The sequence below is a fragment of the Nocardioides sp. Root240 genome (assembly GCF_001428825.1).
Lineage (GTDB): Bacteria > Actinomycetota > Actinomycetes > Propionibacteriales > Nocardioidaceae > Nocardioides.
In genome coordinates this window covers 665,646-776,572 of the sequence record NZ_LMIT01000002.1, presented here as the reverse complement: position 1 = coordinate 776,572, position 110,927 = coordinate 665,646, and the positions used below count along the sequence as shown (strand labels likewise).

111 protein-coding genes, 1 tRNA gene and 1 riboswitch (1 of these 113 only partly in view) are annotated in these 110,927 nt (G+C 71.4%); of the genes, 61 read left to right on the top strand and 51 right to left on the bottom strand.

Annotated features, from left to right (window positions below; all coding sequences use genetic code 11):
* The 4 genes from cobA to ASE20_RS06760 all read left to right on the top strand — a co-directional run.
* Nucleotides 1-579 carry the 3' end of a uroporphyrinogen-III C-methyltransferase gene (gene cobA, locus ASE20_RS06775; protein ID WP_056893731.1) on the top strand. It extends 669 nt beyond the left edge of the window, so only the last 579 of its 1,248 coding nucleotides appear in the window; its start codon lies beyond the left edge, outside the window; it ends in the stop codon at nt 577-579.
* Nucleotides 580-590: 11 nt separating this feature from the next.
* Entirely contained in the window at nt 591-1,394 is an 804-nt protein-coding gene (locus tag ASE20_RS06770; RefSeq protein ID WP_056893730.1) for a TrmH family RNA methyltransferase, read from the top strand.
* A 252-nt stretch (nt 1,395-1,646) separates the two neighbouring features.
* A complete protein-coding gene (locus tag ASE20_RS06765) occupies nt 1,647-2,753 on the top strand; it encodes a dihydrodipicolinate reductase (protein ID WP_056893729.1) in 1,107 nt (368 codons plus the stop codon).
* Nucleotide 2,754: 1 nt separating this feature from the next.
* Nucleotides 2,755-3,240 (top strand): carboxymuconolactone decarboxylase family protein, encoded by a 486-nt coding sequence (locus tag ASE20_RS06760; protein ID WP_056893728.1) that lies wholly within the window; start codon nt 2,755-2,757, stop codon nt 3,238-3,240.
* 5 nt (nt 3,241-3,245) lie between these two features.
* Here ASE20_RS06760 and ASE20_RS06755 read toward each other — a convergent pair whose 3' ends face one another.
* Entirely contained in the window at nt 3,246-4,160 is a 915-nt protein-coding gene (locus ASE20_RS06755) for an alpha/beta hydrolase (protein WP_056893727.1), read from the bottom strand.
* A 72-nt stretch (nt 4,161-4,232) separates the two neighbouring features.
* Here ASE20_RS06755 and ASE20_RS06750 point away from each other — a divergent pair, with 72 nt between their 5' ends.
* Complete coding sequence (locus tag ASE20_RS06750) at nt 4,233-4,715, top strand: hypothetical protein (RefSeq protein ID WP_157538617.1); 483 nt, start codon at nt 4,233-4,235, stop codon at nt 4,713-4,715.
* 16 nt (nt 4,716-4,731) lie between these two features.
* On the opposite strand, the gene def is transcribed toward ASE20_RS06750, so the two are convergent.
* Nucleotides 4,732-5,352: a peptide deformylase gene (def, locus tag ASE20_RS06745; RefSeq protein WP_082612197.1), complete on the bottom strand. Its 621-nt coding sequence runs from the start codon at nt 5,350-5,352 to the stop codon at nt 4,732-4,734.
* A 103-nt stretch (nt 5,353-5,455) separates the two neighbouring features.
* Between def and ASE20_RS06740 the strand changes: the two genes are divergently transcribed.
* The 6 genes from ASE20_RS06740 (at nt 5,456) to ASE20_RS06715 (ending at nt 10,195) form a co-directional block, all read left to right on the top strand.
* On the top strand, nt 5,456-6,826 hold the full coding sequence (locus ASE20_RS06740) for an acyl-CoA dehydrogenase family protein (RefSeq protein WP_082612196.1): 1,371 nt from the start codon (nt 5,456-5,458) through the stop codon (nt 6,824-6,826).
* Entirely contained in the window at nt 6,826-8,046 is a 1,221-nt protein-coding gene (locus ASE20_RS06735) for an acyl-CoA dehydrogenase family protein (RefSeq protein WP_056893725.1), read from the top strand. Before ASE20_RS06740 ends, ASE20_RS06735 begins: the two co-directional genes overlap by 1 nt.
* A 106-nt stretch (nt 8,047-8,152) precedes the next feature.
* Nucleotides 8,153-8,662 (top strand): RNA polymerase sigma factor, encoded by a 510-nt coding sequence (locus ASE20_RS06730; protein WP_056893724.1) that lies wholly within the window; start codon nt 8,153-8,155, stop codon nt 8,660-8,662.
* Nucleotides 8,655-9,197, top strand: a complete 543-nt coding sequence (locus tag ASE20_RS06725) for a hypothetical protein (RefSeq protein ID WP_056893723.1) — start codon at nt 8,655-8,657, stop codon at nt 9,195-9,197. Before ASE20_RS06730 ends, ASE20_RS06725 begins: the two co-directional genes overlap by 8 nt.
* A gap of 30 nt (nt 9,198-9,227) precedes the next feature.
* Nucleotides 9,228-9,659: a hypothetical protein gene (locus ASE20_RS06720; RefSeq protein ID WP_056893722.1), complete on the top strand. Its 432-nt coding sequence runs from the start codon at nt 9,228-9,230 to the stop codon at nt 9,657-9,659.
* A complete protein-coding gene (locus ASE20_RS06715) occupies nt 9,647-10,195 on the top strand; it encodes a carboxymuconolactone decarboxylase family protein (protein ID WP_056893721.1) in 549 nt (182 codons plus the stop codon). Before ASE20_RS06720 ends, ASE20_RS06715 begins: the two co-directional genes overlap by 13 nt.
* Here the strand turns inward: ASE20_RS06715 and ASE20_RS06710 are convergent.
* The gene (locus ASE20_RS06710; protein ID WP_056893720.1) at nt 10,167-11,213 is read right to left on the bottom strand and encodes a galactokinase; all 1,047 of its coding nucleotides are present in this window, start codon (nt 11,211-11,213) and stop codon (nt 10,167-10,169) included. The two genes, ASE20_RS06715 and ASE20_RS06710, sit on opposite strands and share 29 nt — an antisense overlap.
* A gap of 34 nt (nt 11,214-11,247) precedes the next feature.
* On the opposite strand from ASE20_RS06710, the gene ASE20_RS06705 reads away from it, so the two are divergent.
* On the top strand, nt 11,248-11,796 hold the full coding sequence (locus ASE20_RS06705) for a nucleosidase (protein WP_056893893.1): 549 nt from the start codon (nt 11,248-11,250) through the stop codon (nt 11,794-11,796).
* Nucleotides 11,797-11,811: 15 nt separating this feature from the next.
* Here ASE20_RS06705 and ASE20_RS06700 read toward each other — a convergent pair whose 3' ends face one another.
* Nucleotides 11,812-12,405 (bottom strand): substrate-binding domain-containing protein, encoded by a 594-nt coding sequence (locus ASE20_RS06700; RefSeq protein WP_056893719.1) that lies wholly within the window; start codon nt 12,403-12,405, stop codon nt 11,812-11,814.
* A 79-nt stretch (nt 12,406-12,484) separates the two neighbouring features.
* Nucleotides 12,485-12,760: a hypothetical protein gene (locus ASE20_RS06695; RefSeq protein ID WP_056893718.1), complete on the bottom strand. Its 276-nt coding sequence runs from the start codon at nt 12,758-12,760 to the stop codon at nt 12,485-12,487.
* Between the two features lie 172 nt (nt 12,761-12,932).
* On the opposite strand from ASE20_RS06695, the gene ASE20_RS06690 reads away from it, so the two are divergent.
* A tRNA-Leu gene (locus ASE20_RS06690) sits at nt 12,933-13,021 on the top strand.
* 227 nt (nt 13,022-13,248) lie between these two features.
* Here ASE20_RS06690 and chrA read toward each other — a convergent pair.
* The 3 genes from chrA to ASE20_RS06675 all read right to left on the bottom strand — a co-directional run bounded on the left by chrA (nt 13,249) and on the right by ASE20_RS06675 (nt 17,950).
* Nucleotides 13,249-14,610 carry a chromate efflux transporter gene (chrA, locus tag ASE20_RS06685; protein ID WP_056893717.1) on the bottom strand — a complete coding sequence of 454 codons (1,362 nt, stop codon included), beginning with the start codon at nt 14,608-14,610 and terminating at the stop codon, nt 13,249-13,251.
* A complete protein-coding gene (locus ASE20_RS06680; RefSeq protein WP_082612195.1) occupies nt 14,607-15,815 on the bottom strand; it encodes a Fic family protein in 1,209 nt (402 codons plus the stop codon). Before ASE20_RS06680 ends, chrA begins: the two co-directional genes overlap by 4 nt.
* 161 nt (nt 15,816-15,976) lie before the next feature.
* Nucleotides 15,977-17,950, bottom strand: a complete 1,974-nt coding sequence (locus tag ASE20_RS06675) for a peptidoglycan DD-metalloendopeptidase family protein (RefSeq protein WP_082612194.1) — start codon at nt 17,948-17,950, stop codon at nt 15,977-15,979.
* Between the two features lie 92 nt (nt 17,951-18,042).
* Between ASE20_RS06675 and ASE20_RS06670 the strand changes: the two genes are divergently transcribed.
* Nucleotides 18,043-18,582: a DUF1990 domain-containing protein gene (locus ASE20_RS06670; protein WP_225869186.1), complete on the top strand. Its 540-nt coding sequence runs from the start codon at nt 18,043-18,045 to the stop codon at nt 18,580-18,582.
* A 4-nt stretch (nt 18,583-18,586) separates the two neighbouring features.
* Nucleotides 18,587-19,066 (top strand): aminoacyl-tRNA deacylase, encoded by a 480-nt coding sequence (locus tag ASE20_RS06665; protein ID WP_056893714.1) that lies wholly within the window; start codon nt 18,587-18,589, stop codon nt 19,064-19,066.
* Here ASE20_RS06665 and ASE20_RS06660 read toward each other — a convergent pair.
* Nucleotides 19,047-20,003 carry an AraC family transcriptional regulator gene (locus tag ASE20_RS06660; protein ID WP_082612193.1) on the bottom strand — a complete coding sequence of 319 codons (957 nt, stop codon included), beginning with the start codon at nt 20,001-20,003 and terminating at the stop codon, nt 19,047-19,049. The two genes, ASE20_RS06665 and ASE20_RS06660, sit on opposite strands and share 20 nt — an antisense overlap.
* 69 nt (nt 20,004-20,072) lie before the next feature.
* Between ASE20_RS06660 and ASE20_RS06655 the strand changes: the two genes are divergently transcribed.
* From ASE20_RS06655 to ASE20_RS06645, 3 genes are read left to right on the top strand one after another with little or no spacing between them, the layout of a single operon-like run.
* Entirely contained in the window at nt 20,073-21,524 is a 1,452-nt protein-coding gene (locus ASE20_RS06655; RefSeq protein ID WP_056893713.1) for a flavin-containing monooxygenase, read from the top strand.
* On the top strand, nt 21,521-23,218 hold the full coding sequence (locus tag ASE20_RS06650; protein WP_056893712.1) for a GMC oxidoreductase: 1,698 nt from the start codon (nt 21,521-21,523) through the stop codon (nt 23,216-23,218). The genes ASE20_RS06655 and ASE20_RS06650 overlap by 4 nt, the downstream gene beginning before the upstream one ends.
* A 9-nt stretch (nt 23,219-23,227) precedes the next feature.
* Complete coding sequence (locus ASE20_RS06645) at nt 23,228-23,848, top strand: LysE family translocator (RefSeq protein ID WP_056893711.1); 621 nt, start codon at nt 23,228-23,230, stop codon at nt 23,846-23,848.
* A 12-nt stretch (nt 23,849-23,860) separates the two neighbouring features.
* On the opposite strand, the gene ASE20_RS06640 is transcribed toward ASE20_RS06645, so the two are convergent.
* On the bottom strand, nt 23,861-24,556 hold the full coding sequence (locus tag ASE20_RS06640; RefSeq protein WP_157538616.1) for a hypothetical protein: 696 nt from the start codon (nt 24,554-24,556) through the stop codon (nt 23,861-23,863).
* A gap of 70 nt (nt 24,557-24,626) precedes the next feature.
* Here ASE20_RS06640 and ASE20_RS06635 point away from each other — a divergent pair, with 70 nt between their 5' ends.
* The gene (locus tag ASE20_RS06635; RefSeq protein WP_056893709.1) at nt 24,627-25,958 is read left to right on the top strand and encodes a M20/M25/M40 family metallo-hydrolase; all 1,332 of its coding nucleotides are present in this window, start codon (nt 24,627-24,629) and stop codon (nt 25,956-25,958) included.
* 92 nt (nt 25,959-26,050) lie between these two features.
* Here the strand turns inward: ASE20_RS06635 and ASE20_RS06630 are convergent, their stop codons facing one another.
* Together ASE20_RS06630 and ASE20_RS06625 are read right to left on the bottom strand one after the other, a co-directional pair.
* Nucleotides 26,051-26,284: a DUF5703 family protein gene (locus tag ASE20_RS06630; RefSeq protein WP_056893708.1), complete on the bottom strand. Its 234-nt coding sequence runs from the start codon at nt 26,282-26,284 to the stop codon at nt 26,051-26,053.
* Nucleotides 26,281-27,231, bottom strand: a complete 951-nt coding sequence (locus ASE20_RS06625) for an aldo/keto reductase (RefSeq protein WP_056893707.1) — start codon at nt 27,229-27,231, stop codon at nt 26,281-26,283. Before ASE20_RS06625 ends, ASE20_RS06630 begins: the two co-directional genes overlap by 4 nt.
* Before the next feature lie 86 nt (nt 27,232-27,317).
* Here ASE20_RS06625 and ASE20_RS06620 point away from each other — a divergent pair, with 86 nt between their 5' ends.
* Nucleotides 27,318-28,160 (top strand): undecaprenyl-diphosphate phosphatase, encoded by an 843-nt coding sequence (locus ASE20_RS06620; protein WP_056893706.1) that lies wholly within the window; start codon nt 27,318-27,320, stop codon nt 28,158-28,160.
* A 100-nt stretch (nt 28,161-28,260) separates the two neighbouring features.
* Here the strand turns inward: ASE20_RS06620 and corA are convergent, their stop codons facing one another.
* The gene (corA, locus tag ASE20_RS06615; protein WP_056893705.1) at nt 28,261-29,241 is read right to left on the bottom strand and encodes a magnesium/cobalt transporter CorA; all 981 of its coding nucleotides are present in this window, start codon (nt 29,239-29,241) and stop codon (nt 28,261-28,263) included.
* Nucleotides 29,242-29,290: 49 nt separating this feature from the next.
* Here corA and ASE20_RS06610 point away from each other — a divergent pair, with 49 nt between their 5' ends.
* The 4 genes from ASE20_RS06610 to mshC are packed head-to-tail and all read left to right on the top strand — an operon-like array spanning nt 29,291 to nt 32,560.
* Nucleotides 29,291-29,992, top strand: a complete 702-nt coding sequence (locus ASE20_RS06610) for an MSMEG_4193 family putative phosphomutase (protein ID WP_056893704.1) — start codon at nt 29,291-29,293, stop codon at nt 29,990-29,992.
* Between the two features lie 23 nt (nt 29,993-30,015).
* Entirely contained in the window at nt 30,016-30,570 is a 555-nt protein-coding gene (locus ASE20_RS06605) for a DUF3090 domain-containing protein (protein WP_056893703.1), read from the top strand.
* Nucleotides 30,567-31,301, top strand: a complete 735-nt coding sequence (locus ASE20_RS06600) for an SCO1664 family protein (protein ID WP_056893702.1) — start codon at nt 30,567-30,569, stop codon at nt 31,299-31,301. The genes ASE20_RS06605 and ASE20_RS06600 overlap by 4 nt, the downstream gene beginning before the upstream one ends.
* A gap of 23 nt (nt 31,302-31,324) precedes the next feature.
* Nucleotides 31,325-32,560, top strand: a complete 1,236-nt coding sequence (gene mshC, locus ASE20_RS06595; RefSeq protein ID WP_056893701.1) for a cysteine--1-D-myo-inosityl 2-amino-2-deoxy-alpha-D-glucopyranoside ligase — start codon at nt 31,325-31,327, stop codon at nt 32,558-32,560.
* A gap of 129 nt (nt 32,561-32,689) precedes the next feature.
* Here mshC and ASE20_RS06590 read toward each other — a convergent pair whose 3' ends face one another.
* Nucleotides 32,690-33,535, bottom strand: a complete 846-nt coding sequence (locus ASE20_RS06590; RefSeq protein ID WP_412778602.1) for a PAC2 family protein — start codon at nt 33,533-33,535, stop codon at nt 32,690-32,692.
* 42 nt (nt 33,536-33,577) lie between these two features.
* Nucleotides 33,578-33,648, top strand: a riboswitch (S-adenosyl-L-homocysteine riboswitch).
* Between the two features lie 15 nt (nt 33,649-33,663).
* On the opposite strand from ASE20_RS06590, the gene metH reads away from it, so the two are divergent.
* Nucleotides 33,664-37,386 carry a methionine synthase gene (gene metH, locus ASE20_RS06585; protein ID WP_056893699.1) on the top strand — a complete coding sequence of 1,241 codons (3,723 nt, stop codon included), beginning with the start codon at nt 33,664-33,666 and terminating at the stop codon, nt 37,384-37,386.
* Nucleotides 37,387-37,441: 55 nt separating this feature from the next.
* Here the strand turns inward: metH and ASE20_RS06580 are convergent, their stop codons facing one another.
* Complete coding sequence (locus tag ASE20_RS06580; protein ID WP_056893698.1) at nt 37,442-38,068, bottom strand: TetR/AcrR family transcriptional regulator; 627 nt, start codon at nt 38,066-38,068, stop codon at nt 37,442-37,444.
* A 47-nt stretch (nt 38,069-38,115) separates the two neighbouring features.
* Between ASE20_RS06580 and ASE20_RS06575 the strand changes: the two genes are divergently transcribed.
* On the top strand, nt 38,116-38,604 hold the full coding sequence (locus tag ASE20_RS06575) for a cupin domain-containing protein (protein WP_056893697.1): 489 nt from the start codon (nt 38,116-38,118) through the stop codon (nt 38,602-38,604).
* On the opposite strand, the gene ASE20_RS06570 is transcribed toward ASE20_RS06575, so the two are convergent.
* Complete coding sequence (locus ASE20_RS06570) at nt 38,504-38,944, bottom strand: hypothetical protein (RefSeq protein ID WP_056893696.1); 441 nt, start codon at nt 38,942-38,944, stop codon at nt 38,504-38,506. The two genes, ASE20_RS06575 and ASE20_RS06570, sit on opposite strands and share 101 nt — an antisense overlap.
* A gap of 184 nt (nt 38,945-39,128) precedes the next feature.
* Here ASE20_RS06570 and ASE20_RS06565 point away from each other — a divergent pair, with 184 nt between their 5' ends.
* Nucleotides 39,129-39,797, top strand: a complete 669-nt coding sequence (locus ASE20_RS06565; RefSeq protein ID WP_056893695.1) for a hemerythrin domain-containing protein — start codon at nt 39,129-39,131, stop codon at nt 39,795-39,797.
* Here the strand turns inward: ASE20_RS06565 and ASE20_RS25820 are convergent.
* Nucleotides 39,775-42,060: an ATP-binding protein gene (locus ASE20_RS25820; protein ID WP_056893694.1), complete on the bottom strand. Its 2,286-nt coding sequence runs from the start codon at nt 42,058-42,060 to the stop codon at nt 39,775-39,777. The genes ASE20_RS06565 and ASE20_RS25820 overlap by 23 nt on opposite strands.
* Before the next feature lie 47 nt (nt 42,061-42,107).
* On the opposite strand from ASE20_RS25820, the gene ASE20_RS06555 reads away from it, so the two are divergent.
* Nucleotides 42,108-42,749, top strand: coding sequence for an HAD family hydrolase (locus ASE20_RS06555; RefSeq protein WP_225869185.1), 642 nt, complete (start codon nt 42,108-42,110; stop codon nt 42,747-42,749).
* On the opposite strand, the gene ASE20_RS06550 is transcribed toward ASE20_RS06555, so the two are convergent.
* Complete coding sequence (locus tag ASE20_RS06550) at nt 42,721-44,517, bottom strand: hypothetical protein (protein WP_056893692.1); 1,797 nt, start codon at nt 44,515-44,517, stop codon at nt 42,721-42,723. The two genes, ASE20_RS06555 and ASE20_RS06550, sit on opposite strands and share 29 nt — an antisense overlap.
* A gap of 12 nt (nt 44,518-44,529) precedes the next feature.
* A complete protein-coding gene (locus tag ASE20_RS06545) occupies nt 44,530-45,402 on the bottom strand; it encodes a RecB family exonuclease (RefSeq protein WP_056893691.1) in 873 nt (290 codons plus the stop codon).
* Between the two features lie 168 nt (nt 45,403-45,570).
* On the opposite strand from ASE20_RS06545, the gene ASE20_RS06540 reads away from it, so the two are divergent.
* The 3 genes from ASE20_RS06540 to arc all read left to right on the top strand — a co-directional run bounded on the left by ASE20_RS06540 (nt 45,571) and on the right by arc (nt 49,566).
* Complete coding sequence (locus ASE20_RS06540; RefSeq protein WP_225869184.1) at nt 45,571-46,665, top strand: site-2 protease family protein; 1,095 nt, start codon at nt 45,571-45,573, stop codon at nt 46,663-46,665.
* 9 nt (nt 46,666-46,674) lie between these two features.
* On the top strand, nt 46,675-47,616 hold the full coding sequence (locus ASE20_RS06535) for a tRNA (adenine-N1)-methyltransferase (protein ID WP_082612191.1): 942 nt from the start codon (nt 46,675-46,677) through the stop codon (nt 47,614-47,616).
* Nucleotides 47,617-47,805: 189 nt separating this feature from the next.
* Nucleotides 47,806-49,566 carry a proteasome ATPase gene (arc, locus tag ASE20_RS06530; RefSeq protein WP_056893689.1) on the top strand — a complete coding sequence of 587 codons (1,761 nt, stop codon included), beginning with the start codon at nt 47,806-47,808 and terminating at the stop codon, nt 49,564-49,566.
* A gap of 210 nt (nt 49,567-49,776) precedes the next feature.
* Here arc and ASE20_RS06525 read toward each other — a convergent pair whose 3' ends face one another.
* The gene (locus ASE20_RS06525) at nt 49,777-50,592 is read right to left on the bottom strand and encodes a DUF1206 domain-containing protein (RefSeq protein ID WP_056893688.1); all 816 of its coding nucleotides are present in this window, start codon (nt 50,590-50,592) and stop codon (nt 49,777-49,779) included.
* A gap of 72 nt (nt 50,593-50,664) precedes the next feature.
* Here ASE20_RS06525 and dop point away from each other — a divergent pair, with 72 nt between their 5' ends.
* The 5 genes from dop (at nt 50,665) to ASE20_RS06500 (ending at nt 55,233) form a co-directional block, all read left to right on the top strand.
* Nucleotides 50,665-52,173 (top strand): depupylase/deamidase Dop, encoded by a 1,509-nt coding sequence (dop, locus tag ASE20_RS06520; protein WP_056893687.1) that lies wholly within the window; start codon nt 50,665-50,667, stop codon nt 52,171-52,173.
* Nucleotides 52,174-52,243: 70 nt separating this feature from the next.
* A complete protein-coding gene (locus ASE20_RS06515) occupies nt 52,244-52,441 on the top strand; it encodes a ubiquitin-like protein Pup (RefSeq protein ID WP_056893686.1) in 198 nt (65 codons plus the stop codon).
* A gap of 6 nt (nt 52,442-52,447) precedes the next feature.
* A complete protein-coding gene (gene prcB / locus ASE20_RS06510; protein ID WP_056893685.1) occupies nt 52,448-53,302 on the top strand; it encodes a proteasome subunit beta in 855 nt (284 codons plus the stop codon).
* Entirely contained in the window at nt 53,299-54,096 is a 798-nt protein-coding gene (prcA, locus tag ASE20_RS06505) for a proteasome subunit alpha (RefSeq protein WP_056893684.1), read from the top strand. Before prcB ends, prcA begins: the two co-directional genes overlap by 4 nt.
* A gap of 210 nt (nt 54,097-54,306) precedes the next feature.
* Nucleotides 54,307-55,233, top strand: coding sequence for a hypothetical protein (locus tag ASE20_RS06500; RefSeq protein WP_157560748.1), 927 nt, complete (start codon nt 54,307-54,309; stop codon nt 55,231-55,233).
* A 38-nt stretch (nt 55,234-55,271) separates the two neighbouring features.
* On the opposite strand, the gene ASE20_RS06495 is transcribed toward ASE20_RS06500, so the two are convergent.
* A complete protein-coding gene (locus ASE20_RS06495; RefSeq protein ID WP_056893682.1) occupies nt 55,272-56,618 on the bottom strand; it encodes an FAD-dependent oxidoreductase in 1,347 nt (448 codons plus the stop codon).
* Between the two features lie 44 nt (nt 56,619-56,662).
* Between ASE20_RS06495 and pafA the strand changes: the two genes are divergently transcribed.
* The 8 genes from pafA to ASE20_RS06455 all read left to right on the top strand — a co-directional run bounded on the left by pafA (nt 56,663) and on the right by ASE20_RS06455 (nt 66,108).
* Nucleotides 56,663-58,024, top strand: coding sequence for a Pup--protein ligase (pafA, locus tag ASE20_RS06490; RefSeq protein ID WP_056893681.1), 1,362 nt, complete (start codon nt 56,663-56,665; stop codon nt 58,022-58,024).
* A 50-nt stretch (nt 58,025-58,074) separates the two neighbouring features.
* On the top strand, nt 58,075-59,184 hold the full coding sequence (locus ASE20_RS06485) for an FKBP-type peptidyl-prolyl cis-trans isomerase (protein WP_225869195.1): 1,110 nt from the start codon (nt 58,075-58,077) through the stop codon (nt 59,182-59,184).
* A gap of 23 nt (nt 59,185-59,207) precedes the next feature.
* Nucleotides 59,208-60,170: a helix-turn-helix transcriptional regulator gene (locus ASE20_RS06480; protein WP_056893679.1), complete on the top strand. Its 963-nt coding sequence runs from the start codon at nt 59,208-59,210 to the stop codon at nt 60,168-60,170.
* A 94-nt stretch (nt 60,171-60,264) separates the two neighbouring features.
* A complete protein-coding gene (locus ASE20_RS06475) occupies nt 60,265-61,284 on the top strand; it encodes a helix-turn-helix transcriptional regulator (protein WP_056893678.1) in 1,020 nt (339 codons plus the stop codon).
* Between the two features lie 57 nt (nt 61,285-61,341).
* Nucleotides 61,342-61,608 (top strand): Sec-independent protein translocase subunit TatA, encoded by a 267-nt coding sequence (locus ASE20_RS06470; protein WP_056893677.1) that lies wholly within the window; start codon nt 61,342-61,344, stop codon nt 61,606-61,608.
* A gap of 71 nt (nt 61,609-61,679) precedes the next feature.
* Nucleotides 61,680-62,447, top strand: coding sequence for a twin-arginine translocase subunit TatC (tatC, locus tag ASE20_RS06465; protein WP_225869182.1), 768 nt, complete (start codon nt 61,680-61,682; stop codon nt 62,445-62,447).
* Nucleotides 62,448-62,461: 14 nt separating this feature from the next.
* Nucleotides 62,462-63,331 carry a diacylglycerol kinase gene (locus tag ASE20_RS06460; RefSeq protein ID WP_082612190.1) on the top strand — a complete coding sequence of 290 codons (870 nt, stop codon included), beginning with the start codon at nt 62,462-62,464 and terminating at the stop codon, nt 63,329-63,331.
* The gene (locus ASE20_RS06455) at nt 63,328-66,108 is read left to right on the top strand and encodes a DEAD/DEAH box helicase (protein WP_056893675.1); all 2,781 of its coding nucleotides are present in this window, start codon (nt 63,328-63,330) and stop codon (nt 66,106-66,108) included. Before ASE20_RS06460 ends, ASE20_RS06455 begins: the two co-directional genes overlap by 4 nt.
* Before the next feature lie 35 nt (nt 66,109-66,143).
* Here ASE20_RS06455 and ASE20_RS06450 read toward each other — a convergent pair whose 3' ends face one another.
* Nucleotides 66,144-66,506, bottom strand: coding sequence for a MarR family winged helix-turn-helix transcriptional regulator (locus ASE20_RS06450; RefSeq protein ID WP_056893674.1), 363 nt, complete (start codon nt 66,504-66,506; stop codon nt 66,144-66,146).
* A gap of 164 nt (nt 66,507-66,670) precedes the next feature.
* On the opposite strand from ASE20_RS06450, the gene ASE20_RS06445 reads away from it, so the two are divergent.
* Nucleotides 66,671-67,750, top strand: a complete 1,080-nt coding sequence (locus ASE20_RS06445) for a substrate-binding domain-containing protein (protein ID WP_056893673.1) — start codon at nt 66,671-66,673, stop codon at nt 67,748-67,750.
* A 3-nt stretch (nt 67,751-67,753) separates the two neighbouring features.
* Here ASE20_RS06445 and ASE20_RS06440 read toward each other — a convergent pair whose 3' ends face one another.
* From ASE20_RS06440 to ASE20_RS06385, 12 genes are all read right to left on the bottom strand, one after another.
* Nucleotides 67,754-68,506, bottom strand: a complete 753-nt coding sequence (locus tag ASE20_RS06440; RefSeq protein ID WP_056893672.1) for an urease accessory protein UreD — start codon at nt 68,504-68,506, stop codon at nt 67,754-67,756.
* Nucleotides 68,490-69,200, bottom strand: coding sequence for an urease accessory protein UreG (gene ureG / locus ASE20_RS06435; RefSeq protein ID WP_056893671.1), 711 nt, complete (start codon nt 69,198-69,200; stop codon nt 68,490-68,492). The genes ASE20_RS06440 and ureG overlap by 17 nt, the downstream gene beginning before the upstream one ends.
* Nucleotides 69,193-69,852 (bottom strand): urease accessory protein UreF, encoded by a 660-nt coding sequence (locus ASE20_RS06430; protein WP_056893670.1) that lies wholly within the window; start codon nt 69,850-69,852, stop codon nt 69,193-69,195. Before ASE20_RS06430 ends, ureG begins: the two co-directional genes overlap by 8 nt.
* A 7-nt stretch (nt 69,853-69,859) precedes the next feature.
* Nucleotides 69,860-71,566, bottom strand: a complete 1,707-nt coding sequence (locus tag ASE20_RS06425; RefSeq protein WP_056893669.1) for an urease subunit alpha — start codon at nt 71,564-71,566, stop codon at nt 69,860-69,862.
* Nucleotides 71,559-71,891 (bottom strand): urease subunit beta, encoded by a 333-nt coding sequence (gene ureB, locus ASE20_RS06420; protein WP_082612232.1) that lies wholly within the window; start codon nt 71,889-71,891, stop codon nt 71,559-71,561. Before ureB ends, ASE20_RS06425 begins: the two co-directional genes overlap by 8 nt.
* 22 nt (nt 71,892-71,913) lie before the next feature.
* Nucleotides 71,914-72,216, bottom strand: coding sequence for an urease subunit gamma (locus ASE20_RS06415; protein ID WP_056893667.1), 303 nt, complete (start codon nt 72,214-72,216; stop codon nt 71,914-71,916).
* 10 nt (nt 72,217-72,226) lie between these two features.
* Nucleotides 72,227-72,907: an ATP-binding cassette domain-containing protein gene (locus tag ASE20_RS06410; protein ID WP_056893666.1), complete on the bottom strand. Its 681-nt coding sequence runs from the start codon at nt 72,905-72,907 to the stop codon at nt 72,227-72,229.
* Nucleotides 72,900-73,721 carry an urea ABC transporter ATP-binding protein UrtD gene (gene urtD, locus ASE20_RS06405; protein ID WP_056893665.1) on the bottom strand — a complete coding sequence of 274 codons (822 nt, stop codon included), beginning with the start codon at nt 73,719-73,721 and terminating at the stop codon, nt 72,900-72,902. Before urtD ends, ASE20_RS06410 begins: the two co-directional genes overlap by 8 nt.
* Nucleotides 73,718-74,800, bottom strand: coding sequence for an urea ABC transporter permease subunit UrtC (gene urtC / locus ASE20_RS06400; RefSeq protein WP_056893664.1), 1,083 nt, complete (start codon nt 74,798-74,800; stop codon nt 73,718-73,720). Before urtC ends, urtD begins: the two co-directional genes overlap by 4 nt.
* Nucleotides 74,797-75,681 (bottom strand): urea ABC transporter permease subunit UrtB, encoded by an 885-nt coding sequence (urtB, locus tag ASE20_RS06395; protein ID WP_056893888.1) that lies wholly within the window; start codon nt 75,679-75,681, stop codon nt 74,797-74,799. The genes urtC and urtB overlap by 4 nt, the downstream gene beginning before the upstream one ends.
* Nucleotides 75,682-75,767: 86 nt before the next feature.
* Nucleotides 75,768-77,012, bottom strand: coding sequence for an urea ABC transporter substrate-binding protein (gene urtA, locus ASE20_RS06390; protein WP_225869181.1), 1,245 nt, complete (start codon nt 77,010-77,012; stop codon nt 75,768-75,770).
* A gap of 160 nt (nt 77,013-77,172) precedes the next feature.
* Nucleotides 77,173-78,144, bottom strand: coding sequence for a 5'-3' exonuclease (locus ASE20_RS06385; RefSeq protein WP_056893663.1), 972 nt, complete (start codon nt 78,142-78,144; stop codon nt 77,173-77,175).
* A 27-nt stretch (nt 78,145-78,171) separates the two neighbouring features.
* On the opposite strand from ASE20_RS06385, the gene ASE20_RS06380 reads away from it, so the two are divergent.
* From ASE20_RS06380 to ASE20_RS06365, 4 genes are all read left to right on the top strand, one after another.
* Complete coding sequence (locus tag ASE20_RS06380) at nt 78,172-78,639, top strand: Lrp/AsnC family transcriptional regulator (RefSeq protein ID WP_225869180.1); 468 nt, start codon at nt 78,172-78,174, stop codon at nt 78,637-78,639.
* 431 nt (nt 78,640-79,070) lie between these two features.
* On the top strand, nt 79,071-80,594 hold the full coding sequence (gene lnt / locus ASE20_RS06375; protein WP_056893662.1) for an apolipoprotein N-acyltransferase: 1,524 nt from the start codon (nt 79,071-79,073) through the stop codon (nt 80,592-80,594).
* Nucleotides 80,584-81,366, top strand: a complete 783-nt coding sequence (locus ASE20_RS06370) for a polyprenol monophosphomannose synthase (protein ID WP_056893661.1) — start codon at nt 80,584-80,586, stop codon at nt 81,364-81,366. The genes lnt and ASE20_RS06370 overlap by 11 nt, the downstream gene beginning before the upstream one ends.
* 18 nt (nt 81,367-81,384) lie before the next feature.
* Complete coding sequence (locus tag ASE20_RS06365) at nt 81,385-81,849, top strand: FxsA family protein (RefSeq protein WP_056893660.1); 465 nt, start codon at nt 81,385-81,387, stop codon at nt 81,847-81,849.
* A gap of 9 nt (nt 81,850-81,858) precedes the next feature.
* Here ASE20_RS06365 and ASE20_RS06360 read toward each other — a convergent pair whose 3' ends face one another.
* The 4 genes from ASE20_RS06360 to ASE20_RS06345 form a co-directional block, all read right to left on the bottom strand.
* On the bottom strand, nt 81,859-82,248 hold the full coding sequence (locus ASE20_RS06360; protein ID WP_056893659.1) for an RNA polymerase-binding protein RbpA: 390 nt from the start codon (nt 82,246-82,248) through the stop codon (nt 81,859-81,861).
* Nucleotides 82,249-82,383: 135 nt separating this feature from the next.
* Entirely contained in the window at nt 82,384-83,739 is a 1,356-nt protein-coding gene (locus tag ASE20_RS06355) for an MFS transporter (RefSeq protein ID WP_056893658.1), read from the bottom strand.
* Nucleotides 83,736-84,524 (bottom strand): glycerophosphodiester phosphodiesterase, encoded by a 789-nt coding sequence (locus ASE20_RS06350; protein WP_056893657.1) that lies wholly within the window; start codon nt 84,522-84,524, stop codon nt 83,736-83,738. The genes ASE20_RS06355 and ASE20_RS06350 overlap by 4 nt, the downstream gene beginning before the upstream one ends.
* Nucleotides 84,524-86,065, bottom strand: a complete 1,542-nt coding sequence (locus ASE20_RS06345; protein ID WP_056893656.1) for a helix-turn-helix domain-containing protein — start codon at nt 86,063-86,065, stop codon at nt 84,524-84,526. Before ASE20_RS06345 ends, ASE20_RS06350 begins: the two co-directional genes overlap by 1 nt.
* A 90-nt stretch (nt 86,066-86,155) precedes the next feature.
* On the opposite strand from ASE20_RS06345, the gene ASE20_RS06340 reads away from it, so the two are divergent.
* Nucleotides 86,156-87,172, top strand: coding sequence for a zinc-dependent alcohol dehydrogenase family protein (locus tag ASE20_RS06340; protein ID WP_056893655.1), 1,017 nt, complete (start codon nt 86,156-86,158; stop codon nt 87,170-87,172).
* A gap of 53 nt (nt 87,173-87,225) precedes the next feature.
* Nucleotides 87,226-88,029 carry a maleylpyruvate isomerase N-terminal domain-containing protein gene (locus ASE20_RS06335; protein ID WP_056893654.1) on the top strand — a complete coding sequence of 268 codons (804 nt, stop codon included), beginning with the start codon at nt 87,226-87,228 and terminating at the stop codon, nt 88,027-88,029.
* A gap of 269 nt (nt 88,030-88,298) precedes the next feature.
* On the opposite strand, the gene ASE20_RS25815 is transcribed toward ASE20_RS06335, so the two are convergent.
* The 4 genes from ASE20_RS25815 to ASE20_RS06320 form a co-directional block, all read right to left on the bottom strand.
* Nucleotides 88,299-88,421 (bottom strand): hypothetical protein, encoded by a 123-nt coding sequence (locus ASE20_RS25815; protein WP_263969885.1) that lies wholly within the window; start codon nt 88,419-88,421, stop codon nt 88,299-88,301.
* Nucleotides 88,422-88,491: 70 nt separating this feature from the next.
* The gene (locus tag ASE20_RS06330; RefSeq protein WP_056893653.1) at nt 88,492-89,862 is read right to left on the bottom strand and encodes an L-serine ammonia-lyase; all 1,371 of its coding nucleotides are present in this window, start codon (nt 89,860-89,862) and stop codon (nt 88,492-88,494) included.
* Nucleotides 89,863-89,914: 52 nt separating this feature from the next.
* A complete protein-coding gene (locus ASE20_RS06325) occupies nt 89,915-91,723 on the bottom strand; it encodes a peroxidase family protein (protein WP_056893652.1) in 1,809 nt (602 codons plus the stop codon).
* A 42-nt stretch (nt 91,724-91,765) separates the two neighbouring features.
* The gene (locus ASE20_RS06320; protein ID WP_056893651.1) at nt 91,766-92,416 is read right to left on the bottom strand and encodes a hypothetical protein; all 651 of its coding nucleotides are present in this window, start codon (nt 92,414-92,416) and stop codon (nt 91,766-91,768) included.
* 186 nt (nt 92,417-92,602) lie between these two features.
* On the opposite strand from ASE20_RS06320, the gene ASE20_RS06315 reads away from it, so the two are divergent.
* The 6 genes from ASE20_RS06315 (at nt 92,603) to ASE20_RS06290 (ending at nt 99,697) form a co-directional block, all read left to right on the top strand.
* Complete coding sequence (locus ASE20_RS06315) at nt 92,603-93,853, top strand: PucR family transcriptional regulator (RefSeq protein ID WP_056893650.1); 1,251 nt, start codon at nt 92,603-92,605, stop codon at nt 93,851-93,853.
* Nucleotides 93,840-95,159, top strand: coding sequence for a cytochrome P450 (locus ASE20_RS06310; protein ID WP_056893649.1), 1,320 nt, complete (start codon nt 93,840-93,842; stop codon nt 95,157-95,159). The genes ASE20_RS06315 and ASE20_RS06310 overlap by 14 nt, the downstream gene beginning before the upstream one ends.
* 393 nt (nt 95,160-95,552) lie before the next feature.
* Nucleotides 95,553-96,404 (top strand): SDR family oxidoreductase, encoded by an 852-nt coding sequence (locus ASE20_RS06305; protein WP_056893648.1) that lies wholly within the window; start codon nt 95,553-95,555, stop codon nt 96,402-96,404.
* Entirely contained in the window at nt 96,401-96,907 is a 507-nt protein-coding gene (locus tag ASE20_RS06300; RefSeq protein WP_056893647.1) for a helix-turn-helix transcriptional regulator, read from the top strand. Before ASE20_RS06305 ends, ASE20_RS06300 begins: the two co-directional genes overlap by 4 nt.
* A 5-nt stretch (nt 96,908-96,912) precedes the next feature.
* Nucleotides 96,913-97,320, top strand: coding sequence for a VOC family protein (locus ASE20_RS06295; RefSeq protein ID WP_200952722.1), 408 nt, complete (start codon nt 96,913-96,915; stop codon nt 97,318-97,320).
* 28 nt (nt 97,321-97,348) lie between these two features.
* Entirely contained in the window at nt 97,349-99,697 is a 2,349-nt protein-coding gene (locus ASE20_RS06290) for an ATP-binding cassette domain-containing protein (RefSeq protein WP_056893645.1), read from the top strand.
* 3 nt (nt 99,698-99,700) lie between these two features.
* On the opposite strand, the gene ASE20_RS06285 is transcribed toward ASE20_RS06290, so the two are convergent.
* From ASE20_RS06285 to ASE20_RS06275, 3 genes are all read right to left on the bottom strand, one after another.
* Complete coding sequence (locus ASE20_RS06285) at nt 99,701-100,276, bottom strand: TetR/AcrR family transcriptional regulator (RefSeq protein WP_056893644.1); 576 nt, start codon at nt 100,274-100,276, stop codon at nt 99,701-99,703.
* A gap of 2 nt (nt 100,277-100,278) precedes the next feature.
* A complete protein-coding gene (locus tag ASE20_RS06280) occupies nt 100,279-101,529 on the bottom strand; it encodes an NADH:flavin oxidoreductase/NADH oxidase family protein (RefSeq protein ID WP_056893885.1) in 1,251 nt (416 codons plus the stop codon).
* A 72-nt stretch (nt 101,530-101,601) separates the two neighbouring features.
* Nucleotides 101,602-101,985 (bottom strand): VOC family protein, encoded by a 384-nt coding sequence (locus tag ASE20_RS06275; RefSeq protein ID WP_056893643.1) that lies wholly within the window; start codon nt 101,983-101,985, stop codon nt 101,602-101,604.
* A 135-nt stretch (nt 101,986-102,120) separates the two neighbouring features.
* Between ASE20_RS06275 and ASE20_RS06270 the strand changes: the two genes are divergently transcribed.
* Nucleotides 102,121-102,582 carry a VOC family protein gene (locus ASE20_RS06270; RefSeq protein ID WP_056893642.1) on the top strand — a complete coding sequence of 154 codons (462 nt, stop codon included), beginning with the start codon at nt 102,121-102,123 and terminating at the stop codon, nt 102,580-102,582.
* A gap of 3 nt (nt 102,583-102,585) precedes the next feature.
* On the opposite strand, the gene ASE20_RS06265 is transcribed toward ASE20_RS06270, so the two are convergent.
* Nucleotides 102,586-104,250: an AMP-dependent synthetase/ligase gene (locus ASE20_RS06265; protein WP_056893641.1), complete on the bottom strand. Its 1,665-nt coding sequence runs from the start codon at nt 104,248-104,250 to the stop codon at nt 102,586-102,588.
* A gap of 153 nt (nt 104,251-104,403) precedes the next feature.
* On the opposite strand from ASE20_RS06265, the gene ASE20_RS06260 reads away from it, so the two are divergent.
* Nucleotides 104,404-105,828, top strand: a complete 1,425-nt coding sequence (locus ASE20_RS06260; protein WP_056893640.1) for a glycoside hydrolase domain-containing protein — start codon at nt 104,404-104,406, stop codon at nt 105,826-105,828.
* A gap of 3 nt (nt 105,829-105,831) precedes the next feature.
* On the opposite strand, the gene helR is transcribed toward ASE20_RS06260, so the two are convergent.
* A complete protein-coding gene (gene helR, locus ASE20_RS06255; RefSeq protein ID WP_056893639.1) occupies nt 105,832-107,988 on the bottom strand; it encodes an RNA polymerase recycling motor ATPase HelR in 2,157 nt (718 codons plus the stop codon).
* Nucleotides 107,989-108,078: 90 nt separating this feature from the next.
* On the opposite strand from helR, the gene ASE20_RS06250 reads away from it, so the two are divergent.
* Nucleotides 108,079-108,351, top strand: a complete 273-nt coding sequence (locus ASE20_RS06250; protein WP_056893638.1) for a hypothetical protein — start codon at nt 108,079-108,081, stop codon at nt 108,349-108,351.
* A gap of 40 nt (nt 108,352-108,391) precedes the next feature.
* Nucleotides 108,392-108,664 carry a hypothetical protein gene (locus tag ASE20_RS06245; RefSeq protein WP_056893637.1) on the top strand — a complete coding sequence of 91 codons (273 nt, stop codon included), beginning with the start codon at nt 108,392-108,394 and terminating at the stop codon, nt 108,662-108,664.
* Between the two features lie 101 nt (nt 108,665-108,765).
* Here ASE20_RS06245 and ASE20_RS06240 read toward each other — a convergent pair whose 3' ends face one another.
* The 4 genes from ASE20_RS06240 to ASE20_RS06225 form a co-directional block, all read right to left on the bottom strand.
* On the bottom strand, nt 108,766-109,104 hold the full coding sequence (locus ASE20_RS06240) for a YciI family protein (protein WP_056893636.1): 339 nt from the start codon (nt 109,102-109,104) through the stop codon (nt 108,766-108,768).
* An 85-nt stretch (nt 109,105-109,189) separates the two neighbouring features.
* Nucleotides 109,190-109,753, bottom strand: a complete 564-nt coding sequence (locus tag ASE20_RS06235; protein ID WP_056893635.1) for a dihydrofolate reductase family protein — start codon at nt 109,751-109,753, stop codon at nt 109,190-109,192.
* A gap of 4 nt (nt 109,754-109,757) precedes the next feature.
* Nucleotides 109,758-110,378: a histidine phosphatase family protein gene (locus ASE20_RS06230; RefSeq protein ID WP_056893634.1), complete on the bottom strand. Its 621-nt coding sequence runs from the start codon at nt 110,376-110,378 to the stop codon at nt 109,758-109,760.
* Nucleotides 110,379-110,423: 45 nt separating this feature from the next.
* The gene (locus ASE20_RS06225; protein ID WP_056893633.1) at nt 110,424-110,744 is read right to left on the bottom strand and encodes a hypothetical protein; all 321 of its coding nucleotides are present in this window, start codon (nt 110,742-110,744) and stop codon (nt 110,424-110,426) included.
* Nucleotides 110,745-110,927: the final 183 nt, after the last annotated feature.

Here is a 110,927-nt window from a genome sequence, read left to right as displayed (position 1 = left end):
GCGAAGCTGCCGCGCGGGCGCTCCGCGATGCAGGAGGAGATCAACCGGATCATCGTCGAGCGGGCCCTCGAGGGGAAGCGCGTCGTCCGGTTCAAGGGCGGCGACAACTTCGTCTTCGGCCGCGGCTACGAGGAGATCATCGCCTGCCGCGAGGCAGGCGTCGCGGTCACCGTGATTCCCGGCCTCACCTCGCCCGTGTCGGTGCCGGGCATCGCCGGCATCCCGGTCACCCACCGCGGCGTGACCCACGAGTTCACCGTCGTCTCCGGCCACCTGCCGCCCGGCCACCCCGAGGCGCTGGTCAACTACGACGCACTGGCGAAGATGCAGGGCACCGTCGTGGTCATGATGGGCGTCGAGAACGCCCCGCACATCGCGGCGGCGCTCGTCGCCGGCGGACGGGCGGCCTCGACGCCGGTCGCGGTGATCTGCGACGGCACCATGCCGACCCAGCGCACGGTCCTGGCCACCCTCGGCACCCTGGCCGAGCGGCTCGTCGCCGAGGACGTGAAGCCGCCCGCGATCATCGTCATCGGCGACGTCGTCGCGGTCGCCCACCCGGACGCCTTCCAGGGCTGAGGAACGCCCCGATGGCCGAGCTCGTCGAGATCACCTCCGCCGACGACCCCCGGCTCGCCGACTACCGCGACCTGCGCGACGTCGAGCTCCGCAAGGCCCTCGAGGCCGAGCACGGGCTCTTCCTCGCGGAGGGGGAGAAGGTGGTCCGCCGCGCCCTCGAGGCCGGGTACGACGCCCGCTCGTTCCTCATGGCGCCCCGCTGGCTCGACGGCCTCGCCGACGTCCTCGACCGCTCACCCGCGCCCTGCTACGTCATCTCCGAGGCCCTCGCCGAGGAGGTCACCGGCTTCCACGTCCACCGCGGCGCCCTCGCCTCGCTGCACCGCCGCCCCCTCCCGTCGGTCGACGAGGTGCTGGCGGGTGCCCGCTCGGTGCTGGTGCTCGAGGACCTCGTCGACCACACGAACGTCGGCGCGATCCTCAGGTCGGGAGCCGCGCTCGGCTTCGACGCCGTCCTGCTGGCACCCCGCTGCGCCGACCCGCTCTACCGTCGCTCGATCAAGGTCGCGATGGGTGCCGTGTTCAGCCTGCCCTGGACACGTCTCCCTGACTGGTACGACGCCCTCCCGGACCTGAGCGCCCGTGGATACACGACCGTGGCCCTGACGCTGGCGCCCGACGCCGTACCGATCGAGGAGGCAGTGGCCGGACTCGACAAGGTCGCGCTCGTGCTCGGCTCCGAGGGCCACGGATTGACCTCCCGCTGGGAGCAGACCGCCGACCGCCGCGCCATCATCCCGATGGCCGCGGGCATCGACTCGCTCAACGTGGCCGCCGCGACCGCTGTCGCCTGCTACGTCACCGCCCGCCGCTGACTCCACGGGGCGCCCGGGGCCCATCGGTGTCGCCGGTCGGTCCACAATCTCCGGCTACGGGAGCCCCCTCGATTGGGCACGAACTGCAGCTCGCGGGCCCGGATTTCTGCGGTTTGGGACCAAACCGCAGACGTTTTCGAGTCGGCTGCGCCCGGCTCCCCGACGCCGCAGACCCAGAAATTCCAAGACTTCTCAAAAAAGGACGCGCTGTCGCACTACCGCAACGCGTCGCGGGCGCATAGCCTCCCCTCCATGGCGGATGAGAACACGTTCTACCCGATCCCCGTCCTCGTGTGGGGCACCGGCAACATGGGGCGGGCGTCGATCCGGGCCGTGGTGGCGAACCCCGGCCTGGAGCTGGCGGCCGTCGTCGTCAGCGACGAGGCCAAGGCGGGACGCGACGCGGGCGACCTGGCCGACCTCGGTCGGACGACGGGCGTGCTCGCGACCCGCGACGCGGACGCTGCCCTGGCCACCCTGAAGGGCGGGGGAGCGGTGGCCTACACCGCCTCCGGCGAGCTCCGACCGGAGGAGGCCGCCGTCGACATCGCCCGCGCCCTCGCCGGTGGCGCGGTGGTGGTGTCGCCGTCGGTCTACGCGCTCTACGACCCGCGCAACGCTCCGGCGGAGCTGCGCGAGCCGCTCGAGAAGGCCTGCGCCGAGGGCGGCTCGGCGCTGTTCATGAGCGGCATCGACCCGGGCTGGGGCAATGACCTGCTGCCCGCGCTGGTGAGCGGCCTCGCGTCCGAGGTCGACCAGGTCCGCTGCCAGGAGATCTTCGACTACTCGACGTACGACGCCGAGGACTCGGTCCGCTACATCGTCGGCATGGGACAGCCGATGGACTACGAGCCGATGATGGTCGCGCCCGGCATCCCGTCGATGGTCTGGGGCGGACAGGTCCAGCTGATCGCCCGCGCCCTCGGCGTCGAGGTCGACGAGCTGCGCGAGACCGTCGACCGCCAGGCGCTCGACGCCACCGTCACGACCGCCCTCGGCGACTTCGAGGCCGGCACCCAGGGCGCGCTGCGCTTCGAGGTGCAGGGCATCGTCGACGGTGAGCCGAGGATCGTGATCGAGCACGTCACCCGGATCACCAACGCGTGCGCGCTGGACTGGCCGCTGCCGCCGGACGGTGGTGACGGCGCGCACCGCGTGATCATCGAGGGCCGCCCGCGCATCGAGATCAACGTCGAGGCCACCGACGAGGGCGGCAACCGCGCGGCCGGCGGGAACGCCACCGCCGCCAACCGACTCGTCAACGCCATCCCGTGGCTGCGCACCGCCGCCCCGGGCCTGTACGACGGGCTCGACGTACCCCTGCTGCCGAGCACCTACCTGAGCAAGCAGGTGGGCTGAGGTGTTCATCGAGATCCCCGAGGGCAAGGACCCGATCCTCTACGTGTGGGGCGAGCTGGTGCCCGGCATCGGCCCGGCGGCGTCCGCGATGGCGATGAGCGTCTACGAGCACAGCACCCTCGGCCTGCGCGAGTTCGAGGCCGCCCGGCTGCGCATCGCGCAGATCAACGGCTGCCTCTTCTGCCAGGACTGGCGCACCGAACGCGACGGCAAGAAGGTCGAGGACACCTTCGACCAGGCGGTCCTCGAGTGGCGTACGACGCGCGACTTCGACGAGCGCACCCGGCTCGCGGCGGAGTACGCCGAGCGCTACGCGCTGGACCACCACGGCATCGACGACGGCTTCTGGCAGCGGATGCGCACCCACTACACCGACCGCGAGATCGCCGAGCTGTCGATGTGCCTGGGCTCGTGGCTCGCGTTCGGGCGGCTCAACCGGGTGCTGGGCCTGGATGCGGCGTGCGTCCTGCCCAGCCACATCGGCTGATCGGCTCAGCCGTTCAGCAGCTTGCCGAAGCGGGCGATCGTCTCGTCGATCGCCTGCTGGCAGGCGGGCGCCCACGGGCCCATGTCGAAGAAACCGTGGATCATCCCCGGGTACGTCGTGTGCTCGACCGCCACGCCGGCGGCCGCCAGTCCGTCGGCGTACGCGATGCCCTCGTCGCGCAGCGGGTCGAACTCCGCGGTGCACACGACGGCCGGTGGCTGACCGGCGAGGTTGCCGCGCATCGGGGACAGGCGGGGGTCGAACAGGTCGGTGCCCTCGGGTGCGTAGTGCCCGATGAACCACAGCATGGTGTCCTGCTCGAGGAAGTAGCCCTTGGCGTTGTCGACGCGGGAGGCGTAGTCGCCGAGCACGTCGGTGGCCGGGTAGATCAGCAGCTGCGCTGCCAGGCCGGGGACGTTCTGCGCAGCGACCGCTGACAGGTTGCCGCCGGCGGAGTCGCCCGCCACGGCGAGGACGTCGTTGCCGCCGAGCTCGCCCAGACGACCCTGGACGTCGCGCACCGCAGCGATCGCGTCGAGCGCGGCCGCCGGGAAGGGTGCCTCGGGTGCGAGCCGGTAGTCGACCGAGACGACCACCGCGTTCGCGCCCGCGCTGATCGAGCGGGCCATCGCGTCATGCGTGTCGAGGTCGCCGATGACGAAGCCGCCGCCGTGGAACATCACCACGGTGGGGAGCGGGCCCTCGGCGAGCGGCCGGTAGACCCGGGCCGGGCGCGGGCCGTCCCCGCCGGCGACGGTGGTGTCGGTGACCGACGCGACCTCGGGCAGCGGCACGGGCGGGCGGAAGTCGATGGTCAGCTTCCGGAACCCGTCGCGGGCCTCCGCGGGCTGCAGCTCGTGCATCGGCGTCGCCCCCTCGAGGATCTGGAGCAGCGGGACGAGGTCGGCGTCGACGGGCATGGCCGCACTCTACCGGCAGCGCGTCGGTCGAAAAGGCGTTCAGCGGACCTCACGGATCGCTAGGGTCGCGCCATGCGCGCCCACCTCCGACCGATCGCCGGCCTCTTGATAGCCCTCGCTCTGGTGCTGGGCACGACGAGTGCCTCCAGTGGACAGGGCGCCACTGTCCAGGACGACCCCAGGGACATCGTCTCGGCGACGGTCGCCCACCGCACACAGGCGATCGCGGTCAAGGTCGTGACGCAGTACAGCTACACCACGCTGACCGTGGTGGTGGAGGCGCGCCGCGCAGGCGTCGTACGGCGCTACCGCGCCTTCGTCTTCGACGAGACCTCCGGGTGGAAGGTGATCGGCCCCGCTGGCGGGATCCGTTGCACCGCCGCCCAGCGGGATGCCTACGGCGCGAGCACGGTCACCATCCGCGGCAGCTTCGCGCGCCGTTGCTTCGGCTCGCCCGGTGCGATCCGCTTCCGCGTGGTCTCCGAGGGCGACCCGGGGCTGGACCAGGGTGTGCTCGACCGCACGGCGTGGTCCCGCTGGCTGCGACCGAGCTGATCTGGACGAGCCACCGTCAGGTCGGCCACTCCGCCGGGTACTCGTCCGCCGCGGCATCGTGCTGCTTGCGGAGCTTCTTCATGGACCGCGCCGAGAGCCGGTCACCGAAGACGATGCCGCCCGTGTGGTCGGCCTCGTGCTGCAGGCACTTGGCCAGCAGGCCGTCGCCCTCGAAGCGCACCGGCTGACCGTCGAGCCCGACGCCCTCCACGGCGGCGAAGTCGGGGCGGGCGCAGTCGACGAACGCGCCGGGGTAGGACAGGCAGCCCTCCGGGCTTTCGTCGAGGATCCGGTCCTTGCCCTCGGGCAGCTCCAGGACCGGGTTGCAGACGACGCCGAGGGTGCGTGCGCCGGTCGCGTCGGGGCAGTCGAAGACGAACATCGCGACGTCCTCGCCGATCTGGCAGGCCGCGAGGCCGACGCCGTCGGCGGCGTACATCGTGGCGACCATGTCGGCGGCCAGCGAGCGCAGCGCGTCGTCAAAGACCGTCACCTGCTGCTGCGGGCGGTGCATGACGGGCGTGCCCCAGCGCGTCATCGGCCGGACGTGACCGCCGCGCGGCAGTGGCCCGTAGGGCTCACGCACCACCTCGGCCGGCTCGTCGTCCCCGTTGTCCGTCGTCTTGCCCCACGCCATGGCGACATCCTAGGGAAGCGTCCGGGGCCGGTGCTGCGTGGATCACACGACTGATGTCACCCCGGGTGTAGCGCAATGTGTAACTCACAGTTACATTTAGCGCATGTCCTTGATCAGCAACCTCAAGCCGGGCGGCAAGCACGGGGTTCCGAGCACCGAGAGCCGCGATCCCATCGGCTACCTCGTGGCCGGCCTCAACCGGCTCGCCCAGACCGACCTCCTCGACAAGGTCCGCCTCCGGAAGCCGGCCGAGCAGGCCGTCTTCTCCGTGACCCGGACCGGGTTCAAGACCATGACCAACGCCAGCCGGACCTTCGCGAAGGCCGGCAAGAAGGGTCAGCCGGGCACCCGTCCGGCCCACGCCGCCGCCAGCGGCGTCTTCGACCTCACCCCGGGTGAGGACGAGCAGATGCTGGTCGACGTCGTCACGGAGTTCGCCGACGAGGTCGTCCGTCCCGCCGCGTTCGAGGCCGACAAGGCCTGCACGGCGCCCGACGACCTGCTCAAGGCCAGCCTCGAGATCGGCCTGCCGATCCTGGGCCTGCCGGAGGCCCTCGGCGGCGTGTCCGAGGAGCGCTCGGCGATGGCCGGCACCCTCGTGGCCGAGGCCCTCGCCAAGGGCGACATGGGCCTCGCCGTCGCGACGCTCGCGCCCGGCTCGGTCGCCACCGCGATCGGCCTGTGGGGCACCGACGCCCAGCAGCAGACCTACCTCCCGGCCTTCAGCGCCGAGGACGGCACGGTTCCCGCTGCCGCGCTCGCCCTGAACGAGCCCACCGTTCTGTTCGACGTGCTCAGCCCGTCGACCACCGCCAAGAAGTCCGGCGACGGCTACGTCCTCAACGGCACCAAGAGCCTGGTCGCCCGCGGTGACAGCGCCGAGCTGTTCGTCGTCGGCGCCGATCTCGACGGCAAGCCGGTCCTGTTCCTCGTCGAGTCCTCCACCGAGGGTCTCTCCGTCGAGGGCGACCCGGCCATGGGCGTGCGCGCCGCGTCCATGACCAAGCTCGTCCTCGAGGACGTCAAGGTGTCCGCGGACGCCGTGCTCGGCGAGACCGACGGCTCGACGTACACCGAGTGCGTGCGCCTCTCGCGCCTCGCCTGGTGCGCGCTGGCCATCGGCACCGGCCAGGCCGTGCTCGACTACGTGACGCCCTACGTCAAGGAGCGCGAGGCCTTCGGCGAGCCGATCGCCAACCGCCAGTCGGTGGCCTTCATGGTCGCCAACATCGCGATCGAGCTGCAGGGCATGCGCCTGCTGACCTACCGCGCCGCCTCGCGAGCCGCGGCCGGCAAGGACTTCACCCGCGAGGTCGCCCTGGCCCGCAAGGCCTGCACCGACAAGGGCATGCAGATCGGCCTCGACGGCGTGCAGCTGCTCGGTGGCCACGGCTTCGTCAAGGAGCACCCGGTCGAGCGGTGGTACCGCGACCTGCGTGCCATCGGCATCATGGAAGGAACGGTGCTCGTCTGATGGCGATCAACCTCGAAGTCCCGAAGAAGCACCGCGCCCTGGTCGACCAGGCGCACCAGGTCGCGATGAACATGCTGCGACCGATCTCCCGCAAGTACGACATCGCCGAGCACGAGTACCCCAAGGAGCTCGACATGCTCGCGGCGATGATCGACGGGCTCTCCGAGTCCGGCGCGAGCGAGGGGGCCGGCGCGACCGGCGTCCGTCGCGACGCCGACGACGGGGACAAGAAGGGTGCGGTCAAGAACGGTGCCAACCTCGCCTCGGTGACCTCGGTCGCCGAGATGTGCTGGGGCGACACCGGCCTGCTGCTGTCGATGCCCCGCCAGGGCCTCGGCAACTCGGCGATCGCCTCGGTCGCCAACGACGAGCAGCTCGAGCGCTTCAAGGGCCGCTGGGCGTCGATGGCGATCACCGAGCCGTCCTTCGGCTCGGACTCGGCCGCCATCTCGACCACTGCGGTCCTCGACGGCGACGAGTACGTCATCAACGGCGAGAAGATCTTCGTCACCTCCGGTGAGCGCTCTGACTGCATCGTCGTGTGGGCGACGCTCGACAAGTCCCTCGGCCGCGCGGCGATCAAGTCGTTCGTGGTCGAGAAGGGCACCGAGGGCGTCAAGGTCGAGCGGCTCGAGGAGAAGCTCGGCATCCGGGCCTCCGACACCGCCGTCATCACCTTCACCAACGCCCGCGTGCCGAAGGAGAACCTCCTCGGCTCGCCGGAGATCAACGTCGAGCAGGGCTTCGCCGGCGCGATGGCGACCTTCGACAACACCCGTCCGCTGGTGGCCGCCATGGCCGTCGGCTGCGCCCGGGCGTCGCTCGACCTGACCCGCGACCTCCTCAAGGAGGCTGGCATCGAGGTCGACTACGACAAGCCGGCGATCCTGCAGAGCGCCGCCGCGGCGAAGTTCCTGCAGCTCGAGTCGGACTGGGAGGCGGGCCGCCTGCTCACCCTCCAGGCCGCCTGGATGGCCGACAACCGCAAGCCCAACTCGCTCGAGGCCTCGATGGCCAAGGCGAAGGCGGGCCGCGTGGGCTCCGACGTCACGCTCTCGTGCGTCGAGCTGTGCGCCTCGGTGGGCTACAGCGAGGAGGAGCTGCTCGAGAAGTGGGCGCGCGACTCCAAGATCCTCGACATCTTCGAGGGCACCCAGCAGATTCAGCAGCTCATCGTGGCGCGCCGGATCCTGGGCCTCTCGAGCGCCGAGCTCAAGTGACCTGACGTCACCGCGACGGGTCCGCCTCCTCCGGGAAGCGGACCCGTTCGCATTTCTCCTGCGTGGCGGCGTGACACCCGTGCGCCGTCGTGCGAAGAAGAGCGGGATGCAACCAGGAACCGGCGGGTTCGCCGAGGTGTACGCCGAGCACGTGACGCCCGTGTGGCGCTACGTGCGGCTTCGCGTGCCCGCGGATGCCGATGCGGAGGACGTCACGAGTCAGGTCTTCGAACGCGCCATCCGCTCGTGGAGCGGGTACGACGGCACGCGCGGCTCGGTCGGCGGCTGGCTGATGGGCATCGCGCGGCACACCGTCGCCGACTGGTGGCGCCGCCACGGGCGCGAGCTGCCGACGGACCTCGCCGCGAGCGGACTGGGCGAAGGCGTGGCCGACGACGACCCGGAGGGCGAGGCGCTCCGGCGCCTCGGTGCCGACGAGGTACGTCGCCGGCTCGGGCACCTCACCGCTCGGGAGCGGGAGGCCTTGGCACTGCGGTTCGGCAGCGAGCTCACCTCGCCGCAGATCGCAGAGCTGTTGGGGATCACGCCGAGCGCCGCCCGGATGCTGGTGCACCGAGCGGTCGGCCGGCTCAGGGAGGTGATGGGCGATGAGTGACGACGAGCTCCTCGACGCCGAGATCGCCGCGGTGCTCGGGGGCACCGGGCGGCCCGACGGCGACCCGACGCTCACCTGGCTCGCGGCCTCCGCGCGGACCACGCCGCCGCCGGACCTCGTGGCGCGCATCGGTGCCGGCGTCCGTCGTAGGGCCCAGCGCGACCGGCCCGGCCGGCTGCTGTCCGTGGTGGCTCTGGCGCTGGCTGCGGTGTTCGTGTCGCAGGCGATCGGCAACGTGGTCGCGGGCGACTGGATCGCCGAGAACATCGGTGAGCCGAACGGTCCGCACGCCTACTTCGAGGGCGCCCTCGCGCTGATGGCGGCCGCCGCGTGCGCTGCTGCCGCCGCCGTACGACGGTCGTGGGCGCCGGTCTCGGTGCTCTCCGCCTCACCCTTGGCGGTCAGCCTGGGCCTGCACGGGGTGGGGGAGTTCGGGGTGTTCGCGGCCGGTGCGGTCCTGCACACGACCGAGGGCGTGCTCGGCATCCTGCTGGCGTGGGCATGGTGGCGTGACCGCCGCAGAAGTCGGACGTGACGCCTCGGGGGGCTGCTGCGAAGAAGGAGCGTGAAGGCTCCCACCCCGCTTCGTGCGTTCGGCGCCGCCGTCGCGCTGCCGCAGGCGGTGATCGGCGTCTGGGCGCTGGTCACGCCGCGTGGCTGGTTCGACGACTTCCCGGGCATCGGTCCGGCGCTGGCGGCGGCCGAGCCGCCGTTCAACCAGCACCTGGTCACCGACGCGGCGGCCGGCTTCCTCGCGACCGGGGTGCTGCTGCTCGGCGCCAGCCTGCTCGGTGACGCCGCCGCGATCCGGGTCGCGGCGATCGGCCACCTGCTCTTCAACGTCCCGCACCTCGCCTTCCACGCCGCGAACCCCTCACCACTGCTGCCGGCCCTGAACGACGTCCTCAACGTCGTGCTGATCGGCGCGGAGGTGGCGGCCGGCGTCACCCTGCTCGTCCTCACCACTCACCGAAAGGCCATGGCATGGGCATCCTGAAGCGGATCTGGGTCTACGTCCGGGTGATGCGCAAGGCGCGTCGCCACCGCGGAGACCTCCTCGGCTGGCTGGTACGACGCCCGCAGCTGCTGCTCGCGCAGGGCGGCTACGAGACCTCGCTGCTGCTGATGGGCCGGATGCCCGCCGAGCTGAAGACGCTCGCCGTCGCGAAGACCGCGATGATCGTGAACTGCGAGTACTGCCTCGACATCGGCGCCGAGATCGCGCGCACCGAGGGGATCGCGGAGGAGAAGCTGGTCGCCCTGCTCGAGCCGGACGGCAACCCCGTGCTGACCGACGACGAGCAGCTGGTCGTCGCCTTCGCCGCTGCCGTGTCGGCGTCGCCGGCCGTCGTACCGGATGAGCTCCGGGCCCGGCTGGACGCTCGCTTCTCCCGCGCCCAGCTGGCCGAGCTCGCGGCCGAGGTCGCGTGGGAGAACCAGCGCGCCCGGCTGAACCAGGCGCTGGGGGTGCGGCCCGCCGGATTCTCCGACGGGGCCTTCTGCCTCATCCCCGAGGCTGCTCCGCAGGGCTGAGCAGCTGGGCGCCGGCCACCGGCCGGACCTCGTGGTGGCGCGGGGCGGGCCAGCCGCGGCCGGCGTAGGCGGCATCGATCGCCGCCCTCGCCGTCGCCGTCGCGTCCACGCGGACGAGGGAGATGGCGCAGCCACCGAAGCCGCCTCCGGTCAACCGAGCGCCGAGCGCCCCGGCGCCCAGGGCGGCGTCGACGGTGACGTCGAGCTCGGCGCACGAGACCTCGTAGTCGTCGCGCAGCGAGACGTGGGACGCCGTCAGGAGACGACCGACCTCGGGCCAGTCGTCGGCCCCCACGGCGGCGACCGTGGCGCGGACCCGCTCGTTCTCCGAGTCGATGTGCCGCCACCGGTGCGGGTCGCCGGCCTCCGCCTCGGCGCGTCGCTGGGCGTACCCGCCGTCCCCGTCGGCCAGCGAGTGCCGGACGCCGGTGTCGGTGACCAGGATCGTCAGCCCAGCCCTCGCGAGGTCGAGCGGGACGTTCTCGGCCCGCGGCGCGCCCGGGTCGGCGAAGTCGATGAGCACCCCGTGGCCCTCGGTGGCGAGCAGGCTGGCGAGCTGGTCGACGCCGCCGGTGGGTGCGCCGACGTACTCCGTCTCCGCGCGGCGGCAGGCCTCGGCCAGCGCGAGCCGGCCCGCACGGTCGAGCGGCTCGCCGAGCAGGCCGGCGAGGGCGACCGCGACGGCACACTCGAGCGCCGCCGAGCTCGACAAGCCACCGCCGAGCGGGATGGTGGAGGAGAGCGAAATGTCGAGGCCGGGGAGGGACCAGCCCTGCTCCCGCAGCGACCAGACCACGCCGGCGACGTACGCCGACCAGCCGCTCGTCCGCTCGTCCAGGCGCCCGCTCCAGGGCTCGCCGTGGTCGCTGGTGACGGTCAGGCGATCGTCGTCACGGGCGGTGACCGTGGCCGTGGTGGCGAGCGGGATCGCGAACGGCAGGCAGAGGCCGCGGTTGTAGTCGGTGTGCTCGCCGATCAGGTTGACCCGACCGGGAGCGACAGCGCGCGCGGTGCTCATCGGGCCATCCTGACCTACCTCTAGGGTGACGCCCGTGCCCCGTCACCTCGTCGTGTCCGCCACCGCCGCCGAAGCCGCCCACCTGCCGGCCGGGCTGGAGGTGCTGGTCACCGGGATCGGCAAGACCGCCGCGGCGACCGCCCTCGCCCGCCGACTCGCGGCGGAGTCCTCGCTCGCCGACCTCGTGGTGGTGAACCTCGGCACCGCCGGCGCCCTGCACGACCACGTCGACGGGCTGTTCGAGATCGGCACCGTGCTCAACCACGACATCAACGCCGACGCGATCCGCGCCCTCGGCTACGACCCGCGCGAGCGCCTGGCCATCGGTGCCTCCGAGGTCGTGCTGGCGACCGGGGACGTGTTCGTCACCGACCCCGTCGTCCGCGAACGGCTGTCCGCGCAGGCGCAGCTGGTCGACATGGAGGGCTACGCCGTCGCCTATGTCGCCGCCGAGTTCGGCGTACCGGTCCGGATGATGAAGCACGTCTCCGACAACGCCGACGAGACCGCGCTGGAGTGGGTGGCACTGGTGGACCGCAGCGCGCGGGTGCTGGGGGAGTGGGCCGCGGCCCATCTCTCCTGAGGTCGGCTCGGTCAGTCAGCGGCTGCTGCTGGCGCGCCGACCACGCACGACGCCCACGAAGTCCTGGTGGACCTCGCTGTCCGCGTCGCGTGGCCAGAGCAGGGCGACCGTCGTCGGCTCGAGGTCGACGACCCGGGTCACGACGTCCTTGCGGTGGTGCAGGCGAGCGATCGACATCGGCACGATGACCACCCCGCTGCCCGACGACGCCACCTCGATGGCGTCCTTCTCGGTCATCGGCGGGAACGGCAGCTGCTCGACCTCCGGCGTCCAGCCCGAGTGGTGCGGCAGCACCAGCTGCTCGTCGGCGAGGTCGGCCGGGTCCACGGTGTCCTGATCGTCGACCGCTGCGACGAGGTGCTCGAGCGACGCCACCACGACCGGGAGCTCGTCGTAGAGCCGGACGCAGTGTAGGGGAGTGGGGCGCTCGAGGTCGACGGGGAGCCGTGCGAGGACCATGTCCGCCGTACCCTCGTCGAGGACGGCGCGCTGCTCGCCCTGCTCGATCGGCAGCAGCTGGAGCGGGATGCGCGGGTTCTTCTCGCGCCAGACCTTCGCCCACTTGTCGGGGGTGACTCCCGCCACGAACGCCACGCGCAGCTGATCCATGGACCCAGCCTCCCAGACCGGCCCCGGGTACGACGAAGCCCGGGCGCCGTGGCACCCGGGCTCGTCGTACCGGTGTCGGTCAGGCCTGGGCCATGAGGCCGAACTGCACCGCGCCGGTGTCGTCGAAACCCGCGTCGAGAACCATCGCGTCGAGCTTCTCGGCGGCCGAGTCGTCGAGGTAGACGGTCGCACCGTCCTGCTCGACGACCTGGTCGCCCGCGAGGGGCTGGTCGGTGGCGGTCACGGCGAAGCCGGCCTCCGCCTCGGAGATGCGCAGTCCCGCGGACTCCGCAGCGTCCGGTGTGTCGGTCATCTGCTTGACGATCGTGGCGGCGTTCTCAGTCAGGGTGAGCATGATGTGCCTTCTCGTTCGGTGGTCAGTGACCTCTCCGACCGTTGCACGCGCCCCGGGCCCGTTCAAGGCGCCCGGCGTGTCGCGCCGCCCCCCGGACGCCAACCTGCGTTCGCCGGAAGGGGGTCCCGATGCGACATCGGGAGGCACCCTTTGCTACGGTTTCCCAGCACTCGTCCGGGTGGCGGAATTGGCAGACGCGCTAGCTTGAGGTGCTAGTGCCCGTATTAGGGCGTGGGGGTTCAAGTCCCCCCTCGGACACCAACAGATGGGGCCCCTCCAGCGGAGGGGCCACACTGCATTTCGGGGCCGACCCGGCCGCCGTGTCGGCGTTGTCGTGCCGGGCCCGCGGCCTACCCTCGTCGGGTGGCCGACCTCACCGAACCCTGTCCCAACTGCGACACGATGATGCGGTGGGAGACCTCGCACGAGCGGTGCGACGGGTGCGGCTACATCCGTCCGTGCTGCGAGGGCGCTCCCTGCAACTGAGGTCAGCCGACGAGCGTCGAGGCCAGGCCGAGGAGCGCGCACACGCCGAGGGTCCGCATCGTCGACCACGTGCGCCCCAGGATCAGCGCGAGGGCGACGGCGGTGATCGCGAAGGCGACCGGGTCCGCGGAGGAGAGGACCGGTACGTCGAGCTCGGCCGGGCCGGCGGACACGGTGCGGGAGCGGTCGAAGAGGTTGTGCAGCGCGAAGAAGACCGCGAGGTTGGCGATCACGCCGACCACGGCGGCGGTGATCCCGGTGAGGGCCGCGGTCAGCTGCCGGTTGTTGCGCAGGCGCTCGACGTACGGGGCGCCGAGGAAGATGAACAGGAAGCACGGCACGAAGGTCACCCACGTGACCAGCAGCGACGCGAGGACCGCGGCGACCCACGGGTCCAGTGAGCCGGGGTCGCGGTAGGCGCCGACGAAGGCGACGAACTGCACCACCATGATCAGTGGACCGGGCGTCGTCTCCGCGAGGGCGAGCCCGCGCACCATCTCGCCGGCCTTGAGCCAGCCGAAGACGTTCACGGCCTGGTGCGCGACGTACGACAGCACGGCGTAGGCGCCCCCGAAGGTCACCACGGCGGCGCCGGAGAAGAAGAGGCCCTGGTCGACGAAGACGCTGTCGCGGCCGAAGGTGGCGGCAGCCACTGCGACGGGCGTGAACCACAGGACCAGGCCCAGGACGAGCAGCTTCAGCCCGCGCACCGTCGAGGGCGGGTCGTGGTGCAGCGCGTCGTCGCTGATCAGAGGGGGCGGGCCGTCGGCGGCCGGACCGTGTGCGTTGGCCTCCGTGAACGCGGGGACGCGGCGGCCCACCAGCCACCCGATCACGCCGGCGGCCGCGACGACGGCCGGGAAGGGCACCTTGAACACGGTGAGGGCGACGAACGACGCGACGGCCATGACCACCAGGGCCGGGTGGTGCAGGGCCCGCTTGCCGACGCGGTGCACGGCCTGGACGACGATGGCGATCACCGCGGGCGCCAGCCCGGCGAAGAGTCCCGTGACGAACGTGGTGGAGCCGGCTCCGACGTACAGCGCGGAGAGGGCCAGGAGTGCGAGGACGCCTGGCAGCACGAAGAGGATCCCGGCGACGAGTCCGCCGGCGGTGCCGTTGAGCAGCCACCCGACGTAGATCGCGAGCTGCTGCGCCTCGGGGCCGGGGAGCAGCATGCAGTAGTTCAGGGCGTGCAGGAACCGCTGCTGACCGATCCACCGCTTCTCGTCGACCAGCTTGTGCTGCATGACCGCGATCTGGCCGGCGGGGCCGCCGAAGGTCTGCAGCGAGATGGCGAACCAGGCCCGGGTGGCCTCCCTGAGTGGGATGACGTCGTCGCGGCGTGAACGGGTCGACGTCATGGACGCAGGCTATCGACGGCAGCCGCGCCGATCCGCACCCCCAGGTCCTCGAGCTCGTCGGCCACGTCGGCTGCGATCCAGACCTGGTTGCGTGATCGCGTGGTCAGCGGACGGATGATGCCGGTCTCGTGGAGTCGCCCGATGGCGGCGTAGGTGCTGGACGCAGCTCCGCCCAGATGGGTCTGGGCGTCGTCGGCGGAGAGGACGGGGACGTCGAGGAGGTTCTCGAGCAGACGGGCGGTGGCGCTGCCTCGTCGTGGATAACCGGCGCGCTCCTCCCAGAGTGGCGGCAACGCGACGAGGCGCTCGGCTGTCGTCGCCGACTCGAGGGCGGCGATGGTCGTGCCGCGGGTGAAGGAGGCCAGCAGGGGTGCGACGTCGCCGGCACGGTAGGCGCCGAGGGCGTCGAAGTAGTCCTGCCGGCGCACGACGATCGCCGACGCGAGGGGTACGACGATCCGGGAGGTCGCGCGTCGACGGCGCAGCACCGTGTTGATCAGGGCGCGTCCGATGCGGCCGTTGCCGTCGGTGAAGGGGTGGATCGACTCGAACTGCGCGTGGCTCACGGCTGCCTGGGTGAGGACGGGGACGTCGTCGCGGTTGGCGAAGGTGAGCAGGTCCCGGAGCCCGGGCTCGACCAGTCGGGCGGGCGGCGGGACGTACCAGGCACCACGGGGCGAGTGATCGGAGCCGCCGATCCAGTTCTGCATGTCGCGCAGCCGGCCGGCGTACGGGGCCTCGGAGGGATCGTCGGCCATCAGCACACCGTGCGCGCGCAGGATCCGGTCCAGCAGGATCGGAGAACCGTCGGTGACCGAACTGATCAGGTCGTCGAGCGCCCGGGTGGAGGCGACCATCGAGGTGGCCGACGCATTGGAGCGGTTGCCGTGCAGTGCGCGGGCGTAGTCGTCCATGGAGGCCTCGACCTGCTCGATCTTCGAAGAGGCGACGGACTCGGCGCGGAGGAGGAGTGTCGACAGTGAGGCGAGCTCCCGGCCGTGGGTCGCGTCGAGGACGGCCAAGTGGCGCAGTGCGTTCTCGGCGTCGGCCGCGAGGGCGGGTGGCACCTGGAGATCGAGGTCGGCGATCGGCGGCGGGAGGGAGACCCGGACCTCGCGCAGGGTGCGGTCGTCGATCGTGCCGCCGCGCACGTTCTGGCGCCACGGCTCGACCGCGGTGGCATGGGGCGTGATCGGCACGGGCACGAAGACCTCCCTTCCCGGACGATGGTACCCGTTGCTCCGAGTTGGTAGGCACAAGTCGGAATACGGTGTCGCGCATTCCGAGTTGGCGCCCGCTGGGCATGGGACCGGCCGACCCCGGGCGCGTAGCCCGGAGCCGGCCGGCGTTCAGTGCGGCGGAAGGCTCAGTTCCACAGCGCCGCGTACTTCAGCACACCCCCCGAGCGGTACGCCGACACGGCGACCAGGAGTCGCCCGGCGGCGGTCTGGGTGTTGAACTCCGTCTGGTACTGCGCGGAGGTCAGGTTGTGGCGGGCGACCGTGGCCGGAGCACCGGAGGTGAAGATCGCCGAGAACCGGACCGAGGTGCCGACCAGGTAGGTGTCGAGGTAGACCGGACGGCGCCCGGCGGCGACCTGCTGGTTGTAGACGGTCTGGTAGTCCGCCTCCGCGATGTTGGTCAGCGAGACGAAGCCGCCCACCGCGACCTTCTCGTACATCGCGGTGTACTGGCGAGCCCCGTCGACGTACACGACCGAGATCTGGCGCGGGCGGTAGCCGGCGGCGGTCAGGCTGTTGAACTTCGCCTGGTGGGTCGCCGCGCTGACGCCGTGGTACGCCGTCCAGGCCGGGCCGCTGGTCTTGGTGAAGACCGACGAGTAGCGGACCGCGCCGTCCTGCAGGTAGCTGTCGACGTGGGTCAGGCGGTAGCCGGCGTCGACGTAGCTGGTGAACGAGGCCTGGTACTGCGCGGCCGTCTGGCCGTTGCGCGCGGCCCACGGCAGCCCGCCCTTCGGGCGCCAGATGCTGGCGACGCGGGAGGCGCTGCCGTCCTGGGCCTGCTGGCGCCACACGAGGCGGTAGCCGGCGAGAGCGGTGTCGTTGAACTCCTCCTGCCAGCAGGTGTTGTTCACGCCGTGGCGTGCCCACTGGGTGCCGCCGACGACCACGCGCTGCCAACCGCAGGTGTTGGGGTTGATCAGCTCGCCCTGGCGCAGCGCGGCCTCGCTGCTGTTGGTCAGTGCGGTGAAGCCCGGCGTCGAGGTCGGGGTCGCCTGCATCCGTGCGGTGGCGTGGTGGAAGCGGAGCGGGAGGCCCTGGGCGGTGCCGGCGCTGTCGCTGAAGCCGACCCGGTCGGCGAGGTGCAGGTGCAGGTGTGGACCGGACGAGTTGCCGGAGTTGCCGCTGTAGCCGAGGAACTGGCCCTGCTGGACGAAGATGTTCAGGCCGGTGGCCGCGTTCGCGGGGCACAGGGTGCTGGAGAGGGAGCCCGCCTTGAAGTGGGCGTACAGCGCGACCTCGCCGGTGGCGTGCTCGATGTAGAGGTGGTTGCCCTCGACCTCGGGCTCGGGGGAGAGCACCCCGGGCACGTTGTCCGGCTGGTCCTTGCGGCACTTGCGGATGAAGCCGTCGGCCATCGCGTAGATCGGCGTGCCGAAGGTCCAGTAGTCGGTGTTGGCGTAGGGCTTGGTCGCACCCGGCTTCACGGTGCTGTACGCCGAGCCGTTCCACTTCACGATCTGCAGGTCGTAGGCGAAGCGCTGGTTCTGCACGCCGCGGTGGTGCGACGTGGCGTCGTGGCCGGTGCCGAGCTTCCAGTGGCCGCCGCTGACGGCCGACGCCGGGAAGCGGTAGCCGCCGGACGGCGTCTTGTTGACGTACTCGACCAGCGTCCGTGACACCGTCTTGGAGTCGAAGCCGCTGAAGCCAAGCTTGACCGAGACCGACGCCGGGAGCGGGAAGGCGTTGATCCGGTTGTCGGGCACGACCAGGAAGAGCGTCGAGCCGGACAGGCCGGACTTGGCCATCGTCTTGTTGACGGTCGAGGTCTGGCTACCGATCGAGCTGCCCGGGTAGCTGACCGTGACCGTGGTCAGGGTGAGGTTGCTGGTGGTCGAGGTGTTCGCCACCCGCATGTCCATGTTGAGCCGCCAGCCGGCGGCGTCGCCGGCGTAGCGCGGGGCCACCCGTTCGACGTACAGCTGGCTGGTGCTGTCCGGGTTGACCGGCTGGACCTGGGTGACCGACACCGGGGCGGCGACCGCGTGGGCCGGGGTGGAGGTCAGCGCCGCCTGGAGGGGAGCTGTCAGGAGGGACAGCCCCACCAGGGCCGCCCAGCGGCGCCCCCGGTTGACCGTGCGCCTGCATTCAGTGGACATCGTGATCCTCGCTTCCGGGCACGCGGGCGCGTGCCTCCCGGAGAGGAGCAGCCGGCACCCCGCCCTGATACGACGAGATGGAGAATCCCTCCATGCGACCTCTGGACCCGGGCTCCGTCGTCCGGTTGCGGGCGGCGCCGCTGACCTACGTCCGCCCCGACCCCCGACCCGGTACGACGGCCGAGGTGCCGCCCGGCTTCACCGCCTTCACCCGCTCGGTCGACCTGCGTCGTACCGACCTCGACGGCGCGGCCGCCGACCTGCTCGCCTGGCGCGTCCACGAGCGCGCCGGCCTGCGGGTCCGCGCCTCCGGTCCGGCCGGGGACGGTGCGGTCGTCGAGATACGGCTCGGCCTCGGTCCGGCGTCGGTCCGGATCCCGTGCCGCGTGGTCGCGGTCGTCGACGAGCCGGGCCGGCGCGGGTTCTCCTACGGCACGCTGCCCGGCCACCCGGAATGCGGCGAGGAGGAGTTCCTGCTGGAGCGGCGGGCCGACGGCGGGCTGCGGTTCACGGTGTCGGCGTACTCGCGGCCAGGCAGCCTGCTGGCCCGGGCCGGCGGACCGCTGACCGGGGCGGTGCAGCGGCTGATGACCGCGAGGTACCTGGCCGCTCCCGACCGGCTCCTAGGCTGACGGGATGAGCGACCCCACCGACCAGTCCGCCCGTGCCCTGGCAGCGGCGGAGGCGCTCGGACTGACGTTCACCGTGACGCGTCACGGGCCGGTGCGCTCGCTCGAGGAGGCGGCCGAGGTCCGGGGGATCGAGCCGCGCCAGATCGTCAAGACGATGGTGGTGCGCGTCGCCGAGGGCGACCACCGCTTCGTGCTGGTGCCGGGGGACCGGGAGATCGCGTGGGCGAAGCTGCGCGCCCTGCTCGGGGTGAACCGGCTGTCGATGCCGCCGGCCGACGCCGCGCGGGAGGTGACCGGCTACGTCCGCGGCACGATCACGCCGCTGGGCTCGCTGACGGCGTTGCCGGTGATCGCGGACGAACGGGTGACCGGCGAGATCTCGATCGGCGGCGGTGCGCACGGCGTCGCGCTCACCGTCGACGGCGCCGCCCTCGTCGTCGCGCTGGGAGCGACGGTCGCCGACGTCACCGACCTCGCCGGCTAGAGCGGGGCGTCCGCCCGGTCCAGCGCCGGTATGCCGCCCCGAAGCTCGTCGCCTCGGCGTACCCGAGCTCGCGTGCGACGTCGTCGACGCTCAGGCCCGGACGACGCAGGAGGTCCTCGGCGGCGCCGCGCCGTACCTCGTCCAGCACGGTCCGGTACGACGTGCCGGCGTCCGTCAGGTGCCGGCGCAGCGAGCGCTCGCTGAGCCCGAGGACGCCGGCGACCTCGGCCATCGGGGCTCCGGACGACAGGCGTTGGGCGACCAGGATCCGCACCTCCTCGGCGACGCCGGTGCGACTGCGGCGGCTGGCGACCAGCTCACGGCACAGCGCCTCGGCCATGGCGAAGGCGTGCGGGTTGGCCTGCGGGAGCGGCACGTCGAACCACGACGCGGCGAGCCGCAGCTCCGCCCGGCCGTCGTCGGTCGACAGCACCGGCGTGGGCGCGCCGCCGGCGATCTCGCGCAGCACGGTCGCGATCGCGGTGAGGTCCCGCTCGACGAGGAACGCCCGCACGTCGGCGGGTAGGTCCCGCGGGTCGACGGAGATCACGACATCGTCCCCGTCGAGGCTCGCCGTCGGCACGCAGAAGGTGAAGCTCAGGTCGAGGAAGCGGAAGGTCAGGTTGGCGGCCTCGCCGAGGGTGGCGCTGCTGATCAGGGCGAAGCCGAGGGGGCCGAACGTCGAGGCGTGGTAGCGCGCGCCGACCAGGGCCCCGGTCATCGAGGGGGCGGCGGCGAGCAGGTTCCGCACCACCCGCAGCTCCTGCTGCGCCGTCACCTCGCGGCGGTGGTCGGCGAGGTCACGCGCGCTGAGGCCGCTGCCGCGCAGCAGGTCCGCCACGCCGACCTCCACCGAGGCCCCCGCCGCCACGAGCAGTGCCGTGCCGGCGACCTGGCGCGGGAAGTCCGACGTGCGGGTGACCGGTGGTTCGAACATGGCCGGAATTATGGATCCTCTGGCCGGTGAGCGCTCGATCCGGCGCGCGGTGGTTCCTAGAGTCCTGGCATGCAGCCTTCGGTCATCGTCATCGGCGCCGGGTTCGGCGGCCTCGCGGTCGCCCACCACCTGCGGGCGGCCGGCGTCACGGACATCACGATCCTGGAGCGTGCCGACGACATCGGCGGGGTGTGGCGCGACAACGTCTACCCGGGCGCGGCGTGCGACGTACCGTCGGTGCTCTACTCGTGGTCCTTCGCCCGCAAGGCCGACTGGACGCACCGCTACGCGCGCCAGCCCGAGATCCTCGACTACATCCGCGAGCACGCCGACGCGAGCGGACTGCGCGACCTGGTCCGTACCCACGCCGAGGTGGCCGAGGCGGCCTGGGACGACGACACCCGCGCGTGGACCGTCCGGCTGACCACCGGCGAGGAGCTGACCGCCGACGTCGTCGTCTCCTCCGTCGGGCAGCTGTCGCGCCCGGCGATCCCGAGGATCCCGGGCCTCGACGGCTTCGCCGGGCCGGTCTTCCACTCCGCGACCTGGGACCACGACGTCGACCTCGCGGGCAAGCGGGTCGGTGTGGTCGGTACGGGCGCCAGCGCCATCCAGTTCGTGCCCGCGATCGCCGACCGGGTCGGTGCCCTGACCGTCTTCCAGCGCTCGGCGCCGTACGTCGTCCCGAAGCCGGACGGGGCCTACTCCCCACGCCAGCAGCACCGGTTCGCGAAGCACCCGCGGCTGCACCACCTCACCCGGCGCGGTGTCTTCCACCTCTCCGAGCAGCTCAACCGGACCCTCGACTCCGACGGCCGGCTCGCGGTCGTCCTGCACAAGGCCTGGCAGCTGCAGCTGCGCCGGCAGGTCAAGGACCCCGCGCTACGGGCGAAGCTCGTGCCGGACTACCCGCTGGGCTGCAAGCGCCTGCTCTTCGCCAACGACTGGTACTCCACGCTCGCCCGACCCCACGTCGACGTCGTCGCCGACGTCATCGCCGCGGTCGAGCCCGCGGGGGTGCGCACCGACGACGGCGTGCTGCACGAGCTCGACGTACTGATCCTCGGGACCGGCTTCGCGGCCACCGAGTTCCTCGCGCCGATGGACGTCCGCGGCCGCGGCGGCCGCCGGCTCCGCGACGCGTGGGCCGGGGGCGCCCGCGCCCACCTGGGCATCGCGGTGCCCGACTTCCCGAGCTTCTTCATCCTCTACGGCCCGAACACCAACCTGGGCGGCAGCTCGATCATCGGGATGCTCGAGGCCCAGGCCGGGTACGTCGTCGCCGCCGTCCTCGAAGGTGCCCGCAGGGGCGCCCCGTTGGCGGTGCGCGCCGACCGCGCCGCGGCGTACGACGAGGAGATGCAGCACCGCCTCGGCGACAGCGTCTGGTCGTCCTGCACGAGCTGGTACCGCGAACCCGGTGGCCGGATCACCACCAACTGGCCGGGGACGGTCGCGGAGTACCAGCGCCGTACCGCCGACTTCGACCCGTCCGACTTCGAGCTGGAGGCTGTCCGATGACCCACTACGACGTCCTCGTGATCGGCTCCGGGTTCGGTGGCAGCGTCACCGCGCTCCGGCTGAGCGAGAAGGGCTACGAGGTCGGCGTGCTCGAGGCCGGGCGCCGATTCGCCGACGACGAGCTGCCCACGTCGTCGTGGAAGGTCCGCGACTACGTCTTCAACCCCGCCCTCGGTTGCTACGGCCTGCTCCGGATGACGCTGCTGAAGGACGTGCTCGTGCTCACCGGCGCGGGGGTCGGCGGTGGGTCGCTGGTCTACGCCAACACGCTCTACGAGCCGCCGAAGGCCTTCTTCGAGGATGCCCACTGGGCCGGGATCACCGACTGGGCCGACGAGTTGGCGCCCTACTACGACCAGGCGCGGCGGATGCTCGGCGTCACGCCGTACCCCTGGATGTCGCCGTCGGACCACGTGATGAAGTCGGTCGCCGACGGGCTGGGGGTGGGGGAGACCTTCGGACCGACGGACGTCGGTGTCCTCTTCGGGGAGCGACCGGGGGAGCGCGTCGCCGACCCGTTCTTCGGCGGCGTCGGCCCGGCCCGGACCACCTGTACCGACTGCGGCGCCTGCATGACGGGCTGCCGCGTCGGCGCCAAGAACACCACCGTCAAGAACTACCTCCACCTCGCCGAGCGGGCCGGTGCCGTCGTCCACCCGATGACGACGGTCACCGACGTGCGCCCCCGCCCCGGAGGCGGGTACGACGTCACGACCCGCCGCACGCAGGGCAAGGCCCGCCGCGGTCGGCGCACCTTCACGGCCGACCAAGTGGTGTTCAGCGCCGCGTCCCTCGGCACGCAGCGACTGCTGCACCGGTTGCGCGACGGCGGCAGCCTGCCGCGGATCTCGCCACGGCTGGGCGAGCTGACCCGGACCAACTCGGAGGCGATCCTGGGCGTCCGCGCGCGGGGCGACGAGGTCGACTACTCCCGCGGTGTCGCGATCACCTCGTCCATCCACGTCGACGACCACACCCACGTCGAACCGGTCCGCTACGGCCGGGGCAGCAACCTGCTCGGCCTGCTGATGGCGAGCCTCACGGACGCCCCGGACGACGGGCGCTCGCGCCTGGTCGCCGGGCTGCACGAGATGTGGCGGCACCGCCGCGACCTGCCGCACCTGCACGACCCGCGGCACTGGTCCGAGCAGACGATCGTGCTGCTGGTCATGCAGAGCCTCGACAACTCGCTGACGACGTACCTCCGGCGGCGACCATGGGGCCGCACGCTCACGACCCGTCAGGGCACCGGTGAGGCCAACCCGGTCTGGATCCCGCAGGGCCACGAGGTGGCGCGCCGGGTCGGCGAGGAGATCGACGGCATCCCCGGTGGCACCTGGGCCGACCTGGTCAACATCCCGGCCACCGGTCATCTGATCGGCGGCTGCCCGATCGGGGAGACGGCCGCGGACGGCGTGATCGACCCCTACCACCGCCTCCACGGGTACGACGGGCTGCACGTGATCGACGGCTCGGCGGTCGCCGCCAACCTCGGCGTGAACCCGTCGCTGACGATCACCGCGATGTCCGAGCGCGCGGTCGCGATGTGGCCGAACAAGGGGGAGCCGGACCAGCGGCCGGTCACGGGGAGCGGCTACCGGAGGATCGGGCCGACCGCACCGCGGAGCCCGATGGTGCCGCCGACCGCCCCCGCGGCGTACCGGCTGCCGGTGGTGGCCCCGAGTGACCACTAGCATCCCGGGGTGAGCACCTACGTCTCCTTCGTGGCCTTCGCGGCGCTGCTCGCGATGGCCCCCGGCCCCGACACCTTCCTGACCCTGCGGGCGACGGTGGTCGGCGGCCGGACCCGCGGCCTGGTGACGGCCGCCGGCATCACGGTCGCCTGCGCCGCCCAGGGCGTGCTCGCCGCGACCGGTCTCGGGGCGGTGCTGGCTGCCGCGGAGCCGGTGTTCCTGGCCGTGCGGTGGGCCGGTGTCGCCTACCTGACCTGGCTCGGGTTCACCGCCCTGCGCGACGCGCTGCGACGCGACGGCAGCGTGTGGGCGGTCGGTGACGGTCCCGGCACGGTCCGGCACCGCACCGCGTTCCGGCAGGGCTTCGTCTGCAACATCACCAACCCGAAGGTGCTCGCCTTCAACCTCGCGGTGCTGCCGCAGTTCGTCGGCGAGGGCCAGGGCCTGCCGACGCTGATGGCCTACGCGCTGACCCTGGTCGTGATCGGCTCGTTCGTGCTGGTCGCCGTGGTGTGGGTGGCGAGCAAGGCCGCGCACGCGCTGTCCCGGCCGTCCTTCCGCCGCGGGGTGGACGGCGTCACCGGCGTCGTGATGCTCGGCTTCGCGACGGCGTTGGCGACCGAGGCCTGAGGACGGGCCCCGTCAGGACGGCGGGCGGGTCTCGATGACGGTGCCGTCGAGGGCGAACTCGACGGAGCCGCTCTGCCCGAACTCGTTGCTGACGCTCGCCCGGATCCACTCCGGGGTGGTGTCGTCGGGGTCCGGCTTGGCGATGTAGAGGGAGCAGTCTCCGGGCTCCTCGACCAGCGCGACGGCCTGGTCGCACATGCCGTCGAGCAGGCTGGAGTCGACACGGCTGAGGTCGAAGAGCTCCTCGTCGCCGGTGCCCTTGGTCGACTCGCGGAGGTCGCCGTCCCAGTAGTAGCTGATCTCGCGCTCGTCCGACGGGACGTCCGGCTTGTAGGGCACGTCGATCACGGCGTACTCGGGGTAGACGACGACATTCCTGGCCAGGGTCGACCCGGTCTCCTCCTCGAGCGCGCGGACCATGGCGTCGTAGCCCTTGTCGGTCTGCGGCTGGTTCCCGGGATCGTCGCCGCCGCCGGACAGCACGACGATGAGCGTGGTCGCGACACCCACCACGGCGATGCCGCCGATCGCGAGGCCGACCGGGAACCGGGGCCCGGTACGACGGACCGTCCGCTCGTCGAGCGACCGGACGGGCTTCGGCTGCTGCGGCGGCCGGTAGGCCTGGACCTTCGGCTTCTTGGGCACGTTCGCGCCGGACTCACCATCCGGTGTCGAGTCGGGGGAGTACCGCTTCCAGGTCGGAGCCACGCACCGGAGACTAGTGGGACGCAGGAAGCCACGCACGGGAACCGTGCGGCTCCGTGCCACGATGGGGCACATGGCCGCCACCGCGCACCACGACGTCACCGGGGACGTGGCGGCAGAGGTCGTCGACCTCTGCCGCGACCTCATCCGCATCGACACCTCCAACTACGGCAGCGACGAGGGCCCCGGCGAGCGCAAGGCCGCCGAGCACGTCGCCGGCCTGCTGGACGAGGTCGGCATTGCGGCCGAGGTGGTCGAGACCGCTCCCGGGCGAGCCAACGTGCTCGCCCGCTGGGGCGGTACGGGCGCGTCCGGGCGGCAGGACGCCCTCCTGCTGCACGGCCACCTCGACGTCGTACCGGCGGCGGCGGAGGACTGGCAGGTCGATCCGTTCAGCGGCGAGGTCCAGGACGGCTACGTCTGGGGTCGCGGCGCGGTCGACATGAAGGACTTCGACGCGATGCTGCTCTCGGTCGTGCGAGCGCGGCAGCGGGCCGGTCGCGTGCCGGAGCGCCCGGTCGTCCTCTGCTTCACCGCCGACGAGGAGGCCGGCGGCCACCAGGGCGCGGAGCAGCTGGTGAAGCACCACGCGGACTGGTTCGACGGGTGCACCGAGGCGGTCGGCGAGGTGGGTGGCTTCAGCACCACCGTTCGCGGCCGTCGTCTCTACCTCATCGAGGCCGCCGAGAAGGGCATGGCCTGGATGCGGCTGACCGCCCGCGGCCGCGCCGGTCACGGTTCGATGATCAACGACGACAACGCCGTCACCCGGCTCGCGTCGGCCGTCGCGCGCATCGGCGCCCACGAGTGGCCGGTCCGGCTCACCCCGACCATGCAGACCCTGCTCGCCGCGGTCGCCGAGCTCGTCGGCACCGAGGCCACCCCCGAGAACGCGCCGGCGCTGATCGACGAGTTCGGCGGCGCGGCCCGGATGCTCGGCGCGGTGCTGCGCAACTCGACCAACCCGACGATGCTCGGCGCCGGCTACAAGGTCAACGTGATCCCGACCGAGGCGACCGCCCACGTCGACGGACGCTTCCTGCCGGGCTTCGAGGACGAGTTCTTCGCGACCCTCGCCGAGCTGACCGGCGAGGGCATCGAGATCGACTACGTCTCCAACCAGCCGCCCTGGGAGATGCCCTACGACGGCGCCCTGGTCGACGCGATGAGCCGCAGCCTGCTGGCCGAGGACCCCGACGCCCTCGTGGCGCCGTACCTGATGAGCGGGGGGACCGACGCCAAGCACTTCACCAAGCTGGGCATGCGCTCCTACGGCTTCGCCCCGCTCCGGCTGCCCGAGGACCTCGACTTCACCGCGCTCTTCCACGGCGTCGACGAGCGCGTCCCGGTCGAGTCGCTCGAGTTCGGCGCGCGGGTGATGGACCGCTTCCTCGACCAGGTCTGACGCGTCGGAACTGTTGCGGTTTGGTCCCAAACCGCAGAAATCCGGCCCCGAAATCTGCGGTTTGGGACCAAACCGCAGCCCTGACGACCCGGTCAGGCAGTTCGCACGGCGCGGATGATCTTGCGCCGCAGCACCACGCGGCGCCGCCCGTCCGGGCCGATCTGCAGGCGGTCCAGCTCCCAGCCGCCGTGCTCGGCACGCTCGACGAGCAGCTTGGCCACGACGTTGCGCGACAGCGCGCGGTCGAAGGTCACCCGCTCGAACTCCCACTCCACCCCGCGCCCCAGGCCGCGCATCACGCCCGGGCGCAGCATCGAGACGTTCATGCCGCACCTCCTGATACGTCGTCGAGAGCCCCACGGATCTCCGCGGGCAACGTCTTCGCCTCGCTCCCGAGAGCGCCCTTCAGCTGGGCGGCGGTGCGGGCGCCGACCACGGGCGCGGTGACGCCCGGGGAGTCGCGCACCCAGACCAGGGCGACCTCGAGCGGGGTCCAGCCGAGCCCGTCGGCCGCGCGGGCCACGGCCTCGACGATCCCGCGGCTGTGGTCATCGAGGTAGGCCTCGACGAAGCCCGCGAACACCGGCGACGCGGCCCGCGAGTCCGACGGCGTGCCAGTGCGGTACTTGCCCGTCAGCACGCCCCGCCCAAGCGGCGACCACGGCAGCACGCCGAGGCCGAGCGACTCGGCCGCCGGGAGCACCTCGCGCTCGATGCGCCGGTTGACCAGGGAGTACTCCACCTGGGTCGACACCAGGCGCGCCCGTCCGGCGACCTCCTGGAGCGTGGCGGCGCGGGCGGTCTGCCAGCCGTTGTAGTTCGAGATGCCGACGTACGACGCCCGGCCGCTGCTGACCGCGAAGTCGAGCGCGCCGAGCGTCTCCTCGAGCGGGACGTCGTCGGACCAGATGTGGACCTGCCAGAGGTCGACGTGATCGGTGCCGAGCCGGCGCAGCGACGTGTCGAGGCCGCGGAGCAGGGCGCCGCGCGAGGTGTCGGTGACCCGCTCGCCGCCGCGCCGGGAGATCCCCGCCTTGGTCGCCAGCACGACCTCGTCGCGCCGCACGACGTCGCCCAGGAGCGAGCCGATGAGCTCCTCCGAGCGGCCGTCGGTGTACCCGGCGGCGGTGTCGATCGTCGTACCGCCGGCCTCGATGAAGGCCGTGAGCTGGTCACGCGCTTCGTGCTCGTCGGTGTCCTTGCCCCACGTCATGGTGCCCAGGGCCAGCCGCGACACCTGGAGACCGCTGGCGCCGACGTACCGCTGCTGCATGGGGCACAACGTATCCGGCAGGTGGAGCGCTCCGGGGACGGGCACGCCGTAAGCGCCCAACCAAGGTGTCCCTAGACTGCGCGCTTGTGGCGGACTTCCTGCAGGCAGTGTTCCTCGGCATCCTCCAGGGGCTGACGGAGTTCCTTCCGATCTCCAGCAGCGCTCACCTGCGGATCTTCCCCGAGCTGTTCGGCTGGGGAGACCCCGGCGCCGCCTTCACCGCCGTGATCCAGATCGGCACCGAGCTCGCCGTGCTCCTCTACTTCCGCAAGGACATCTGGCGCATCGCCCGCGCCTGGGTGCTCTCGCTCTTCAAGCCGGAGTACCGCGGCGCGCTCGACGCGCGGATGGGCTGGTACATCATCGTCGGCTCCCTGCCGATCGTGATCCTCGGCGTGCTGTTCAAGGACGTCATCGAGCGCGACTTCCGCAACCTCTGGCTGATCGGTACGACGCTCGTCGTGATGGGCATCGTCCTCGGCGTCGCCGACCGGGTCGGCCGCACCGACCGCGCCATCAAGCAGATGACCCTGCGCGACGCCGCCCTCATGGGCGGCGCCCAGGCCCTCGCCCTCGTCCCGGGCGTCTCCCGCTCCGGCGCGACCCTCTCGATGGGCCGCTTCCTCGGCTACGACCGCGAGGCCGCCACCCGCTTCGCCTTCCTCCTCGCCATCCCCGCCGTCGTCGGCGCCGGCGTGTTCGAGCTGAAGGAGATCGCTAACGTCGGCGAGGCCCACGCGGGCGAGGCCGCCTACGGGTGGGGCCCGACGATCACCGCGACGATCGTCTCGTTCCTCGTCGGGTACGCCGCGATCGCTTGGCTGTTGAAGTACGTCTCGACCAGGTCGTACACGCCGTTCGTGGTCTACCGGGTGCTGCTGGGGCTCGGTGTGTTCGTGCTGCTCGGTGTGGGCGCGCTGAACGCCTGAGACGGGCGCGCCGATTGGGCACGAACCGCAGCTCCGGAGCCCGAAATGTTGCGGTTTGGGACCAAACCGCAACACCCCCGGTGTGCGGGAGGAGCTCCCGTCAGAACCAGCCCGACCGCTTGAACAACACCCACAGCCCACCCACGGTGACGATCATCAGCAGCAACGCGAACGGGTAGCCCAGCGTCCAGTCCAGCTCGGGCATGTGGGTGAAGTTCATGCCGTAGACCCCCGCGATCAACGTCGGTACGACGACCAGCGCCGCCCCCGCGGAGATCTTGCGCATGTCGTCGTTCTGCTGGACACCGATGCGGGCCAGGTGGGCGTCGAAGGCGGTCGAGAGCAGGCCGTCGAGGGTGTCGATCTCGTCGGCGGCCTGGGAGAGGTGGTCGCTGACGTCGCGGAAGAAGGGGCCGGCCTCGGCCTCGATGAGGTCGGAGGCTCCGGTGGCGAAGCGGCGCATCGGCTCGCGGAGCGGGAGCACGGCGCGTCGTACCTCGGACAGCTCGCGCTTGAGGATGTAGATGCGGTTGCCGTCGTTTGTGCGCTGCTCGGAGAACACGGAGGCCTCGACCTCGTCGACGTCGACCTGCAGCTCGGCGACCACGGAGGTGTAGCCGTCGACGACGGCGTCGCAGACGGCGTACACGACGGCGGAGGGGCCGTGGTCGAGGACCGCTTGCTTCTGCTCGAGGGCGTGGCGGGCGTCGCTGAGAGCCGAACCGCGGCCGTGGCGGACGGTGATGACGAAGTCCGGGCCGATGAAGACGTTGATCTCGCCGGTCTCGACGGCGTCGTCCTCGTCGACGTACCAGAGCGTCTTGAGGACGAGGAAGAGGCTGTTGTCGTACTTCTCCAGCTTCGGGCGCTGGTGGGCGACGACGGCGTCCTCGACGGCGAGGGGGTGCAGCTCGAAGGCCTCGGCGATCTCGGAGAGCTCGATGTGGCTGGGCTCGTAGAGGCCGACCCACACGAAGTCGTGGTCGCGGCTGGCGGCTTGGCGCAACGCGGAGTAGTCGTGCGGGTAGCAGTCGACCGGGAGGCGGACCCCGTGGCGGTAGACGGCGCTGTCGACGATCACGTCACCACGGTAATCAGCGGGTGACCGCCGCTGCTCTAGGCTCGCCGCCATGGCAACGCTGCTGCTGGTGCGTCACGGGCGGACCACTGCGAACGCCTCCGGGCTGCTCGCGGGACGTACGCCGGGGGTGCTCCTCGATGAGCTCGGCACCGAGCAGGCGGCGCGGGCGGGGGCGCGGATCGCCGCGGTGCCCGTCGTCCGCCTCGTCACCAGTCCACAGGAGCGCTGCAAGCAGACCGCGAAGGCGGTCGCCGACGGCCAGCGCGGTGCCGGCCACCCGGTCACCCGCGCGACGACCGAGAAGGCGCTCGCGGAGTGCGACTACGGCGACTGGCAGGGCCAGGCGATCAAGACGCTCCTCAAGGAGCCGCTCTGGCGCACCGTCCAGCAGCAGCCCTCGGCCGTGACCTTCCCGGGTGGGGAGTCGATGGTGGCCATGCAGCACCGCGCCGTGGCCGCCGTACGACGCCTCGACGCTGCGATCACCGCTGAGCACGGGTCGGACGCGGTCTGGGTCGCGGTGAGCCACGGCGACATCATCAAGTCGGTGCTCGCCGACGCGCTGGGCCTCCACCTCGACCTGTTCCAGCGGATCAACGTCGACCCGGCGTCGATCTCGGTGGTCCGCTACGCCGCCGACCGGCCCTACGTGCTCGCGACCAACACCCACGACGGCGACCTGTCATGGCTGCGGAAGGCGCCGCCGAAGGACGAGGGTGCCGTCGTCGGAGGCGGCTCCGGTCCGGCCTGACCGGTCTGACTAGGCTTGGTGACATGCCGATCGTCCACGGATTCGACCCGCCCGAGCGCTTCGTCGCCGGAACCGTCGGCGAGCCGGGCAGCCGGACCTTCTTCCTCCAGGCCACTGCCGGTGCCCGCATCGTGTCGGTGGCGCTGGAGAAGCAGCAGGTGGCCGCGCTCGCGGAGCGCGTCGACGAGCTGCTCGACGAGGTGATCGCCGACGGCAACACGCAGGGCGTCATTCCCGCGATCGCGCCCTTCGGTCTCGCCGACGACGCGCCCCTGACCCAGCCGATCGAGGAGGAGTTCCGCGCGGGCACGATGACGCTGTCGTGGGACCCCGCCGACGAGCGCGTCGTGATCGAGGTGTTCCCGGTCGGCGAGGAGCCCGCTGAGCTGGCGGACGGCGCCGAGCCCGACGAGATGCTCCTGGTGCGGCTCGAGCCCGGCCAGGCGCGGGCGTTCGTGAAGCGGGCCGAGGCGGTCATCGGTGCCGGACGGCCCTCGTGCCCGTTCTGCGGCCAGCCGATCGACCCCGAGGGCCACCTGTGCGTGCGAGCCAACGGGTTCAAGCGCCGCGACCCATGATCATCAAGGGCCGGATCATGCCGGCCTCGAACGCCACCTTCCTCGCCGACCTCGACGGCACGGAGATCGTCTACAAGCCGGTCTCCGGCGAGCGCCCGCTGTGGGACTTCCCCGACGGCACCCTCGCCGACCGTGAGGTCGCGGCCCACCTGGTCTCCGCCGCCAGCGGCTGGGACATCGTGCCGCGCACGTGGTGGGACGAGGGCCCGCACGGGCCCGGCATGCTCCAGGAGTGGCGCGAGGTCGACCCCGACCAGGATGCGGTCGACCTCGTCCGGTCCGGTACGACGCCGCAGGGCTGGCTCGAGGTCATGGAGGGCCTCGACGACCGCGACCGCCCGGTCACGTTGGTCCACGAGGACACCGCGGCGCTGCGGCGGCTCGCCGTCTTCGACGTCGTCGTCAACAACGCCGACCGCAAGGGCGGCCACGTGCTGGCGATGCCCGACGGCCACCGGCACGGGGTGGACCACGGCATCGCCTTCCACCACGAGCCCAAGCTGCGCACCGTGCTGTGGGGCTGGGCCGGCACCCCGCTGACCGACGAGGAGACCGAGGTCGTGACCCGGCTTCTGGGCGCGATCCGCGGCAGCCTCGGCGACGAGCTGGGGTTCCACCTCACCCAGCACGAGATCGCGGCGCTCGAGCGTCGTACCGAGAGACTGCTGGCAGCCGGCGTTCTCCCCGGCCCCCACGGAGGGTGGCCGCCGATCCCGTGGCCGCCCTTCTGAGGGGCACCAACTAGCATCAGCGCATGCGCGCATGGAACGCCCCGGGGATCCCGGTGCTCCCGGTGACCGGCCCTCCCGTCGTCCTCCACGACACCGCCACGGGCGGTCCCGTCGAGACGACGCCGGACGGTGCGGCGCGCCTGTACGTCTGCGGCATCACGCCCTACGACGCCACGCACATCGGTCACGCCAACACCTACGTCGCCTTCGACCTGCTCAACCGCGCCTGGCGCGCGGCGGGTCACGACGTCCGCTTCGTGCAGAACGTCACCGACGTCGACGACCCGCTGCTCGAGCGCGCCACGAAGGTGGGCGTCGACTGGGTCGAGCTCGCCGAGCGCGAGACCGAACTGTTCCGCAAGGACATGGAGGCGCTGCGCGTGCTGCCGCCGGCGGCGTACATCGGGGCGGTCGAGTCGATCCCGCTGGTCATCGAGCTGATCACCCGGCTCGAGGAGGCCGGCGCGATCTACCGCGTCGAGGACGACCTGTACTTCTCGGTCAGCGCCGACGCCGCCTTCGGCGAGGAGTCCGGCTACGACCGCGACACCATGCTGCGCTTCTTCGGCGAGCGCGGCGGCGACCCGGACCGCGCCGGCAAGAAGGACCCGCTCGACTGCGTCGTGTGGCGCGGTGAGCGCGAGGGCGAGCCGTCCTGGGACAGCCCGTGGGGCAAGGGACGGCCGGGCTGGCACATCGAGTGCGCCGCGATCGCACTCCAGGAGCTCGGTGGCCGCTTCGACGTCCAGGGCGGTGGCAGCGACCTCGTCTTCCCGCACCACGAGATGTGCGCCGGCCACGTGCAGGTCGCGACCGGCGAGCCCTTCGCGCAGGTCTACTCCCACGCCGGGATGGTGGCCTACGACGGCGAGAAGATGTCGAAGTCGCTCGGCAACCTGGTGTTCGTCTCCGCGTTGCGCAACAGCGACATCGACCCGATGGCCATCCGGCTGACGCTTCTGCGCCACCACTACCGCACCGACTGGGAGTGGACCGACGACCAGCTGTGGACCGCGGTCGACGACCTCGCCACCTGGCGCCGCGCCGTCGCTCTCGGTGCCGGCGCTCCCGCCGCCCCGGTGGTCGAGGAGATCCTCGCGGCCCTTGCCGACGACCTCGACGCCCCTCGCGCCACGGCCGCGATCGACGGCTGGGTCGCCGCCACGCTCGGCACCGACGGCCTCGCCGACACCAGCGACGCCGACGCCGCGGTCACGCTCCTGCCGGTGCTCGACGCCGCGCTCGGTCTCACGCTGTAGCCGACGGCTCCTCGGCCGCGGTGGTCACTGCCGGCGGGGCCTCGATTGGGCACGAACTGCAGCCCGCGGGCCCGAATTGTTGCGGTTTGGGACCAAACCGCAACAGTTCCGGCCGACGACAGACGACCGTCAGTCGTCCTCGCCCCGCCGCTTGAGGTACCGCTCGAACTCCCGCGCGATCGCCTCGCCCGACGCCTCGGGCAGGTCGGCGGTGTCACGCGACTCCTCCAGCGAGCGGACGTAGTCGGCGATGTCCTCGTCCTCCTCGGCGAGCTCGTCGACGCCGCGCTCCCACGCCCGCGCCTCCTCGGGGAGGTCGCCGAGCGGGATCGGGGTCTCGAAGAAGTCCTCCAGCCGGCTCAGCAGCGCCAGCGTCGCCTTGGGGCAGGGCGGCTGGGCGACGTAGTGGGGGACGGCGGCCCAGTACGACACGGCGGGCAGGTCGACGGTCGTGCAGGCGTCCTGGAGGACGCCGACGATCCCCGTCGGCCCCTCGTACGTCGACTGCTCGAGGTCGAGCCGCTCCATGAGGTCCGGCTCGGTCGAGGAGCCGGAGACGGGGATCGGGCGGGTGTGGGGGCTGTCGGAGAGCAGCGCGCCGAGGGTCACCAGCATCTCGCCGCCGAGCTGGTCGATGACGTCGAGCAGCTCGGTGCTGAACTGGCGCCACTTCATGTTCGGCTCGATCCCGCGGATCAGGATCACGTCGCGGTCCAGCGCCGGGGGAGAGGCCACGGAGACGTGGGTGCTGGGCCAGGTCAGCTTCCGGAAGCCGTTCTCGTCGATGCCGACGGTGGGCCGGTTGACCTGGAAGTCGTAGAACTCCTCGGGGTCGATCGCGGCGACCACGCGCGCGTCCCAGACCTTCATCAGGTGGTCCACCACGGCCGTCGCCGACTCGGCGGCGTCGTTCCAGCCCTCGAACGCAGCGATGACCACCGGCCGGACGAGTCCGGTGACCGTCTCGATCTCCATCACTTCTCCAGCCTAGTCAGGAAAGCACGAGTAACATGTGCACCAGCCGAGAGGCGTTGCAACGGACCCGCGGTCCGCCACGCTCGGCGAAGCTCCAAGGACGCCTTCCGACACTGGGAGGACCACTCGTGAACGCCTTCGAGCCGCACCTGCGCCCTGACTGCACCGAGGCCCTGACGCGTGCCCTCGCCGAGCGCATCCTGATCATCGACGGCGCCATGGGTACCGCGATCCAGCGCGACCGTCCCGACGAGGCCGGCTACCGCGGTGAGCGCTTCAGGGACTGGCCCAGCGACGTCCAGGGCAACAACGAGCTCCTCACGCTCACGCAGCCCGACATCATCACCGGCATCCACCGCGAGTACCTCGAGGCCGGCGCCGACATCATCGAGACCAACACCTTCAGCGCCAACCGGGTCTCGATGGCCGACTACGACATGGCCGATCTCTCCTACGAGCTCAACTACGAGTCGGCGCGCCTGGCGCGCGAGGCCTGCGACGCGTTCGCGACCCCGGAGAAGCCGCGGTACGTCGCCGGCGCGATCGGCCCCACGACGCGGACCGCGACCATCTCGCCCGACGTCAACGACCCGGGCGCGCGCAACATCACCTACGACCAGCTGGTCGCCGCCTACCTCGAGGCGGCCAACGGCCTGGTCGACGGCGGCTCCGACATCCTCCTGATCGAGACGATCTTCGACTCGCTCAACGCGAAGGCGGCGATCTTCGCCGTCGAGACGCTGTTCGAGGAGCGGGGACGGCGCTGGCCCGTCGTCATCTCGGGCACGATCACCGACGCGTCCGGCCGGACCCTGTCGGGCCAGACCACCGAGGCGTTCTGGAACGCGATGCGGCACGTGAAGCCGGTCGCGGTCGGCCTCAACTGCGCTCTCGGCGCCCCGGAGATGCGGCCCTACCTGGCCGAGATGTCGCGGATCGCGGACACCTACGTGTCGGCGTACCCGAACGCGGGTCTGCCCAACGCCTTCGGCGAGTACGACGAGAGCCCCGAACGGCAGGCGTCGTACATCGCGGAGTTCGCCGAGGCCGGCCTTGTCAACATCGTCGGCGGCTGCTGCGGCACGACGCCCGCCCACATCGCCGAGATCGCCAAGGCGGTCGAGGGCAAGACGCGCCGCCCGGTTGCTGAGGTCGACGTCGCCACCCGCCTGTCCGGCCTGGAGCCGCTCAACATCACCGAGGACTCGCTCTTCGTCAACATCGGCGAGCGCACCAACATCACCGGCTCGGCGCGCTTCCGCAACCTGATCAAGGCCGAGGACTACGACACCGCCCTCTCGGTCGCGCTCCAGCAGGTCGAGGTCGGTGCGCAGGTCATCGACATCAACATGGACGAGGGAATGATCGACGGCGTCGCCGCGATGGACCGGTTCACCCGGCTGATCGCCGCCGAGCCCGACATCAGCCGCGTCCCGGTGATGATCGACTCCTCCAAGTGGGAGGTCATCGAGGCCGGCCTGAAGAACGTCCAGGGCAAGCCGATCGTCAACTCGATCTCCCTCAAGGAGGGCGAGGAGAAGTTCGTCCGCGAGGCCCGCCTGTGCCGCAAGTACGGCGCCGCGGTCGTCGTGATGGCCTTCGACGAGACCGGCCAGGCCGACAACCTCGAGCGTCGCAAGGAGATCTGCGGCCGCGCGTACCGGATCCTGACCGAGGAGGTCGGCTTCCCGGCCGAGGACATCATCTTCGACCCGAACTGCTTCGCGCTGGCCACGGGCATCGAGGAGCACGCCACCTACGGCATCGACTTCATCGAGGCCTGTGCGTGGATCAAGGAGAACCTGCCGGGCGTCCACATCTCCGGTGGCATCTCCAACGTGTCGTTCTCGTTCCGGGGCAACAACCCGGTCCGCGAGGCGATCCACGCCGTCTTCCTGTTCCACGCCATCAAGGCCGGCCTCGACATGGGCATCGTCAACGCCGGCGCCCTGGTCGTCTACGACGAGATCGACCCCGAGCTGCGCGAGCGGATCGAGGACGTCGTCCTCAACCGGCGCGAGGACGCCGCCGAGCGCCTGCTGGAGATCGCGGAGCGCTTCAACACCAAGGGCGAGGAGGTCGACCCGGTCGCCGCCGAGTGGCGCAGCCTGCCGGTGCGCGAACGGATCACGCACGCCCTGGTCAAGGGCATCGACGCCGACGTCGAGGCCGACACCGAGGAGCTGCGCGCCGAGATCGCGGCCGCCGGAGGTCGCCCGATCGAGGTCATCGAGGGCCCGCTGATGGACGGCATGAACGTCGTCGGCGACCTGTTCGGCGCCGGCAAGATGTTCCTGCCCCAGGTCGTGAAGTCGGCGCGCGTGATGAAGAAGGCGGTGGCCTACCTGCTGCCCTTCATCGAGGCCGAGAAGCAGCCCGGTGACGCCGAGTCGACGAACGGCACGATCGTGATGGCGACGGTCAAGGGCGACGTCCACGACATCGGCAAGAACATCGTCGGCGTGGTGCTGCAGTGCAACAACTACACGGTGATCGACCTCGGCGTGATGGTTCCGGCGCAGAAGATCCTCGACGCCGCCAAGGAGCACGGCGCCGACATCATCGGCCTGTCCGGACTCATCACGCCCTCGCTCGACGAGATGGTCAACTTCGCCGCGGAGATGGAGCGCCAGGGCCTGGAGATCCCGCTGCTGATCGGTGGTGCCACGACGTCGCGGGCGCACACGGCGGTCAAGGTCTCGCCGCGTCGTACCGGCCCGGTGGTGTGGGTCAAGGACGCCTCCCGCTCGGTGCCGGTGGCGGCCGCGCTGCTCTCCGACGAGCAGCGTCCCGCGCTGCTCGAGGCGACCGAGGCCGACTACGCCTCTCTCCGCGAGCGGCACGCCCAGAAGCAGGAGCGCCCGACCATCACGCTCGAGAAGGCGCGCGCCAACCGCACGCCCATCGACTGGGAGGGCTACGTCCCGCCGGTCCCGCGCCAGCAGGGCGTGCGGGTCTTCTCCGACTACGACCTGAGTGAGCTGCGCGAGTACATCGACTGGCAGCCCTTCTTCAACGCCTGGGAGATGAAGGGCAAGTTCCCCGACATCCTCAACAACCCTGCCTCCGGTGAGGCGGCACGCAAGCTGTACGACGACGCGCAGGCGATGCTCGACCAGCTCATCAAGGAGAAGTGGCTCACCGCCAACGGGGTGATCGGTTTCTTCCCGGCCAACGCGGTCGGTGACGACATCGAGGTGTACGCCGACGAGTCGCGTACCACCGTCGTCACGACCCTGCGCAACCTGCGCCAGCAGGGCGAGCACCGCGAGGGCATCCCGAACCGGTCCCTGGGCGACTTCGTGGCCCCGAAGGAGAGCGGACTGACCGACTACGTCGGTGGCTTCGCCGTCACCGCGGGGCTCGGCAGCCAGGCGAAGATCATGGAGTTCAAGGCCGATCTCGACGACTACAGCGCCATCCTCCTCGAGGCGCTCGCCGACCGCCTGGCGGAGGCCTTCGCCGAGCGGATGCACGAGCGGGTCCGCAAGGAGTTCTGGGGCTACCAGCCCGACGAGGACCTCGACAACGACGCCCTCATCGGCGAGCGGTACGTCGGCATCCGCCCGGCTCCCGGCTACCCGGCCTGCCCCGAGCACACCGAGAAGGAGACGCTCTTCGCGCTCCTCGACGCCACGGCCGCCACCGGCATCGAGCTCACCGAGTCGATGGCGATGTGGCCCGGCGCCGCGGTCAGCGGCTGGTACTTCTCGCACCCGCAGTCGCAGTACTTCGTCGTGGGCCGGCTCGCGCAGGACCAGGTTGCCGACTACGCCACCCGCAAGGGCTGGACACTGAAGGAGGCCGAGCGCTGGCTGGGCCCGAACCTGGGCTACAACCCGGAGGACTGAGCTCCCGGTCTCCCGCAGCGGCTGTCGGCTCGAACGAGTCGGCAGCCGTTGTGCGTCAGGGGAACAGCGCCCGGATCTCCGCGGTCAGCCAGCGCTCGTAGGCCGCCGGCGACCAGCCCCGGACGGCCACCAGCCGGTGGTAGGTGTCGGTCGCCATCAGCAGCCACAGCCGGTCCTGCGCCTGCTTGCGCGGCACTGTGGGCCGGACCTGGAGCCGCTCGAGGAGGTGGCCGGCCCCGATGTGGCGCTGGTTCTCGACGGCCTCCCACAGCTCGGCGACGGCCGGGTCGGTCCCGGACGCTCCGCGGATGACCTCGTGGACGCCGTGGGCGCGGCCGTTGACGTCAGCGATGTGGCGAGCCGTCAGCGCCACCGCACGGTCGAGGTCGCCGGCCGCCGCGATCGCGGCCACGTCTTCTCGGTCGGTGACCGCTCGAGGCTCGTCGTCACCCGTCATCGCCACGTCGCGGACCACCTTGAGCAGGGTGACCTTGTTGCCGACGGCGGTGAAGACGGTGGGCTTGCTGACGCCGGCGCGAGCGGCGACCTGCTCGATGGTCGTGGCGCCGTACCCCTGCTCGACGAAGAGCTCGCGTGCTGCCCGCAGGACGGCCGCGCGTGACTCCTGCGCCTGCCCGCTGCGCAGCGGCGAGTGGTACGCGCGCTTCTTGACGTCCGCCATGACCGGAGCCTACCGTCGAGTTATTCGTTAGACGATAGGTAAGCCAAATGCAGGAGGAGATCGCGATGAGCCTCGCCTACATCGCCCAGGCGGCCGATCACGACCGCATCGAGTGGATCGGTGGCCACGAGCTCCAGATCCTGCTCGACGGCGACCAGCCCGCCGGCCAGGTGACGGTGGTCCGCAGCAGCCTCGGCGCCGGCTCGGCGGCGCCGCTGCACGTGCACCGCAAGGAGGACGAGATGTTCGTCGTCCTGAAGGGGCACGGCACCTTCTGGGTCGGCGACGCCCGCCACGAGGTGGGGGAGGGCGGTGCCGTCTTCCTGCCGCGGGACGTCCCGCACGCCTACCGCTTCGACGCTCCTGAGGTCGACCTGCTCACGATCTGCACACCCAGCGGCATGGAGGGCTTCTTCCGTGGGGCCGGGCGACGGGTCACCGACCCACGCCCGGACGGCTGGGAGGTGACGATGGAAGCACTCGCCGCGGCCGCGGTCGCGGGTGGGCAGGAGATCCTGGGGCCTCCGCCAGCGTGAGTCGGGCGAGCGTGAGGTACGCCGCGATCATCAGCAGCCCGACGTACACGTCGTTCTCGAACCACCCGAACACGGTCTGCTTCTCGACCGTGAACGTCGTCGGGTAGTAGAAGACGCTCACGCCGAGCAGCATCGCGAGGTAGGCCAGCAGGCTGAGCTGGGCCGTGCGACCTGGCCGGCGGGCCAGCCAGACCGAGCCGAAGCCGACGGCGTAGAACAGCCAGGTCGTGGGGGTCGTCGGCGTGAAGGTCGGGTCCGCGATGCCGGCGAGGTCGGCGTAGACCGTGTGGACGGCCGACAGCGTGAAGGCGGCGGCGAGGACGCGGGGCGTGGCGGGCATCGGTGGCTCCTGGTGCGAGGGCGGCCCGGGTGGTCGCCGTGCTCCTCGATCGTGGGGATCGAGGAACGCGGCGGACAGCCACAGCGGCTGACTGTGGGGGCAGTGTGGGGGTCGCGTGGCTGGGAGCGGTCGGGCCGGCGCGGCGACGCTGGTGGAGTCCCGAGAGACCGACCGAGGAGAACCGATGAACCCCACCACCAGCGCCCTGCAGCAGCGACCGAACGTGCACGAGATGGTTGTCGTCCACCGTGTGTTCCGCAGGGAGCTCACCGCCCTGCCCCGCCTGGTACGACGCGTCGCCGAGGGTGACGCCGCCCGCGCCGGCCTCGTCGCCGAGCACCTCGCGCTGATCCTCGACGGCCTGCACATGCACCACACCGGGGAGGACGCCGTGCTGTGGCCGCTGCTCCACGTGCGGGCCGCGCCGTCGTCGGACCTGGTCGAGACCATGCAGCGCCAGCACGAGGTCGTCGACGGCCGCACCGAGGAGGTACGGACGCTGGCGACCGCGTGGGCGAAGGCCCCGACCGCCCTCGGTGGCGAGCAGGTGGCGCAGCTGGTCGAGGGGCTGGCCACGGCGTTGTTCGAGCACCTCGACCTCGAGGAGCGGGAGATCCTGCCCCTCGTCGCCCGCCACATCACCGTCGAGGAGTGGCAGAGCCTCGGTGAGCACGGCCGCGAAGCGATGAGCTTCAGGCAGCTGCCGCTGATGTTCGGTGCGATCCTCGAGGACGCGGACGCCGACGAGCGTGACCAGATGTTGGCACAGCTGCCCGCCCCGGTGCGGCTGGTGCTGCGGACGATCGGCGCCCGGCAGTACCGCCGCTACATCAACCGCGTGCGAGTCGCGTGACGTCGTCCACCAGCTCGGCGAGCTCGGCCGCCGAGGCAGCGCGCCCTTCCTGCCAGGCCGCCGCGAACGCCTGCTCGCCGAGCTGGGAGCGGGTGGCGGCGAGGTCCTGCTCGGCCAGGTCGCGCGAGACGGGGAACCGCGGGTCGACCGCGTCCGCGACGGACAGCGACGCGGACGCCGCGAGGAGCACGGCGGCTGCCCGCACCTGGCCCAGCCGTACGGCGACACCGGCCATCGCCGGGAGCGAGTAGCTCAGCGGCCAGCTCATTCGCGTGTCCAGCGCTCGGGTGATCGACTCGCCCAGCAGCGTGGCCGTGCCGGCCGTGTCGCCGCGCAGCGTCGTGACCGTGGCACGGCGTGTCAGGCAGGTGGCCAGCGTGAAGTCGTTGCCGAGGTCGCGCGCGATCTCCAGGGCGTCGTCGAGCACGCGGTCGGCTTCGTCGAGGTCGCCCCGGACCAGGGCGAGCTGGCCGAGCGCGACCAGGGTGTGCGCCTCGACCCACGGCAGGTCGGCGCCGGCGGCACGGGCGAGGGCGTCGTCCAGCAGGGCACGGGCATCGTCGACGGCGCCGACGAAGACGGCGGCATGACCGGCGAGGGTGGCTGCCTCCGCGGCGATCCCGGCGTCGCCGACCCGGCGGGCGACCGGCACCGCCGCCGTGGCGGCGGCGCGCATGCCCGCGATGTCGCCGGTGGCGAACAGGAGGCCCATCCGCCCGATCAGCCGGCGTGCCTGGACCGCGTCGGAGCCGACGCCCTCGGCGCCTTCCAGCCACCCGAGGCCCTCGCGGGCGTGTCCCCGCAGTGCGAGGTAGAGCCAGGTGCTGCCGGCGAGCTCGGCTGCGTCGTCGCCACGGCCCAGCTCCAGCAGGCGCAGGTACGCCGAGCGCAGGTTCGCGTGGTCGGCGTCGAGCCGGTCGAGCTCGGCCCGGAGGTCGGGACCGCGGAGCGCGACGTCGGCCGCCAGGGCCCGGGCGTGGAACCAGGCAGCATGGCGGTCGGCCGCCGCGGCGGTCGCGCCCGATGCGAGGAGCCGCTGCCCGGCGTACTGGCGGACGGGTTCGAGCAGGCGGAACCGCGGCGGATCGGTGCGCGGCTCGACGCGTGCGACGAGCGAGTGGTCGACGAGGGTGGCGAGCGGACCCAGGACGTCGTTGGTCCCCGCGACCGCGGCGGCCGCGTCGAGGGTGAAGCTGCCGGAGAACGCGCCCAGCTGGGCGAACATCTCCGCATCGGACGGCGCGACGAGGTCCAGGCTCCAGTCGAGGGCGTCCGCCATCGTGCGCTGGCGGGCGGCGAGGTCCCGAGGACCCTCCGGTGGGCCGTGCTCCTCGAGCCGTGCCAGCAGGCCTGCGGGAGTCAGCAGCCGCGCGCCGGCGGCGGCCAGCTCGAGCGCGAGCGGCAGGCCGTCGAGGCGACGGCAGATCGCCTCGACCACGGGGGCGTTGGCGTCGTCGAGCTCCAGCCGCGCGCCCGCGGCGTTCGCCCGTTCGAGGAAGAGCCGCACGGCCTGGACGGACGACAGGGGACCGAGTCCGACCTCGTGCTCGGCCCGCACCCGAAGCGGGGCCCGGCTGGTGACGAGCACGACGAGGCCGGGGCAGCGGGCGAGCAGGTCCGCGACGTCGACCGCCGCGTCGAGCACCTGCTCGAAGTTGTCGAGGAGCGCGAGCGTACGACGCCCGGTGAGCGCCGCCACCAGCCGTGTCGTGGCGTCGCCGGCGCCCCGCTCCGGAAGGTAGATCGCGGCCGCGAGCTGGGGCAGCACCTCTCGCGGGTCCCGGACCACAGCCAGGTCGACCCCCACGGCCAGGTCGTACGACGGCGCCAGCCGCTCCAGGGTGGCCACCGCCACGCGCGTCTTGCCGACGCCGCCCGGGCCGGTGAGGGTCACCAGCCGTGCTCCGGCTTCGACCCGTTCCGCCATCTCCACCAGGGCGGCTTCACGTCCGATGAGCCGGGTCGGAGGCGCGGTCACGCCACCGCGCCGCCCGTCGTACGCGGGGACGACGGCCGCCGGCGGACGGACCGGGCGCGGCACCGCCGCCGCGAGGGCCGTCCGCTCCCCGTCGGCGAGCCCGAGCGCCTCGGCCAGCGCGCGGACGGTGTGCGGGTAGGGACGCTTGCGTTCGCCGCGCTCGAGGGCGCTGACGGCCTTGACCGAGAGGCCGGCGCGTTCGGCCAGCTCCTCCTGGGTCAGGCTGCGGTCGGTGCGCAGCGCGCGCAGGACGGCGCCGAAGCCGTCGTCGCCCCTCTGCTGCACGGCAGGAACCTAGCCGAGCCTCGCCGGCCGCATGACAGGATTCAGGCGTGAAGCCTGCTGCGGTCCTGTGGGACATGGACGGAACCCTCGTCGACACCGAGCCCTACTGGATGGCGACGGAGACCGCGATCGCCGAGGCGCACGGCGGCACCTGGACCCACGAGGACGCGATGAGCCTGGTCGGCAACGACCTGCTCGTGTCGGGGGAGTACATCAAGGCCAAGCTCGGGCTCGAGCAGTCGCCCGAGGAGGTCGTCGAGATGCTGCTCGACGGTGTCGTCGCGCAGGTCCGGCACTCCGTGCCGTGGTGCGAGGGCTCGCGGGAGCTGTTGCTCGCGCTGCGCAGGGCGGACGTGCCCTGCGGCCTGGTGACCATGTCCTACCAGCGCTTCGTGGCGCCGATCCTCGAGCACCTGCCGCCCGAGACCTTCCGCGTCATCGTGACCGGCGACATGGTCAGCCAGGGCAAGCCGCACCCGGAGGCCTACCTGACGGCCGCGGCCGCGCTGGGCGTCGACCCGGCGGACTGCGTCGCCATCGAGGACTCTCCGACCGGGGCACGCTCGGCGGAGGCCGCCGGCTGCCGGGTGCTCGTCGTACCGAACCACGTGCCGGTGCCGGACGGATCCAACCGGGTCTTCCGGGACACCCTGCACGGGATCACTCCCGAGGACCTCGCCACCCTGTGACCGGACCGGGCACGAGGCCCTCGTCGGCCAGGTGCCGCACGGCGCGGTCGACGGCGCCGAGCTTGCGCCGGGCCTGGGTGAGCACGTCCGACGAGCGGTCGCAGACCGAGGCCAAGCGGGCCTGCTCGCGTCGTACCTCCGCGCCGGTGAGCACGAGCGAGCGCCACGTGGTGGGGTCCTGCTCGAGGTCGCGGCGCTGACGCAGCAGGGCCGCCGCGAGCTGGGTCTCGACGACGGCGAGCACGGTCTCGGCCGACGTCCGGGCCCGGGCCAGTCCCTCCGGGAGTGCGTCGGAGGATGACGTCGCGAACGCCGCGGCGGACAGCAGCTCGCCGAGGATCCCGTCGGGCTCGAACGGGGCGAGCGCGCTGACGGCCGCCGCGGCCCCGCCGACCGGTGCGGCCGCGAAGGTCAACCCGCCAGTGGCGGCGGCCAGTGCGCCGGTGCCCATGTCGAGCGCGGTCCGGGCGACCCACCCCGACGGCCCGCATCCGAGGACCTCATGCGCCTCGGCGAGCGCGGCGTGGACGTCGGTGCCGAGCGCGCTGCCGAGTCCCATCGCCGAGGTCAGGTCGGCCATCGCGGCACGACGCACGTCGAGCGGGACCGCGATCTCGAAGGGACGGATCACGTTGGTGGTGGCCACGAACACCAGGGGTACGACGGCCTCCTCCGCCGACAGGTGGCGCATCGCGCGTGGGCGCGGCGGCGCCGAGTCGGGATCGAGCAGGTCGACGTGGCAGTCGAGCACGGTCTGCGACACCGCGACCCCGTGGTCGCGGTTGCGCGCGACGGCCGCCTCGACGGCGCAGGCCTGCACGGTGCGGATGGCGTCGCGGTGCCGCTGCCTCCGCGATCCGTCGAGCCGGTCGTTGACCAGGTGCGCGTGGAGCAGTGCGACCAGCGCCACGGTCTCGGTCGGGTCGAGCGCGATGTCGGGCCCGCGCTCGGGGACCGCGAGCGCGTGGTCCAGCGACCCGTGCAGCGCGAACCCGACGGCCGTCGCGACCGAGGTGTCGGCGAGGTAGCCCGCCGACGCGTGCGGATCGGCCAGCGCCGATGCCCGGACCCGTCGGTCCAGCAGCCAGGGCACCACGGCCGAGACGCCCCGGTGGGAGGTCACCGGGTCGAGCTCGTTCCAGAAATTCGCCCACCACGAGAGGTTCGCCGGGGGAGCGGCCAGCCGCTTGCGCAACCCGTCGACGTCGAACCGCTCGTGCCCGAGCGGGCTGCCGATCGTGACCATCCCGGCGACCTCGAGCCCGACCGGGAGCCGGCGTACCAGGTCGGCCGCGACCACCGAGCCGAGGCTGTGCCCGACGACGACCAGCCGTCCGGAGCGCGGCAGCCGGTCGAGCACCTTCGTCAACACCTGGGCACGCACCCGCGGCCGGGTGAGGTAGTTGTGGGCCTGGGTGAAGGGCCCGATCGCCATCCCGAGGTCGACGACCTGGTCCGCCCCGACCCAACCGGCACCGGTGTCGTGGCGCCCCAAACGGGCCTCGAGCGCGGCGATGCGGCGTTCGACCGCGCGCCGGTGCGTGCGGGCCGCCGAGCCAGTGAGGTCGTCGATGGTCACCGGCGGCAGCGGCGCCTTGGTGCCGGCCGCGCGCAGCACGTCGGGGTACTTGGGTGCGACCACCGCCACCCCGTCGAGCCCGGGGTACCCCAGCGAGGTCAGGGTCGAGCCCAGGACCCGTTGCCAGTCGTCACCACGGTCGCCGGAACCGACGCCGTGCAGGAACAGCAGGGTGGTCCCGGCCGCCACGGTCGGTCGGCCTCAGTCCTGCACCGGGTACGGCGGAGGCGTGCCGTCGTAGGCCGGGCACAGTGCTTGGTGGGCGCACCACCGGCAACCGGCGCCCTTGCGCGCCTCGAACTCCCGCTTCTCGGTGGCGGTCCGGATCGCGTCCCAGACCGCGAGCACCTTGCGCTCGGTGGCGAGCAGGTCCTGCTCGTCGGGCTCGTAGCGCAGCACCTCGCTGTTGCCGAGGTAGACCAGCTGGAGCATCCGCGGGACCACGCCGCGCATCCGCCACAGCACGAGCGCGTAGAACTTGAGCTGGAAGAGGGCCTTGCCCTCGAACATCTCGCTGGGCGAGGGACCCGTCTTGTAGTCGCAGATCCTGATCGACCCGTCGGGTGCCACGTCGACGCGGTCGATCACGCCGCGCAGCAGCAGCTTGCTGTCGGTGAGCGTCTCGACGTACAGCTCCCGGTCGGCCGGCTCCAGCTGGCGTGGGTCCTCGAGGTCGAAGTAGCGGGCCAGGACGTCGCGGCAGGACTCCAGCCAGGCGGCGATCTCGGGTCCGTCCGCCGGGAACATCTCCGTCACGGCCGGCTCGAGCTCCTGCAGCTCGGTCCAGGCCGGGGCGATCATCGTCTCCGCGACCGACGGGACCCGCTCGCCGGCCGGGAGGTCGAAGAGCTGCTCGAGCACCCGGTGGACGACGGTGCCGCGGACGGCCGCGGGCGAGGCCGGCTCGGGGAGACGGTCGATGCTGCGGAAGCGGTAGAGCAGCGGGCAGTTGAGGAAGTCGCCGACCCGCGAGGGGGACAGCGCGCCGAGCACCTCGACGCCGTCGACGCGGGTGCCGCCGCGCTCGGACGGGTCGGCCGGCTCGAGGCCGGCGGACGGAGGTGCTGAGGTCATGCGGTCGACACTAGGACAGCCCGCCGACAAATGAGGGCGTGTCCGGTCCGGGGATGAGTCGGTCCGAGGGGATCGTGCGCCGAGCGGGGCTCGGAGTGCGAGACCTTGGACCCCCTCATCTAGCCTCGTGGCGTGTCTGGTCCGTCGCCCGCCCCACCCCGGCCCCCCGTGCCCCGAGGCATGTTCCGCATCGGCCGGATCGCGGGCAGCGACGTGCTGGTGTCGACCTCCTGGTTCTTCGTCGCGGCGCTGATCGCCTGGATCATGGGCCCGCGGGTCGACCAGGTGCAGCCCGGCCTGGGTGGCTGGAAGTACGTCGTCGGCCTCGCCTTCGCGATGGCGCTGTACCTCGCGATCCTGCTCCACGAGGCGTCGCACGCCCTGGTCGCGCGGCGCTTCGGCTTCAACGTCGAGTCGATCACCCTGCACTTCCTCGGCGGCGCGACCACGATCGACGGCGAGGCCCGCCGGCCACGCCAGGAGTTCTGGATCGCTGTCGTCGGCCCGATCACCTCGCTCGCGGTCGGCGCGACCGCGCTCGGCCTCTGGTTCGTGGTCCACCCGGGCCTGCTCCGCCTGGTCATCGAGGGTCTGGCCGGTGCCAACCTCGTGATCGGCGTGCTCAACCTGGTGCCCGGCCTGCCGCTCGACGGGGGACGCGTCCTCAAGGCAGGGGTCTGGGCGGCGACCGGCAAGGTCCACGTCGGGACGACCGTCGCGGCCTGGGGCGGCCGGCTGACGGCGGTCGCGGTCGTCCTGTGGGCGGTCCTCAGCGCCGGCACGGGCTCCGTCGTGAATCCCGTCGTGCTCGCCATCGTCGCCGTCTTCCTCTGGACCGGTGCGAGTCAGGCACTCGCCGGCTCCAAGGTCGTCCGCCAGCTCTCCACCGTCGACGCCACTCAGCTGGCCCGGCCCGCGGTCTCGGTCCCCGAGGACCTGCCGCTCGCCGAGGCGCTGCGTCGTGCGGAGGCGGCCGGCGTGACCAGCATCGTCACGACGACGTCCGACGGCCGCCCGGTCGGTGTGGTGTCGGGGGAGGCCGTGCGCGCCGTACCGCCCGAGCGGATGCCGTGGCTCCCCGTCTCCGCCGCCGCCCGCAGCCTTGCCGGCGGTCGGGCGCTGCCGGTCGGGATCGCCGGTGACGACCTGGTCGCCGCGCTGCGCGCCACGCCGGCCAACGAGTACGTGCTGATCGCGGAGGACGGCTCCGTCCACGGCGTCCTCGCGACGGCCGACATCGTCCGTGAGATGCGCAGTCGATAGGCTGCGCCGGTGAGTGAAGCGACCCCCGACGTACCCGAGGACGCCTGGTCCGGCGTGCACCGCGGACCACTGCGCACAGGGGAGTGGGTGCGCCTCGTCGACGGCAAGGGCCGTCGCCACAACTTCGCGCTCGAGCCCGGCAAGAAGTTCTTCTCCAACAAGGGCCACCTCGAGCACGACGAGCTGATCGGCCGCGAGGAGGGCTTCACGGTCACCTCGTCCGCCGGCGGCGAGTACCTCGTGTTCCGCCCGCTGCTCTCCGAGTACGTCGTGTCGATGCCGCGCGGCGCGGCCGTGGTCTACCCCAAGGACTCCGCGCAGATCATCGCGATGGCCGACATCTTCCCGGGCGCCCACGTGGTCGAGGCCGGCGTCGGCTCCGGCGCGCTGACCTGTTCGCTGCTGCGTGCCGTCGGGCCGCACGGCAAGGTGTCGTCGTACGAGCGCCGCGAGGAGTTCGCCGACGTCGCCCGCCGCAACGTCACCCAGTTCTTCGGCGGCGACCACCCCGCCTGGCAGCTCACCCTCGGCGACCTCGCCGAGGCGCTCCCTGCCTCCGGCGAGCGCTGCGACCGGATCATCCTCGACATGCTCGCGCCCTGGGACTGCCTCGACGCTGCCGCCGACGCACTGCTCCCCGGCGGCATCGTCTGCGCCTACGTCGCCACGACCACCCAGCTCTCGAAGTTCGTCGAGGCCGTCCGTTTCCACGGCGGGTTCACCGAGCCGGCGCCGTGGGAGTCGCTCGTGCGCGACTGGCACGTGGAGGGCCTCGCCGTCCGCCCCGGCCACAAGATGATCGGCCACACCGCCTTCCTGGTCACCGCCCGCAGGATGGCCCCCGGCGAGCGCGCGCCCCTCAAGAAGCGCCGCCCCGCTCCCGGTGCCTACGGCCCGGACTACGACGGTCCGCGCCCCCCGGGCGTGCCCGAGCTCGCCACCGACGACTGATCCAAATTCCTGCGGTTTGGTCCCAAACCGCAGGTCTCCACGGCGTGTCGCCTGCGGTTTGGGACCAAACCGCAACCCCTTCCGCCGCAGCCCCTCCGCTCGACCGCAACCGAAACGTTGCATCGAATGCGTGGCGAAGCACTTCCGCGCAACACGCCCGCGAGTAGGGTCGGTGGCAGGAGGTGTGCCATGACGAGCATGGGAGAAGGCACGGGAAGCCACCGCTCTCCGAGTCGTGAGGAGCTCGAGGAGCAGGTCCGTTTCCTCGAGGACGAGATCCACGACCTGCGCCGCCGCACGGCCGAGACGCCCGGCAGCAATGCCCGCTCTCTCGAGATGCGGCTCGCCGACGCCCAGCGCTCGCTGGCGGCGGTGACGGCCCAGAACGAGCGACTGGCGACCACGCTGCGCGACGCGCGGGACCAGATCATGAAGCTCAAGGAGGAGGTCGACCGGCTCGCCCAGCCGCCCGCCGGCTTCGGCACCTTCCTCCAGCGCAACGACGACGACTCGGTCGACGTGTTCACCGGTGGCCGCAAGCTGAGGGTGACGGTCAGCCCGGCGGTCGACCTCGACACCCTGCGCCGCGGCCAGGAGGTCATGCTCAACGAGGCCCTCAACGTGGTGGCCGCGTTCGAGTTCGAGCAGGTCGGCGAGGTCGTGATGCTCAAGGAGGTGCTCGCCGACGGCGAGCGCGTCCTGGTGATCGCCAACGCGGACGAGGAGCGGGTGGTCAAGCTCGCCGAGCCGCTGCTCACCGAGACGCTGCGTGCCGGCGACTCGCTGCTGCTCGACTCCCGCGCGGGTTACGTCTACGAGAAGGTCCCGAAGTCGGAGGTCGAGGAGCTGGTCCTCGAGGAGGTCCCCGACATCACCTACGAGACCATCGGTGGCCTCGGCAACCAGATCGAGATGATCCAGGACGCGGTCGAGCTGCCGTACCTCTACCCCGACCTCTTCACCGAGCACGAGCTGAAGCCGCCGAAGGGCATCCTGCTCTACGGTCCGCCGGGCTGCGGCAAGACCCTCATCGCGAAGGCCGTCGCCAACTCGCTGGCGAAGAAGGTCGCGGCCAAGACCGGTGCCGAGGGGAAGTCCTACTTCCTGAACATCAAGGGTCCCGAGCTGCTCAACAAGTACGTCGGCGAGACCGAGCGCCACATCCGCCTGGTCTTCCAGCGGGCGCGCGAGAAGGCGTCGCAGGGTACGCCGGTCATCGTCTTCTTCGACGAGATGGACTCCCTGTTCCGCACCCGCGGGTCGGGCGTCTCCTCTGACGTCGAGAACACCATCGTCCCGCAGCTGCTCAGTGAGATCGACGGCGTCGAGACGCTGGAGAACGTGCTGGTCATCGGTGCCTCGAACCGTGAGGACATGATCGACCCGGCCATCCTGCGTCCCGGCCGGCTCGACGTGAAGATCAAGATCGAGCGGCCCGACGCCGAGTCGGCCCGCGACATCTTCAGCAAGTACCTCACGACGTCCCTGCCCCTGCACCCCGAGGACGTCGCCGAGTTCGGCGGCGACAAGCAGGCCACCGTGACCGGGATGATCCGGGCGACGGTCGAGCGGATGTACACCGAGACCGAGGAGAACCGCTTCCTCGAGGTGACCTACGCCAACGGTGACAAGGAGGTCCTGTACTTCAAGGACTTCAACTCCGGCGCCATGATCCAGAACATCGTCGACCGGGCGAAGAAGATGGCCATCAAGGACTTCATCGACCACGACCAGAAGGGCCTGCGGGTCTCGCACCTGCTCCAGGCCTGCGTCGACGAGTTCAAGGAGAACGAGGACCTGCCCAACACGACCAACCCCGACGACTGGGCGCGGATCTCGGGCAAGAAGGGTGAGCGGATCGTCTTCATCCGCACGCTCATCACCGGCAAGCAGGGCACCGAGCCGGGCCGGTCGATCGACACGGTCAGCGACACCGGGCAATACCTCTGATCCTTGTCCCCACCTGACAAGGTGGAGGCACCAGCAACCTTTCAACTCCTGAAGGAGCCCCCTGTGGTCAAGAAGCTCGCCCTCGTCGTCCTCGTCGCCCTCGGTGTCACCGCTGCGGTGAAGGTCGCCAAGTCGCGCTGACGTCACGACGTCGTACGTCGGGCGCCGCACCACGCGCTGGTGCGGGGCCCGACTCGTCTCCGGTCGGCGTCAGGCCGCTCGCAGGTAGGCCGCGCGCACCAGGTGGAACACGCCGTAGCAGGCCAGCCCGGCGGCGATCACCAGGATGAGCGCCGGGCCGAGCGGCTCGTCGCGGAAGCGCACGATCGCCTGGTCGAGGCCGAGTTGGCGGCTGTCGTGCTCCAGGGCCGCCCGCGCCACCAGGAACGCCAGGACGGCGAACGCGACGGCGCGGCTCAGGTGGCCGGCGCGCGCCACGACCTGGACGACCCGGCCGACATCACCGGTCCTGCCTCCCGCCTCGAGGTCCTTGCGCCACCGGTCGGTCGCCCCGCGCCAGGCGCTCGTGCCAGCGATCACGAGCAGGACGACCGCGACGGCCAGTACCAGCGCCGGCCCCCACGGCTGGCGCATCACCGCTCCCGTGCTCCCCCCGCCCGAGCCGCCGCCGTCGCCCAGGGCCGTGCGGACCGAGGTGACCCCCAGGGCGCAGAACACGACCGCCCGGCTGGAGGAGCCGATCCGGGCAGCGCCCCGGCGCCAACCGTCCTCGTCGCGGTGCCCGGCGACGGCCTGGCACACCTGCCACAGGGCGAGTGCACCCAGGCCCGCCGCGGAGAGCCACAGCGCGATCGCGCCGAGTGGTTTCTGCGCGATCTCCTCCAGGGCGCCCGAGCCCGAGGCTGAGCCGGCGGGGTGACCGAGCGCCAGCTGAGCGGCGAGCCAGCCGATGAGGACGTAGACGATTCCGTAGACGACGAACCCTGCCCGCGCCATCCCGTCGAGAACCGGGTGGTCGCGCGCCTCCTGGGCAGCCTGCTCCGCTGCATCCCCCGTGGCCGCCATGGTTCCTCCTGTCAGCCTGCACTACCCGCGCGGGGCGGACCCATCCTGAGGACGGAGCCGTAGGCTGGAGGCATGAGCGTGCGCCGAGTGATGGGCACCGAGGTCGAGTACGGCATCTCGGTCCAGGGGCATCCGACCGCCAACCCGATGGTCGCCTCGTCCCAGGTCGTCAACGCGTACGCGACGGCCACCGTCCGGGCGCGGCGGGCCCGCTGGGACTTCGAGGAGGAGTCGCCGCTGCGCGACGCCCGCGGCTTCGACATGGCGCGCCAGATTGCGGACCCGACGCAACTCACCGACGAGGACCTGGGACTCGCGAACGTGATCCTGACCAACGGTGCGCGGCTGTACGTCGACCACGCTCACCCGGAGTACTCCACCCCGGAGGTCGTCTCACCGCTCGACATCGTCCGGTGGGACAAGGCGGGGGAGCAGGTGATGCTCGACGCCGCGCGCCTCGCGCAGAACCTCCCCGGCAATCCGCAGATCGTCCTCTACAAGAACAACACCGACAACAAGGGGGCGTCGTACGGCGCCCACGAGAACTACCTGATGCGGCGCTCGACGTCCTTCGCCGACATCGTCCGGCACCTGACGCCGTTCTTCGTGAGCCGCCAGGTGATCACCGGCGCCGGCCGTGTCGGCAAGGGCCAGGACGGGCGCCACGAGGGCTTCCAGATCAGCCAGCGCGCCGACTTCTTCGAGGTCGAGGTGGGGTTGGAGACCACTCTTAAGCGGCCGATCATCAACACCCGTGACGAGCCGCACGCCGACCCCGAGAAGTACCGCCGCCTGCACGTGATCATCGGCGACGCGAACCTGTCCGAGATCGCGACGTACCTCAAGGTCGGCACGACCTCGCTGGTCCTGGCGATGATCGAGGACCGGTTCATCTCCCGTGACCTGTCGGTCGACATGCCGGTGGCGTCGCTGCGCGCGGTCTCGCACGACCCGACGCTGCGCCACGAGGTGACCCTCGCCGACGGACGCCACCTGACCGGCATCCAGCTCCAGCTGGAGTACCTCGACCTCGCGAAGAAGTACGTCGAGGACCGCTACGGCGCCGATGCCGACCCGCAGACCGTCGACGTGCTCGCCCGCTGGGAGGACGTGCTGAACCGGCTGGAGACCGACCCGATGTCGCTGGCCGACCAGCTCGACTGGGTGGCCAAGCTCAAGCTGCTCGAGCAGTACCGCTCTCGTGACGGCCTGGCCTGGGACGACGCCAAGCTGCAGCTGATCGACTACCAGTACTCCGACATCCGTCCGGAGAAGGGGCTCTACCACCGGTTGGTGAAGGCCGGCCGGATCCAGCGCCTGCTCACCGACGACGAGGTCGACACCGCGATGACCAACCCGCCGGAGGCGACGCGTGCCTACTTCCGGGGTCGCTGCCTGGAGAAGTACGCCTCCGACATCGCCGCCGCGTCCTGGGACTCGGTCATCTTCGACCTGCCCGGCCGCGAGTCGCTGCAGCGAGTACCGACGATCGACCCGCTGCGCGGCACGAAGGCGCACGTCGGCGACCTGATCGACTCGTGCGAGACCGCCGAGCAGCTCGTCCGGGCCCTCAGCCGCTGACGCGGCGGCTGACCAAACCGTGACCTGACAACTCACTCGCGGACAGCCATCGAGTGGATAGGGTTGTGGCATGGCCCAGGAGCAGAAGCAGCCGCGCAAGGCGGACGAGACCGAGGAGACGACCGACGTCGCCACCGAGTCCGACGTCGCGGAGCGCAAGGAGTCGCTCGACGAGGACGTGGACGCGATCCTCGACGAGATCGACGACGTCCTCGAGTCCAACGCCGAGGACTTCGTGAAGTCGTTCATCCAGAAGGGCGGCGAGTAGGCGCCCATGAACGACGCGCGCATCCCGGGTGCCTTCCTGCGCCCGGGCACCTCCTCGTTCAGCGACTTCCTCGCCGAGAACGCCCCTGACCTGCTTCCCGCGCGCCGCTCGCTGCCCGCCGGCAGCGCCGCCGAGCTCGCCCCGCACGGCACCACCATCGTCGCGGCCACCTTCCCGGGCGGCCTGGTGATGGCGGGCGACCGCCGCGCCACGATGGGCAACGTCATCGCCCAGCGCGACATCGAGAAGGTCTTCCCTGCCGACGAGTACTCCGTGGTCGGCATCGCCGGCACCGCCGGCCTCGCGGTCGAGATGGTCCGCCTGTTCCAGGTGGAGCTCGAGCACTACGAGAAGATCGAGGGCACGCTGCTGTCCCTCGACGGCAAGGCGAACCGGCTCTCGGCGCTGATCCGCGCCAACCTCGGGATGGCGATGCAGGGCCTTGCCGTCGTGCCGATGTTCGCGGGCTTCGACCCGGACCGCGGCGTCGGCCGGATCTTCGGCTACGACGTGACCGGCGGCCGCCACGAGGAGAGCGCCTTCTTCACCGTCGGCTCCGGCTCCCTGTTCGCCCGCGGTGCGCTGAAGAAGCTCTATCGCGACGACCTGAGCCAGGACGATGCCGTCCGCGTCTGCCTCCAGGCCCTCTACGACGCCGCCGACGACGACTCGGCGACGGGTGGCCCGGACCTGACCCGCCGGATCTTCCCGGTCGTGTGGGTGGTCACCGCCGACGGCGCGACGCGGATGTCCGAGGACACCCTCGGCGCCCTCGCCGACCAGTTGGTCGGCGCCCGGATGGTGAGGCCCGACGGACCGGTCGCCCCCTTGCCCGGCGGTGGAGAGGAGGCCCAGGCATGAGCACCCCGTTCTACGTCTCGCCCGAGCAGTTGATGAAGGACCGGGCGGACTTCGCCCGCAAGGGCATCGCGCGCGGCCGCTCCCTCGTCGCCGTCCAGTACGCCGACGGCGTCCTGCTGGTCACCGAGAACCCGTCGCAGGCATTGCACAAGGTCTCCGAGCTCTACGACCGGCTCGCCTTCGCCGCGGTCGGCCGCTACAACGAGTTCGAGAACCTGCGCATCGCCGGCGTCCGCCTCGCCGACATGCGTGGCTACTCCTACGACCGCCGGGACGTGACCGGCCGCGGCCTTGCCAACGCCTACGCGCAGACCCTCGGCACGATCTTCTCCTCGGGTGGCGAGAAGCCCTACGAGGTCGAGATCTTCGTCGCCGAGATCGGCGAGACCAGCGCCGACGACCAGATCTACCGCCTCACCTACGAGGGCCGGGTGGCCGACGAGCACGGCTATGCGGTGATGGGCGGCGACGCGGACACGGTGTCGTCGTACCTGAAGGAGAACTACGCCGACGGTGCCGACCTGGCCGGTGCGCTGAAGGTCGCTGTCGCCGCCCTCGGCCACAGCGCCGACGGCGGTCAGGTCCAGGACCGGGTCATCCCGGTCGAGGACCTCGAGGTCGCCGTGCTGGACCGCACGCGCACCCAGCCGCGGAAGTTCCGCCGGATCCTCCCCACCCGCCTCGCCGAGCTGCTCGGCGAGCGCGGACCCGCCGAGGCCGCTCCGGAGACCCACACCTCCGAGACCCCGGCCAACGGCGGCCCCGCCGAACCCCCCGTCGCACCCCCGCTGTAGCCCGTCCGCGCCTGCTCCGGTTTGTTGCGGTTTGGTCCCAAACCGCAACAAACCGAGCCTGCGAACTGCGGTCTTCGCCCAATCGGCAGACTCGTCGCGGGCTCAGGACCCGCCCTTTCCACAGGTCTCCGGATCGGCCTTGCGTGGGCGACGTGTCTCGGCGAACGTTCGGGCATGGAGATCGGGCCCGATGGTGCAATCCGAGGCGAGGTGCGCGCTGTCGGGCACCAACGTGTCCTGCACGGTCTCTACCGGGTGGCGACCCCCGAGCTGAGCCCGTGGGACAACTTCCTGCGCGACCTCGGCGCACTGCGCCTGGTGTTGCCCGACGATGCGGCGTACACCCACGTCACCGCGGCGCGGTTGCGCGGTTGGGACCTGCCGGCGCTACCGGAGAAGACACCGTTCTTCGCCGCCGTGCGAACGGACAACCGGCCGCGACGCCCGGGCCTCATCTGCTCGCGGCTCACCCACGATTCGGACGTGGACCTGGTCCACGGGCTGCGAGTCGACGCGCCGGCGGAGATCCTCCTCCGCGCAGCGCGCGACCTCGGTGAGCTGGACCTCGCGATCATGGTGGAGTCTGCAGTGCGCCTGAATGACGTCGACGAGGACGCGATCCAGGAAGTGCTCTCCTCGAAGCGCCCTGGCACGAGCGTGCTCCGGAGGGCGTGGGAGCGCCGCAATCCAAGGTCGGAGTCTCCAGGCGAGACCATCCTGCACAAGTTCCATCAGGTCATGCAGGTGGCGACCAGGTCACAGGTCGAGATCTTCGACGACGACGGGCTGTTCCTCTGCCGCGCTGACCTGGTGGTCGTGGGTACGACCAGCCTCCACGAGTACGACGGCGAGATCCACCGCGACAAGACGGCGCACCGCCGGGACCTGCGGCGTGAACGAGCCCTGTCGGCCACGCCGTACGTCCGCCGCGGCTTCACGCTCGATGACCTGCTGAACCACCCAGCGACCCTCATGCACGAGTTGGACCGTCTCCTCGACCGTCCCCATCGAACCCAGCGACTTCGAGCGTGGCGAACTCTCATCGGTGACTCGCTCTACTCGGAGTCGGGACGCTCGCGCGTCATGAATCGGTGGTACCGCTCCACCGACTCCACCGATTGGGCACGAACTGCATGAAGTCGGCTCGGAATGTTGCGGTTTGGGACCAAACCGCATCACCCGAGGGCCCGCGTCGCGGGACCGTCGAGAACCTCTCCGTCGGTGCCGAAGCGCGAGCCGTGCAGGGGACAGTCCCACGACTGTTCGGCGTCGTTCCAGGCGAGCACCCCGCCCAGGTGGGTGCACAGGGGGCGCTGGTCGTGGCGGAGCAGGCGCTGGGCGTGCCCGCAGGCCATCTGCCAGCCGACCTCCGCGTTGGCCAGCGCCGCACGGCCGGCGGCGAGTGCCTGGCGTGGGGTCCAGCTGCGGAGGGCGGTGCCCCAGGACGGGGGAGTGCCGTCGAGCAGGTCGGCCGCGAGGAGGAGGGCTGCCGCCGGTGCCGTGCTCAGGCCCCACTTGTCGAAGCCGGTGACGACCTGGATGCGGTGGTCGCCGGGCACGACCGGACCGACGTACGGCAGGCCGGAGGCGGGGGACTGGTCCTGCGCCGACCAGGCTCGACGGACCTCGGCCCCGGCGAAGGTGGTCACTGCCCAGTCGAGCAGCGCGTCGCGGTGGGCGGGCGCGGAGCCGCGGCCGGTCACGTGCCCGGAACCGCCGACCATCAGCAGGTCGGCGCCATCCTCGTGGACCGAGCGCAGGGACCGGACCTCGTCGTCGGCGGACAGGTGCATGCCCTCAGGGATCCACGGAGAGGTGAGCGTGGCGGCGTAGGAGCGCTGGGCCGTCAAACGCGCGAAGAAGAGACCGCGCAGGCCGATCGGCTGGTTGGTGGCGATGACCGCGACGCCGCAGCGGACCTCGCCGTCGGTGAGGCGCAGCCGCACTCCGTCGTCGTGGTGGTCGACGGACCGGACGCGGGCGTGCTCGCGTACGACGCCTCCCGCCGCCTCCACGTCGGCACGCAACGCGCGGACGACGGCCGCCGGGTCGACCTGGAACTGGTCGGCCAGCCGCACCGCGCCGCGCACCGGGAACGGGAGCTCGGTCTCGGCGACCCACCCGACGTCCAGGCCGGCTGCCCGGGCGACCTCCAGCTCCCGGCGCGCGCGACGCTCGCCTGTCTCCGTCACCGCGTAGGTCGTCGCGTCGCGGCCGTCGACCGGCAGGCCGTGCGTCGCGCAGAAGTGCCGCAGCCACGCCTGGCCCTCGCGCCCCGCCTCGACGTAGCGGTGGACCGCCTCCGGAGGGTTGGTCCGGGACGCCCGGGCGAGCTTGGTGCCCTGCAACAGGCTGACCTTTCCGGTGCTGCGCCCGGTGGTCCCGGCCCCGACCTCGCGGGCCTCGAGGACGACGACGGCACGGCCGCCGCGGGCCAGCAGGAGGGCCGTGGTCAGCCCTGCGATGCCGCCGCCGACCACGGCGACGTCGTACGAACGGTCAGACTTCGGTGGCGTGTTCATGCGCGTCCGGTACCCGATGCCGCCGTGGCCAGTAATGTGCCTGTATGGACCGGCGCATCTTCGGTATCGAGAACGAGTACGGCGTCACGTGCACGTTCCGCGGACAGCGCAGGCTCAGCCCGGACGAGGTCGCGCGCTACCTGTTCCGCAAGGTCGTGAGCTGGGGCAGGTCCAGCAACGTCTTCCTGCGCAACGGCGCCCGGCTGTACCTCGACGTGGGCAGCCACCCGGAGTACGCCACGCCCGAGTGCGACGACGTCACCGAGCTGGTGACCCACGACAAGGCGGGGGAGCGGGTCCTCGAGGGTCTGCTGCTCGACGCCGAGCAGCGGCTGCACGACGAGGGCATCGCCGGCGACATCTACCTGTTCAAGAACAACACCGACTCGGCCGGCAACTCCTACGGCTGCCACGAGAACTACCTCGTGAGCCGGGCGGGCGAGTTCAGCCGGCTCGCCGACGTGCTCATCCCGTTCCTGGTGACCCGCCAGATCATCGTCGGTGCCGGCAAGGTCACCCAGACGCCGCGCGGCACCAGCTACGCCGTCAGCCAGCGCGCCGAGCACATCTGGGAGGGCGTCTCCAGTGCGACCACCCGGAGCCGACCGATCATCAACACCCGCGACGAGCCGCACGCCGACGCCGAGAAATACCGCCGTCTCCACGTCATCGTGGGCGACTCCAACATGAGCGAGACGACGACCATGCTCAAGGTCGCCTCCTGCGACCTGGTGCTGCGGATGATCGAGGAGGGCGTGGTGATGCGCGACCTCACGATGGAGAACCCGATCCGGGCCATCCGCGAGATCTCGCACGACGTCACCGGCCGGCGCAAGATCCGCCTCGCCAACGGCCGCGAGGCCAGCGCCCTCGACATCCAGGGCGAGTACCTCACCAAGGCCAGGGACTTCGTCGACCGGCGGGGCATCTCCACCCCGGTCATCGAGCGCTCCCTCGACCTGTGGGAGCGGACCCTGAAGGCCGTCGAGGCCGACGACCTCGGCCTGGTCGACCGCGAGATCGACTGGGTCATCAAGTGGAAGCTGATCGACCGCTACCGCGCCAAGAACGGCCTGCCGATGAGCCACCCCAGGGTCGCGCAGCTGGACCTCGCGTACCACGACATCCACCGCAACCGTGGTCTCTACTACCTCCTCGAGAAGCGCGGGGCCGTCGCGCGGGTCACCAACGACCTCAAGATCTTCGAGGCCAAGTCGGTCCCGCCGCAGAACACCCGCGCCCGCCTGCGCGGTGAGTTCATCCGCAAGGCGCAGGAGCGCCGCCGCGACTTCACCGTCGACTGGGTCCACCTCAAGCTCAACGACCAGGCCCAGCGCACGGTGCTGTGCAAGGACCCCTTCCGGGCCTACGACGAGCGCGTGCAGCGCCTCATCGACGGGATGTGACCCGTCCTCGTCCGCAGCTCAGGGCCTCTGGGTAAGGTTTGCGCGTGCTGATGCGCCTGCGACGTCCTGCGACCCTTCTCGTCACCGCCCTGCTGCCCGCCTCCCTGGGGCTGGCCGCCTGCGGGAGCGACGACTCCGAGCTCAAGGGCTTCGACGCCGTCTCCGTCAGCGGTGACGTCGGCGAGGCCCCCAAGATCGACTGGAAGGGCACGCTGGCCGCCGGCAAGGCGGACACCAAGGTGATCACCGAGGGCGACGGCGACGAGATCGCCAAGGGCGACGTCGTGCTGATGAACTTCACGATCGCCAACGGCTACACGCACAAGATCAACTACACGACGTACCTCGACGACGACGGCAAGGACTACAACGTCGGCGCGCTGGTCAAGGTCGGCGCGGGTGGCGAGCCGCAGAGCGTTGCCGACGTCCTCACCCAGGGCGTGGCCGACGCGATCAAGGCGGGTCAGAAGGTCGGCAGCCGGATCGCCGTCACGGTCGGGAGCGACGACCTCTTCGGCGACTACATCGGCAACGGCACCGTCCAGCAGGCGATGGCGTCGATGGACATCGGCAACGAGGACGGCCTGCTGGTCGTCGCCGACCTGACGGCCAAGGCGGGTCCGGTCGGCGCCGAGCAGGCCGCGCCTGCCTGGGCGCCCAAGATCGTCGAGAAGAGTGGCGTGCCGTCGAGCCTCGACTTCGCCGGCACCCCGGCGCCGACCGGAAAGCTGCTGGTCTCGACCCTGGTCAAGGGCAGCGGTCCGGTCGTGAAGAGCGGCCAGAAGATCCTCGCCAGCTACCTCGGCCAGATCCCGAAGGGCAAGAAGCCCTTCGACGAGAGCTACAGCACCGGCCGTGGCCTGGAGGCCATCATCGGCGGCGCGCAGGCGTCGGTCGTGAAGGGCTGGTCCCAGGGCCTGGTCGGCCTGCCGGTCGGCAGCCGCGTCCTGCTCCAGATCCCGCCGGCGCTGGGCTACGGCAAGAAGGCCCAGGACGGCATCCCGGCCAACTCGACGCTCTACTTCGTCGTCGACATCCTGGACGCCGCTGACGTGAAGCCGGTCGAGGTCCCGACGGAGACGCCGTCGCCGTCGGGCTCGCCGTCCAGCAGCCCGTCCAGCAGCCCGTCCGGCACGCCGTCCTCCACCCCGTCGGAGTAGCCCCGGCAGGGCAGAATCGACCCATGCCCGCACCCAAGAGCGAGCGCCTGCTCAACCTGCTCATCATGCTGCTCGTGCAGCGGCGCCCGATCGCCAAGGAGCGGATCCGCGAGTTGCTGTACCCGGACTCGCGACCGGACGCCTTCGAGAAGATGTTCGAGCGCGACAAGGACGAGTTGCGCAGCCTCGGCGTGCCCGTGGACGTGGCGGCTGTCGACCCGTTGTTCGACGACGAGGTGGGCTACCGCATCCCGCCGGAGGCGTTCGCGCTCCCCGACATCGAGCTGACGCCCGAGGAGGCCGCGGTCGTCGGGCTCGCCTCCCGCGTCTGGCAGCACGCCACGATGGCCCAGGCCACCTCGGACGCCGTCCGCAAGCTGTCGGCCGCGGGCATCGACGTCGACCTCGACGCCCTCGACATCGCCCAGCCGCTGTTGACCGCGGAGGAGCCGGCGTTCGAGACCTGCTGGCTCGCGGTCTGCGAGCGCATGGCGATCGAGTTCGACTACCAGCGTCCCGGCACCGATGCTCCGCGTACCCGCCACGTCCAGCCGTGGGGCGTGGTCCGCTACGCCGGCCGCTGGTACGTCGTCGGCCACGACCGTGAGCGTGACGCCGAGCGGGTGTTCCGGCTCTCGCGCGTGCAGGGCGACGTCCGGCTGGTCGGTCCTCCGGGCGCCTACGAGGTCCCGCCGGACACCGACGTCCGCGCGATCGCGCGCCGGATGGCGCCGCCCACCCCCACCGAGCACGCCGTGCTGCTGGTGCGGGAGGGCGCCGGCCACGGCTTCCGTCGCTCCGCGGCGCGGGTCGAGGTCGGCGTACCAGGTCCCGACGAGGTGTCCCGCTGGGACCGTGTCGAGCTGCTGCGCCCGGCGATGGGCCTGGCTGACGAGGTGCTCGCCCACGGGTCCGACGTGGTGCTCCTCGAGCCCGAACCGGTACGACGCCGCGTCATCGAGCGTCTCGAGCAGGTGGTGGCGTGAGCACCGGAAGGCATGCGGTTTGGTCCCAAACCGCAACAAATCAGCCCCGGGGGATGCAGTTCGTGCCCAGTCGGCGGGGTCGTGGAGGCGTTCGATGAGCCGGCCCGCCCCGGTCGCGTCGGGCGCCCGCGACCAGGTCGCGCGCCTGCTCACCCTGGTGCCCTTCCTCCACCACCGCGACGGCGTCCGTCTCGACGACGCCGCACAGCTGCTCGGCACCAGCTCCGACCAGGTGCTGCGCGACCTCAAGGTGCTGTTCATGTGCGGCCTGCCGGGCGGGTTGCCGGGCGACCTGATCGACGTCGACCTCGACGCGATCCAGACCGAGCAGGGCAGCGCGATCACCGAGGGCGTGATCCGGGTCGAGAACGCCGACTACCTCCAGCGCCCGCTGCGGCTGAGCGCCACCGAGGCATCGGCGATCATCGTGGCGCTGCGGATGCTGCGCGACACCTCGACGGGGGAGACCCGCGCGCTGGTCGGCCGGGTGCTGGAGAAGCTCGAGGGTGCGGTGGCGACGACCGCGGCCGCCCACGTCGACGTCACGCCGTCCCCCCGCGACGTGGAGCAGGTCGCGATCGCCGACCGCACGCGCGAGCTCAACGACGCGGTCGCGGCCGGCAAGCAGGTTCGGCTGACCTACTACGTCCCCTCCCGCGACGAGGAGTCCGACCGGGTCGTCGACCCGCGTGGCGTGGTCAGCCACGGCGTGTTCAGCTACCTCGACGCCTGGTGCCACCGGGCCGAGGGGGAGCGCCTGTTCCGCCTCGACCGGATCACCAAGCTGGAGGTCCTCGACGCCGAGGTGGCGACGGACCCGCAGCCGCCGCGCGACCTCAGCAGCGGGCTGTTCACCGACGTGGAGGGCCCCGACGACGTCGTGGTCACCCTCCGGCTCGCCCCGGAGGCCCGCTGGGCGACCGAGTACTACCCGGTCAAGGACGTCCGGATCGACCCGGACGGTACGGCCGAGGTGGACCTCGTGGTGGTCGACCGCACCTGGCTCACCCGGCTGCTGATGCGGCTGGCGCCGTACGCCGAGGTGGTCCGACCGGCGGGAATCACCGAGGTGTTCATCGCCCGTGCACAGGAGACCCTCAGCCTCTACGACTGAGGAGGGCGTAGCATGGAGTCGTTCCTCATCACCCCATGACGAGAGTTGGTCCCGCCGATGTTTCCCCTGATCGGAATGCCCCAGGGAGCCGAGTGGCTCATCATCCTGGCGATCGTGATCCTGGTCTTCGGAGCAGCCAAGCTTCCCGACCTCGCTCGCGGCACCGGCCAGGCGCTGCGCATCTTCAAGGCCGAGACCAAGGGCCTGCGTGACGACGAGGACGACAAGAAGCCCGCCGCCCCGGCCCAGCCGAGCCAGCTCAACGCTTCCGACGAGATCGCCGAGGGCGAGATCGTCGACGAGCGTCGCGAGAACAACGCCTGACCTTGGCGTTCACGGGACTTCTCAAGCTCTTCGTCGGAAGCCCCGTCCATGCCGTCGGTGACGACGGCCGGATGGCGCTGTCCGATCACCTTCGGGAACTGCGCGCGCGGATCCTCAAGGCCACCTTCGCGGTCGTCGTCGGATTCGTCATCGCGCTCTTCTTCTTCGAACCGATCTTCGAGATCGTCAACGATCCCTACCAACAGGCCCGACAGGCTCTGGGTGAGGACCGCACGGTCGCGACGACGAACGGTGCTGCCGGCGGCTTCCTGCTCTACCTGAAGCTGTGTGGTCTTGCCGCGCTGGTCGGGACGAGCCCGATCTGGCTCTACCAGATCTGGGCCTTCATCCTCCCGGGCCTGCACTCGCAGGAGAAGAAGTGGACGGCGATCTTCGCTGTCATCGCCGGACCGCTGTTCCTGTTCGGGATCGCCCTCGGGTATCTCACCCTCCCAAAGGGACTGGAGATCCTGATCGGCTTCACACCGGGCGATCTCACCAACCTCGTCGAGTTCAACGACTACCTGACGTTCTTCAGCCGCACCCTGCTCGGGTTCGGCATCGCCTTCGAGATCCCGGTCTTCGTCGTGCTGCTCAACATGGCGGGCGTGCTCAAGGGCAAGACACTGGGCGCGCACCGGCCGTGGATGATCATCGGGACCTTCGTCTTCGCTGCGGTCATCACGCCGTCGGGGGACCCGTTCACGATGAGCTTCATGGCCGTGCCGATGGTGATCCTGTTCCTGATCTCCGAGGTCATCGCACGCGGCAACGACCGGCGTCGGGCGAAGAAGGGCGTCAACGCGGGCCTCTCGCCCGACGAGCTCAGCGAGATCTGACTAACCTTCAGCCTGTGCCTCGCGTCGTCGTCCTCACCAACCCGACCTCGGGCAAGGGACGTGCTGCGCGGATGCGTGACGAGGCGCTGCCGCGCTTCCACGGCGCCGGGTGGCAGACGACGTCGCTGACGAGCCGCAGCGCCGAGGAGGCGCTCGACCTCGCTCGGGTGGCGGTGGCCGAGCAGCCCGACGTGCTGGCCGTGTGCGGAGGCGACGGGATGGTCAACATCGCGTTGCAGGCGCTGGCCGGCTCCGGCGTACCGCTGGGCATCCTGCCGGCCGGCACGGGCAACGACTTCGCCCGGTACTTCGACCTGCCGCTGGGTGACGGTGCCGCGGCGGCCGGCCGCATCGTGCACGGTCCGACCCGCACCATCGACCTGGCCCGGATCGGCGAACGCTACTTCGGCGGCGTCCTGGCTGCCGGCTTCGACGCCGTGGTCAACGAGCGCGCCAACCGGATGCGCTGGCCGCGAGGCCAGATGCGCTACAACCTCGCGACCATCGCCGAGCTGCGGACCTTCAAGCCGCTGCGCTACACCCTCGAGCTGGACGGGGTGGAGCGGCAGGTCGAGGCGATGCTGGTCGCGGTCGGCAACGGCCCCTCCTTCGGCGGGGGCCTGCGGATCACGCACGGCGCCGAGCTCGACGACGGCCTGCTGGACCTGGTGCTGATCAAGCCGGTCAGCCGGGTCGAGCTGCTCAAGACCTTCCCCAAGCTGTTCGACGGGAGCCACGTGAACCACCCGCAGTACGAGCATCACCGCGTGCGCCGCGTGAGCGTCGCGGCCCCCGGCATCGTCGGGTACGCCGACGGCGAGCGCTTCGGCCCGCTGCCCCTGACCGTCGAGGTCGTCCCGTCCGCCGTGCGGGTGCGCGCATGAGCGAACAGGAGCCGAGCGCGGCGGAGCGCTACTCGTCGTACCGGCGCGACAAGGGACACCCGGTCTTCCGTGACTTCGCGGCCAGCTTCTCCTTCCCGCTCGACGAGTTCCAGGTCGAGGGCTGCAAGGCGGTCGAGGACGGCGACGGCGTGCTGGTCGCCGCACCGACCGGCGCCGGCAAGACGGTCGTGGGCGAGTTCGCGGTGCACATGGCACTCGAGACCGGCCGCAAGTGCTTCTACACGACGCCGATCAAGGCGCTCTCGAACCAGAAGTACAACGACCTCGTCGACCGGTACGGCGCCGACCGGGTCGGCCTGCTGACCGGCGACACCACGATCAACGGCGAGGCACCGGTCGTCGTGATGACGACCGAGGTGCTGCGCAACATGCTGTACGCGCGCTCCCGCACCCTGGTCGGCCTCGGCTACGTGGTCATGGACGAGGTCCACTACCTCGCCGACCGCTCCCGCGGCGCCGTCTGGGAGGAGGTGATCATCCACCTGCCCGAGTCGGTGTCGGTGGTGTCCCTCTCCGCGACGGTGTCGAACGCCGAGGAGTTCGGCGAGTGGCTCGAGACGGTCCGGGGCTCGACCCGAACGATCGTCGCCGAGCGTCGCCCGGTCCCGCTGTTCCAGCACGTCATGGTCGGCCGCCGCCTGCTCGACCTGTTCGCGTCCTCCGACGTGGACGCCGCCGCCGGGTTCGTCCGCGAGGGCGCTCCCGTCAACGACGAGCTGATGAAGCTGGCCCGTGACGACTGGGCGTCGAGCCGGCTGAAGGACCGTCGGACGCCGAAGGGCGCGCGCGGCCGTCAGGGTTCACCGGGCAGCCGCAACGTCGGCAACGGCCGCCGGATCTGGATCCCCAGCCGGCTCGACGTGATCAGCGAGCTGGAGCGCAAGAACCTCCTCCCGGCGATCGACTTCATCTTCAGCCGCGCCGGCTGCGACGCCGCCGTCCAGCAGTGCCTGGACGCCAATCTCCGGCTGACGACCCCCGAGGAGCGCGACGCCGCGATCGCCTACGTCGAACGCACGCTCGGCGGCCTGCCCTCCGACGACCTGCAGGTGCTCGGCTACCACGACTTCCTCGACGCGGCCTCGCGCGGCGTCGCGGCCCACCACGCCGGGATGCTGCCGGCGTTCAAGGAGTGTGTCGAGGAGCTCTACCTGCGAGGGCTGGTCAAGATGGTCTTCGCGACCGAGACCCTCGCGCTCGGCATCAACATGCCCGCCCGCACGGTGGTCCTGGAGAAGCTGAGCAAGTGGAACGGCGAGACACACGCCGACATCACGCCGGGGGAGTACACCCAGCTCACCGGCCGGGCCGGCCGCCGCGGTCTCGACATCGAGGGCCACGCCGTCGTGCTGTGGCAGCCGGGCATGAACCCGCGCGAGCTCGCCGGGCTGGCGTCCACGCGGACCTACCCGCTCCGCTCGTCGTTCCGGCCGTCGTACAACATGGCGGTCAACCTGGTGCACTCCTACGGCCGGCACCGCGCGCGCGAGCTCCTCGAGCAGTCCTTCGCACAGTTCCAGGCCGACCGCGCGGTCGTCGGCCTCGCCCGCCAACAGCGCAAGGCCGAGGACGCCCTCGCCGGGTACGCCGAGGCCGCGCAGTGCCACCTCGGCGACTTCATGGAGTACGCCGCGCTGCGGCGCCGGGTCTCCGAGCTCGAGAAGTCCTCGAGCAAGGTCCGCCGCGACGACCGCCGCGACGAGGCTGCGGCCTCCCTGGAGAAGCTCCAGCCGGGCGACATCATCGTGGTGCCCACCGGGAAGTTCGCGGGCCCGGCGGTCATCGTCGACCCCGGCCTGTCCGACAAGGGACACCGCCCGCTGGTGATCACCGCCGAGCGGCAGGGCCGACGGCTGGCGATGATGGACTTCCCGACCCCGGTCGAACCGGTCGCCCGGATCCGGCTGCCGCGGAGGATCGACGCCCGCAACCCGCAGCAGCGCAAGGACATCGCCCAGATGATCCGCGAGGCCGTGCGCGGACTGCCGCTGTCGACCACCCGTCCGCGGGCCGAGCGGGCGCCGGTCGACGCCGGGACCGCCCAGCAGATCGCCGCGATCCGTGCCCAGATCCGCGAGCACCCCTGCCACGGCTGCGCCGAACGCGAGGACCACGCCCGGTGGGCCGAGCGCTACGCCAAGCTGGAGAAGGACACCCAGACGCTGGCGCAGCGCATCGAGCGTCGTACCAACACCGTGGCGCGGACCTTCGACCGCGTCTGCGAGGTGCTGGAGGCGCTCGACTACCTTCACGAGGACGAGGTCACCGAGCGCGGCCGCGGCCTGATGCGGATCTATTCCGACCTCGACCTGGTCGCCGCCGAGTCGCTGCGCACCGGTCTGTGGGACGACCTCAGTCCCGTCCAGCTCGGCGCCGTGCTCTCCGCCCTCGTCTACGAGGCCCGTCGCCCCGAGGACGGCCCGCCGAACGTGCCTGGAGGTGCCGTCGCGATCACCATCGACGCCATGACCCGGCTGTGGGGCGAGCTCGAGCGGCTCGAGCGCGAGCACCGGCTCGACTTCCTCCGCAAGCCTGACGGCGGCTTCGCCTGGACGGCCATGCGCTGGGCCGAGGGCCAGGACCTCGACGAGGTGATCACCCGCAACGACCAGACCGCCGGCGACTTCGTGCGCCAGATGAAGCAGCTGATCGACTTCTCCGGCCAGATCGCCGACGCTGCTGCCGGCACGCCGGTGCGCGACACCGCGCGCGAGCTGGTGAAGCTGCTGCGGCGCGGGATCGTCGCGGGCGGCTGAGAAAAGGGCTGCGGTTTGGTCCCAAACCGCAGTTCCTACGGCGTGTCGCCTGCGGTTTGGGACCAATCCGCAGCCTTTTCGGCCGCACGCAGCCGGGCGGCGTACTCCTCACCCCGCGGGGACAGCGCGACGACGGCGCGGCGCTTGTCGGCCGGGTCGATGCGGCGCACGACGATGCCGTGCTCGACGAGCTTGTCCATGTGGCGCGTCAGGCTGGCAGCAGGGACGACGGCGAGGCTCGCGACCGCGCTCATGGCCAGGCCGGGGTCGTCGCCCACCACCGCGACGATGCGCCAGTGGTCCATGGTGAGCCCGTGCTCGTCGAGGATCGGCTGGAGCGCGCGGCGCAGCCGGGCCTCGACCTGGCGGACCTGCACTGCCACGCTCGACGGGTTCACGGCGCTCTCCTCGGTCGGATTCGTCACAATCGCGTGAACGACGCTGCCACGCCGCGGCGTCGGCCCTATCCTAGGCGTCACCACAGAGACTCCGGTTGATCTCCTCGCCCGCAACGTCGCCGGCGGCAGCAGCCCCGGACCGCACGGAGGTCCCCGTGCCCCGCATGCGCCCCGACGCCCGGCAGGACGACGTCCTCCCGGTGGCGTTCGTCGTGCCGCTGCAGGGGCCGACCGGCCTCTACGGGCCGTCCTGCCTGGCGTGCGGCGAGCTCGCGGTGGAACAGCTCAACGCGGGCACCGGGATCACGGGTCGCCGGGTCGAGCTCGTGGTGGTGGATGCGGGGCGCGAGCCCGAGGTGGTCGCGGAGGACGTCGGCCGGCTGGTCGACGCGGGCCGGGTCGAAGCGGTCGCCGGCTGGCACATCTCCGCCGTGCGCCAGGCGATCACCCGGCGCGTCGGCGGACGGGTCGTCTACGCCTTCGGCGCGATGCACGAGGGCGGCGACCCGACACCGGGCGTCTTCATGATCGGCGAGCGCCCGATCAACCAGCTGCTGCCCGCGGCGCACTGGATGCGCGAGGAGCTCGGCGTGGGCCGCTGGGCGATCCTCGGCAACGACTACGTCTTCCCGCGGGTGACCGGCACGACCGCGCGTCTCGCGCTGCAGGGCACGGCATCGGAGGTGGTCAGCGAGACCTACGTGCCGCTGGGCACCAGCGACTTCGCGTCGGTCATCGCCGACCTCGAGCGACAGCCCGTCGACGGGGTGATCATGCTGCTGATGGGCCAGGACGCCGTCCACTTCAACCGCCAGTTCGCCCGCTCCGGCCTGACCGCCGCGCTGCCGCGGCTGAGCCCCGCCGTCGAGGAGAACACCCTGCTCGCCGGGGGTGCGGAGGCCAACGAGGGCCTGTACGCCGCCGCGGCCTACTTCGACGGCATGGACACCGCCGAGAGCTCGGCGCTGGCGCGCGACTACTACGCCCGGTGGGGCCGGTGGGCGCCGGCGCTCAACGCGGTGGGGGAGTCCTGCTACGAGGCCATCTCCTTCCTCGCCCGGGTGGGCGAGGTCTGCGGCTCGCTCAGCGTGGATGCGGCCGCCGCGCTGCCCAGCGGGCACTTCTACTCCAGCCCCCGCGGCCTGATGCGGCTGGACGGCAACCTGCTCGACCAGGACGTGTACGTCGCCGCGGCCGACGGCCTCGGGTTCCGGATCGAGCAGCAGATCGCGCGCGTCCACTGAGGATCACCTGCCCGGGACGCAGACCTGCCGCCACGCGGCGGTGAGCTCTGCGTCGTGGACCTGGTGCCCGAGGCGGCGCCACAGCACGGCGTCCGGGGCGTCGAGGTCGTAGCGGTCCGCGTCGTCGGCCGTCTCGCCGGGCTCCGGCAGCAGGGCGAGCACGCTCGTCAGGACCCGGTGGCCGCCGAGGAGCAGCGGGGCGGAGTCGGCGTCGAGCGGCAGGTCCTCCACCAGGACCGGCTGACCGGCGGGGTCGAGGACGGTGCTCGTCTGGCGCACGGAGCCGGGCTGCTCGCCGTACCGGCCCAGGACCAGCGTCTCGCGCAGGGCCAGCCGGGCGCCGGCGCCGGACCGGACGCGCAGCGAGCGGACGACGTCGGCGCCCTCGGCGACGACGAACGGCTGCCCGGCCCACGTCAGCCTCGCGTCCTGTCCGAGGGCGATCCGGACGTCCCACCGGGCGCTCTCGCCGCGCATGTCGTAGGCGACCGTGCCGCCGGGCTCGACGAGGTCCAGCTCGAGGCCGTCGTCGACGGTCACGTCGACTTCGATCGCGTCACCGGCCAGCAGCAGCGCTCCCTCGGGCACCAGTGCGACCCGCGCCCTGCCCGCGTCGTGCCCGATGACCATCGGACGGAGCGCGGAGGCGGTCGCGTCCGAGCGGCTGACGGCGGTCCGGACCTGGCAGCGCGCGCCGCCGGCTCCGGACGACACGCGGATCCGCGTGCGGCCCAGGCGCTCAGTGGCTGTGAGCATGCTCGTCGGCGTGGAAGTGCGGTGCCATCGGCCCGGGGTCGACCGGCACCAGGTCGCCGTGCTGGTGCGCGGAGCGGACCGCGAGGACCCAGTCGAGCAGCGCGTCGATGCTCTCGCGGTCGTGACGTGACAGCGCGACGACGGGTCGTCCGTCGCGGGCGGCGACGGCGTCGGCGCGCATCTGCACCACGTCCACCCCGACGTACGGCGCCAGGTCGGTCTTGTTCACGACGAGCAGGTCGGCGCGCTCGATGCCCGGGCCACCCTTGCGGGCGACGTCGCCCCCGCCGGCGACGTCGAGCACGAACACCTGCGCGTCGACGAGCGCGGGGGAGAAGGTCGCCGTCAGGTTGTCGCCGCCGGACTCCAGGAGGACCACGTCCAGGTCGGGGTAGTCCTGCTCGAGCGCTTCGACCTCCATCAGGTTGGCGCTGATGTCGTCGCGGATCGCGGTGTGGGGGCAGGCTCCCGTCTCCACGGCGCGGATCCGGTCCTCGGCCAGCACGCCCGCCGAGCGCAGGAACCGGGCGTCCTCGTCGGTGTAGATGTCGTTGGTGACCACGGCCAGGCTCAGCCGAGCCGAGAGCTCACGGCACAGCAGTGCGATCAGCGAGCTCTTGCCGGTGCCGACGGGACCGCAGACGCCCAGGCGCAGGGGTCGCTGGACGTGGTCGTGGGGGTGGTGGTCATGCACGGAACAACCTCCTGGTGGTGCGGGCGTGGGCGTGTGCCCAGGCCTCGATCTGGGGTGCCGCGACGGCGGGAACCTCGCTGGGGTCCTTGATTCCGGCGGTCGCGGCGACGACCTCCTCGACGCCCGGCAGCGCGTCGACCACCCACCCGGTGACGACCGCCGGGTCGAGGGGCAGCAGCTTGAGGGAGGCCGCGCACACGGTCTGCACGTCGTCGTAGGCGACGACTCGCGCGAGGGACTCGGCACCCAGGCCGAGCCCGCCGGCGAGCGCGCCGAGGACGACCGACCGGCTCGGGGCGGGCAGGGGAGCCAGCGGCAGCACCGCGTCGGGCCACAGTCTCGACGCCAGCCGCAGCAGCGCACGGGCCTGCGTGCGCGAAGCCACCCGCACGGCTGGTGTCACGGTCCGCGCCGCCCACGCGGTCTCGACTGCGGCGAGCGGCTCGGCGTCGAGCACCGCCCGGCGGGCGGCGACGGCGGTGCCCGCCTCGACGCGGGTCACGCCCACCAACCTCGCCCTCAGGTACGACGGCACGTCGGCCGCCGACAGCCCTCCCATCACGGCGCCCTCGAGCGTCCCCGACTGGGTGTGCCCCGCGACGGGCAGGCGCGCGTCGGCCAGCAGCATCGCGAGCAGCTCCGGATCGGCCATGCGCGTCTCAGAACATCGCGTAGAGCTGCGCCAGCGGCAGCTCCCCGGCGGGTGCGGCGACGATCCGCTCGCCCTCGACGTCGATGGCGAAGGTCTCCGGGTCGATGTCGATCCGGGGCAGGGCGGTGTTGTTGACCATGTCCGCCTTGGTGAGGGCACGGGTGGGCCGCACGCCCACCAGCCGTCGCCGCAGCCCGAGCCGCTCCTCCAACCCGTCCTCCAGGGCCGCTGGCGACACGAAGCTGACCGCATGCGCGCTGCCGTCGTCGGCGAGGGTCGGCCGCATGAGCACCGGCTGGGGTGTCGGGATGGAGGCGTTGGGGTCCCCGAGCGCCCCCCACACGAGCGCTCCGGACTTCATCACCACCTGCGGCCGGATGCCGAAGAAGCGCGGGTCCCAGAGCACGAGGTCGGCCAGCTTGCCCGGCTCGACCGAGCCGACCTCGTGGTCGATCCCGTGCGCCACCGCGGGGTTGATCGTGTACTTGGCGACGTACCGGCGGGCACGGGCGTTGTCGGCGGGACCGACGGCGAGGTCGCCGTGGGCGCCGTACCGGGCCTTCATCACGTGCGCCACCTGCCAGGTCCGGCAGACCACCTCGCCGATGCGCCCCATGGCCTGCGCGTCGGAGGAGGTGATCGACAGCGCCCCGATGTCGTGGAGCAGGTCCTCGGCCGCGATGGTCGTCGCCCGGATCCGCGACTCGGCGAACGCGAGGTCCTCGGGCACCTGCGGGTTCAGGTGGTGGCAGACCATCAGCATGTCGAGGTGCTCAGCGACCGTGTTCACGGTGTGCGGCAGCGTCGGGTTGGTCGAGCCGGGGATCACGTGCGGCAGCGAGGCCACGGTCAGGATGTCCGGCGCGTGCCCGCCGCCGGCGCCCTCGGCGTGGAAGGCGTGGATGCCGCGGCCCGCGATCGCGCCGATGGTCGACTCGACGTACCCGGCCTCGTTGAGGCTGTCGGAGTGCAGCGCCACCTGGAGGCCGAACTCGTCGGCCGCGCGCAGGGAGGCGTCGATCGCCGCGGGCGTGGACCCCCAGTCCTCGTGGACCTTGTAGCCCGCGGCGCCGCCGAGGGCCTGCTCGGCGAGGCCGCCGGCGCTGACCGTGTTGCCCTTGCCGAAGAGCAGGATGTTGAGCGGTACGGAGTCGAGCGCGCGGTGGACGTTCGCGAGGTGCCACGCGCCGGGCGTGACCGTGGTGGCCTTCGATCCCTCGGACGGTCCGGTGCCGCCACCGGCGATCGTGGTGATGCCGGTGGCGAGCGCCTCGACGAGCTGCGAGCGCGACAGCAGGTGGACGTGCACGTCGATCGCGCCCGCGGTGAGGATCTTGCCCTCGCCGGAGACGACGTCGGTGCCGGGACCGATGACGAGGTCCGGGTGCACGCCGTCGGCGATGTCGGGGTTGCCCGAGCGGCCGAGCGCGACGATCCGGCCGTCGCGGATCCCCACGTCGGCACGCACGATGCCCCAGTGGTCGAGCACGAGCGCGTTCGTGATGACGGTGTCCAGCGCGCCCTCCGCCGACGTGCGCATCGACTGGGCCATCGACTCACGGATCGACTTGCCGCCGCCGAAGACCGCCTCCTCGCCGCCGATCACCCAGTCCTGCTCGACCTCGATCCACAGGTCGGTGTCCCCGAGCCGGACCTGGTCTCCGACCGTCGGTCCGTAGAGGGCGGCGTACGCCGCCCGGCTGATCTCAACCATCGAGGTCGCCCGCTCCCGCTCGCACCTGCAGCCCCGGGACGACACGCGCTCCCCGCAGCGCGACGATCGCCACCTCCTGCGAGGCGCCCGGCTCGAACCGCCGCGACGTGCCGGACGGCACGTCGAGCCGGAAGCCGTGGGCGGCGTCGCGGTCGAAGGCGAGCGCTGCATTGGCGTCCGGCAGGTGCAGGTGGGAGCCGATCTGGACCGGCCGGTCACCGGTGTTGGTCACGACCAGCACCCTTCGCTCGTCGGGGGAGCGGTCCGCGTTGAGGACCACCGTTCCCGGCCCGGGACGGGTGGCGCCCGGGCCGTCGGTCACGATTCCCACTGGTCTTGCACGCTCCTCATGCGATCGGGTGGTGGAGGGTGACGAGCTTGCGCCCGTCCCGGAAGGTGGCCTCGACCTGGACGTCGACGAGCATCTCGGGGACGCCCGTCATGACCTGCTCGCGCCGGAGCACCTCGCGGCCGCGCTCCATGAGCTCGACGACGAGGGCGCCGGCGCGCGCCTCCTCGATCACCCAGCAGGACAGCAGCGCGACGGACTCGGGGTAGTTCAGGAGGACACCCCGGTCCAGGCGGTCGCGGGCGACCATGCCGGCGACGCTCAGCAGCAGCTTCTCCGTGTCGGAGGGGGTCAGGTGCATCGTCGCCCCCTCAGACGGCCATCGCGGCGCGGACGGCGGCGAGGGCCCCCGGGCCGCCCTCGCCGCTGGACGTGACCCGTCCGGACTCGAGGACGTAGTACGAGCCGGTGCTGCGGAGCGCGAAGCCGACGTGCTGCTCGACCAGCAGCACGGACAGGTCGCCCCGTGCCGTCAGTGCGGTGATCACGCCCTCGATCTCGGCCACCACGTTGGGCTGGATGCCCTCGGTCGGCTCGTCGAGGATCAGCAGCCGCGGCTTGGTCAGCAGGGTGCGTGCGATGGCGAGCTGCTGGCGCTGGCCACCGGAGAGCAGGCCGGCGCGGCGGCCGAGGAGGTCGCGCAGCGCCGGGAAGGTGTCGAGCACGCCGTCGATCGCCGAGCGGTCGGTGTCGACGAGCTGCAGGTTCTCCAGCGTCGTCATCTGGGGGAACGACAGCTGCCCCTGGGGGACGTAGCCCAGGCCGCGGGCCACCCGCTTGTTCGGCCGCAGGCGGGTCACGTCCTGGCCGTCGATGAGGACCTGGCCGCTCATCACCGGCAGCAGGCCGACCGCCACTCGCAGCAGGGTCGTCTTGCCCGCGCCGTTGTGGCCCATCACGGCCACGGCACCATCCTGGGGCACCTCCAGTGACACGTTCTCGAGGACCCGGGTCCGGCCGTAGCCGGCGGTCACGTCGCGCAGCTCAAGCATGGCCGGCCTCCTGGCTCGTCTCGGCACCACTCGTCTCGGCACCACTCGTCTCGGCACCACTCGTCTCGGGCGCACCTGCCTCCGCCTGCCGGCCCAGGTAGACCTCCTGGACCCGGGGGTCGGCCTGGATCTCGGCGACGCTTCCCTCCGCGAGCACCTTGCCGGCGTGCATGACCGTCACGACGTCGGCGTAGCTGCGCACGAAGTCCATGTCGTGCTCGATGACGACGATCGTCCGCTCCCGGCCGATGCGGCGCAGCAGCTCACCGGTCTCCTCGCGCTCCTCGGCACTCATGCCCGCGACCGGCTCGTCGAGCAGCATCACGCGGGCGTCCTGGACCAGCAGCATGCCGATCTCGAGCCACTGCTTCTGGCCGTGGGCGAGCACCCCGGCCGGCCGGTCGCGCAGGTGCGAGAGCCCGATGGTCTCGAGCGCCTCCTCGACGTACGACGGCGTGCCGCGGCGGGCGAGCACCATCTTCCACGCCGAGCGGTGGATGCCGCCGGCGATGTCGAGGTTCTGCAGGACCGAGAGGCCCTCGAACACCGTCGCGGTCTGGAAGGTACGACCGATGCCGGCCCGCACGATCCGGTGGGACTTGGTCGCGAGCAGGTCGCGGTGCCGGTAGCGCGCCAGCCCGGTCGCGGGCACCAGGCCGGTGACCGCGTCGACCAGCGTGGTCTTCCCCGCGCCGTTCGGACCGATCAGGAAGTGCAGCTGCCCCTGGAGCAGGGTCAGGTCCACTCCGTCGATGGCCCGGAAGCCGTCGAACTCGACGGTCAGGTCCCGGATCTCGAGGTAGTCGTCGTTCATCGGGTCGCCTCCTGGTGCTGGGGACGGAGCCGCTGGGTGACCTGCGACCACGCGTTGCCGAGGCCGGAGGGGAAGAAGAGGATGACCACGATGAACAGCAGCCCCAGGAAGTAGGTCCACTGGTCCGGGAAGGACTCCGAGAGCGCCGTGCGGCCGTAGCCGACCGCCAACGCGCCGAGCGCCGGGCCGAGCAGCAGCGCCCGGCCGCCGAGGGCGACGCCGGCGATCAGGAAGATCGAGGCCGTGGCGTCGACGTCGCTGGGGGAGATGATCCCGGTGATCGGCGCGAAGAGCGCGCCGCCGATGCTCGCCATGATCGCGGCCACGATGAAGGCCACCAGCTTGATGTTGGCCGGGTCGTGGCCCAGGAAGCGGACCCGCTCCTCGGCGTCGCGCGTGGCGACCAGCAGCTCGCCGAAGCGGCTGCGGTAAAGCTGCCACACGACGACCAGGCAGACCACCAGCACTGCGGCAGCGATCGAGTAGATCATCTTCTTGTTGACCGGGTCGTAGAGGTTGTAGCCGAAGAACAGGGTGAACTGGTTGAGGCCGTTGAACCCGCCGGTCTGCTTGATCGTCGCGATCAGCAGGGTCGCGAAGGCCACCGCCAGCGCCTGGGTCAGGATCGCGAAGTAGGCGCCCTTGACCCGTCTCTTGAAGATCGCCCAGCCCAGGATCGTGGCCGCGACCGCCGGGAGGGCCACGATCGCGAAGAGCGTGAAGGCGCCGCTGCGGAAGGGCTCCCACCAGCCGGGCATCGTGCCGTCGCCGTAGAGGACCATGAAGTCGGGGATCGCGTCCGGACCGCCGGTCGCCATCGCGGCCTCGAGCTTGAGGTGCATCGCCATGGCGTAGCCGCCGAGGCCGAAGAAGACACCCTGGCCCATCACCAGCATGCCGCCGCGCCCCCAGGCCAGGCCGATGCCGACGCCGGCGATCGCCCAGCAGACGTACTTGCCGAGGTTGTTGAGCCGGAACGGGCTGAGGACGGCCGGCGCGACCACGAGCAGGGCGATCGCGACCAGGGCGATGCCGATCAGCGGGCCCCAGGTACGGGCGAGCGGGAGAAGCCGGTTCATGCGAGACCCCTGGTGCGCACGGTGAACAGGCCCTGCGGCCTGAGCTGGAGGAAGACGACGACGAGCGCGAAGGTGAGGACCTGCGCCATGCTCGAGCTGAACCAGTCGGTGAAGAAGGCGGTCACCACCCCGACCGTGAACGCCGCGATGACGGTGCCGCGGAGCTGGCCGAGGCCACCCGCCACCACGACGAGGAACGCCGAGATGATGTAGGTCGTCCCGAGGTTCGGGTTGGTGCCGGAGATCAGCGAGACCGCCACCCCGCCCACCCCGGCGAGCCCGGAGCCGACGAAGAAGGTCACCCGGTCGACCGTGCGCGTCGAGACACCCATCGTCTCCGCGAGGTCCCGGTTCTGGACCGTGGCCCGGATCTGCCGTCCGTAGGAGGTGTACCTCAGCAGCGCCCCCAGCGCGGCCAGCGCGGCCACGGCCAGCAGGATCGTGAACATCTGCCGGTACGGCCAGTGGTAGCCGAAGACGTCGATGTTGCCGTCGAGCCAGCCGGGCGTCTGCACCGGGTCGCCCTGGGCGCCGAACACGTCCTTGGCGAGCTGCTGGAGCAGGAGGCTGACGCCGACGGTGACCAGCAGCGTGTCGAGCGGGCGACGGTACATCCACTGGATGATCGCCACCTCCAGCAGGAGGCCGAGGGCACCGGCCACCAGGAAGGCGGCCGGGAGGGCGACGAGGATCGACAGGTCGGTGTTCGTCACGACCTGCTGGGTCAGGTACGTCGTGTAGGCGCCGGCCATGAGGAACTCGCCGTGCGCCATGTTGATCACGCCCATCTGGCCGAAGGTGAGGGCCAGGCCGAGGGCGGCGATGAGGAGCAGTGCGCCGGTCGCCGTACCGGCGAGCAGCGGGGTGGTGAAGGCGTCCACGTGGGTCTCCTGGGGGAGGCCCGGGGTGCCGTGCTGCGCGAGCACGACACCCCGGGCGGGAGGAACGTTCGGAGGCGAGGCTCAGATCAGCTCGCGCTCGGGTCCCACCACGAGTAGCCCTTGAGGAACGGGTCGGGCTCGATCGGCTCCTCGGACGACCACACCACGTCGAACTGGTTGTCCTTGTTGATCCGGCCGATCAGGCCGGTCTTGGCGATGTGGTGGTTCTCGCCGTCGATCGTGACGGTGCCCTCGGGCGCGTCGAAGCTGACGCCGTCGGCGGAGTCGTTGATCTTGTCGACGTCGAAGGAGTCGGCCTTCTCGACGAGCGCCTTGTAGAGGTACAGCGAGGTGTACGCCGCCTCCATCGGGTCGGACGTCGGCCGGTCGGCGCCGTACTTGGCCTGGAAGGCCTTGATGAAGGTCTCGTTGGCGGGGCTCTTCACCGACTGGAAGTAGTTCCACGCGGCGTACTGGCCGGTGACGTCCTTGCCCATCGCCGGCGCCTCCTCCTCGGCGATGGACACCGAGATGATCGGCGACGTCGCCGGGCTGAGGCCCTGCTCGTAGTAGGCCTTGATGAAGCCGACGTTGGACGAGCCGTTGATCGTGTTGAACACGAAGTCGGGCTTCGCGTCGGCGATCTTGGCGACCTGGGTGGTCCAGTCGTCGTCGTCGAGCGGGACGTACTCCTCGCCGACGATCTTGATGCCGAGCTCCTTGGCGTACTGCTTGATGATCTTGTTCGCCGTCCGCGGGAAGACGTAGTCGGACCCGGCGAGGAAGAGCGTCTTGACGCCCTGGGACTTGAGGAAGTCCATCGCCGGGATGATCTGCTGGTTGGTGGTGGCGCCGCTGTAGTAGATGTTCTTCGAGGCCTCGAGACCCTCGTACTGCACCGGGTAGAACAGCAGGCCGTTGTCAGCCTCGACGACCGGGAGCATCGCCTTGCGGGAGGCGGACGTCCAGCCCCCGAAGACCGCGGCGACGCAGTCGCCGGTCAGCAGCTTCTCGATCTTCTCGGCGAAGATCGCCGGGTCACTGGCGCCGTCCTCGACGACCGGTTCGATCTTCTTGCCGAGGATCCCGCCGGAGGCGTTGATCTCCTCGGCGGCCATGGCGAGCGAGTCGCGGACGGTCTGCTCGCTGATCGCCATCGCCCCGGAGGTGGAGTTCAGGAAACCCAGCTTGATGGTGTCGCCCGAGGTGTCGACGCAGCTCTCGGCTGCGCTCGACTCCCCGGACTTGGATCCGCCACAGGCGCTGAGGCTCAGTGCGGTGGTCAGTGCGAGCGCGGTGCCGGTCGCCAGGCGGGTGCGGGAGTGGAACACAGGGGACAACCCTCTCGGTCATCGCACCCGCCGTCTCGGGAGGCGGGTGCTGGGCCAGGGGGCACGACGTCGGGCCCCGGTGACGATGAACCTAGGAAGGGCTGATTTCGGATTACTACCAAATGGAATGAAGTGGCTGTTACATCAGGGCACGGCCGTGTTACGTCGCCGGTCCGTCCAGTCCGGCCAGCACTCCGGTGAGCCGCGCGACCGGCGTGGCCAGCCCCCACTCCTCGACGAGCCCGGCGAGCCGGTCCGCGTCGGCGGGGGCCTTCGGGAGTGCGAGGTGGTCCCGGGGCAGGTCGATGTCGCGGGCGACGGCCACGACGGTGGGGGCGACGTCGAGGTAGTCGGACGCGTCGCGGATCTTCAGCCGCGGCCCGGGGCCGAGGTCGCTCGAGGGGTCCTCGACGGCGGCACGGATGCCGGCGATGTCGTCGTACTTCTGCAGCAGGGAGGCAGCCGTCTTCTCGCCGACCCCCTTCACGCCGGGCAGTCCGTCGGAGGCGTCGCCGCGCAGGGTGGCGAAGTCGGCGTACTGGCCGGCGCGCACGCCGTACTTCTCCAGGACCCAGGCCTCGTCGACCCGTTCGTGCCGACCGACCCCGCGCCCGACGTACAGGATCCGGACCGCGGCCTCGTCGTCGACGAGCTGGAACAGGTCGCGGTCGCCCGTGACGACGTCGACCGGCATCCCGGCGCCCGTGGCGAGCGTGCCGATCACGTCGTCGGCCTCGTAGCCGGGAGCACCGATGACGGCGATGCCGAAGGCGTCCAGGACTTCGCGGATGATCGGCACCTGCTGCTCGAGCGGGTCGGGGACCTCCTCGACATAGCGTCGGTCGCTTCGCTCCCCGCTGCCTTCGGCGACAGGCGCGCCGGCGACCTCCTCGACGACGCGGTGCGCCTTGTAGGTCGGGATCAGGTCGACGCGCCACTGCGGACGCCAGTCGTCGTCCCAGCAGCAAACCAGGTGCGTCGGCTCGTACTGCTCGGTCAACCGCGAGATGTAGTCGAGCAGGCCGCGCACCGCGTTCACGTTGGTGCCGCCCGGCGACAGGATCTCCGGCGAGCCGAAGAAGGCCCGGAAGTAGAGGCTGGCCGTATCGAGGAGTAGAAGGCGCTCAGTCATCGACGGCAACCCTAATAGGGTGGGCACGTGAGTCAGAGCAGCAATCCAGCGGTCGAGGCGACCGACCGTCAGATCCTGGAGCTCCTGGCCAAGGACGGACGCATGTCCTACACCGATCTCGGGCGGGCCACCGGACTGTCGACCTCGGCCGTGCACCAGCGCGTGAAGCGGCTGGAGCAGCGCGGTCTCATCCTCGGCTACGGCGCCACCGTCAACTACGCCGAGATCGGGTTGCCGCTCACGGCGTTCATCGCGATCCGGCCGATCGACCCCTCGCAGCCCGACGACTGCCCGGACCGTCTCATCGGCATGCCGGAGATCGAGTCGTGCTGGTCGGTGGCGGGCGAGGAGTCCTACATCCTCAAGGTGCGCACCACCTCGCCGGCCGAGATGGAGGGCCTGCTGGGCCGCATCCGGACCGCCGCGAACGTCTCGACGCGCACCACCATCGTGCTCTCGACCTACTACGAGAACCGGCCCGTCTCCGAGCACTGATCGGCGGCTTTTGCACGCCGATCGGCGTGGCGCCGCGCGACACGCCGATGGATCCCGGAATTTTCCCGACTTTTTCGCTCTTGCCGACGGCTCGCTGACCTGCGAGAACGCGGATCTTCGCAGGTCAGGCGCCGGTTGACAGGGTGAGACCGGCTGACCAGAGTACGGACTCGTTCGCTCGTGCAGGTCGTGGCCGGCGGACCGACGTCCGAGTGGCCGTGATGTCGGGGGAGTCGCACCAGCTCCACCCGAAGACGGTTCGCGGAGGTCGGTTCGCTCCTCGAGAGCGGACCGGAAGGGCCCGGGTTCTCCCTAGACAACGTCGCGCGCGTCGGCAGCCGGTCGGATGTCGGGATGGTCCGAAGGCGGGCCCCGGCCCTTCCGAGCCCTGCAAGGTCGGCTGCTCACGAGCGGCCCACTAGGCTCGGTATGTGCTGCAGCGCTCGTTCCTCGCGGTCCTCGGGGGAGTCCTCCTCACCGCGTCCTTCGAGCCGCTGGCCCTGGCGTGGCTGCTGCCCCTCGGCGTCGCCGGCTTCGCGCTGGTGACCGCCGGCCTGTCGGTGCGGCGCGCGGGCGTGGTCGGGCTGGTGTTCGGGATCGCCTTCTACTTCAGCCACATCGAGTGGATGCGCGCCTCCGTGGGCCCGGACGCCTGGGTGGCGCTGTCCGCCGTCGAGGCCGCGTTCTACGGGCTGATGGGCGTGGCGACGCCCCTGCTGCGCCGGCTCCCTCTCTGGCCGGTCTGGATGGCGGCGACGTGGACCACGATGGAGACCGTCCGCAGCGGCTGGCCGTTCAGCGGGATGCCGTGGGGCCGCCTCGCCTTCGCGGCGATCGACACGCCTGCCGCGCCCGCGGTCGCCTACGTCGGCATGACCGGCCTGTCCTTCCTGCTGGCGCTGCTGGGCTTCCTGCTCGCGCAGGCCGTCGAGAAGCGCACCCTCCGCGACACCGGCGCCCTCGTGGGCCTGCTCGCGATCATGGTGGTCCCCGCCGTCTGGCCGATCACCCTCGCCCAGAGCGGTACGGCGACCGTCGCGGTCGTGCAGGGCGACGTACCGGGGCCGGGGAACGACATCCTCTGGGACCCGCGCGGGGTCACCGAGAACCACGTCGACGCCACGGTGAAGCTGGCCGCCGACGTGTCCGCGGGCAAGGTCGCGGCACCCGACTTCGTGCTCTGGCCCGAGAACTCCACGGCCGTGGACCCGTTCGAGGACCTGCCGGTCAACAGCGGGATCAACGAGGCGGTGAGCGCGATCGGCGTCCCGGTCGTCGTCGGCGGGATCGTCGACGAGGGCGAGAAGTACGTGCTCAACCAGGGCATCGTCTGGGACCCGGTGAGCGGCCCGGGCGACCGCTACACCAAGCACCACCCGGTGCCGTACGGCGAGTACATCCCGTTCCGTGACCTCTGGGACCCCAAGTTCGGCCAGCTCGCCCTGATCACCCGCGACATGAAGAGCGGCACCCGCACCGAGCCGCTCCGCGTCGCCGGCCTGCGGGTGTCCGACGCGATCTGCTTCGACGTCGCCTACGACGACGTGATGCCGCCCCAGGTCCGTGACGGCGCCGAGCTGCTGACCGTGCAGACCAGCAACGCGAGCTTCATCTTCACCCACCAGATCGAGCAGCAGTTCGCCATCACGCGGCTGCGTGCCATCGAGGCGGGCCGCTGGCTGACGGTCGCCTCGACCAACGGCCGTAGCGGCGTGATCCGTCCCGACGGCTCGGTGGCTGCCACGGCGGGGATCCGCAGCACCAGCGTCCTCGTCGAGAAGGTCGGGCTGAGCACCGAGCTGACGCCCGCGATGTGGCTGGGGGCGTGGCCGACCCGGTTGTTCACCGGATCGACCCTCGGCGCTCTCGTCGCTGGTGCCATCGCGTACCGTCGAAGGCGAGAGTTTGCCGGGCCCGTGGAAGTCCCGGCGAAGGAGCCCACCGATGCTTGCTGACCACACCCCCGACCTCGGCCGAGTCGTGATGGTCGTCCCGACGTACAACGAGGCGACGAACGTCGCCTGGATCGTCGGCCGCCTGCGTGCTGCGCAGCCCACCCTCGACGTCCTCGTCGTCGACGACGGCTCTCCCGACGGCACCGGCGCGATCGCCGACGAGCTGGCGGCGGCCGACGCGCAGGTCCACGTGCTGCACCGCACGACGAAGGAGGGCCTCGGGGCGGCGTACCTCGCGGGGTTCGCGTGGGCCCTCGAGCGCGGCTACGACGTGATCGGCGAGATGGACGCCGACGGGTCCCACCAGCCCGAGCAGCTCCAGCGCCTGCTGACCGGCCTGCTGGACGCCGACCTGGTGATCGGGTCGCGCTGGGTCCCGGGCGGATCGGTCGTCAACTGGCCGTGGGAGCGTGAGGTGCTCTCGCGCGGTGGCAACTGGTACGTCCGGACGCTGCTCGGCATCCAGGTCCGCGACGCGACCGCCGGCTACCGGCTGTTCCGCCGCACCACGCTGGAGAAGCTGCAGCTGGAGAGCGTCCGCTCGACCGGCTACGTCTTCCAGACCGACCTCGTCAGCCGGACCCTCCGCGCCGGGCTGACCGTGCGCGAGGTGCCGATCGAGTTCGTCGAGCGGGTACGCGGCGAGTCGAAGATGAGTGGGCAGGTCGCCCTGGAGTCGCTCAAGCGGATCACCGCCTGGGGACTGCGTGAGCGCTGGGAGCAGGTCAAGGGCCGCCCCACGGCGCAGAAGGAGCTGGTCCCGAGCCGATGACGTGCGCATGAGGTCCCGATGAGTCGCCGCCGCAGCCGGCGGGCAGCAGTCCTGCTGTTCCTCGCCTTCGTGGTGATGCCCGTCCTGGAGATCTACGTCCTGATCCAGGTCGGGCAGGCGATCGGGCCCTGGTGGACGATCCTGCTGCTCGTGCTCGACAGCATCCTCGGCGCCTGGCTGATCAAGCGCGAGGGACGGCGGGCCTGGCAGGCGCTGCGCACCCGGATCGAGACCGGCCAGATGCCGCACCGCGAGCTCGCGGACGGCGCCCTGGTCGTCCTGGGCGGGGCGTTCATGCTCAGCCCCGGCTTCGTGACCGACGCCCTCGGCATCCTGCTCATCCTGCCGGTGACCCGGCCCGTGTTCCGGGGCCTGCTGACGTCGTACGCCGTCAACCAGGTCGCGAAGCGGGCGACCACCATGCCCGGAAATGGCACTCGCCCCGGACCCGACGTGGTCCAGGGCGAGGTCGTCGACGACTGACCCGTCAGGTCAGGCCTTCGCCGGCTTCTTCTTGCGCGCGTTGGCGCGGTGCAGGTGCGCGGGTCCGATCTCGCCGCCACGCAGCAGCTCGAGCCGCTCGGTCAGGATCTCCTCGAGCTCCTTCTCCGAGCGCCGCTCCAGCAGCATGTCCCAGTGGGTGCGCTGCGGCTTCTCGACCTTGACCTCGCGCTCGATGCCGGCCGTGCTCTCGGCCTCCAGGCCGCAGCGCGGGCACTCCCAGATCGCCGGGACCTCGGCCTCGATGGACATCGTGATCTCGAAGTCGTGGCCCTGGGGACACTTGTAGCCCACCTGCTGCCGAGCCGCGAACTCGATGCCCCGCTCGTCCTCGAACGACTGGCCCCCCAATCGGGCGCCACGCAGTGTTCGCTCAGCCATGAGAACTCCACCTCCCGTGTTTGTCTCTGTCTGACAACGCTACCCGCCGGTAAAAAGTTCCATGCCCGACGATTGCCAGATCAGGTCACAGTGGCAGATCGGCAGCGCGACCACCAGTCGGAGGGGGACGGCCGATCAGATGACCGGGGGAGCGACGTTGCCGGCCTCCCGGATGCCCCGCTCGGTGTCGACGCGGAGGAGCAGCAGCCCGCCGACCACGAAGAACGCGATCAGGGCGAAGATCGCGGGCCGGTAGGAGTCGGTGTACTGGTAGACGAGGCCGAAGGTGAGCGTGCCGAACCAGGACGTCCCGCGGTCCATGGCGTGGTAGAGGCTGAAGTACTCCGCCTCCTTGCCGCGGGGGATGAACAGCGAGAAGTACGAGCGCGCGAGCGCCTGGGTTCCGCCCAGCACGATGCCGATGGCCACGCCGAGCACCAGGAAGGGCACCAGCTGCCCCTTCGGCACGACGAGCGCCACCGTGACGATGCCCATCCAGCCGACCAGGCCGGCCAGGATCACCCGCTTGGCGCCGAAGCGCGCGGCGGCCCGGCCGAAACCGATGGCGCCGAACATCGCGACGACCTGCACCAGCAGGTACGTGCCGAGGACGGTGCCCTCCTCGAAGTCCAGCTCCTCGATGCCGAAGGTGGACGCGGAGGCGATCACGGTCTGGATGCCGTCGTTGAAGAACAGGTAGGCGAGCAGGAAGGTCAGTGCGACGGGGTAGTTGCGCAGGTCCTTCAGGGTGGCCCAGAGCTGGCCGAAGGAGCGCGCGAGGAGACCGCCCTCGACCTCCTCGACGTCGACCGGCTCGTGCCGGCGGATGCCGCGCCACGGGATCACCATGAACGCCGCCCACCACACCGCGGCCGACAGCAGGGACAGCCGCACGGCCATCTCCTTGTCGAGGCCGAGGGCGTCGTGGAAGGTCACGACGGCGAAGTTCACGGCGAGCAGCAGCCCGCCGCCGGCGTACCCGTAGGCCCAGCCGACCGACGACACCCGGTCGCGCTCGTCCTCGCGCGAGATCAGGGGCAGCACGGAGTCGCTGACCACGATGGCGGCGCCGCCGGCGAGGTTGGCGACGATGAACGCGATGCTGCCGAACATCCAGTTCTCGCCGCTCATGAAGAAGAGCGCACCGGCCGCGGTGGCGCCGATCCACGAGAAGGCGACCAGCAGGTCGGGCTTGCGCGCCGTGCGGTCGGCGAGGGCCCCGATGACCGGGTAGAAGAAGACGCTGAGGACGGTCGACAGCGTGATGACGTACGACGGCAGCGAGCCCGGCGCGATCGACAGGCCGAGCAGGTGGATCCGCCCGTGCTCACCGACGGCGTTCTCGGCCACGGAGATCAGGTAGGGCGCGAAGAGCACCCCCGCGACCGTGGTCTGGAACGCCGAGGCGGCCCAGTCGGTGAAGTACCAGGCGCGCTGCTCGCGCGCGTCGTACAGCGGTCTCAGGTCGGCGATCCCCGACTGGTCGCTCATGGCGTCGTCCCTCCCAGCGACCACCACTGGCCGCGTCCCTGGAGCACATCCTTGAGCAGATCGGTCCGATCCGTGAAGAGCCCGTCGACGCCGAGGTCGAGCAGCTCGACCATCTCCGCCGGGTCGTCGATGGTCCACACGTGGACCTGTACCCCGGCGGCATGGGCGCGCCGGACCAGGCCCGGCGTCACGACGACGAGACGCCGGTGCCGGTGGGGCACCTGGAAGGCAGCGAAGCCGCCACCGGCCAGCAGCCGGGCGAGCCGGGCGCTGGGGGAGAGCCGCCACGCGACGACCTGGAGCGGGTCGGCGGCCGTGGGCACCCGGCCGTCGGTGAGCGCGCGGAAGCGGCGGATCCGCTTGCGGGAGAACGAGCCGATCAGCACCCGGTCCCACAGGCCGCGCTCACGCACCAGCTGAGCCAGCGGGGCCACCGCGTCGTCGGACTTGATGTCGATGTTGAAGCGCGCGCCCGGGAAGGCGTCGAGGAGGTCGACCAGTGTCGGGACCTCCTCGCGGCCCCCGATCCGCGCCCGTCGTACGTCGGCCAGGGTGAGCTCACGCACGGCGCCCTGCTGGTCGGTCACCCGGTCCAGCACGTCGTCGTGGAAGGCCAGCAGCACGCCGTCAGCGGTCAGGTGGACGTCGGTCTCGAGGTAGTCGTAGCCCAGCGCCGCGGCGTGCCGGAAGGCCGCCATCGTGTTCTCGAGGCCTTCGATCTCCGGGTGGTAGGCGCCGCCACGGTGCGCGAACGCCAGCACCCGGCCCCGGGGGAGGTAGGGCATCAGATGTCGCGGAAGGTCTCGATCTCGGCCCCCAGCGAGCTCAGCCGCTCAGCGAGGTCCTCGTAGCCGCGGTGGATGACGTAGGTGCTGCGCAGCACCGACGTCCCCTTGCTGGCCAGCATCGCGAGCAGGACGACCACGGCGGGCCGCAGCGCGGGCGGGCAGACGAGCTCGGTGCCGGTCCACGACGTCGGGCCGTCGATCTGGACCCGGTGCGGGTCGAGCAGGGTGACCCGGCCGCCCAGCTTGTTGAGCTCGGTGAGGTAGATCGCGCGGTTGTCGTAGACCCAGTCGTTGAGGTAAGTCGTGCCCTCGGCCACCGCGGCGATCACCGCGAAGAACGGCAGGTTGTCGATGTTGAGACCCGGGAACGGCATCGGGTGGATCTTGTCGCGGGGGGCGACCAGGTCCGAGGAGCGCGTGGTGATGTCGACGAGGCGGGTCCGCCCGTTGGCCGCGAGGTACTCCTCCGAGCGGTCGTAGCGGAAGCCCATCTCCTCGAGCACCGCGAGCTCGATCTCGAGGAACTCGATCGGCGCGCGCTGGATGGTGATCTCGGAGCGGGTCACGATCGCGGCGGCGAGCAGGGACATCGCCTCGATCGGGTCCTCGCTGGGGGAGTAGTCGACGTCGACGTCGATGGACTCGCGCCCGGTGACCGTCAGCGTCGTCGTACCGATGCCCTCGACCTCGACGCCGAGCGCCTGCAGGTAGAAGCAGAGGTCCTGGACCATGTAGTTGGACGAGGCGTTGCGGATCACGGTCGTGCCGGGGTGCAGCGCGGCCGCCATCAGCGCGTTCTCGGTGACCGTGTCGCCGCGCTCGGTGAGCACGATCGGGCGGCCGGGGACGATCGCGCGGTTGGCCTGGGCGTGGTACCAGCCGTCGGTCGCCTTGACCTCGAGGCCGAACGGGCGCAGCGCCGACATGTGCGGCTCGACGGTGCGGGTGCCGAGGTTGCAGCCGCCGGCGTAGGGCAGCTCGAAGCTGTCGACCCGGTGCAGCAGCGGACCGAGGAACATGATGACCGACCGGGTACGACGGGCGGCCTCCTCGTCGATGCGGGTGAGGTCGATCTCCTTGGGCGGGATGATCTCGAGGTCGTTCTCCGCGTTGATCCAGCGGGTCTGCACGCCGAGGCTGTCGAGCACCTCGAGCAGCCGGTTGACCTCCTCGATCCGGGCGACCTTGCGCAGCGTGGTCCGTCCGCGGTTGAGCAGGGAGGCGCACAGCAGCGCCACACCGGCGTTCTTGGACGTCTTGACATCGATGCTGCCCGACAGCGTGGTCGGGCCCTTCACCCGCAGGTGGGTCGGGCCGGCGCCGAGCGCCACGATCTCGGAGTCGAGCGCGGCGCCGATCCGGGCGAGCATCTCGAGCGAGAGGTTCTGGTGCCCCTTCTCGATGCGGTTGATCGCGCTCTGGCTGGTGGCCAGCCGCTCGGCGAGCTGGGCCTGGGTCAGGCCGCGGTGCTTGCGGGCGTCGCGGATCAGGTTTCCGATCCGGCCCTTGTAGTCGTCGTTCGGCTCGTCCGTCGTCATGCTGTCGACGGTAACTCACATATGAGATAACGCCAATGCTCGCGACGGCGCGTCCTGGGAACTCGGGACCCATGGGGCAGGATTCACCGCATGCGCGCAACGACGATCCACGCGGCCCGCGACATCCGTGTCGAGGACGTCGCCGTCCCCACGATCAAGAAGCCCACCGACGCGATCGTGCGCGTCACGGCGGGCTGCATCTGCGGCTCCGACCTGTGGCCCTACCGCGGCGAGAACCCGATCCGCCCCGGCGCCACCATCGGCCACGAGTGCATCGGCGTCGTCGAGGAGGTCGGCAGCGAGGTCCGTGACTTCAAGGCGGGCGACTACGTCGTCGTGCCCTTCTGCCACTGCGACAACACCTGCGCCCACTGCCGGGCGGGGGCGCAGTCCGCCTGCGTGAACCTCGGGATGACCTCCAGCGGCCAGGCCGAGTACGCCCGCGTCAACCAGGCCGACGGCAGCCTCGTCGCGACGGGCGGTACGCCGCCCGACGACCTGCTCGCCTCCGTCCTCGCCCTGACCGACGTGATGCCCACGGGCTGGCACGCGGCCGTCTGCGCCGGGGTCCGTGAGGGCGGCACCGCGGTCGTCGTCGGCGACGGCGCGGTCGGCCTGTGCGGCGTCCTCGCCGCGTCCGTCATGGGCGCCGAGCGGATCATCGCGATGTCGCGCCACGAGCCCCGCCAGGAGATCGCCCGGGCGTTCGGCGCCACCCACGTGGTCGCGGCACGCGGCAAGGAAGGCATCGCCGAGGTCATGGAGATCACCGGCGGCCTCGGCGTCGATGCTGCCCTCGAGTGCGTCGGCACCGACGAGTCGATGAAGACCGCGATCAGCGTCACCCGGCCGATGGGCGGCGTCGGCTTCGTCGGCGTACCGCACGGCGTCGAGCTGCCCGTGCGCACCCTGTTCGAGAAGAACATCGGCCTGCGGGGTGGCATCGCCCCGGTCCGGCACTACCTTCCCGAGCTGCTCGCGCTGGTCCAGGACCGCACCATCGACCCCGGCAAGGTCTTCGACCTGACCCTGCCGCTCGAGGACGCGGCCGAGGGCTACCGCGCGATGGATGAGCGACGCGCCATCAAGGTGATGCTCACCCCGTGACCGCGCCGCAATCAACGTGCGGGCTGTCGGTGGCGGCCCCTAGGTTCTCCCGCATGACCCGTCTCGGCGACGCCGCTTACCTCGACCACATCCGCACCGAGTCCGCCCGCTTCGCGGACGTCCTCGCCACCTGCGACCCGGCCGCCCGGGTCCCGTCCTGCCCGGACTGGGACGCCACCGACCTGCTCTGGCACCTCGCGGAGGTGCAGCACTTCTGGCACCACGTGATCACCCACCGGCCGGCGCCGCCCGAGGACTACGCCGACCCGGTGCGTCCCGCCACGCACGACGAGGTGCTGGCCTTCTTCCGCGCCACCCACGATGCGTTCGTCGAGGCGCTCGCGGCGGCGGACCCGGCCGAGGCCGCGTGGTCGTGGTCGACCGCCGAGGACTCCCAGCGGGTCGGGTTCACCTACCGCCGCCAAGCGCACGAGGCGCTCATCCACCGCCTCGACGCGGAGCTCGCGGCCGGCGTACCGACCGCCCTGGACGCGGCGCTCGCCGCCGACGGCGTCGACGAGGCCCTCGACGTGATGTACGGCGGCCTGCCCGACTGGGGCCGCTTCGAGCCCGAGCCGCTGTACGTCGAGTACCGCGCCACCGACACCGGCGCCTCCGTGTGGACCCAGCTCGGCACGTTCGGCGGCACCGCACCCGACGGCACGGTGCGCTCCGGTGAGCCCGATCAGCACGTCGTCCCGGCGCCCGGGCGTGCGGCCGACGTGGTCGTCACGGGCACGGCCGACCAGCTCGACGGCTGGCTCTGGCACCGCTATGACGACAGCGGCATCACGGTCGAGGGCGCGCCTGAGGTGTGGGCCCGCGCTGCGGCGGTGCTGGGCCAGGCGATCGACTGACGAACCGGGTGGGCGGTGGTCCGCCGGGGGAGACAAGGGTTGCGGTTTGGTCCCAAACCGCAGGAATTCGGGCCCGCGGCATGCAGTTCGTGCCCAATCGTGGGGGTCAGGAATGCACCCCTGGGTGGCTGTCGACGGGCAACTCGGCCGGCACCGTCTGCCGTCCGATGGTCGCGACAGGGCTGCGGTTTGGTCCCAAACCGCAGAAATTCGGGCCGGCGGCTGCAGTTCCTGCCCAATCGGCGAACTAGCGTTACGTGCGGCAGGACTCAGCCGCGGAGCTGGGCCTTCCGCCCGTTCTTGCCCGCGAACCAGACCACGCCGAACAGCGCGCCCACGAGCAGCACGAAGAGCAGGACGGCGGCGACCACGACGAACAGGGCAGTACTCATGAGTAACAGCCTGACATGACGTGCGTCACTTTTCACGCACCGCGTCCACGGTTCGTCGGCGTCGGGCGCGTCAGCACTCGATCACGTTGACGGCGAGGCCGCCCCGCGAGGTCTCCTTGTACTTGGTGTGCATGTCGCGGCCGGTGTCGCGCATGGTCTTGATCGCGCGGTCGAGGGTCACGGTGTGGCGCCCGGTGCCGACGAGGGCGAGGCGGGCGGCGTTGATCGCCTTGACCGAGGCGATCGCGTTGCGCTCGATGCAGGGGATCTGCACCAGTCCGCCGACCGGGTCGCAGGTCAGCCCGAGGTTGTGCTCGATGCCGATCTCGGCGGCGTTCTCGACCTGGTCCGGGGTGCCGCCGAGGACCTCGCAGAAGGCGCCGGCGGCCATCGAGCAGGCCGAGCCGACCTCGCCCTGGCAGCCGACCTCGGCGCCGGAGATCGACGCGTTCTGCTTGAACAGCGCCCCGACCGCGCCGGCGGTGAGCAGGAAGCGGACGATGCCGTCGTCGTCCGCGCCGGGGACGAAGCGGCTGTAGTAATGCAGGACGGCCGGGATGATCCCGGCCGCGCCGTTGGTCGGGGCGGTGACCATGCGGCCACCGGCGGCGTTCTCCTCGTTGACCGCGAGCGCGAACAGGTTGACCCAGTCCATCGCGCGCAGCGGGTCGTCCCCGCCGGTCGCGGCGGTGAGCCGGGCGTGCAGCGCGGGCGCACGGCGAGGGACCTTGAGGCCGCCCGGGAGGACGCCCTCGGCGGCGCAGCCGGCCCGGACGCACTCCTGCATCACCGCCCAGATCTCCAGCAGGCCGGCCCGGACCTCGGCCTCGGTGCGCCACGACAGCTCGTTGGCGAGCATCACGTCGCTGATGCGCAGGCCGGTCTCCGCGCAGGTCCTCAGCAGCTCCTCGGCGCTCGCGAACGGGTAGCGCACCGGCGTCTCGTCGGCCACCACACGGTCCGCGCCGACCGCTGACTCGTCGACGACGAAGCCGCCACCGACGGAGTAGTAGACGCGCTCGCGGAGCAGCGCGCCGTCGGGGGACCAGGCCTCGAAGCGCATGCCGTTGGGGTGACCGGGCAGCGACTTGCGGCGGTGCAGGACCAGGTCGTCGGCGCCGAACGCGACGTCGTGCCGACCGGCGAGCCGCAACCGCCCCGCATCCCGTACGGCGGCCACGCGCTCGTCGTACGTGGCGATGTCGACGGTCGCCGGCTCCTCGCCCTCGAGGCCGAGCACGACGGCCTTCTCGGAGCCGTGGCCGTGCCCGGTGGCGCCGAGCGAGCCGAAGAGCTGTGCCCGGACGCGCGCCACGCTGTCGAGGAGGCCGTCGGTGACCAGTCCCTCGGCGAAGAGCCGGGCCGCGCGCATCGGACCCACCGTGTGCGACGAGGAGGGCCCGATGCCCACGGAGTAGAGGTCGAAGACGCTGAGGGCCACACCCCCAACCTAGACCTTGTCTGACAATCCGGCCCAGAACCGGCCGCCCGGGTCAGCCGAGCGGCATGTAGGACTTGACCGTGTCGGCCAGCCGGATGACCGGGTTCCTCCGGCCGGGGCCGGCCTCGCCGAGCTGGGGCCACGGCGCGAAGACCCGCTCCACGTCGCCGACCACCGGGTCGAGCTCGGGGTAGTGACGCAGGATGACGTCCTTCATCGACGTCTCGTTGACCCAGTCCAGGCCGACCTGCGTGTAGACCTCCGGACGGTAGTCGTCGGTGAAGAAGCGGTCGCTCTTCAGGCGGCGCGAGGCCATCAGGATGAAGATCCGGAAGGCGGTGTCGGAGAACCCGAAGCCCTTCGGCGGCTTCTCGGCCTGCATGCCGATCTGCAGGTCGACCGAGTCGACGTCGCCCTTGTAGATCTCGGCGAGCTCCTTGGCCCAGGCCTTGTTGGGGGTGATGTCGTCGAAGGACCTGCGCCGCGGCATCCGCAGCACCTCGCGGAAGTCGTTGTAGCGCGGGATGCCGCGCTCGCGGTCCCGGACGATGTCGAGGGTGGCGAGGTCGGTGACCTGGCCGTCGACACGGGTGAGCTTGCGCAGCGCGTTGGGGTAGTTCTTCAGGCACACGGCGCCGGCCGAGGCGAGGCCGAAGGAGTACCACATGTCGCCCATCTCCATCCGGTCCATGAAGTCGCGGGTGTAGCGGCCCTGGAGGTCGGTGAAGTCGCGGTGCTCGAGGAACTCGCCGGACTCGAGGGAGTAGAAGTCCCAGTCGTCGGCGATGAGCGGGTGCATCCGGTAGACCGAGACGAACTCCTCGGTCAGCGAGAAGGGCGCGGAGTGGTGGTCGGTCGAGGAGCCGATGATGCCGGAGAGGGCCTCGCTGTCACCGACGCGGCCGATCCGGCTGCGGAAGGTCTCGCCGAGGGCGCCGTACCAGTTGGCGCTCATGCCGATCTGGAGTGCCGGGTGGCGCAGCACGCACGGGGTCCACTCGACCGTGTGGATCTTGGCGATCAGCGCGGAGACGACGAGCACGCCGAGCTCGAAGAGGCGCTGGTCGCTCAGCGACGGGTAGGCCTTCTTCAGCGCGTCACAGACCGCGTTGTGCTCGCGGGAGAACAGCGTGTGCAGCAGGCCGACGCCCACCCAGTAGTTCTCCTTCATGCCCGTGAGGTCGATGCCGGGGATGGTGCTCTTGAGCAGGCGCCCGTCGTCGCCGACCTTGATCTTGCCGTCGACGAAGGTGCGCATCTCGTCCTGGCGCTCACGGCCGCTGCCGTAGATCTGCGAGCCGTCCCACCAGTGCGTCTCCTGGTTCGCGAACACCGGCGCCGGGCAGCCGGACTCGATCTCGCCGCCGTGCATCGGGATCGTCGAGCGGATCCGCATCGGGTTCTCGGGGAACTCGTCGCCATCGCGCAGCGGGATGTCGATGGTGCGGTCCGGGACGCCGTCGCCGTGGAAGAACCAATTGTGGTTCTCGAACTGCAGCCACGCGGCGGCGAGGCCGTTGATGATCCCGGCCGGCTTGAACTCGTCGCGCGCCATCAGCCGCTCGCTGATCATCCGCGGGTCGGGGTCCAGCAGGCGCTTGAGGTCCGGCGTGGTCCGCGCGATCGGCGCGTTGCGGCCGAAGCCGGTGCCCTTGGCGCCCATGTGCTTGCAGCCGAGGTCGTTCCAGGTGCCGTCCGGCGTCCGGGCACGGACCGCTTCCTCCGGCGGCGTCTCCTTCGGGTCCTCGGCGGGCCGGATGTCGTCGGCCTCGAAGAGGTTCTTCGACCGCAGGTCGTCACGCTCGCCGGACAGCGCCTTGAGCTGGAGGATGAGGGAGGGGTTCTGGTGCCACTGGACCATCGGTTCGGCTTCCTTCGGGGGTTCCTGGGAGGGGAGGGCGGGTCAGGGGGTGCGCAGGGCGAAGAACCCGATGCGCTCGAAGCCGCCGTCACCGGTCAGCTTCGGCATCTTGAAGAAGATCTTCCCGAGGTAGACGCCGGGCACGAGTTCGACCAGCTCGTCGCGGATGCTGCGGATCACCAGCGCCGGGTTGTCCGGGATCCCGGCGTAGTCGATGACGAGGACGTCGACATCGGGGTCCTCGACACCCGGCTCGGCGTACGTCGAGAAGTCGAAGGCAGACCTGCCGTCATCGTCGGTGCGCATCGAGTAGAGCGGCCAGAGCAGCTTGCCGACGAGGCTCGAGGACTCGGTCATCCGGTTGTCGCCGCTGCCCGACTCGAGGTCGAAGCGCTTGCCGCGCCACGGCATCCACACGCTGGTGAGCGCCTTCACCGCGGTGTCGAGCACGCGGTTCGTGGTCGTGGCGACGAGGATGCCCTCGGTCGCCCCGTCGAGCGTGGTCGGCGTGGACCCGGCCGCGAACAGTGCATCGAGCACCGGCTCGGTGGACCTGAGGTCCTCACGAGCGGCACCGCGCAGCTCCTCCAGCCAGGTCCACGCCGCGGCGGCCGTCCCCGGACCACCGGTGGCGGCACGCAGGTCGGCAAGCCGCGTGGCGGTGTCCTGGTCGCCCTGTGCTGCCTCTGTCATCGCAACCCCCCAGTCATCGATGGACCTGAGTGCCGGGACACCGGTCCCCATGACCGGGTCCGACCCCGGCGCTCAGTGTGACGAGCACCACGTGGCTCCGTCTATGTGTCCGGCCACACTGATCGTCGGCGAGGACGGTGGTGGCGCACATCACACTCGACACCGATCGGCCCTACGATCTCCTGCATGCGTGTGGACGAGGTGGGGGACGTCGCCGCCCTCGGCCACGCCCTGCTGGCGCGCTCCGACGAGCTCGGTGCAGCGCTCGCCGACGCGGTGCTCGCGCAGGTCCCGTTCTACGCCGCCTCGCCGACCGTTGCCACGGGCGAGCTGCGGGCGAGCTCGGTCGAGCACCTCCGGTTCGTCTTCAGCGCGCTGACCGTCCAGCAGGATCTCGACCTCGTCGCCGCGGAGGAGACCGGGCGCCAGCGTGCGGCGGCCGGCGTGCCGCTGCCGGCCCTGCTGGCGGCGTACCGGGTCGGGTTCCGGCACATCTGGGAGCACGTCGTCGCCGAGTCCCGCGCGGCTGGCGCTGACACCGAGACCCTGCTGGCCGCCACCGAGCACGCCGTGGCCGCTCACGACGCCTTCGCGCACGCGGCCTCCGCCGCCCACGCGGAGACGACGGCTGACCAGCTCGTACGTCATCAGGAGCGCCGCACCGCGCTGGTCGATGCCTTGCTCGGTGGACGCATCGGCGAGCGGGCCGCGGTCTGGGAGCTCGCCGGGATGCTCGGGCTCGGTGTCGGCGGTCCGTACGTCGCCGTCTCCGTCGCCGTACCCACGTTGGGGCAGCCGGCGCTCGAGCACCTCGAGGCCGACCTGCGCGCCCGCGACCTGCCCTCCGTCTGGCTGCTGCGGCCCGACCGCCAGCTCGGCCTGGTGGAGGTACGACGGGCCGACCGCGTCGCCGAGCTGGTCGCCCGGCTGCGCCAGCTGGCCACCACCCCGACCGGGGTCAGCTCACCCTTCGAGGACCTGACCGACGCCCGCGACGCCGTACGGCTGGCCGAGTCCGCGATGGGCAGCGCGCGCACCGGCGCCGGCAACCTGGTCCGGGTCTTCGAGGACTCGCCGCTCGCGCTGGCCGCGACCGGATCGCCGGAGATGCTGCAGCGGGTCGCCCGCACGGTCTTCTCGCGCCTCGACGAGCAACGCACCGGTGACCGGGACCTGCTGCTCGACACGCTCGCGGCCTGGCTCGACGCGGGCGGGTCGACCTCGCACGCGGCCGAGGCGCTCTTCCTGCACCCGAACACGGTGCGCCAGCGGCTGCGGCGGCTCGAGGAGCTGACCGGCCGCTCGATGACGGACCCGCGCCAGGTGGCCGAGCTGTGCCTGGCGCTGGAGGTGCGCCGCCGCTGGAGCGGAGAGCGCACCGCGCCCGACCAACCGATGAGGACCAAGACCGTGGGGGACCGAGATGGGCAAGGCTGAGGACTTTCCGCACGCGTCGGTGATCGAGGGCGTGCGCTTCACTGCGCAGGTCGGCGTGCCGAACGTGATCCAGGGGCTGTTCAAGAAGCGCGAGCTGCCGACCAAGGTGGCCGGGGTGGCACGTGCCGACCTGTTCGCGTTCACGCTCGTGCAGGGCCTGGTCCGCAAGTACGGTCCCGGCCCGTTCTGGGTCCGCGTCGCCACCGACGAGGCGTTGCTGCTCAGCGACCCGGCCGACATCGAGTTCGTCCTCGGCGGCTCGCCGGACCCGTTCGCGTCCGACCCGCCCGCCAAGAAGGCCGGCATGAGCGCCTTCCAGCCCGACGCCCTCACGCTCTCGCGCGGCGACCTGTGGCGCAACCGGCGCGACTTCGCCGAGGCCGTGCTGCAGACCGGGAGGCCACTGCACTCCCTGGCGCTGCGCATGGTGAAGGTGGCCGCGCAGGAGGCTGCGGGACTCGACGGCGAGATCGGGTACGACGACCTCAACACGTCCTTCCAGCGGCTCACCCGTCGCGTGGTCTTCGGGGACGCCGCCGCCGACGACACCGACCTCACGGCGCTGCTCGGCGACCTGATGGCGGCCGGCAACAAGACGCCGGGCAAGCCCGCGAAGGGCTACGACGACCTGGTCGCCCGGATCGCGTCGTACGTCGAGACGGCGGAGAAGGGCTCGCTCGTGTCGCTCGTCGCCGCGGCGCCGCACGACGACGCGACCGACGTACCGGGCCAGCTGATCCACTGGCTGTTCGCGATGGGCGACACCCTGCCGGCCAACCTGGCCCGCGCACTCGCCGTGATCGGCAGCCACCCCGAGGTGCGCACCGAGGTCTACGCCGAGCTCGAGGGCACGGTGCTGACCCGAGCCAAGGAGGTCGCCGGCCTCGACTACCTCGGCGGCGTGATCCTCGAGGCGATGCGGCTGTGGCCGACCACACCCCTCTTCGGCCGGGTGACCACCCGCGACGTCACCTTCCCCGACGGCAAGGTGCTCCCGGAGGGCAGCCAGCTCCTGATCCACAACCTGCACAACCACCGCGACCGCGGCCGGGTGGAGTACGCCGACCGCTGCGCCCCCGGGGAGTGGGCCACCGGTGATGCCGGCTCGTCGTGGGGCTTCAACTTCTTCAGCCACGGCCCGCAGGGCTGCCCCGGCGCCGGAATGTCGGTGTTCCTCGGCCAGGCGTTCCTCGCCGCGCTGCTCACGCGCGCCACCCCGGAGCTGGTCTCGCCGTCGCTCAACCCCTCGAAGCCGCTGCCCTACGGCCTCGACCTGTTCGCGATCAGGATCAAGCTGACAGCCTGATCGCTGTCGCTCGTTCGAGCCTCGCCCCGGATCGGGGTGTCACCTGTCGCGGCCCCCAGACCGTTGCGGTTTGGTCCCAAACCGCAACAAATCGGCGCTGCGGGCTGCGGTTTCTGCCCAAACGATGCGGTCCGCGAAAAGCGCTGGCGCGTGGCCGTCGCGCCTGGGACGTGGTGCGGACGGAGTGACCGGGCCACGGGCTGCGGGGGAACTCGTGTGGGACTCGGCGACCGTCGAGCAACCCCACGATTTGGGCACGAACCGCAGCTCCAGGGCCCGAAATGTTGCGGTTTGGGACCAAACCGCAACACTGCGAGCACGCCGGCAGCCGCCGCTGGACATTCCTCCCGCGGGAGGACGACGATGCCTCCTCCGCTCGGCGAGGATGAGGCCATGAGCGAGTTGAGCGGACGCACCTTCCTCGTCACCGGGGGCAACACCGGGATCGGCAAGGAGACGGTGCGGGACCTGGCCGGACGCGGCGCACGCGTCGTGATCGCGGGCCGGTCGGAGGAGAAGAACCGCGCGGTGATCCGCGAGATCGCGGCGCAGACCGGCAACAACGACCTGGACTGGATCCCGCTCGACCTCGGCGACCTGGACTCGGTGCGTGCCGCGGCAGCGACCTTCCTTGCCGCCGGCGAGCCGCTGCACGTGCTGATCAACAACGCGGGCCTCGCGGGCAAGCGTGGCATGACCGCGAGCGGCTTCGAGCTCGCCTTCGGCACCAACCACGTCGGCACCTTCCTGTTCACCGAGCTGTTGCGCGACCACGTCGTGGCCAGTGGCCCGGGCCGGATCGTCAACGTCGCCAGCACCGGGCACTACCGCGCGAAGGGCATCGACTGGGACGCCGTGCGCAGGCCGTCGGTGACCCGCACCGCCTTCGACGAGTACTGCGTCTCCAAGCTCGCCAACGTGCTGCACGCCCGCGAGCTCGGCCGCCGTCTCGAGGGCACGGACGTCACGACGTACTCCCTCCACCCGGGCGCCATCGCCTCCGACGTGTGGCGTGAGGTCCCGCCGGGGCTGCGCCACGTGATGAAGCTGTTCATGAAGAACACCACCCAGGGCGCACAGACCTCGCTGTACTGCGCGACCTCGCCCGACGTCGCCGGCCAGACCGGCCTCTACTACGACGACCGCAAGGTCAAGCAGCTCTCGCGAGTGGTCACCGACGAGCTCGCCCTCGAGCTGTGGGAGCGGAGCGAGGCGTGGGTGGACGTGGCACGATCTGACGGGTGAGCACCGACCCGGCCCGCGAGCAGTACCTCCAGACGCTGGGGCTGCTGCGCCGGGTCCGGGACCGGATCGACCGCGAGTACGCCCGGCCCCTCGACGTCGAGGCGCTCGCGCGCGACGTGCACCTGTCAGCCGGCCACCTGAGCCGCGAGTTCAAGCGGGCGTACGGCGAGCCGCCGTACTCCTACCTGATGACCCGCCGGATCGAGCGGGCCATGGCGCTGCTGCGGCGCGGTGACCAGTCCGTCACCGACGTCTGCTTCGCGGTCGGCTTCTCCTCGCTCGGCACCTTCAGCACCCGCTTCACCGAGCTGGTCGGGGTGTCGCCGAGCGCCTACCGCGAGGCCGTGGCAGTGGGCGGCGAGGGCCTGCTGGAGCCGCCGTCGTGCGAGACCAAGAAGGTCACCCGCCCGCTGCGCCGCGGGGGCGCGCAGACCTCGCCCGACGCCGCCGACGAGGTGGTCAGGAATCGAGAAGCGCCCCGCTTCGAGGCCCCACTAGCGTGACGGCCATGGACATCAGCATTCAGCACAGCTTCCTCCCGCAGACCGACCCGGACGCCTCGCTGGCGTTCTACCGCGACGTCCTGGGCTTCGAGGTGCTCAACGACGTCGGCTACGGCGACATGCGGTGGATCACCGTCGCGCCCGCCGGCAAGGGCGGCCCCTCGATCGTGCTCGCCCCGCCCGCCGCGGACCCCGGGATCACCGAGGACGAGAAGTCGACCATCGCCGAGATGATGGCCAAGGGCACCTACGCCACGGTCGTCCTGAGCACCTCCGACCTCGACGGGATCTTCGACCGGATCCAGGCCACCGGAGCCGAGGTCATCCAGGAGCCGATCGACCAGCCGTACGGCGTCCGCGACTGCGCGTTCCGCGACCCGGCCGGCAACCACGTCCGCATCAACCAGGCCTGACGACCGACGGAGAGGCAGCACCCGCCGCATGACCACCCCCCACCCGTCCGACAGCCACGACCTCATCCGGGTCCGGGGCGCACGCGAGAACAACCTGAAGGACGTCGATGTCGAGATCCCGAAGCGCCGGCTGACGGTGTTCACCGGGGTCTCCGGCTCCGGCAAGAGCTCGCTGGTGTTCGGCACGATCGCAGCAGAGTCGCGGCGACTGATCGACGAGACCTACTCGACGTTCGTGCAGGGCTTCATGCCCAACCTCCCGCGACCCGACGTCGACGTGCTGGAGGGACTGACCACGGCCATCCTCGTCGACCAGGAGCGGATGGGCGCCAATCCGCGCTCGACGCTGGGCACGGTGACCGACGCGCACGCGATGCTGCGGTCGCTGTTCTCACGCATCGGCGAGCCCTCGATCGGCGGGCCCACCGCGTTCTCCTTCAACATCCCGACGACGACCGTCGGCGGCGCCTCGGTGACCGAGTCGGGGAAGAAGAACGTCATCAAGCAGCAGGTCTACCTCGGTGGCATGTGCCCCCAGTGCGAGGGGCGCGGGACCGTCTCCGACCTGGACCTCTCCGAGATCGTCGACGAGAGCAGGTCGCTCGTCGACGGCGCCATCCTCGTCCCGGGCTACACCGCCGACGGCTGGATGGTCGCGGCCTACAAGGCGGTGCTCCCGCCGGAGAAGCCGGTCGCGAAGTTCACCAAGGCCGAGCGCGACGACTTCCTGTACGCCGAGCCGCGCAAGATCAAGGTCGACAAGATCAACATCACCTACGAGGGCCTGATCCCGAAGATCCGCAAGTCGATGTTCGCCAAGGACGTCGACTCGTTGCAGCCCCACATCCGGGCGTTCGTCGAGCGCGCCGCGGTCTTCGGCACCTGCCCCTCGTGCGACGGCACCCGGCTCAACGAGTCGGCGCGGTCGGTCACGATCAAGGGCCGCAACATCGGGGAGGTGGCCGCCCTGCAGGTCACCGACCTCGCGGAGTGGCTGCGCACCATCGACGAGCCGGGTGTGGCGCCGCTGATCGGCACCCTGCTGCACCTGCTCGACTCGTTCGTCGACATCGGGCTGGGCTACCTCTCCCTGGACCGGCCGTCGGGCACCCTGTCCGGTGGCGAGGCCCAGCGCACCAAGATGGTGCGCCACCTGGGCTCGGCACTGACCGACGTGACCTACGTCTTTGACGAGCCGACCATCGGCCTGCACCCGCACGACATCGAACGGATGAACAAGCTCCTGCTGGAGCTGCGCGACAAGGGCAACACCGTGCTCGTCGTCGAGCACAAGCCGGAGACCATCGCGATCGCCGACCACGTGGTCGACATGGGCCCGGCCGCCGGCAGCGGCGGCGGCGAGGTCGTCTTCGAGGGCACCGTCGACGGGCTGCGGACCTCGGGCACGCGCACGGGGGAGCACCTGTCCTACCGCGCGTCCCTGAAGGACACGGTGCGCGCGCGCAGCGGAGTCCTCGAGGTGCGGGGCGCTGACGAGCACAACCTGCAGAAGGTCGACGTCGACATCCCGCTCGGCGTCCTCACGGTCGTCACGGGCGTGGCGGGCTCCGGCAAGAGCTCGCTCGTCCACGGCTCGGTGGTCGGCCGCGAGGGCGTCGTGGCGATCGACCAGGCGGCGATCAAGGGCTCGCGACGGTCCAACCCGGCGACGTACACCGGTCTGCTCGAGCCGATCCGCAAGGCGTTCGCGAAGGCCAACGACGTGAAGCCGGCGCTGTTCAGCGCCAACTCGGAGGGTGCCTGCCCGACGTGCAAGGGCTCCGGGGTCATCGTGACGGAGCTGGGCTTCATGGACACCGTCTCCACGCCGTGCGAGGACTGCGGCGGCAAGCGGTTCCAGGCGGCGGTGCTCGACTACCGGCTCGGCGGGCTCAACATCGCCGAGGTGCTCGAGCTCCCGGTCGACCGGGCCCTGGAGCTCTTCTCGGCGCCCGACACGAAGGTGCCGGCCGCGGCCGACATCCTCGGCCGCCTCCGCGACGTCGGGCTCGGCTACCTCACCCTCGGCCAACCGCTCAACACGCTTTCGGGCGGCGAGCGGCAGCGGGTCAAGCTGGCGCTGCACCTCAAGGAGAAGGGCGGGGTCTACGTCCTCGACGAGCCGACGACCGGCCTCCACCTCGCCGACGTCGCCAACCTCCTCGGCCTGCTCGACCGCCTGGTCGATGCCGGCAAGACGGTCATCGTGATCGAGCACCACCAGGCCGTCATGGCCCATGCGGACTGGATCATCGACCTCGGTCCGGGCGCGGGCCACGACGGCGGCCGTGTCGTGTTCGAGGGCACTCCCGCCGAGCTGGTGGCGCAGGCGGACACGCTCACCGGCCAGCACCTCGCGGAGTACGTCGGCGGCTGATCCTCAGCGTCGTTCGGCCTCGACGATCCTGACCAGCTCGTCGGCCACGCGCAGCATGGGCTCGCTCGAGTGCTGCGCGAGGCCGACGACCACCGCGCCCTCGACGGCGGCCAGCAGCAGCGTCGCCATGCCGGCGGCGCGCGCCTCGGGCACGCCGACGTGGACCAGCCACGCCTCGACGGCATCGGTCCAGTCAGCGAACGCGCGGCCGGCGAGCTCGCGGGCCACCGGCTCGCTCTCCCCGCCGAGCGCGGCGGCCACGACCGGGCAGCCGGCCGTGTAGCCGCTCGCCTCGGCCTCGGCCCGCCAGACCTCCACGATCAGCGGGATCGCCTCGACGGGCTCGAGGTCGGCGAGTGCGAGCAGTGCGGTCGAGTACTCCTCGACGGCCTCGCGCACGGCGTCCTCCACCATCTCCGAGCGGCCGCCGGGGAAGAAGTGGTAGAGCGATCCCCGCGAGGCGCCCGCCTCCGCGACGACGTCGAGCATGGTGGTGCCCGCGACGCCGCGGCGACGGATCAGCTCGCGCGTGGTGTGGACGATCCGCTCCCGCTTGGCGGGGTCGGGACGGCGGGCCACGGTCAGAGACCGCGGCGACCGACGCGGACGCTGTCGCGACCGTTGCGGACGAGGTACTGCGCCACGTTCAGCGCCGGGTGACGGCGGGGCGCGGGCTCCTTGCCGTCGGCCATCCGCCACATCTGCACGGTGTACGCCGTCAGCTCGGTCAGGCTGTCGATGAGCTTGATGCCGCTGCGCTTGGGGCGGACGTCGCTCTCGGTCGTCGTACCGTCGAGGAGGGCGCCGGGTACGTCCGGCTCGACCGTGAGCGGCCGGCCCAGGCCGACGACGTCGATCGCACCGCTGGCCACGGCGTCCTCCATCGCCTCGGCGGTGCGGAAGCCGCCGGTCAGCATCAGCGGGAGGTCGGGGAGCTCGGCGCGCACGCGCAGCGCGTAGTCGAGGAAGTAGGCCTCCCGCTTGCGGGTGCTCTCCTTGAGCGTCGGGTCGACGCCGAGCATCGCCGCGGAGGAGTAGGTGCCGCCCGAGACCTCGAGCAGGTCGATGCCCTCGGCGGCGAGCGCGTGGACGACCTCGATGGACTCGTCCTCGGAGAACCCGCCGCGCTGGAAGTCGGCGGAGTTGAGCTTGATCGCCATCGTCTTGTCCGTGCCGATCTCCGCCCGGATCGCCCGGGCCACCTCGAGCACGAAGCGGCGGCGCTTCTCCGGCGTACCGCCCCACTCGTCGGTGCGCTGGTTGGCCAGCGGCGAGAGGAACTGGCTGACGAGGTAGCCGTGGGCACCGTGGATCTGGACCCCGTCGAAGCCCGCGCGGACCACATGGCCGGCGGTTGCCGCGAAGCGGGCGATGATGTCCTCGATCTCGGCGCCCGTCAGCGCCCGCGGCTGCGCGAACATGCCCCCGCTCTCCGGCAGGGCGACCGCGGACGGTGCGACCGGCCGCGGGGTCAGCGTGCGCGGGGCCTGGCGGCCCGGGTGGTTGATCTGGGCCCAGGCGACCGCGCCGTTGGCCTTGATGATGTCGGCCCACTCGACGAGGTCGGCGTGCGAACGACCGTCCTCGACGACCACGTTGCCCGGCTCACCGATGGCACGGCGGTCGACCATCACGTTTCCGGTGATGACGAGGCCGGCGCCGCTGTCGGACCACCGGCGGTACAGGGTCTTGATCCGGGTGCCCGGGGTGTGGTCGGGCCGGGAGAGGCTCTCGCTCAGCGCGGCCTTGGCGAGCCGGTTGGGGAGGGCGGTGCCGTGGGGGAGCGGGAACGGCTGCTGGAGTGCGGCGACGGCCGTCGGGGTCTTGGTCATGGCCATAACTATGCAGCACAGCATACTAATTCGCCAGTGCCACGGCTGAGACCTGGCTCACCGCTCCCGCGGCTAGAGCATCGGCGCGTCGTCCAGGCAGAGGATGTTGTCCTCGCTGTCCTTGAACCAGGCGGCGTGCCCCATGCCCTCCATGCTCGCGACCGGCCCGTCCCAGGTCATGCCGGGCATGTCGTAGTGCTCGAAGACCACGCCCTTCTCCTCGAGGTCCTTGGCCTCGGAAGCGACGTCGCTGACGTGGAACTGGGCGATCGTGTGGCCCGCCTTGCCGGCCTGATCGGTCTCGTAGAGGAAGAAGGCGGTGCCTCCGGCCCGGTAGACCAGTCCGCCCGGGTTCTCGTCGGCCGGGGTGAGTCCCAGCTTGTCCTCGTAGAACCGGCGTGCCCGACCGAGGTCGGCTGCCGGGATGTTCGCGGTGACCTGGCTGTCCTGCAGCATGCTGATGCTCCCGTCCGGCCGGCCCGTCGTCGGCCCCGTCTCGCAACCTACGCCTAAGGGGCCCGCGTCCGCCATGCACGGAACCAGGGGAGGAACGGACGACGGCTGTCGGTGCCGAGCGGTAGAACGGCGGGCATGAGCCGACACGTGCAGATCACCTTCGACGCCCACGACCCCCGTGCCCAGTCCCGCTTCTGGAGAGAAGCGCTGGGCTACGTGATCCCCGGTCCGCCCGGCGTCCACCTGGCCGACGGGGCGGACCCGCTGGAGGCGTGGGACGCCTTCCTCGAGGGGATCGGCGTACCGGCGGACCAGCGCAACTCCCGCTCCGCGGCGGAGGACCCCGACGGCGTCGGGCCACGCCTGTTCTTCCAGCAGGTCCCCGAGGAGAAGGTCGCCAAGAACCGCGTCCACCTCGACGTCCGCGCCGCCCCCGGGCTGGCGGGGGAGGAGCGGATGGCCGCGCTGGAGGCCGAGTGCGAGCGACTGGTCGGGCTCGGTGCCCGCCGGGTGGCCCGCTTCGAGCCGGCGCCGCCGATGGGCGCCGGGCACATCGTGATGGCCGATCCCGAGGGCAACGAGTTCTGCCTCGACTGACGATCAGCCCTCGGCGTACAGCTCCTCGATGACGTCGGCGTACTTCTCCGCGATCGGCCGCCGCTTCAGCTTCATCGTCGGCGTCAGCTCGTCGCCGCCCGGCAGCCAGTCGGTCGCGAGGATCCGGTACCGCTTGACCTGCTCGATCCGCGAGAGCCGGGCGTTGGCCTCCTCGACCGCGGTGGCGACCTGCTCCTGGACCTTCGGGTCCTGGGCCAGGGCGGCGGCCGACCCGTCGGGGAGGCCGGCCTGCTCGGCGTAGGCCGCGCAGACGTCCGGGTCGAGCACGAGCAGCGCGACGTTGAAGGGGCGGCGGTCGCCGACCACCACGGCCTGGCCGATCAACGGGTGGGAGGCCTTGACGACCTGCTCGATGTTGGCGGGAGACATGTTCTTGCCGCCGGCGTTGATGATCAGCTCCTTCTTGCGGTCGACGATGGTGACGTAGCCGTCCTCGTCGATCGTGGCGACGTCGCCGGTGTGCAGCCAGCCGTCGGCGTCGATGGTCTCGGCGGTCTTGTCGGGCTGGTTGCGGTAGCCCCGCATCAGCTGGGGCCCGCGCACCAGCAGCTCGCCGTCGTCGGCCAGGCGCACCTCGAGGCCGGGGATCGGCTTGCCGACCGTGCCGATGCGGATGTCCTCGGGCGGGTTGATGATGCCGCAGCAGGAGATCTCCGACATGCCCCACAGCTCGCAGATCGGTACGCCGAGCGCGCCGAAGAACTCCAGCACCTCGGGGGCGATGGGCGCGGCACCGGACACGGAGTAGCGCACGTCGTCGAGGCCGAGCAGCTGACGGACGGCTGTGCGGTGGTCCTCCGGCAGAGCGGCCGGGTCGGTCACGCCCTTCGCCTCGAGCGCAGCCTTGATCTTCTCCCACACCCGCGGCACCCCGCCCCACGCCGTGGGGCGCACCTCGGGCAGCGCGGCGACCACCGCCTTCGGGTCGGCGACGTAGGTCGTCGTCCCGCTGAAGACCATGGGGGAGTAGTGGCCGGCCCAGCGGTCCGCGACGTGCGCCGACGGCAGGTACGACGTCGAGCGCTCGCCGTCGTGGGCGGGGATCACCGCCTGCACGCCACGCAGCTGGGCGAGCATGCTGCCGTGGGTCAGCTCCACGCCCTTCGGCGGCCCGGTGGTGCCCGAGGTGTAGATCAGCGTGAGCACGTCGTCCGGCCCGACCGCGCGCCACGACGCCTCGAAGTCGAAGCCGTCGAGGGTTCGGCTCTCGAGCTCGGCCAGCGTGATCACACCCTCGCCACCGTCGATGCTGACCACGGTCTCGACGCCGGTGCCAGCCGTCAGGACCTGCGGGAGGAACATCTGCTCGGTGACGACGACCTTGTTGCCGGCGTTGCCGAAGAGGTAGGCGATCTGCTCGGGCGAGGAGGTGTTGTAGATCGAGAAGGGCACCGCGCCCAGGTGCAGTGCCGCGGTGTCGACCAGCGCGAACTCCGGGCGGTTGGCCAGCATGATGCCGACGGTGTCCTCGGGACCGACGCCGAGCGAGGCCAGGCCCTCGGCGAGCCGGCGCACCCGTTCGCCGTACTCCTGCCAGGTCAGCTCCTGCTCACCACCCGGGGCGCGCAGCGCGACCTGGCTGCCGCTGCGCGCGACGGAGTTCTGGAAGGCCTCGCAGAGGCTGCTGACGGCGAGCGGGTCGGTCATGCGCAGATGCTGGCAGCGTGACGCGCGTCACGCAACGGATTCGGGGGAGGCGATGGTCGAGGGTCCCGATTTCTCGCGTTCCACCTCCACGGCGAGGACCGACGTGCCTACCATCAGCCGGCCTCATCACCTTCCGATTGCGGAACCCGTCCCATGCGCGTCGTCACCCGCTCGATCCCCCTGCCCGTGCTCGTCAGCTCGGTGCTCGGGCTCGCCCTGCTGGTCGCCCTCGTGGCGGCGCGTCCCGGACGGGAGGTGCCCCTGGACGTACCGTCGGCGGCTCGAGCAACTCCGGTCGTGCCCGTGCTGCCGTGGCAACAGCAGCAACCTCCACCGACGACGCCGAAGGCTCCGGCGGCGCACGCGGTCGCCGCCCACGGCTGGAGCGGATACGCCTTCGACGCCTGCCGTGCGCCCAGCCAGCGCGCCATGGACCGGTGGCGGCGCAGCTCGCCCTTCACCGGGGTCGGCATCTACCTCGGCGGTGTGCACCGGGCCTGTCCGCAACGCCACCTGTCGCGGGCCTGGGTGGCACGCCAGGTCCGCTCGGGGTGGCGGCTGCTCCCGATCTGGGTCGGTCCGCAGGCGTCCTGCACCGGCTACGAGCACCGGATCAGCCAGCGTCCCGGGTTCGCGGGCCGCTACCTCGCGGCCCGCGCCAGGGGAGTGCTGGAGGCTCGCCGCGCCGTCCGGGCTGCCCGCGCGCTCCGCGTGCCGCGCACGCAGGTGATCTTCTACGACATCGAGCCGTTCGACGTCGGTCGCCGTCACTGCCGGAGGTCGTCCCTGGCGTTCCTCGAGGCCTGGACGCGCGAGCTGCACCGGTACGGCCACCGCTCCGGCGTCTACTCGCACGTCAGCTCGGGCATCTCCCTGTTGAGCCGCACGAAGCGCAGCTACGCGCGTCCCGACGTGGTCTGGTACGCCTACGTCGACCGGGTCGGCACCATGCCGGCGAGGTACGTCGGCAGCCCGGCGTTCATGCGCGCCAGCCGGGTCCACCAGTACGCCCTGGACACCCGCGTCGACTTCGGCGGCGTCCGGATGGACATCGACTGGAACTACGTGAGCCTCGGCGCGACCGCGCCCGCCAGCGCGCCCGCCGGCTGCGACCAGCTCGCCGCCCGGGTCCGGGCCCGGCCCGTGGCCAGGGGAGCACGAGGTCCGTTGGTCCGGGTCCTGCAGTGCCTCGTGCTGCCGGGGCGGCCCCATCCGCTGAAGACCTCCGGTCGCTTCGACGAGAGCACCCTGCGCGCCGTGCGCGGCTTCCAGCGCAGGCACGGCCTCGTGGCGACGGCGGCCGTCGACCGCCGCACCTGGACCGCGCTGCTCGCGCGGGGCGCAACCCCGGTGCTCCGAACCGGCGCCCGCGGCGAGTCGGTCCGCCGCCTGCAGCGCAGCCTCAACATGGCGGCCGGCCGCAGGGTCCTGCGGGTGGACGGTGACTACGGACGGACGACCGCGCGGGCGGTGCGTCACTACCGGGCGCGGCTGGGCCTGGGTGCGAAGGGCGTCGCGAACCGCCACGTGTGGCGAGCCCTCGGGCGCGGCGTGGTGCTGCCCGTACGCCGCAGGTAGTGGTCAGCCCACGTCGTCGGTGAGGACCACCAGCTCCTGGGTCGCCCGGGTCATCGCGACGTACCGGTCGACGGCTCCTTCGATCCCGCCGCCGAACGACTGCGGGTCGACGAGCACGACGAGGTCGAACTCGAGCCCCTTGGCGAGCGTCGGCGTCAGCGAGCGCACCCGCTCCGTGCCCCGGTACGACGGGTCGCCGATCACGCACGCCGTGCCCTCGGGGTGCTCGGCCAGCCAGGCGGTGAGCACCGCGTCGCGCTCGGTCGTCGGGAGCCGGCGGACCGCGATGCCGGTGCTGCGGACCGACATCGGCACGTTGGCGTCGGGCAGCGCCTCGAGGATCACGGGTGCCGCCTCGGCCATCACCTCCTCGGGCGTGCGGTAGTTGACGGTCAGCGACGCGATCGAGAGTCGGTCCAGCCCGGCGCGCGCGAGACGCTCCTCCCAGGTCTCCGTGAAGCCGTGGCGTGCCTGGGCCCGGTCGCCCACGACGGTGAAGCTGCGCGACGGACAGCGGTCGACCAGCATCCGCCACTCGGCATCGGTCAGCTCCTGCGCCTCGTCGACGACGACGTGCGCGAACGGCCCGGCGAGGGTGTCGGTGTCGGCAGCCGGCACCCCTCCGGAGCCCGCGAGCGCGCCCTGCAGGTCCGCACCGCGGAGCATCGACATCAGCATCATCTCCGAGTCGTCGTTCGCGACGAGGTGGTCGACGACCCGGTCCATCTCCTCCTTCTCCGCTGCCTGCTCGGCCCGGTGCCGCCGGCGCCGACGGGACGCCTCGGGGTCGCCGAGCCTGCGGTGGGCGGCGTCGAGCAGCGGCAGGTCGGCGGCCGTCCACGGCTGGGGACCGCCGCGCCTCAGCGCGTGGAGCTGGTCGTCGTCGAGCCACGGCGCGCAGCGGCGCAGGTACGCCGGCACCTCCCACAGGTCGCCCACCAGGTCGGCCGGGTCGATGAGCGGCCATGCCCTGCCGAGCACGTCCGCGACCTCGGCGGAGCGGGTGACGGCGCGGCGCACGGTCGCGGGGGAGAGGCCCTCGAGGTCGTCGTACTTGTCGAGGAGGATCTCGACCAGCGCGTCGACGACCTGCTCGCGCCCGTCGTTGTGCGGCGTGCCGGGCTCGACGGCGCCGACGGCCTCGGCCCACTCGGTGCGCCCGATCCACAGGTCGCCGTGGGCGGTCTCGACGTCGACGCCGTCGGTGGGCGGCTCCTCGTAGAGCGCAACCGCCGGCTCGATCGCGTCGACCATGCGGGCGTCCGCCTTGAGCGCGGCCACCGCCGGGTCGGGCTCGGGGTCGAGCTCGCGCCCTCCGGGGACCAGGTCGCGCAGGGTGCAGGTCCGCACGCCCTCCTCGCCCAGGCTGGGGAGCACGTCGCCGACGTACGCGAGGTAGGGCTCGTGCGGCCCCACGAAGAGCACGCCGCCGCGCCCGGAGCCCAGCCGTGGGTCCTCGTAGAGCAGGTACGCCGCACGGTGCAGCGCGACGACCGTCTTGCCCGTGCCGGGGCCGCCGTCGACCACGAGCGCGCCGCGCGAGGGAGCCCGGATGATCGCGTCCTGGTCGGCCTGGATGGTGCCGAGCACGTCGCGCATCCGGGGCGAGCGGCTGGCGCCGAGACTCGCGATGAACGCCGACTGGTCGTCGAGCGCGGCATTGCCCTCGAGCCCGTCGGCCGTGAACACCTCGTCCCAGTAGTCGGTGATCCGGCCGAGCGTCCACCGGTACCGACGCCGGCTGGCCAGTCCCATCGGCTGCGCGTGGGTCGCGGCGAAGAAGGGCTCGGCGGCAGGGGAGCGCCAGTCCACCAGCAGCCGACCTCCGTTCTCGTCGGTCAGGCCGAGCCGTCCGACGTACACGGGGGTGGGGTCGTCCTCGCCGACGATACGGCCCAGGCACAGGTCGAGGGTGAACCGGCGCAGGGTGCGCAGCCGGGAGGTCAGCCGGTGCACCTCGAGGTCGCGGTCCATCGCTGCCTGGCCGTGCCCACCTCCGCGTCGGCGCTGGTCGTCCAGTCGCTCGGTGAGCTCGTCGGTGGTGGCCCGGAGGCTGGCCGCGATCGCGGCGAAGTGTCGTTCGTCGTCCGCCACGAGGGCGGGATCCGCCTTGGCGGAGAGGTGGTCGGGAAGGGAGAACGCCGTCGGCGCAGGGGGCACGTGTCAACTCCGTGGGTCGGGTCCGGAGCGGCGATTCTCGGGCACCACGGGGGCCTTGCGGCAAGCCCCCCTCTCCGCTATACCTTGAAAATGGAAGAGGCCCTGCCAAGACGCGGACGCCGCGTCACGCCGCTCCCGCGGGCGGGGGAGACGTACGCCGACCAGCGTGGTGAGGGCCGTCGGCTGCGCGTCGCGTGGCACACCGAGCGCGATGTCGTCGTGCTGTCGCTGTGGCGCGACAACGTCTGCACCGGCACCTTCCAGCTCACCGCCGCCGATGCCGCCGACCTGGTCGACGTCCTCGGTGCAGGCCGCGACGTCTCGTACGCCGCGGCACTCGGCCAGCGCCGCGCGGTCCGCTGAATCCCGGGACGGCTCCGACCTCCGTCCCTAGAGTGTCGGAGTGATCGAGCTCAAGGGCCTGAACGGCGAGTCCATCGTGTTCGACGGCACGACCGTCGCGAAGTTCCGCCACAACGGACTGGACGAGGCGGCGCGGAACCCGGTGTCGTCGTACCGGGAGGTGCAGGTCAGGCACAAGCCGGGCAAGCGCGGCAAGGAGGGCAGGTACGACGTGATGGTCGTGCTGGCGTCGTTCATGTCGATCTCGGTGGCCGAGGAGGCCAAGGGTCCCCTCGACGAGCTGGTGGCCGCCCTCGAGGCGACCCGCGCCTGACACCCGCCGTCCGCTGCCACACTCGTGGCATGTCGCGACTCCGGCCGGTCGACGAGCCCTTCCACCTGCTGGTGTGCCGGCCGGCCTGAGGTCCGCCTCCCTCAGCGGCTGGGATCCGGAAGGAGCTCCCGGACCTCCTGCGAGCACCGACAGGCGACGGCCAGCTTCGCTGCCCACGCGAGCGCCTCCTCGCGCGAGGCGACCTCGAGCACCACGAAGCCACCGATGACCTCCTTGGTCTCCGGGAACGGGCCGTCGGTCACCACGCCGTCGACGCCCACGATGCTGGCGCGCTGGTCTTCCAGCCCGCCGCCGTAGACCCAGACTCCGGCCGCCCGCGCCTCCTCGGCCACCGCGACGGTGTCGCGCTCGACGTCCGGCAGGTCCTCGTCCGGGAACACCATCCAGCCGGAGTCGAAGGAGATCAGGTACTGCGTCATCACGTGCCTCCCTTGTCGTGGGCAGCATCGAACGGCCGCCCCTGCCTTGTCCACGAACGGGGTCGGCCGGATACGACATGCACGCTCAGCGTCGGGTCGCGAACCTCGTCAGCAGCACGCCGCCGGGAAACGCACGGGTCTCCACGACGTCCAGGTCCACCCAGCTGTCCAGCGCCGTGAAGTACGGCGTGCCGCCGCCGAGGATGACCGGCGCGGTCACCAGCACGTACTCGTCGATCAGCCCGGCGCGCATGGCCGTCGCGGCGAGCGTGGCGCCGGCGATCTCGAGGGGAGCGCCGTCCTCGGCCTTGAGGCGCGTGATCTCGGCGACAGCGTCACCGGTGAAGAGGCGGGCGTTCCAGTCCACGGCGCTGATAGTGGAGGAGAACACCACCTTCGGCATGGCGAGCCAGCGGCCGGCGTACTCGACGTGGGCGGGGGTGGCGCCCGGCTGGTCGGCCGCGGTCGGCCAGTGAGCACTCATCGTCTGCCACAGTCGCCGCCCGTAGAGCGCCAGACCCGTCGCGGCGACCCGGTCGGACCACCACTGGAACAGCTCGTCGCTCGGAGCGCCCCAGCTGAGGTCGTCGCCCGGCGCGGCGACGTAGCCGTCCACGCTGACGTTCATGGCATAGGTCAGTCGCCGCATGGCATCAGACTCGCAGGTCGTCCGGGAAGCCCGTCCAGCGAAGCTCGTCCGGCAGGTGCGACATGTCGTTGAAGACCACCAGGGCCGGCGGCCTGTTGGTGAAGAAGCGGAGCACCGTCAGTGCGGCGTGCCCGTGGTTGAGACCCAGCCACCGCCAGGACGGGGCATCGAGGGCGTGGCGCACCAGCCAGCCGATCGTGAACGCGTGCGTCACGACGAGGTGGTGGCTGTCCGCGTCGCCGTGCTCCGGTCCGGTCAGCACGCGTACGGCGCGGTCCGCCAGCGTGGCCCCGTGGGCGGCTTCGCTGGGGGACACCTCGCCCAGGAACCCGAACACGTGGTCTGCGTGCTCCGGCGCGACCTCGTCGCGGTCCGGCACGCTCGGCACGTAGTCGCCGGCAGCATCGAGCTGCTGGACCCTGACCTGCGGTCCGGCGAGCTGCCCCACCACGACGCGTGCTGTCTCGGCGGCGCGCGGCAATGGCCCGTGCTGGACCGAGTCCAGGGCCACGGCGCAGAGCCGTCGCCCGAGCAGCGCGGCCTGCTCGACGCCCCGGTCCGTCAACCTGCTGCCGTCGCCCACGGGTTCGGCGTGGCGGGCGAGGTACAGGTGGCGCACGGGCATGTCGCATTCGACCACGGACCGCCAAGAACCGGCGGGGAACCCGGGCTACAGATCCGCACTCCAGCTGCGCACGTGCCCGGCGTGCACGACCGCCCACGCGCCGGTGTCGGGATCGACGATCACGGTGACGGACTGGTCCGCCGTGCCCTGGCCTGCCTCCTCGCAGTCGGACCAGTCGCACACGTGCGTGAGGGTGATGTCGTCACCACTCGGCAGGGTGACCCGCAGCTGCAGCTCTCCCTCGGTGCTCCCGGCCTCATGGGCGACCCGCGTCCAGCCGATCCCTCGCGCCGGCACCAGCGTCCCCGAACGAGCCAGCGCCTCCGTGGCGGCGAGCTTGCGGCGTGCTGCCCCGGGAAGCCGCACGCCCGCGACGACTGCGACGGCGGGCGCATCAACGCAGGGCCACGTCGGCGCGGTCAGCAGAAGCGACGTCCGGCGACAGGTGGCCCACGCCGTCGGAGCGTAGTCGCAACCACTCCTCGCAGATCGCCGATAACGGACATTATGTCATGTCGCGGGAGCGGGAGCCCTCTCGGGTACCTGCGG

Excerpts from the sequence above, each read along its gene's own strand:
- ASE20_RS06770 (WP_056893730.1), top strand. The coding sequence starts at position 591 with ATGGCCGAGCTCGTCGAGATCACCTCCGCCGACGACCCCCGGCTCGCC.
- ASE20_RS06765 (WP_056893729.1), top strand. The coding sequence starts at position 1,647 with ATGGCGGATGAGAACACGTTCTACCCGATCCCCGTCCTCGTGTGGGGC.
- ASE20_RS06755 (WP_056893727.1), bottom strand. The coding sequence starts at position 4,160 with ATGCCCGTCGACGCCGACCTCGTCCCGCTGCTCCAGATCCTCGAGGGG.
- ASE20_RS06750 (WP_157538617.1), top strand. The coding sequence starts at position 4,233 with ATGCGCGCCCACCTCCGACCGATCGCCGGCCTCTTGATAGCCCTCGCT.
- def (WP_082612197.1), bottom strand. The coding sequence starts at position 5,352 with ATGGCGTGGGGCAAGACGACGGACAACGGGGACGACGAGCCGGCCGAG.
- ASE20_RS06740 (WP_082612196.1), top strand. The coding sequence starts at position 5,456 with ATGTCCTTGATCAGCAACCTCAAGCCGGGCGGCAAGCACGGGGTTCCG.
- ASE20_RS06735 (WP_056893725.1), top strand. The coding sequence starts at position 6,826 with ATGGCGATCAACCTCGAAGTCCCGAAGAAGCACCGCGCCCTGGTCGAC.
- ASE20_RS06730 (WP_056893724.1), top strand. The coding sequence starts at position 8,153 with ATGCAACCAGGAACCGGCGGGTTCGCCGAGGTGTACGCCGAGCACGTG.
- ASE20_RS06725 (WP_056893723.1), top strand. The coding sequence starts at position 8,655 with ATGAGTGACGACGAGCTCCTCGACGCCGAGATCGCCGCGGTGCTCGGG.
- ASE20_RS06715 (WP_056893721.1), top strand. The coding sequence starts at position 9,647 with ATGGGCATCCTGAAGCGGATCTGGGTCTACGTCCGGGTGATGCGCAAG.
- ASE20_RS06710 (WP_056893720.1), bottom strand. The coding sequence starts at position 11,213 with ATGAGCACCGCGCGCGCTGTCGCTCCCGGTCGGGTCAACCTGATCGGC.
- ASE20_RS06700 (WP_056893719.1), bottom strand. The coding sequence starts at position 12,405 with ATGGATCAGCTGCGCGTGGCGTTCGTGGCGGGAGTCACCCCCGACAAG.
- ASE20_RS06695 (WP_056893718.1), bottom strand. The coding sequence starts at position 12,760 with ATGCTCACCCTGACTGAGAACGCCGCCACGATCGTCAAGCAGATGACC.
- chrA (WP_056893717.1), bottom strand. The coding sequence starts at position 14,610 with ATGACGTCGACCCGTTCACGCCGCGACGACGTCATCCCACTCAGGGAG.
- ASE20_RS06675 (WP_082612194.1), bottom strand. The coding sequence starts at position 17,950 with ATGTCCACTGAATGCAGGCGCACGGTCAACCGGGGGCGCCGCTGGGCG.
- ASE20_RS06670 (WP_225869186.1), top strand. The coding sequence starts at position 18,043 with ATGCGACCTCTGGACCCGGGCTCCGTCGTCCGGTTGCGGGCGGCGCCG.
- ASE20_RS06665 (WP_056893714.1), top strand. The coding sequence starts at position 18,587 with ATGAGCGACCCCACCGACCAGTCCGCCCGTGCCCTGGCAGCGGCGGAG.
- ASE20_RS06660 (WP_082612193.1), bottom strand. The coding sequence starts at position 20,003 with ATGTTCGAACCACCGGTCACCCGCACGTCGGACTTCCCGCGCCAGGTC.
- ASE20_RS06655 (WP_056893713.1), top strand. The coding sequence starts at position 20,073 with ATGCAGCCTTCGGTCATCGTCATCGGCGCCGGGTTCGGCGGCCTCGCG.
- ASE20_RS06650 (WP_056893712.1), top strand. The coding sequence starts at position 21,521 with ATGACCCACTACGACGTCCTCGTGATCGGCTCCGGGTTCGGTGGCAGC.
- ASE20_RS06635 (WP_056893709.1), top strand. The coding sequence starts at position 24,627 with ATGGCCGCCACCGCGCACCACGACGTCACCGGGGACGTGGCGGCAGAG.
- ASE20_RS06630 (WP_056893708.1), bottom strand. The coding sequence starts at position 26,284 with ATGAACGTCTCGATGCTGCGCCCGGGCGTGATGCGCGGCCTGGGGCGC.
- ASE20_RS06625 (WP_056893707.1), bottom strand. The coding sequence starts at position 27,231 with ATGCAGCAGCGGTACGTCGGCGCCAGCGGTCTCCAGGTGTCGCGGCTG.
- ASE20_RS06610 (WP_056893704.1), top strand. The coding sequence starts at position 29,291 with ATGGCAACGCTGCTGCTGGTGCGTCACGGGCGGACCACTGCGAACGCC.
- ASE20_RS06605 (WP_056893703.1), top strand. The coding sequence starts at position 30,016 with ATGCCGATCGTCCACGGATTCGACCCGCCCGAGCGCTTCGTCGCCGGA.
- ASE20_RS06600 (WP_056893702.1), top strand. The coding sequence starts at position 30,567 with ATGATCATCAAGGGCCGGATCATGCCGGCCTCGAACGCCACCTTCCTC.
- mshC (WP_056893701.1), top strand. The coding sequence starts at position 31,325 with ATGCGCGCATGGAACGCCCCGGGGATCCCGGTGCTCCCGGTGACCGGC.
- ASE20_RS06590 (WP_412778602.1), bottom strand. The coding sequence starts at position 33,535 with ATGGAGATCGAGACGGTCACCGGACTCGTCCGGCCGGTGGTCATCGCT.
- ASE20_RS06580 (WP_056893698.1), bottom strand. The coding sequence starts at position 38,068 with ATGGCGGACGTCAAGAAGCGCGCGTACCACTCGCCGCTGCGCAGCGGG.
- ASE20_RS06575 (WP_056893697.1), top strand. The coding sequence starts at position 38,116 with ATGCAGGAGGAGATCGCGATGAGCCTCGCCTACATCGCCCAGGCGGCC.
- ASE20_RS06570 (WP_056893696.1), bottom strand. The coding sequence starts at position 38,944 with ATGCCCGCCACGCCCCGCGTCCTCGCCGCCGCCTTCACGCTGTCGGCC.
- ASE20_RS06565 (WP_056893695.1), top strand. The coding sequence starts at position 39,129 with ATGAACCCCACCACCAGCGCCCTGCAGCAGCGACCGAACGTGCACGAG.
- ASE20_RS06545 (WP_056893691.1), bottom strand. The coding sequence starts at position 45,402 with ATGACCTCAGCACCTCCGTCCGCCGGCCTCGAGCCGGCCGACCCGTCC.
- arc (WP_056893689.1), top strand. The coding sequence starts at position 47,806 with ATGACGAGCATGGGAGAAGGCACGGGAAGCCACCGCTCTCCGAGTCGT.
- ASE20_RS06525 (WP_056893688.1), bottom strand. The coding sequence starts at position 50,592 with ATGGCGGCCACGGGGGATGCAGCGGAGCAGGCTGCCCAGGAGGCGCGC.
- dop (WP_056893687.1), top strand. The coding sequence starts at position 50,665 with ATGAGCGTGCGCCGAGTGATGGGCACCGAGGTCGAGTACGGCATCTCG.
- ASE20_RS06515 (WP_056893686.1), top strand. The coding sequence starts at position 52,244 with ATGGCCCAGGAGCAGAAGCAGCCGCGCAAGGCGGACGAGACCGAGGAG.
- prcB (WP_056893685.1), top strand. The coding sequence starts at position 52,448 with ATGAACGACGCGCGCATCCCGGGTGCCTTCCTGCGCCCGGGCACCTCC.
- prcA (WP_056893684.1), top strand. The coding sequence starts at position 53,299 with ATGAGCACCCCGTTCTACGTCTCGCCCGAGCAGTTGATGAAGGACCGG.
- ASE20_RS06495 (WP_056893682.1), bottom strand. The coding sequence starts at position 56,618 with ATGAACACGCCACCGAAGTCTGACCGTTCGTACGACGTCGCCGTGGTC.
- pafA (WP_056893681.1), top strand. The coding sequence starts at position 56,663 with ATGGACCGGCGCATCTTCGGTATCGAGAACGAGTACGGCGTCACGTGC.
- ASE20_RS06485 (WP_225869195.1), top strand. The coding sequence starts at position 58,075 with ATGCGCCTGCGACGTCCTGCGACCCTTCTCGTCACCGCCCTGCTGCCC.
- ASE20_RS06480 (WP_056893679.1), top strand. The coding sequence starts at position 59,208 with ATGCCCGCACCCAAGAGCGAGCGCCTGCTCAACCTGCTCATCATGCTG.
- ASE20_RS06475 (WP_056893678.1), top strand. The coding sequence starts at position 60,265 with ATGAGCCGGCCCGCCCCGGTCGCGTCGGGCGCCCGCGACCAGGTCGCG.
- ASE20_RS06470 (WP_056893677.1), top strand. The coding sequence starts at position 61,342 with ATGTTTCCCCTGATCGGAATGCCCCAGGGAGCCGAGTGGCTCATCATC.
- tatC (WP_225869182.1), top strand. The coding sequence starts at position 61,680 with ATGGCGCTGTCCGATCACCTTCGGGAACTGCGCGCGCGGATCCTCAAG.
- ASE20_RS06455 (WP_056893675.1), top strand. The coding sequence starts at position 63,328 with ATGAGCGAACAGGAGCCGAGCGCGGCGGAGCGCTACTCGTCGTACCGG.
- ASE20_RS06445 (WP_056893673.1), top strand. The coding sequence starts at position 66,671 with ATGCGCCCCGACGCCCGGCAGGACGACGTCCTCCCGGTGGCGTTCGTC.
- ASE20_RS06440 (WP_056893672.1), bottom strand. The coding sequence starts at position 68,506 with ATGCTCACAGCCACTGAGCGCCTGGGCCGCACGCGGATCCGCGTGTCG.
- ASE20_RS06430 (WP_056893670.1), bottom strand. The coding sequence starts at position 69,852 with ATGGCCGATCCGGAGCTGCTCGCGATGCTGCTGGCCGACGCGCGCCTG.
- ASE20_RS06425 (WP_056893669.1), bottom strand. The coding sequence starts at position 71,566 with ATGGTTGAGATCAGCCGGGCGGCGTACGCCGCCCTCTACGGACCGACG.
- ASE20_RS06415 (WP_056893667.1), bottom strand. The coding sequence starts at position 72,216 with ATGCACCTGACCCCCTCCGACACGGAGAAGCTGCTGCTGAGCGTCGCC.
- ASE20_RS06410 (WP_056893666.1), bottom strand. The coding sequence starts at position 72,907 with ATGCTTGAGCTGCGCGACGTGACCGCCGGCTACGGCCGGACCCGGGTC.
- urtD (WP_056893665.1), bottom strand. The coding sequence starts at position 73,721 with ATGAACGACGACTACCTCGAGATCCGGGACCTGACCGTCGAGTTCGAC.
- urtC (WP_056893664.1), bottom strand. The coding sequence starts at position 74,800 with ATGAACCGGCTTCTCCCGCTCGCCCGTACCTGGGGCCCGCTGATCGGC.
- ASE20_RS06385 (WP_056893663.1), bottom strand. The coding sequence starts at position 78,144 with ATGACTGAGCGCCTTCTACTCCTCGATACGGCCAGCCTCTACTTCCGG.
- ASE20_RS06370 (WP_056893661.1), top strand. The coding sequence starts at position 80,584 with ATGCTTGCTGACCACACCCCCGACCTCGGCCGAGTCGTGATGGTCGTC.
- ASE20_RS06365 (WP_056893660.1), top strand. The coding sequence starts at position 81,385 with ATGAGTCGCCGCCGCAGCCGGCGGGCAGCAGTCCTGCTGTTCCTCGCC.
- ASE20_RS06360 (WP_056893659.1), bottom strand. The coding sequence starts at position 82,248 with ATGGCTGAGCGAACACTGCGTGGCGCCCGATTGGGGGGCCAGTCGTTC.
- ASE20_RS06355 (WP_056893658.1), bottom strand. The coding sequence starts at position 83,739 with ATGAGCGACCAGTCGGGGATCGCCGACCTGAGACCGCTGTACGACGCG.
- ASE20_RS06350 (WP_056893657.1), bottom strand. The coding sequence starts at position 84,524 with ATGCCCTACCTCCCCCGGGGCCGGGTGCTGGCGTTCGCGCACCGTGGC.
- ASE20_RS06345 (WP_056893656.1), bottom strand. The coding sequence starts at position 86,065 with ATGACGACGGACGAGCCGAACGACGACTACAAGGGCCGGATCGGAAAC.
- ASE20_RS06340 (WP_056893655.1), top strand. The coding sequence starts at position 86,156 with ATGCGCGCAACGACGATCCACGCGGCCCGCGACATCCGTGTCGAGGAC.
- ASE20_RS06335 (WP_056893654.1), top strand. The coding sequence starts at position 87,226 with ATGACCCGTCTCGGCGACGCCGCTTACCTCGACCACATCCGCACCGAG.
- ASE20_RS25815 (WP_263969885.1), bottom strand. The coding sequence starts at position 88,421 with ATGAGTACTGCCCTGTTCGTCGTGGTCGCCGCCGTCCTGCTCTTCGTG.
- ASE20_RS06325 (WP_056893652.1), bottom strand. The coding sequence starts at position 91,723 with ATGGTCCAGTGGCACCAGAACCCCTCCCTCATCCTCCAGCTCAAGGCG.
- ASE20_RS06320 (WP_056893651.1), bottom strand. The coding sequence starts at position 92,416 with ATGACAGAGGCAGCACAGGGCGACCAGGACACCGCCACGCGGCTTGCC.
- ASE20_RS06315 (WP_056893650.1), top strand. The coding sequence starts at position 92,603 with ATGCGTGTGGACGAGGTGGGGGACGTCGCCGCCCTCGGCCACGCCCTG.
- ASE20_RS06310 (WP_056893649.1), top strand. The coding sequence starts at position 93,840 with ATGGGCAAGGCTGAGGACTTTCCGCACGCGTCGGTGATCGAGGGCGTG.
- ASE20_RS06305 (WP_056893648.1), top strand. The coding sequence starts at position 95,553 with ATGAGCGAGTTGAGCGGACGCACCTTCCTCGTCACCGGGGGCAACACC.
- ASE20_RS06295 (WP_200952722.1), top strand. The coding sequence starts at position 96,913 with ATGGACATCAGCATTCAGCACAGCTTCCTCCCGCAGACCGACCCGGAC.
- ASE20_RS06290 (WP_056893645.1), top strand. The coding sequence starts at position 97,349 with ATGACCACCCCCCACCCGTCCGACAGCCACGACCTCATCCGGGTCCGG.
- ASE20_RS06280 (WP_056893885.1), bottom strand. The coding sequence starts at position 101,529 with ATGACCAAGACCCCGACGGCCGTCGCCGCACTCCAGCAGCCGTTCCCG.
- ASE20_RS06275 (WP_056893643.1), bottom strand. The coding sequence starts at position 101,985 with ATGCTGCAGGACAGCCAGGTCACCGCGAACATCCCGGCAGCCGACCTC.
- ASE20_RS06270 (WP_056893642.1), top strand. The coding sequence starts at position 102,121 with ATGAGCCGACACGTGCAGATCACCTTCGACGCCCACGACCCCCGTGCC.
- ASE20_RS06265 (WP_056893641.1), bottom strand. The coding sequence starts at position 104,250 with ATGACCGACCCGCTCGCCGTCAGCAGCCTCTGCGAGGCCTTCCAGAAC.
- ASE20_RS06260 (WP_056893640.1), top strand. The coding sequence starts at position 104,404 with ATGCGCGTCGTCACCCGCTCGATCCCCCTGCCCGTGCTCGTCAGCTCG.
- ASE20_RS06250 (WP_056893638.1), top strand. The coding sequence starts at position 108,079 with ATGGAAGAGGCCCTGCCAAGACGCGGACGCCGCGTCACGCCGCTCCCG.
- ASE20_RS06240 (WP_056893636.1), bottom strand. The coding sequence starts at position 109,104 with ATGACGCAGTACCTGATCTCCTTCGACTCCGGCTGGATGGTGTTCCCG.
- ASE20_RS06235 (WP_056893635.1), bottom strand. The coding sequence starts at position 109,753 with ATGCGGCGACTGACCTATGCCATGAACGTCAGCGTGGACGGCTACGTC.
- ASE20_RS06230 (WP_056893634.1), bottom strand. The coding sequence starts at position 110,378 with ATGCCCGTGCGCCACCTGTACCTCGCCCGCCACGCCGAACCCGTGGGC.